The organism is Sinomonas soli (assembly GCF_054782415.1).
Window position 1 is genome coordinate 1 of the sequence record NZ_BAAGSN010000007.1, and the last position, 110951, is coordinate 110951.

107 protein-coding genes and 1 tRNA gene (1 of these 108 running past the window's edge) are annotated in these 110951 nt (G+C 71.4%); 52 read left to right on the forward strand and 56 right to left on the reverse strand.

The features are described 5' to 3' along the window. The first annotated feature begins 427 nt into the window (after nt 1–427). Nucleotides 428–1162: a TetR/AcrR family transcriptional regulator gene (locus ACYVKZ_RS07665; protein WP_460991556.1), complete on the forward strand. Its 735-nt coding sequence runs from the start codon at nt 428–430 to the stop codon at nt 1160–1162. Between the two features lie 4 nt (nt 1163–1166). Here the strand turns inward: ACYVKZ_RS07665 and ACYVKZ_RS07670 are convergent, their stop codons facing one another. Next, complete coding sequence (locus tag ACYVKZ_RS07670) at nt 1167–1481, reverse strand: hypothetical protein (RefSeq protein ID WP_460991557.1); 315 nt, start codon at nt 1479–1481, stop codon at nt 1167–1169. Nucleotides 1482–1673: 192 nt separating this feature from the next. Here ACYVKZ_RS07670 and ACYVKZ_RS07675 point away from each other — a divergent pair, with 192 nt between their 5' ends. From ACYVKZ_RS07675 to ACYVKZ_RS07685, 3 genes are all read left to right on the forward strand, one after another. Then, nucleotides 1674–1859 carry a CsbD family protein gene (locus ACYVKZ_RS07675; protein ID WP_307006508.1) on the forward strand — a complete coding sequence of 62 codons (186 nt, stop codon included), beginning with the start codon at nt 1674–1676 and terminating at the stop codon, nt 1857–1859. 89 nt (nt 1860–1948) lie between these two features. Then, on the forward strand, nt 1949–2209 hold the full coding sequence (locus tag ACYVKZ_RS07680; protein ID WP_307006510.1) for a GlsB/YeaQ/YmgE family stress response membrane protein: 261 nt from the start codon (nt 1949–1951) through the stop codon (nt 2207–2209). A 141-nt stretch (nt 2210–2350) separates the two neighbouring features. Next, entirely contained in the window at nt 2351–3631 is a 1281-nt protein-coding gene (locus ACYVKZ_RS07685; protein ID WP_460991558.1) for an aminotransferase-like domain-containing protein, read from the forward strand. An 18-nt stretch (nt 3632–3649) separates the two neighbouring features. Here the strand turns inward: ACYVKZ_RS07685 and ACYVKZ_RS07690 are convergent, their stop codons facing one another. Then, the gene (locus ACYVKZ_RS07690; protein ID WP_460991559.1) at nt 3650–4366 is read right to left on the reverse strand and encodes an NUDIX hydrolase; all 717 of its coding nucleotides are present in this window, start codon (nt 4364–4366) and stop codon (nt 3650–3652) included. A gap of 29 nt (nt 4367–4395) precedes the next feature. Between ACYVKZ_RS07690 and ACYVKZ_RS07695 the strand changes: the two genes are divergently transcribed. Then, complete coding sequence (locus ACYVKZ_RS07695; protein WP_460991560.1) at nt 4396–5856, forward strand: multicopper oxidase family protein; 1461 nt, start codon at nt 4396–4398, stop codon at nt 5854–5856. Here the strand turns inward: ACYVKZ_RS07695 and ACYVKZ_RS07700 are convergent. Beyond that, a complete protein-coding gene (locus ACYVKZ_RS07700) occupies nt 5853–7568 on the reverse strand; it encodes an APC family permease (RefSeq protein ID WP_460991561.1) in 1716 nt (571 codons plus the stop codon). The genes ACYVKZ_RS07695 and ACYVKZ_RS07700 overlap by 4 nt on opposite strands. A gap of 163 nt (nt 7569–7731) precedes the next feature. Here ACYVKZ_RS07700 and ACYVKZ_RS07705 point away from each other — a divergent pair, with 163 nt between their 5' ends. Beyond that, nucleotides 7732–8700 carry an NAD-dependent epimerase/dehydratase family protein gene (locus ACYVKZ_RS07705; protein WP_460991562.1) on the forward strand — a complete coding sequence of 323 codons (969 nt, stop codon included), beginning with the start codon at nt 7732–7734 and terminating at the stop codon, nt 8698–8700. 61 nt (nt 8701–8761) lie between these two features. Here the strand turns inward: ACYVKZ_RS07705 and ACYVKZ_RS07710 are convergent, their stop codons facing one another. Together ACYVKZ_RS07710 and ACYVKZ_RS07715 are read right to left on the reverse strand one after the other, a co-directional pair. Next, a complete protein-coding gene (locus tag ACYVKZ_RS07710) occupies nt 8762–9262 on the reverse strand; it encodes a DUF3817 domain-containing protein (protein WP_460991563.1) in 501 nt (166 codons plus the stop codon). Between the two features lie 92 nt (nt 9263–9354). Then, nucleotides 9355–10293 carry an NAD(P)-dependent oxidoreductase gene (locus ACYVKZ_RS07715; protein ID WP_460991564.1) on the reverse strand — a complete coding sequence of 313 codons (939 nt, stop codon included), beginning with the start codon at nt 10291–10293 and terminating at the stop codon, nt 9355–9357. Between the two features lie 32 nt (nt 10294–10325). On the opposite strand from ACYVKZ_RS07715, the gene ACYVKZ_RS07720 reads away from it, so the two are divergent. Next, nucleotides 10326–10817 (forward strand): 2'-5' RNA ligase family protein, encoded by a 492-nt coding sequence (locus ACYVKZ_RS07720; RefSeq protein WP_460991565.1) that lies wholly within the window; start codon nt 10326–10328, stop codon nt 10815–10817. A gap of 15 nt (nt 10818–10832) precedes the next feature. Here ACYVKZ_RS07720 and ACYVKZ_RS07725 read toward each other — a convergent pair whose 3' ends face one another. Beyond that, a complete protein-coding gene (locus tag ACYVKZ_RS07725; protein ID WP_460991566.1) occupies nt 10833–11756 on the reverse strand; it encodes a LysR family transcriptional regulator in 924 nt (307 codons plus the stop codon). Nucleotides 11757–11879: 123 nt separating this feature from the next. Here ACYVKZ_RS07725 and ACYVKZ_RS07730 point away from each other — a divergent pair, with 123 nt between their 5' ends. The 3 genes from ACYVKZ_RS07730 to ACYVKZ_RS07740 all read left to right on the forward strand — a co-directional run bounded on the left by ACYVKZ_RS07730 (nt 11880) and on the right by ACYVKZ_RS07740 (nt 14603). Continuing rightward, entirely contained in the window at nt 11880–13007 is a 1128-nt protein-coding gene (locus tag ACYVKZ_RS07730; RefSeq protein WP_460991567.1) for a PrpF domain-containing protein, read from the forward strand. Between the two features lie 55 nt (nt 13008–13062). Continuing rightward, entirely contained in the window at nt 13063–14373 is a 1311-nt protein-coding gene (gene dctA / locus ACYVKZ_RS07735) for a C4-dicarboxylate transporter DctA (protein WP_460991568.1), read from the forward strand. A gap of 107 nt (nt 14374–14480) precedes the next feature. Next, entirely contained in the window at nt 14481–14603 is a 123-nt protein-coding gene (locus ACYVKZ_RS07740; protein ID WP_460991569.1) for a hypothetical protein, read from the forward strand. 30 nt (nt 14604–14633) lie between these two features. Here the strand turns inward: ACYVKZ_RS07740 and ACYVKZ_RS07745 are convergent, their stop codons facing one another. Genes ACYVKZ_RS07745 through ACYVKZ_RS07755 form a run of 3 tightly spaced genes read right to left on the reverse strand, consistent with a single transcriptional unit; the run spans nt 14634 to nt 16122 of the window. Beyond that, on the reverse strand, nt 14634–14867 hold the full coding sequence (locus tag ACYVKZ_RS07745) for a hypothetical protein (protein ID WP_460991570.1): 234 nt from the start codon (nt 14865–14867) through the stop codon (nt 14634–14636). 51 nt (nt 14868–14918) lie between these two features. Next, nucleotides 14919–15401, reverse strand: coding sequence for a hypothetical protein (locus ACYVKZ_RS07750; RefSeq protein WP_460991571.1), 483 nt, complete (start codon nt 15399–15401; stop codon nt 14919–14921). A gap of 58 nt (nt 15402–15459) precedes the next feature. Next, the gene (locus ACYVKZ_RS07755; RefSeq protein WP_460991572.1) at nt 15460–16122 is read right to left on the reverse strand and encodes an NADPH-dependent F420 reductase; all 663 of its coding nucleotides are present in this window, start codon (nt 16120–16122) and stop codon (nt 15460–15462) included. Nucleotides 16123–16275: 153 nt separating this feature from the next. Between ACYVKZ_RS07755 and ACYVKZ_RS07760 the strand changes: the two genes are divergently transcribed. Beyond that, entirely contained in the window at nt 16276–16434 is a 159-nt protein-coding gene (locus tag ACYVKZ_RS07760) for a hypothetical protein (RefSeq protein ID WP_460991573.1), read from the forward strand. A gap of 26 nt (nt 16435–16460) precedes the next feature. Next, nucleotides 16461–16739 carry a YciI family protein gene (locus tag ACYVKZ_RS07765; protein ID WP_460991574.1) on the forward strand — a complete coding sequence of 93 codons (279 nt, stop codon included), beginning with the start codon at nt 16461–16463 and terminating at the stop codon, nt 16737–16739. Between the two features lie 96 nt (nt 16740–16835). Here the strand turns inward: ACYVKZ_RS07765 and ACYVKZ_RS07770 are convergent, their stop codons facing one another. Beyond that, on the reverse strand, nt 16836–17876 hold the full coding sequence (locus ACYVKZ_RS07770) for an NAD(P)-dependent alcohol dehydrogenase (protein WP_460991575.1): 1041 nt from the start codon (nt 17874–17876) through the stop codon (nt 16836–16838). A 113-nt stretch (nt 17877–17989) separates the two neighbouring features. On the opposite strand from ACYVKZ_RS07770, the gene ACYVKZ_RS07775 reads away from it, so the two are divergent. After that, a complete protein-coding gene (locus ACYVKZ_RS07775; protein WP_460991576.1) occupies nt 17990–18796 on the forward strand; it encodes a hypothetical protein in 807 nt (268 codons plus the stop codon). 6 nt (nt 18797–18802) lie between these two features. Here the strand turns inward: ACYVKZ_RS07775 and ACYVKZ_RS07780 are convergent, their stop codons facing one another. After that, on the reverse strand, nt 18803–19345 hold the full coding sequence (locus ACYVKZ_RS07780; protein ID WP_460991577.1) for a VOC family protein: 543 nt from the start codon (nt 19343–19345) through the stop codon (nt 18803–18805). A 68-nt stretch (nt 19346–19413) separates the two neighbouring features. Here ACYVKZ_RS07780 and ACYVKZ_RS07785 point away from each other — a divergent pair, with 68 nt between their 5' ends. After that, nucleotides 19414–20193 carry an AraC family transcriptional regulator gene (locus ACYVKZ_RS07785; protein ID WP_460991578.1) on the forward strand — a complete coding sequence of 260 codons (780 nt, stop codon included), beginning with the start codon at nt 19414–19416 and terminating at the stop codon, nt 20191–20193. A 6-nt stretch (nt 20194–20199) separates the two neighbouring features. Here the strand turns inward: ACYVKZ_RS07785 and ACYVKZ_RS07790 are convergent, their stop codons facing one another. The 6 genes from ACYVKZ_RS07790 to ACYVKZ_RS07815 form a co-directional block, all read right to left on the reverse strand. Next, nucleotides 20200–21330: an FAD-dependent oxidoreductase gene (locus tag ACYVKZ_RS07790; RefSeq protein ID WP_460991579.1), complete on the reverse strand. Its 1131-nt coding sequence runs from the start codon at nt 21328–21330 to the stop codon at nt 20200–20202. Between the two features lie 172 nt (nt 21331–21502). Then, a complete protein-coding gene (locus ACYVKZ_RS07795) occupies nt 21503–22279 on the reverse strand; it encodes an SDR family NAD(P)-dependent oxidoreductase (RefSeq protein ID WP_460991580.1) in 777 nt (258 codons plus the stop codon). A gap of 18 nt (nt 22280–22297) precedes the next feature. Then, nucleotides 22298–23110 (reverse strand): SDR family NAD(P)-dependent oxidoreductase, encoded by an 813-nt coding sequence (locus tag ACYVKZ_RS07800; RefSeq protein WP_460991581.1) that lies wholly within the window; start codon nt 23108–23110, stop codon nt 22298–22300. A gap of 104 nt (nt 23111–23214) precedes the next feature. After that, nucleotides 23215–24627 carry an aldehyde dehydrogenase family protein gene (locus tag ACYVKZ_RS07805; protein ID WP_460991582.1) on the reverse strand — a complete coding sequence of 471 codons (1413 nt, stop codon included), beginning with the start codon at nt 24625–24627 and terminating at the stop codon, nt 23215–23217. A 40-nt stretch (nt 24628–24667) separates the two neighbouring features. Beyond that, complete coding sequence (locus ACYVKZ_RS07810) at nt 24668–25483, reverse strand: MoaF C-terminal domain-containing protein (protein ID WP_460991583.1); 816 nt, start codon at nt 25481–25483, stop codon at nt 24668–24670. A gap of 54 nt (nt 25484–25537) precedes the next feature. After that, the gene (locus ACYVKZ_RS07815; protein WP_460991584.1) at nt 25538–26983 is read right to left on the reverse strand and encodes an APC family permease; all 1446 of its coding nucleotides are present in this window, start codon (nt 26981–26983) and stop codon (nt 25538–25540) included. A 218-nt stretch (nt 26984–27201) separates the two neighbouring features. On the opposite strand from ACYVKZ_RS07815, the gene ACYVKZ_RS07820 reads away from it, so the two are divergent. Then, complete coding sequence (locus ACYVKZ_RS07820) at nt 27202–27780, forward strand: TetR/AcrR family transcriptional regulator (RefSeq protein ID WP_460991585.1); 579 nt, start codon at nt 27202–27204, stop codon at nt 27778–27780. On the opposite strand, the gene ACYVKZ_RS07825 is transcribed toward ACYVKZ_RS07820, so the two are convergent. Together ACYVKZ_RS07825 and ACYVKZ_RS07830 are read right to left on the reverse strand one after the other, a co-directional pair. Further along, nucleotides 27777–29114: a flavin monoamine oxidase family protein gene (locus ACYVKZ_RS07825; RefSeq protein WP_460991586.1), complete on the reverse strand. Its 1338-nt coding sequence runs from the start codon at nt 29112–29114 to the stop codon at nt 27777–27779. The two genes, ACYVKZ_RS07820 and ACYVKZ_RS07825, sit on opposite strands and share 4 nt — an antisense overlap. Before the next feature lie 15 nt (nt 29115–29129). Beyond that, nucleotides 29130–29465 carry a cupin domain-containing protein gene (locus ACYVKZ_RS07830; protein WP_460991587.1) on the reverse strand — a complete coding sequence of 112 codons (336 nt, stop codon included), beginning with the start codon at nt 29463–29465 and terminating at the stop codon, nt 29130–29132. Nucleotides 29466–29617: 152 nt separating this feature from the next. On the opposite strand from ACYVKZ_RS07830, the gene ACYVKZ_RS07835 reads away from it, so the two are divergent. Further along, nucleotides 29618–30172: a TetR/AcrR family transcriptional regulator gene (locus ACYVKZ_RS07835; protein WP_460991588.1), complete on the forward strand. Its 555-nt coding sequence runs from the start codon at nt 29618–29620 to the stop codon at nt 30170–30172. Between the two features lie 21 nt (nt 30173–30193). Here ACYVKZ_RS07835 and ACYVKZ_RS07840 read toward each other — a convergent pair whose 3' ends face one another. Next, nucleotides 30194–31807 carry an AMP-binding protein gene (locus tag ACYVKZ_RS07840; RefSeq protein WP_460991589.1) on the reverse strand — a complete coding sequence of 538 codons (1614 nt, stop codon included), beginning with the start codon at nt 31805–31807 and terminating at the stop codon, nt 30194–30196. A 277-nt stretch (nt 31808–32084) separates the two neighbouring features. Here ACYVKZ_RS07840 and ACYVKZ_RS07845 point away from each other — a divergent pair, with 277 nt between their 5' ends. Beyond that, nucleotides 32085–32297, forward strand: a complete 213-nt coding sequence (locus ACYVKZ_RS07845) for a helix-turn-helix domain-containing protein (protein WP_460991590.1) — start codon at nt 32085–32087, stop codon at nt 32295–32297. After that, nucleotides 32297–33481, forward strand: coding sequence for a type II toxin-antitoxin system HipA family toxin (locus tag ACYVKZ_RS07850; RefSeq protein WP_460991591.1), 1185 nt, complete (start codon nt 32297–32299; stop codon nt 33479–33481). The genes ACYVKZ_RS07845 and ACYVKZ_RS07850 overlap by 1 nt, the downstream gene beginning before the upstream one ends. Nucleotides 33482–33526: 45 nt before the next feature. On the opposite strand, the gene ACYVKZ_RS07855 is transcribed toward ACYVKZ_RS07850, so the two are convergent. Further along, on the reverse strand, nt 33527–34471 hold the full coding sequence (locus tag ACYVKZ_RS07855; protein ID WP_460991592.1) for a helix-turn-helix transcriptional regulator: 945 nt from the start codon (nt 34469–34471) through the stop codon (nt 33527–33529). Between the two features lie 163 nt (nt 34472–34634). Between ACYVKZ_RS07855 and ACYVKZ_RS07860 the strand changes: the two genes are divergently transcribed. Beyond that, nucleotides 34635–34883 carry a hypothetical protein gene (locus ACYVKZ_RS07860; RefSeq protein ID WP_460991593.1) on the forward strand — a complete coding sequence of 83 codons (249 nt, stop codon included), beginning with the start codon at nt 34635–34637 and terminating at the stop codon, nt 34881–34883. 27 nt (nt 34884–34910) lie between these two features. On the opposite strand, the gene ACYVKZ_RS07865 is transcribed toward ACYVKZ_RS07860, so the two are convergent. Next, complete coding sequence (locus ACYVKZ_RS07865) at nt 34911–36125, reverse strand: beta-ketoacyl-[acyl-carrier-protein] synthase family protein (RefSeq protein WP_460991594.1); 1215 nt, start codon at nt 36123–36125, stop codon at nt 34911–34913. An 85-nt stretch (nt 36126–36210) separates the two neighbouring features. Between ACYVKZ_RS07865 and ACYVKZ_RS07870 the strand changes: the two genes are divergently transcribed. Continuing rightward, a complete protein-coding gene (locus tag ACYVKZ_RS07870) occupies nt 36211–36828 on the forward strand; it encodes a TetR/AcrR family transcriptional regulator C-terminal domain-containing protein (RefSeq protein ID WP_460991595.1) in 618 nt (205 codons plus the stop codon). A gap of 187 nt (nt 36829–37015) precedes the next feature. Here the strand turns inward: ACYVKZ_RS07870 and ACYVKZ_RS07875 are convergent, their stop codons facing one another. From ACYVKZ_RS07875 to ACYVKZ_RS07885, 3 genes are all read right to left on the reverse strand, one after another. Further along, the gene (locus ACYVKZ_RS07875; protein WP_460991596.1) at nt 37016–38608 is read right to left on the reverse strand and encodes a 4-hydroxyphenylacetate 3-hydroxylase family protein; all 1593 of its coding nucleotides are present in this window, start codon (nt 38606–38608) and stop codon (nt 37016–37018) included. An 82-nt stretch (nt 38609–38690) separates the two neighbouring features. Continuing rightward, the gene (locus ACYVKZ_RS07880; RefSeq protein ID WP_460991597.1) at nt 38691–39251 is read right to left on the reverse strand and encodes a flavin reductase family protein; all 561 of its coding nucleotides are present in this window, start codon (nt 39249–39251) and stop codon (nt 38691–38693) included. A 103-nt stretch (nt 39252–39354) separates the two neighbouring features. Next, nucleotides 39355–40392 (reverse strand): AraC family transcriptional regulator, encoded by a 1038-nt coding sequence (locus ACYVKZ_RS07885; protein WP_460991598.1) that lies wholly within the window; start codon nt 40390–40392, stop codon nt 39355–39357. Between the two features lie 206 nt (nt 40393–40598). Between ACYVKZ_RS07885 and ACYVKZ_RS07890 the strand changes: the two genes are divergently transcribed. Beyond that, a complete protein-coding gene (locus ACYVKZ_RS07890) occupies nt 40599–41735 on the forward strand; it encodes an AI-2E family transporter (RefSeq protein ID WP_460991599.1) in 1137 nt (378 codons plus the stop codon). 43 nt (nt 41736–41778) lie between these two features. On the opposite strand, the gene ACYVKZ_RS07895 is transcribed toward ACYVKZ_RS07890, so the two are convergent. The 7 genes from ACYVKZ_RS07895 to ACYVKZ_RS07925 all read right to left on the reverse strand — a co-directional run bounded on the left by ACYVKZ_RS07895 (nt 41779) and on the right by ACYVKZ_RS07925 (nt 49355). Next, on the reverse strand, nt 41779–42411 hold the full coding sequence (locus tag ACYVKZ_RS07895) for a phosphatase PAP2 family protein (protein WP_460991600.1): 633 nt from the start codon (nt 42409–42411) through the stop codon (nt 41779–41781). A gap of 74 nt (nt 42412–42485) precedes the next feature. Next, nucleotides 42486–43940, reverse strand: coding sequence for an MFS transporter (locus tag ACYVKZ_RS07900; protein WP_460991601.1), 1455 nt, complete (start codon nt 43938–43940; stop codon nt 42486–42488). 112 nt (nt 43941–44052) lie between these two features. Beyond that, complete coding sequence (locus ACYVKZ_RS07905) at nt 44053–44403, reverse strand: hypothetical protein (protein ID WP_460991602.1); 351 nt, start codon at nt 44401–44403, stop codon at nt 44053–44055. A 10-nt stretch (nt 44404–44413) separates the two neighbouring features. Continuing rightward, the gene (locus ACYVKZ_RS07910; protein ID WP_460991603.1) at nt 44414–45904 is read right to left on the reverse strand and encodes a dihydrolipoamide acetyltransferase family protein; all 1491 of its coding nucleotides are present in this window, start codon (nt 45902–45904) and stop codon (nt 44414–44416) included. A gap of 10 nt (nt 45905–45914) precedes the next feature. Next, entirely contained in the window at nt 45915–46895 is a 981-nt protein-coding gene (locus ACYVKZ_RS07915; RefSeq protein WP_460991604.1) for an alpha-ketoacid dehydrogenase subunit beta, read from the reverse strand. Continuing rightward, the gene (gene pdhA, locus ACYVKZ_RS07920; protein ID WP_460991605.1) at nt 46895–48127 is read right to left on the reverse strand and encodes a pyruvate dehydrogenase (acetyl-transferring) E1 component subunit alpha; all 1233 of its coding nucleotides are present in this window, start codon (nt 48125–48127) and stop codon (nt 46895–46897) included. Before pdhA ends, ACYVKZ_RS07915 begins: the two co-directional genes overlap by 1 nt. 157 nt (nt 48128–48284) lie before the next feature. Next, nucleotides 48285–49355: a histidinol-phosphate transaminase gene (locus ACYVKZ_RS07925; protein WP_460991862.1), complete on the reverse strand. Its 1071-nt coding sequence runs from the start codon at nt 49353–49355 to the stop codon at nt 48285–48287. Between the two features lie 154 nt (nt 49356–49509). On the opposite strand from ACYVKZ_RS07925, the gene ACYVKZ_RS07930 reads away from it, so the two are divergent. Further along, the gene (locus ACYVKZ_RS07930; RefSeq protein WP_460991606.1) at nt 49510–49935 is read left to right on the forward strand and encodes a phage holin family protein; all 426 of its coding nucleotides are present in this window, start codon (nt 49510–49512) and stop codon (nt 49933–49935) included. 31 nt (nt 49936–49966) lie between these two features. Here ACYVKZ_RS07930 and ACYVKZ_RS07935 read toward each other — a convergent pair whose 3' ends face one another. Continuing rightward, the gene (locus tag ACYVKZ_RS07935; RefSeq protein WP_460991607.1) at nt 49967–51358 is read right to left on the reverse strand and encodes a hypothetical protein; all 1392 of its coding nucleotides are present in this window, start codon (nt 51356–51358) and stop codon (nt 49967–49969) included. Further along, nucleotides 51355–51894, reverse strand: coding sequence for a hypothetical protein (locus ACYVKZ_RS07940; RefSeq protein ID WP_460991608.1), 540 nt, complete (start codon nt 51892–51894; stop codon nt 51355–51357). Before ACYVKZ_RS07940 ends, ACYVKZ_RS07935 begins: the two co-directional genes overlap by 4 nt. A gap of 184 nt (nt 51895–52078) precedes the next feature. Between ACYVKZ_RS07940 and purB the strand changes: the two genes are divergently transcribed. Next, entirely contained in the window at nt 52079–53530 is a 1452-nt protein-coding gene (purB, locus tag ACYVKZ_RS07945; RefSeq protein WP_460991609.1) for an adenylosuccinate lyase, read from the forward strand. A gap of 89 nt (nt 53531–53619) precedes the next feature. Here purB and ACYVKZ_RS07950 read toward each other — a convergent pair whose 3' ends face one another. Further along, the gene (locus ACYVKZ_RS07950) at nt 53620–54687 is read right to left on the reverse strand and encodes a YihY/virulence factor BrkB family protein (protein WP_460991610.1); all 1068 of its coding nucleotides are present in this window, start codon (nt 54685–54687) and stop codon (nt 53620–53622) included. Between the two features lie 94 nt (nt 54688–54781). On the opposite strand from ACYVKZ_RS07950, the gene ACYVKZ_RS07955 reads away from it, so the two are divergent. Together ACYVKZ_RS07955 and ACYVKZ_RS07960 are read left to right on the forward strand one after the other, a co-directional pair. Continuing rightward, a tRNA-Met gene (locus ACYVKZ_RS07955) sits at nt 54782–54855 on the forward strand. Between the two features lie 143 nt (nt 54856–54998). Next, nucleotides 54999–55574: a hypothetical protein gene (locus ACYVKZ_RS07960; protein ID WP_460991611.1), complete on the forward strand. Its 576-nt coding sequence runs from the start codon at nt 54999–55001 to the stop codon at nt 55572–55574. On the opposite strand, the gene ACYVKZ_RS07965 is transcribed toward ACYVKZ_RS07960, so the two are convergent. Then, on the reverse strand, nt 55571–57226 hold the full coding sequence (locus ACYVKZ_RS07965) for an FAD-binding dehydrogenase (protein WP_460991612.1): 1656 nt from the start codon (nt 57224–57226) through the stop codon (nt 55571–55573). The two genes, ACYVKZ_RS07960 and ACYVKZ_RS07965, sit on opposite strands and share 4 nt — an antisense overlap. A 55-nt stretch (nt 57227–57281) precedes the next feature. On the opposite strand from ACYVKZ_RS07965, the gene ACYVKZ_RS07970 reads away from it, so the two are divergent. Both ACYVKZ_RS07970 and ACYVKZ_RS07975 read left to right on the forward strand, forming a co-directional pair. Beyond that, nucleotides 57282–57962 carry a methyltransferase domain-containing protein gene (locus tag ACYVKZ_RS07970; protein ID WP_460991613.1) on the forward strand — a complete coding sequence of 227 codons (681 nt, stop codon included), beginning with the start codon at nt 57282–57284 and terminating at the stop codon, nt 57960–57962. 122 nt (nt 57963–58084) lie between these two features. Further along, entirely contained in the window at nt 58085–58411 is a 327-nt protein-coding gene (locus ACYVKZ_RS07975) for a DUF2853 family protein (RefSeq protein ID WP_460991614.1), read from the forward strand. An 82-nt stretch (nt 58412–58493) separates the two neighbouring features. Here the strand turns inward: ACYVKZ_RS07975 and ACYVKZ_RS07980 are convergent, their stop codons facing one another. Then, the gene (locus ACYVKZ_RS07980; RefSeq protein ID WP_460991615.1) at nt 58494–59897 is read right to left on the reverse strand and encodes a flavin monoamine oxidase family protein; all 1404 of its coding nucleotides are present in this window, start codon (nt 59895–59897) and stop codon (nt 58494–58496) included. Between the two features lie 143 nt (nt 59898–60040). Next, the gene (locus ACYVKZ_RS07985) at nt 60041–60739 is read right to left on the reverse strand and encodes a TetR/AcrR family transcriptional regulator (protein ID WP_460991616.1); all 699 of its coding nucleotides are present in this window, start codon (nt 60737–60739) and stop codon (nt 60041–60043) included. A 244-nt stretch (nt 60740–60983) separates the two neighbouring features. Here ACYVKZ_RS07985 and ACYVKZ_RS07990 point away from each other — a divergent pair, with 244 nt between their 5' ends. The 5 genes from ACYVKZ_RS07990 to ACYVKZ_RS08010 all read left to right on the forward strand — a co-directional run bounded on the left by ACYVKZ_RS07990 (nt 60984) and on the right by ACYVKZ_RS08010 (nt 66509). Further along, nucleotides 60984–62105, forward strand: a complete 1122-nt coding sequence (locus tag ACYVKZ_RS07990; protein WP_460991617.1) for a nitrilase-related carbon-nitrogen hydrolase — start codon at nt 60984–60986, stop codon at nt 62103–62105. After that, nucleotides 62102–63196, forward strand: coding sequence for an agmatine deiminase family protein (locus ACYVKZ_RS07995; RefSeq protein ID WP_460991618.1), 1095 nt, complete (start codon nt 62102–62104; stop codon nt 63194–63196). The genes ACYVKZ_RS07990 and ACYVKZ_RS07995 overlap by 4 nt, the downstream gene beginning before the upstream one ends. A gap of 113 nt (nt 63197–63309) precedes the next feature. After that, entirely contained in the window at nt 63310–64689 is a 1380-nt protein-coding gene (locus ACYVKZ_RS08000; RefSeq protein WP_460991619.1) for an APC family permease, read from the forward strand. A gap of 96 nt (nt 64690–64785) precedes the next feature. Beyond that, nucleotides 64786–65886 carry a pyridoxal-phosphate-dependent aminotransferase family protein gene (locus ACYVKZ_RS08005; protein ID WP_460991620.1) on the forward strand — a complete coding sequence of 367 codons (1101 nt, stop codon included), beginning with the start codon at nt 64786–64788 and terminating at the stop codon, nt 65884–65886. A 110-nt stretch (nt 65887–65996) separates the two neighbouring features. Next, on the forward strand, nt 65997–66509 hold the full coding sequence (locus ACYVKZ_RS08010; protein WP_460991621.1) for a GNAT family N-acetyltransferase: 513 nt from the start codon (nt 65997–65999) through the stop codon (nt 66507–66509). A gap of 192 nt (nt 66510–66701) precedes the next feature. Here the strand turns inward: ACYVKZ_RS08010 and ACYVKZ_RS08015 are convergent, their stop codons facing one another. Further along, nucleotides 66702–67367: a GTP cyclohydrolase II gene (locus ACYVKZ_RS08015; protein WP_460991622.1), complete on the reverse strand. Its 666-nt coding sequence runs from the start codon at nt 67365–67367 to the stop codon at nt 66702–66704. Between the two features lie 154 nt (nt 67368–67521). Here ACYVKZ_RS08015 and ACYVKZ_RS08020 point away from each other — a divergent pair, with 154 nt between their 5' ends. Beyond that, on the forward strand, nt 67522–68025 hold the full coding sequence (locus ACYVKZ_RS08020; protein ID WP_460991623.1) for a GNAT family N-acetyltransferase: 504 nt from the start codon (nt 67522–67524) through the stop codon (nt 68023–68025). Between the two features lie 39 nt (nt 68026–68064). Here ACYVKZ_RS08020 and ACYVKZ_RS08025 read toward each other — a convergent pair whose 3' ends face one another. The 8 genes from ACYVKZ_RS08025 to ACYVKZ_RS08060 all read right to left on the reverse strand — a co-directional run bounded on the left by ACYVKZ_RS08025 (nt 68065) and on the right by ACYVKZ_RS08060 (nt 77613). Continuing rightward, nucleotides 68065–69129, reverse strand: coding sequence for an FUSC family protein (locus ACYVKZ_RS08025; RefSeq protein ID WP_460991863.1), 1065 nt, complete (start codon nt 69127–69129; stop codon nt 68065–68067). Nucleotides 69130–69250: 121 nt separating this feature from the next. Then, on the reverse strand, nt 69251–70492 hold the full coding sequence (gene rlmN, locus ACYVKZ_RS08030) for a dual-specificity RNA methyltransferase RlmN (protein WP_460991624.1): 1242 nt from the start codon (nt 70490–70492) through the stop codon (nt 69251–69253). A gap of 356 nt (nt 70493–70848) precedes the next feature. Further along, nucleotides 70849–72801 (reverse strand): ABC transporter ATP-binding protein, encoded by a 1953-nt coding sequence (locus ACYVKZ_RS08035; protein ID WP_460991625.1) that lies wholly within the window; start codon nt 72799–72801, stop codon nt 70849–70851. 74 nt (nt 72802–72875) lie between these two features. Beyond that, a complete protein-coding gene (locus tag ACYVKZ_RS08040; RefSeq protein ID WP_460991626.1) occupies nt 72876–73556 on the reverse strand; it encodes a PadR family transcriptional regulator in 681 nt (226 codons plus the stop codon). An 89-nt stretch (nt 73557–73645) separates the two neighbouring features. Continuing rightward, the gene (locus tag ACYVKZ_RS08045; RefSeq protein WP_460991627.1) at nt 73646–74125 is read right to left on the reverse strand and encodes a carboxymuconolactone decarboxylase family protein; all 480 of its coding nucleotides are present in this window, start codon (nt 74123–74125) and stop codon (nt 73646–73648) included. A gap of 158 nt (nt 74126–74283) precedes the next feature. Then, on the reverse strand, nt 74284–75474 hold the full coding sequence (locus ACYVKZ_RS08050; RefSeq protein ID WP_460991628.1) for a 4-hydroxybenzoate 3-monooxygenase: 1191 nt from the start codon (nt 75472–75474) through the stop codon (nt 74284–74286). A 178-nt stretch (nt 75475–75652) separates the two neighbouring features. Next, nucleotides 75653–76399, reverse strand: coding sequence for an IclR family transcriptional regulator (locus tag ACYVKZ_RS08055; protein ID WP_460991864.1), 747 nt, complete (start codon nt 76397–76399; stop codon nt 75653–75655). A gap of 134 nt (nt 76400–76533) precedes the next feature. Then, nucleotides 76534–77613, reverse strand: coding sequence for a tellurite resistance/C4-dicarboxylate transporter family protein (locus ACYVKZ_RS08060; protein WP_460991629.1), 1080 nt, complete (start codon nt 77611–77613; stop codon nt 76534–76536). A gap of 87 nt (nt 77614–77700) precedes the next feature. Between ACYVKZ_RS08060 and ACYVKZ_RS08065 the strand changes: the two genes are divergently transcribed. The 3 genes from ACYVKZ_RS08065 (at nt 77701) to ACYVKZ_RS08075 (ending at nt 80108) form a co-directional block, all read left to right on the forward strand. Beyond that, nucleotides 77701–78330, forward strand: a complete 630-nt coding sequence (locus tag ACYVKZ_RS08065; RefSeq protein WP_460991630.1) for a HutD/Ves family protein — start codon at nt 77701–77703, stop codon at nt 78328–78330. A 202-nt stretch (nt 78331–78532) separates the two neighbouring features. Next, nucleotides 78533–79243: an HD domain-containing protein gene (locus ACYVKZ_RS08070; protein ID WP_460991631.1), complete on the forward strand. Its 711-nt coding sequence runs from the start codon at nt 78533–78535 to the stop codon at nt 79241–79243. Nucleotides 79244–79316: 73 nt separating this feature from the next. Continuing rightward, nucleotides 79317–80108, forward strand: coding sequence for an IclR family transcriptional regulator (locus ACYVKZ_RS08075; protein WP_460991632.1), 792 nt, complete (start codon nt 79317–79319; stop codon nt 80106–80108). A gap of 79 nt (nt 80109–80187) precedes the next feature. On the opposite strand, the gene ACYVKZ_RS08080 is transcribed toward ACYVKZ_RS08075, so the two are convergent. Next, on the reverse strand, nt 80188–81771 hold the full coding sequence (locus ACYVKZ_RS08080; protein ID WP_460991633.1) for a MinD/ParA family ATP-binding protein: 1584 nt from the start codon (nt 81769–81771) through the stop codon (nt 80188–80190). A gap of 264 nt (nt 81772–82035) precedes the next feature. On the opposite strand from ACYVKZ_RS08080, the gene ACYVKZ_RS08085 reads away from it, so the two are divergent. The 4 genes from ACYVKZ_RS08085 to ACYVKZ_RS08100 all read left to right on the forward strand — a co-directional run bounded on the left by ACYVKZ_RS08085 (nt 82036) and on the right by ACYVKZ_RS08100 (nt 85802). Further along, nucleotides 82036–82587 carry a flavodoxin domain-containing protein gene (locus tag ACYVKZ_RS08085; protein ID WP_460991634.1) on the forward strand — a complete coding sequence of 184 codons (552 nt, stop codon included), beginning with the start codon at nt 82036–82038 and terminating at the stop codon, nt 82585–82587. Nucleotides 82588–82639: 52 nt separating this feature from the next. Then, nucleotides 82640–83863, forward strand: a complete 1224-nt coding sequence (locus ACYVKZ_RS08090) for an MFS transporter (protein ID WP_460991635.1) — start codon at nt 82640–82642, stop codon at nt 83861–83863. An 83-nt stretch (nt 83864–83946) separates the two neighbouring features. Next, nucleotides 83947–85473: a CYTH and CHAD domain-containing protein gene (locus ACYVKZ_RS08095; protein WP_460991636.1), complete on the forward strand. Its 1527-nt coding sequence runs from the start codon at nt 83947–83949 to the stop codon at nt 85471–85473. Between the two features lie 83 nt (nt 85474–85556). Further along, nucleotides 85557–85802 carry a hypothetical protein gene (locus ACYVKZ_RS08100; RefSeq protein ID WP_460991637.1) on the forward strand — a complete coding sequence of 82 codons (246 nt, stop codon included), beginning with the start codon at nt 85557–85559 and terminating at the stop codon, nt 85800–85802. 77 nt (nt 85803–85879) lie between these two features. Here the strand turns inward: ACYVKZ_RS08100 and ACYVKZ_RS08105 are convergent, their stop codons facing one another. From ACYVKZ_RS08105 to ACYVKZ_RS08125, 5 genes are all read right to left on the reverse strand, one after another. Continuing rightward, entirely contained in the window at nt 85880–87187 is a 1308-nt protein-coding gene (locus tag ACYVKZ_RS08105) for an MFS transporter (protein ID WP_460991638.1), read from the reverse strand. Further along, nucleotides 87180–88637 (reverse strand): FGGY-family carbohydrate kinase, encoded by a 1458-nt coding sequence (locus ACYVKZ_RS08110; protein ID WP_460991639.1) that lies wholly within the window; start codon nt 88635–88637, stop codon nt 87180–87182. Before ACYVKZ_RS08110 ends, ACYVKZ_RS08105 begins: the two co-directional genes overlap by 8 nt. Nucleotides 88638–88665: 28 nt before the next feature. Further along, nucleotides 88666–89454, reverse strand: coding sequence for an SDR family NAD(P)-dependent oxidoreductase (locus ACYVKZ_RS08115; RefSeq protein ID WP_460991640.1), 789 nt, complete (start codon nt 89452–89454; stop codon nt 88666–88668). A 98-nt stretch (nt 89455–89552) separates the two neighbouring features. Next, nucleotides 89553–90995, reverse strand: coding sequence for an FAD-binding oxidoreductase (locus tag ACYVKZ_RS08120; protein ID WP_460991641.1), 1443 nt, complete (start codon nt 90993–90995; stop codon nt 89553–89555). 239 nt (nt 90996–91234) lie between these two features. After that, the gene (locus ACYVKZ_RS08125) at nt 91235–91834 is read right to left on the reverse strand and encodes a glycerol-3-phosphate responsive antiterminator (RefSeq protein ID WP_460991642.1); all 600 of its coding nucleotides are present in this window, start codon (nt 91832–91834) and stop codon (nt 91235–91237) included. 358 nt (nt 91835–92192) lie between these two features. Between ACYVKZ_RS08125 and accB the strand changes: the two genes are divergently transcribed. The 7 genes from accB to ACYVKZ_RS08160 are packed head-to-tail and all read left to right on the forward strand — an operon-like array spanning nt 92193 to nt 101595. Further along, the gene (accB, locus tag ACYVKZ_RS08130; RefSeq protein WP_460991643.1) at nt 92193–92744 is read left to right on the forward strand and encodes an acetyl-CoA carboxylase biotin carboxyl carrier protein; all 552 of its coding nucleotides are present in this window, start codon (nt 92193–92195) and stop codon (nt 92742–92744) included. After that, nucleotides 92741–94138, forward strand: coding sequence for an acetyl-CoA carboxylase biotin carboxylase subunit (locus tag ACYVKZ_RS08135; protein WP_460991644.1), 1398 nt, complete (start codon nt 92741–92743; stop codon nt 94136–94138). Before accB ends, ACYVKZ_RS08135 begins: the two co-directional genes overlap by 4 nt. Continuing rightward, entirely contained in the window at nt 94138–95628 is a 1491-nt protein-coding gene (locus ACYVKZ_RS08140) for a pyruvate/oxaloacetate carboxyltransferase (protein WP_460991645.1), read from the forward strand. The genes ACYVKZ_RS08135 and ACYVKZ_RS08140 overlap by 1 nt, the downstream gene beginning before the upstream one ends. After that, nucleotides 95625–96509: an HAD-IIA family hydrolase gene (locus ACYVKZ_RS08145; RefSeq protein WP_460991646.1), complete on the forward strand. Its 885-nt coding sequence runs from the start codon at nt 95625–95627 to the stop codon at nt 96507–96509. The genes ACYVKZ_RS08140 and ACYVKZ_RS08145 overlap by 4 nt, the downstream gene beginning before the upstream one ends. Before the next feature lie 53 nt (nt 96510–96562). Continuing rightward, nucleotides 96563–98434 carry a PEP-utilizing enzyme gene (locus ACYVKZ_RS08150; RefSeq protein ID WP_460991647.1) on the forward strand — a complete coding sequence of 624 codons (1872 nt, stop codon included), beginning with the start codon at nt 96563–96565 and terminating at the stop codon, nt 98432–98434. Nucleotides 98435–98459: 25 nt separating this feature from the next. Further along, nucleotides 98460–99554 (forward strand): PEP/pyruvate-binding domain-containing protein, encoded by a 1095-nt coding sequence (locus ACYVKZ_RS08155; protein ID WP_460991648.1) that lies wholly within the window; start codon nt 98460–98462, stop codon nt 99552–99554. A 13-nt stretch (nt 99555–99567) separates the two neighbouring features. Beyond that, nucleotides 99568–101595 carry an acetoacetate--CoA ligase gene (locus tag ACYVKZ_RS08160; protein WP_460991649.1) on the forward strand — a complete coding sequence of 676 codons (2028 nt, stop codon included), beginning with the start codon at nt 99568–99570 and terminating at the stop codon, nt 101593–101595. A 42-nt stretch (nt 101596–101637) separates the two neighbouring features. Here ACYVKZ_RS08160 and ACYVKZ_RS08165 read toward each other — a convergent pair whose 3' ends face one another. Then, the gene (locus tag ACYVKZ_RS08165) at nt 101638–102420 is read right to left on the reverse strand and encodes an IclR family transcriptional regulator (protein WP_460991650.1); all 783 of its coding nucleotides are present in this window, start codon (nt 102418–102420) and stop codon (nt 101638–101640) included. Nucleotides 102421–102573: 153 nt separating this feature from the next. Between ACYVKZ_RS08165 and ACYVKZ_RS08170 the strand changes: the two genes are divergently transcribed. The 4 genes from ACYVKZ_RS08170 to ACYVKZ_RS08185 all read left to right on the forward strand — a co-directional run bounded on the left by ACYVKZ_RS08170 (nt 102574) and on the right by ACYVKZ_RS08185 (nt 107123). Next, complete coding sequence (locus tag ACYVKZ_RS08170) at nt 102574–103143, forward strand: dihydrofolate reductase family protein (protein ID WP_460991651.1); 570 nt, start codon at nt 102574–102576, stop codon at nt 103141–103143. A 124-nt stretch (nt 103144–103267) separates the two neighbouring features. After that, on the forward strand, nt 103268–103915 hold the full coding sequence (locus ACYVKZ_RS08175; RefSeq protein WP_460991652.1) for a dihydrofolate reductase family protein: 648 nt from the start codon (nt 103268–103270) through the stop codon (nt 103913–103915). Between the two features lie 154 nt (nt 103916–104069). Beyond that, nucleotides 104070–104735, forward strand: a complete 666-nt coding sequence (locus ACYVKZ_RS08180) for a peptidoglycan-binding protein (protein WP_460991653.1) — start codon at nt 104070–104072, stop codon at nt 104733–104735. Nucleotides 104736–105014: 279 nt separating this feature from the next. Beyond that, nucleotides 105015–107123, forward strand: a complete 2109-nt coding sequence (locus ACYVKZ_RS08185) for a hypothetical protein (protein WP_460991654.1) — start codon at nt 105015–105017, stop codon at nt 107121–107123. Between the two features lie 69 nt (nt 107124–107192). On the opposite strand, the gene ACYVKZ_RS08190 is transcribed toward ACYVKZ_RS08185, so the two are convergent. Together ACYVKZ_RS08190 and ACYVKZ_RS08195 are read right to left on the reverse strand one after the other, a co-directional pair. Continuing rightward, nucleotides 107193–108350: an alpha/beta hydrolase gene (locus ACYVKZ_RS08190; protein ID WP_460991655.1), complete on the reverse strand. Its 1158-nt coding sequence runs from the start codon at nt 108348–108350 to the stop codon at nt 107193–107195. A gap of 189 nt (nt 108351–108539) precedes the next feature. After that, a complete protein-coding gene (locus tag ACYVKZ_RS08195) occupies nt 108540–110525 on the reverse strand; it encodes a flavin-containing monooxygenase (RefSeq protein ID WP_460991656.1) in 1986 nt (661 codons plus the stop codon). Between the two features lie 123 nt (nt 110526–110648). Here ACYVKZ_RS08195 and ACYVKZ_RS08200 point away from each other — a divergent pair, with 123 nt between their 5' ends. Continuing rightward, nucleotides 110649–110951, forward strand: partial view of an IclR family transcriptional regulator gene (locus tag ACYVKZ_RS08200; RefSeq protein WP_460991657.1) — the beginning only. Its footprint extends 378 nt past the window's final position; the window shows 303 of its 681 coding nt (coding positions 1–303); it begins with the start codon at nt 110649–110651; its stop codon lies beyond the right edge, outside the window.

The window sequence follows — 110951 nt, forward strand, 5'->3', positions numbered from 1 at the left end:
CCCCAGCCGCGCCACCTGCCGCAGATCCTCGAAATCATGCCCCGGCACCCGATGCCGACGCGCCAGCGCATCCGCCAGCCCCAGATGCTCCACCACCAGGGCCCCCGCCCCAGCATTCAGGGCACCGCCCGCAGCAGAACCGGCAGCGGCAGCAGAAGCACCCGCAGCAGAAACGCCCGCGGCAGCACCGCCGTCGGCCTCCGCGCCAGACTCCCCGGCCCGGCCCCCGGCCACGACCCTCAACCGGCTCTCCCGCTCCATCACAGCTGACTCGCCCACAGCGACCTACCCTCCCTGCACCGCCTGGCGGTGCCCGGTGTTGATGCTGGCTACCTCGAAGTCTTCAACGAGACAGACCTGTCTGTTCCGTCAGAAACGTTTATATAGGTAGACAGACCTGTCTGTCCAGCGTGCTACCATCGATGGCATGAACGGTCGAGACAACGGCCGGGCCCCCGAGGCCGCGGCACGCAAGCCTGCCCGCGAGCGGATCCTGGAGACCGCCTACGGGCTCTTCGCCAAGCGCGGCGTGAGGGACGTGGGGATCGACGAGATCATCGCCCGGTCGGGGGTCGCCAAGGCGACGTTCTACCGGCACTTCCCCTCGAAGGAAGCGCTCGTCCTCGCGTACATGGACCGCTGGTACCAGGCGCGCCACGACGCCATTGAGGACGCGATCGCCCACGCGCACAACCCCGACGACGCCCTGCTCGCCGCATTCACCGTGCTGGACGAGTGGTTCAGCCGCGGCGCGGTCGAGGTCAACACCTTCCTCCACGTCATGATCGAATTCGGCGCCGAGCATCCCCTCGGTCAGGCCGCCATGGCACATCTGGCGGCAATCCGCGAGCGCCTCGCCGCCCTCGCCGAGGCAGCGGGGCTCAATGATCCCGAAGGGTTCGCCTGGTCCTTCCACATCCTCACCAAGGGCGCCATGGTCGCCTCCATCGAAGGGGACCAGCGCGCAGCCCTCCGAGCCCGCAATCTGGCCCGAGTGCTGATCGGCCTCCACAGGCCGGACCGGCGCTCGGCCACCCGCCCCGTGATGAAGACGACGGGCAGCGCAGCCGCCCAGCACAAGGCCGGAAGCAGGGAACCGGCACCCGTCCGAGAGCTCGGGGAGTCCGCATCAGTGCGGAGACTCGACAGCGCCCGAGGCTGAGCCTCTACGGCTGACGCGAGTCAGGGGGCACGGGGCCGCCGGGAGGGAATGGCTCCCCCGGGGCAGGCCGCCCCGGAGACGGAAGCCCGGGCTCCGGCGCGCCATCCGGGTCGAACGGCGGGAACGTGTCCGGCCCGGGGTCCGGCGGGATGCTCGGTCCGGGAGGAACGCCCGGCTCCGGCGGGCGGTGCGGCGGGGCCGGCTCGGGCGGCATCGTCTCGAGCGCGGGAGCGCACGAGGAGAGCACAGAGCTGTCGGCGACCGCGCTGACCTCGACGGTGCAGACGGTGGAATCGATCGTGGCCTCGATGGTCTTCATCCCTCCCTCCTTCCCCGTGCAGCCGCCGTCACACAGACCGGGCCGGCGGACTGCTCCACGAGCCGATGTTTGACCAGCGGAGCCCAGGGGAAACGGGAGGGCATGCGGCTCGGGGGCACTCCCCGCAGCCCGCGGCAAGGACCAGAGGGAAGGGGCACTCCAGCCCCTCTCGCTTCCCAGAAGGAGAAAGCCATGGGTATCGGAGACAAGTTCGAGAACAAGGCCGAAGAGCTCAAGGGCAAGGCCAAGGAAGGTGCCGGCGAGGCCACGGACAACCCGGACCTCCAGGCCGAGGGCAAGGGCGACCAGGCGAAGGCCGGCGTCAAGCAGGCCGGCGAGCACATCAAGGACGCCGCCAAGGACATCACCGGCCACTGAGGCCGCCCCACCGCCGAACGGTTCACCTCGCTGACCGATCCGATGATCGGTCCAGAGAACATCGAGTCCCCCTCAGAAGGAGCTAATCCATGGGCATCATCGCGTTCCTCATCCTCGGCCTGATCGCCGGGGCGATCGCGAAGGCCATCCTCCCCGGCCGTCAGGGCGGGGGCATCCTCATCACCATGCTCTTGGGAGTCGTGGGTGCCCTCCTCGGAGGATGGATTGGAAGCGCGATCTTCGGCGTCGGGCTCGCCAACTTCTGGAGCCTGCAGACGTGGATCGTCGCGATCATCGGCTCGCTGGTCGTCCTCGGCATCTACGGCGCCATCACGCGCCGCAGGGCCTGAGGTCCAGTAGCCGACCCTCTACGGCGGCGGCTCGCCCACCCGGGCGGGCCGCCGCCGTCGTGCGTGCACACCCAAGCGCGCACTAGGGAAGCAAAACAACATTGGGTGCATATTGGGCAACTTTCGGGCTAGGATGTGGGCGTGACGCCCCACGAGACTGAGCTGACCGCAGAGACCCAGACCGCCCTCGAGCGCGCGGACGCCGCGCACCGGCACGAGGCGCTCTTCTCCGAACGGGCGCACAACATCAGGCAGTCGGCGGTGCGGGACGTCTTCGACATCTCGATCCGCCCGGGCCTCGTCTCCCTCGCGGGCGGGTCCCCGAGCCTGACACGCCTCCCGCTCGGCCTCGTCGCCGAGACCGCCCAGCGGGTCATCATGGACCACGGCATGGAGGCGCTTCACTACGGTGGCGGCAAGGGCACCCTCGCGCTGCGCGAGCTCATCTGCGAGATCATGGCTGAGGAGGGCATCCTCGGTGCCTCGCCCGAGGACGTCGTGGTGACCACGGGGTCGCAGTCCGCGCAGGATATCGCGGCCAAGGTGTTCTGCAACCCGGGCGACGTGGTGCTCGCCGAGGACCCCACCTACGTGGGGGCGCTGAACACCTTCGAGGCGTACCAGGTGCGCGTCGAGCCGGTCGGGATGGACGAGGACGGGCTCATGCCCGAGCTCCTCGAGGCGCGCATCGCCGAGCTCGAGGCCGCCGGGGACACCATCAAGCTCCTCTACACGATCCCGAGCTTCAACAACCCCTCGGGCATCACCCTGGCCGCCGAGCGGCGCCAGCGGATCGTGGACATCTGCCGCGAGCACAACATCCTGATCCTCGAGGACAACCCCTACGGCATGCTCCGCTTCGACGGGCGGCCGCTCGCCCCCCTGCGGGCCGACAACCCCGACGACGTCATCTACTGCGGCTCGTTCTCCAAGATCTTCTCCCCCGGGGTGCGGCTCGGCTGGGCGCTCGTCCCCAAGCACCTCTACCGGCGCTTCTACCTCGCCGCCGAGGCGGTGGTGCTGTGCCCGTCCATGCTCAACCAGATGCTCGTCACCGAGTTCTTCCGCACCTTCGACTGGCGCGCCTACCTCGCCGAATCCCGCGCCGTCTACGCCGAGCGGTGCGCGGCCATGCTGCATGCACTCGGCGAGCACTTCCCGTCCGAGGCGACGTGGACGACGCCGAGCGGCGGCTTCTTCGTCTGGGTGACCCTCCCCGAGGGGGTCGACACCTACCCCCTCCTCCACGAGGCGATCGATGCGGGCGTGGTGTTCATCCCCGGCGCCGCGTTCACGCCGTCGGACGCGCCGAGCAGCAGGCTCCGGCTCGCGTTCTCCGGTGTGGCACCGGAGCAGATCCGCGAGGGCGTGCGGCGCCTGGCCCCGGTGGTGCGGGCCGCCGTCGAGGCGAACGCCCGGTAGCCGGCCCCTCGCCGGGGATCAGCCCAGGGCGTCGGGCCTGCGCTCGTAGACCCACGGCAGGCGCGAGATCGTGAGCCGGTGGCGCCCGCTTCCGGCCGCCCCGGGGTCCCCGTACTGCGCGTCGCCGGCCCAGAGGACCGCCTCGATCCTCCCCTCGGCGTCCACGAGCTGGTAGCTCGCGAACCGGGCCGCCGGCCGCGGCACACCCCCCAGCGCCTCCTCGGCGGAGCCGGCCCGGGCCAGGCCGTGCAGCGTGAGCCACGTCGGCGGGAACAGCACCATCTCCCCCGCCGCGTGCCGCTCGAGGGCCACGGCCGGCCGGAGCCACGCGGAGTCCACGTGCTCGTCGGCACTCAGCAGCATCTCCCCGCCCGGGTCGCGGGCGAGGAAGAACCATGTGGTGAGCCTCTTGGGCGCGCGCGCAGGCGGCACCCACCGGGAGAGCTCCACGAGGTGCGACTCCGCCAGGACCAGCCCGGTCTCCTCCCGGGTCTCCCGCACCGCGGCCCGGCGCACGGCCGGCGGCGCGGCCGCGGAGGGTTCGTCGTCGTGCGCGGAGGACTCCTGGGGATCGTCCGGGTGGGAGTCCTCCGGGTCGACGCGGCCGCCGGGGAACGCCCAGGCGCCCCCGAAGGATCCGGCCACCGGCCTCTCGAGGAGCAGCACCTCCAGCCCCGCGTCCGCGTCCCGCACCACGACGACGGTGGCCGCGCGCCCCACGATCGGTGAATCCATACCGCCACTGTAGGCCTACGCTGGAAGACGTGCTCCTCACCCGCCGTGTCTTCCTCCGCGCCTTCGCGGCCGCCGCCGTGCTCGCCCCCGCCGCCCCCGCGCTGGCCGGCTGCGCGGGGACCGAGGAGGTGCCCGCGGTCCCGTTCGGCGCGAGGCTGCCTATCCCTCCGCTCGACCGGGGCACCGTGGAGACCTCGGGCGGCGCCCCCGTGCGGACCTTCCGGCTCGCCCCGCAGGCGGGCACGCACGAGTACGTCCCTGGCAAGGCCACCGAGTCGATGGGCTACAACGGCGCCCTCCTCGGCCCGACCCTGCGCGCGGCCCGTGGCGAGAAGGTCCGGGTCAGCATCGAGAACAGGCTCGCGGAGGCGACCACCCTGCACTTCCACGGGATGATGCTGCCCGCGGCGGCGGACGGCGGCCCGCACGCCATGATCGATCCGGGCGGCTCCGCGGCGCCGGAGTGGACTATTGACCAGCCCGCCGCGACCCTCTGGTACCACCCCCACCCGCACGGGAGCACCGAGAAGCAGGTGGGGCTCGGGCTCGCGGGCCTGTTCCTCCTCGACGAGGCGCAGGACGGCCCGGGCGCGGCGCTGCCACACGAGTACGGCGTGGACGACATTCCGCTCATCGTCCAGGACCGCCGCCTCGACGGCAGCGGCAAGGTCACGTTCGACCCCTCGGGCAACTCGCTCGGCACCCTCGGCAACTCGATCGCCGCGAACGGCACCCTGGGGGCGGTGCTGCCCGTGACCACCCAGCGGGTACGGCTGCGGATCCTCAACGCGAGCGCCGGGCGCTGGTTCAGGTTCGGCTTCGCGGACCACCGCCGCTTCCACATGGTGGCGTCCGACGGCGGGCTGCTCGCCGCGCCGCTCGAGCTCGACGCCGTGCAGCTCTCACCCGCCGAACGGGCCGAGATCGTGGTCGAGCTCAGGCCCGGCGAGTCCCTGATGCTGCGCTCGTTCGCCCCTGACCTGGGCCGGGTGAGCCCGCCGGACGCGTTCGGCGGCGGGAGGGACTTCGACGTGGTGAGGCTCGACGCCGCGGCCAGCCTCGCGCCGTCGCCCGCCCTGCCAGCCGCGTTCGGCGCGCTGCCGGAGCCCGTGGACGCCCGTACCGCCACGTCGCGCTCGTTCACGTTCAGCGGGCGGCAGATCAACGGCCGGACCATGGACATGGAGCGGATCGACTTCACCGCGGCGCCGGGCGCGCCGGAGGTGTGGTTCGTGGACAACGTCAATCCCTACCAGCACAACGTCCACGTCCACGGGGTCCAGTTCCGGCTGCTGGACATCAACGGCGCTCCGCCGCCGCCCGAGCGGGCGGGCTGGAAGGACACCATCCCGCTGCTGCCCCGGGAGCGGAACCGGATCGCGTTCCGCATGCCCCGCTATGCGGACGCCGAGCACCCGTACATGTACCACTGCCACCTGCTCACCCACGAGGACCAGGGCATGATGGGGCAGTTCACGGTCGCGTCCTAGCCTGCGGCGCCGCCCTCCGCTGGCCGGGTGCCCTCCGGGCCGGGTCCGGCCGCGGCGTCCGCGGCGGCCTCGGAAGAGTCGATCGTGGCGAACTCGAACTCGTCCTCGCCGACCGCGGCCACGATGTCCTCGGGCTTCATCGCGAGGCTCACGGCGTAGTAGAAGATCACGAGGCTGAAGCCGACCACGAAGAGGATGTCGACCCACTCGGGGAGGATGCTCAGCGACCCGGTCCCGTAGCGCCCCAGCAGGCCCAGGACGACGAGGCCGATCAGCCAGGGCCAGATCCACGAGGCCGCGCGCCAGTCGAGGTCCCGGCGGAAGCGCAGGGACTTGGAGCGGTGCAGCGCGATCTCGAAGATCACGCGGCCGATCAGGATCGCCGTGAGGATCTTCCAGATCGCCTCGAACCCGGACCAGTAGATGATGAGATTGGCCGAGACGAACCCGAACGGGGTCAGGACCTGCGGCCACGGCACCCGGTAGGGGTGCTCCCGGCCGGCGTGCTGGCGGATGAGCGCCTCCAGGGAAACCGGGGCGAAGGCGTACATGATGGCCGTGGCGTCCGTGACGAGGCCCACGAGGGACTGCCAGCTCGGGAACGGCAGGAGGGCGATGAGGCCGATGACGAACGCGAGCAGGATCGATCCGAACGGCACCCCGCGCTTGCTGACGGAGGTGAGCCAGGGCGGCAGGGCGTCGTCCTCCCCCAGCGCGTAGGAGATGCGGGCCGAGGTGCCGATGTACACGAGCCCGGTCCCGAACGGGGAGATGACCGCGTCGATCAGGAGGACAGTGGCGAGCCAGCCCGCGCCCGCGGCGAGCGCGAGGTCGTAGTATGGGCCGAACGCGCCGGCGCCCAGCGGGTTGTCCCAGTTCGCGGCGACATTGGCCGGGTTGATCGCGCCGATGAACGCGACCTCGAGCAGGATGTAGACCGCCGCCCCGATGAGCATGGCCGTGATGATGGCCCGGGCGACGTCCTTCTTCGGGTTCCTCGCCTCGCCGGCCATCTGCGCGGCCTGCTCGAAGCCCTGCAGGGCGAAGACGACGCCGAGCGGGAGCGCGGCGAAGATCCCGTGGACCCCATGGGGCGCGAAGCCGCCCGCGCCCTGGCTGAAGTTCTGCGGGTGGAAGGTCAGGGCGATGATGACGACGATCGTCAGCGCGGGCACGGCGGCCTTCCAGATGACCACGGCGATGTTGCTGTCGGAGAGCCACTTGGCCCCGAGCAGGTTGACCACCGTGAACACGGCCAGGGCCAGCACCGCGATGAGGAGGCCGACCGGGGTGAGGGTCGAGTCGGCGTTGACCAGGTCGATGCCCTTCGCCCACGGTGCGCTCTCGAGGTAGGTGATCGCGCCCTCGACCTCGATCGGCGCGATCGTCACGGCCTGCAGGTAGCCCACCCAGCCCGCGGAGAACCCGGCGAGCGCCCCGAAGGCGTAGAGGGGGTACCGCGCCGTCCCGCCGGCCACCGGGTAGGCGGCCCCGAGGTCCGCGTGGATCAGGGCAAGCACGATCAGCATGATGGCCGCGATGAGCCACGAGATGATCGAGGCCGGGCCCGCCGACTTCGCGGCGCCCAGGGCCCCGAGCAGCCAGCCGGAACCGATGATGGAGCCGAGCGAGACGAACATGAGTCCCCAGAACCCGACCACGCGCTTGAGGGGATGCCCGCCGTGGGTAGGGGTGACGACGTCCTGAGCCATGGTGGCCGCCCTTTCCGGGTTGAAGCCTGCCGGGCCCTTCGGACCCGCCCCCAATGACTCCTAGAAGATAAGCCCGGCCGTGATCCGTGCGGAAGGGGTGACCCGCGCGGAATCGCTGATGCGCCCCGCGGCCCGCTGTGAGGGCGTGGGGTAGGTTCGCATCATGAGCCGCGTCGTCGTCATCGGTGCCACCGGGCACATCGGGTCCTACCTCGTGCCGCGCCTGGTGCGCGCGGGGCACGACGTCGTGGCGGTGAGCCGCGGGAACCGTGAGCCCTACGTCGACACCGCGGAGTGGGCGCTGGTGGAGCGGGTCGCCGCGGACCGGGACGCCGAGGAGGCCGCCGGCACGTTCGGCCGCCGGATCGCCGAGCTGGGGGCCGATGCGGTGGTAGACCTCCTCTGCTTCACCCCCGACTCCGCGCAGCACCTCGTCGACGCGCTGCGTCCCGCCCGGCCGCTCCTGCTCCACTGCGGGAGCATCTGGGTCCACGGGCGCGCGCTCCGCGTCCCGGTCACCGAGGACGAGCCCCGCACGCCGTTCGGCCCCTACGGGACGGGCAAGGCCCGCGTCGAGGAGCTGCTGCACCGCGAGACGCGCAGGGGCGGGGTGCCCGCCGTCGTGCTCCATCCCGGCCACATCTCCGGGCCCGGGTGGCCCGTCATCACGCCCGCCGGCAACCTCGACCCCGAGGTGTGGCGGCGCCTGGCCACCGGCGAGCCGCAGGCGCTGCCGGACCGGGGCCTCGGCATCCTGCACCACGTCCACGCCGACGATGTGGCGCAGGCGTTCGAGCTCGCGCTGCGCCGGCCCGGCGCGGTCGGCTCGAGCTTCCACGTGGTCTCCGCGCAGGCGATGACGCTCCACGGGCTCGCCGCCGGGGTTGCGGCCTGGTTCGGACGCGAGCCCGTGCTCGAGTTCGTGGACCCCGCGGAGTTCGAGCAGCGGTACGGGGCCGAGCATGCCCGGGCCACGTACGAGCACACCGAGCGGAGCATCGCCGCGAGCATCGCCCGCGCCCGCGAGGTGCTCGGCTACGCGCCCCGCTATTCGTCGCTCGAGGCGCTCAAGGAGTCGCTGCGGTGGCTCGTGGACTACGGCCAGGTCGATGTGGGCGGCCAGTCGTTCTGACCGGGCCAGTCGTTCTGAGCGGCCCCGTCGGGAGGCCTGCGCCGTCGGGGGACCTGCGTGGTCAGCGGCCCCACTGCGTGGGCGGCCCGACGACGAGCAGCGCGGAGACGATCGCGGCGACGGCCACGACCATGCCGGCGCCGAGCGCGATGGGGTGGGCGAGGAGCACCCGCAGGGCCCGGCCCGAGAGCGTGTGGTCTCGGGGATCCTCGGTGGGCTCACGGCGCCACGCCCCCTCGAGGTGGCCGCGGCGCTCGAGCCAGCGGTCGAACGGGTAGGTCGCGTACGGCACCACGGCGGTGGCGACCGCCGCCGCGATGCGGGCCAGCGGCCAGCGCTGGTTGACGCCCACAAGCGCGGCCGTCACTCCGTAGGAGACGAACACGATGCCGTGCACCATGCCCGCCACCCGCACAGGCCAGTCGCCGAGCGCTACGGCATACTTGAGCACCATCCCGAGGATCAGCAGGGTCCAAGTGGCCATCTCGGCCAGGGCGAGCGCCCGGTAGAGGGAGCGGGGGGTGGCGGCGCGCGGCCGGTCCAGGGTCTTCAACGTGGTCACCCGACCATCCTCGCCCACGCGCACCACGGCGCGCGTCCACCTTTCGGTTGATCCTCGCCCCCCGGGCGGGCCCTCCCGCCCGGGGGCGCCTGTCAGTAGCCGGCGGCGGCGTCCACGAGGCCCTCGAGCTCAGCACCGGCCGAGTACCGGCGCAGGTTCTCGGCGAGGCGCTCCCCGAGCAGCGGACGGATCATCTCGAGGGTGTCCGCGGCGTGGGGGGTGATGAGCGCGTGCGGCTCGTCCCAGAGCGGATGCCCGTCGGGAAGGGGCTCGGGATCCGTGACGTCGAGCGCCGCGCCGGCGATCGTCCCGGACCGGAGCGCCGCCACCACCGCATCCGTGTCGACCAGGCCGCCGCGGGCGATGTTCACGAGGACCGCGGTGGGCTTCATGAGGGCTAGCTCCGGGGCCCCGATGAGCTTGGAGGTGTCCGCGGTGAGGGCAGCGGCGACCACCACGACGTCCGCCTCCGGCAGCAGCTCGGCGAGGTGGGCCGGCGTCGTCGTGCTCCTGGCCCCCGCGACCGAGGCGCGGGTGCGGCGCACCACGTCGACCTCCATGTCGAACACCCGGAAGAGGCGCAGGATCTCCAGGCCCACGCCGCCGGCGCCGATCACGAGGGCGCGCATGCCGTGCAGGGAGGTGCCGGTGGCCGGGCCCCACGAGCGGGCGCGGGCCCGTTCCGGCAGGTGGCGCAGCAGCGCGAGGGAGAGGGCGAGGGCGTGCTCGGCGACGGGCTTGGCGTAGGCGCCCTTGGCGCTGGTCCACACCTTTCCGGGGTGCGCGGCGAGAGCGTCCGCGTAGGCCTCGATCCCGGCCGAGGGCAGCTGGACCCAGCGGATCGAGGGCGTGCCGTCGAGCACGGCGAGGAGGTCGTGCTTGGGGTTGCCGTGGTCGAGGGCGAGGACCTCCGGCTCCCCGTCGAGCCCGACGAGGGTGCCCCCTCCGGCCTCGATCGCCTCGGTCATGAACGGCAGCAGCTCGCCGTGGACGGCGACGCGGAGGGGCGCGGACGGGGTCTGTGTGGTCATAGGGCCAGACTAGCGGCGCCTACGATCGTGGAGTGCACCGCTTCGCGATCGTCCTGCCTCTGGCCCCCATGGCCGTCGGCGAGCGGTACGCGGTGCGGGACTGGCCCCTGCACATCACGGTGATGCCCGTCTTCACGACCTGGGCGAGTGCGGCACAGCTCGCGGCGGACATGGGCGCGGTGGCCGCCCGGACGGCCCCGATCACGGCCGTGGCGGGCCCCGGGGAACTGTTCGGCCCGCGGCACGACACGCCGGTGGCCCTCGTCGACTCGCCCGGGGTCCGGGCCCTCCACCGAGACCTCGTGGAGGCGCTGGAGCTCCACGTGCCGACGTTCCGCCGCCCCGACTTCGCCGGCGACGGCTACCGCGCCCACATCACCGCGACCCGGCGCGGCGCCGCGGAGGAGGGGCAGCCGCTGCACCTGGGCCAGCTTGCGCTCGTGGACATGGAGCCCGAGCCGGGCCAGGGGCGGCCGCTGGTGGTCGCGGTCGCGGGGCTCGCCCCGCAGAATCCGCGCGCCTGAGCGGCGTTCCCGGGGCTACCGTGCCGCATGGAGGGAGCCCTGCGCCCGCTCGGCTGTAGAGCGGAAGACCTCGGTGGCCTGCTGCGCCGCCGGGCTGAGGCGCCGGCCGGCGAGCTGGGCCAGCAGGATCCTCCGGGTGGGCGAGTTCTCGATCGGCACGATCGAGATGTCGGGCCTCAGAGCGCTGAGGGCGAGCCGGGGGGCGAGGGCGATCCCGATCCCCGCCGCGACCATGCCCTGGGTCTCGTTGTAGTCGTTGGCGGCCAGCGCGATGCGGGGTTCGAAGCCCGCCCCGCGGCAGAGGCGGCTGAGGACATCCGCCACGGGGTGCTCGTCGCGGACCACCCACTCCTGGTCGCGCAGGCGGCCCACGCGCACCGGACCGCCGCTGGCGAGGGCGTGCTCGCGGGGCACCAGGAGCACGGTGGGATCGTCCATGAGCGGCATGACGGCCAGCTCCTCGTCCTTGATGCGCTCCCACGGGTAGTCCCACAGGAGCGCCAGCTCGATGTCCCGCCGCTTGAGCCGCTCGATGAGCCCGTCGCGCCGGGCGCTCGCCACCGTGACGGCGACCCCTGGATGGCGCGCGCGGAAGGCGAGCACCACGTCGGGCATCAGCGAGGCCCCGACCGTGGGGAAGGTGCCGAGCCGCAGCTGCCCCCGGCGCAGCCCGGCGAACTCGCCCATCTCGGCGTGGGCCGCCTCGATCGTCCTGTCGATCTCGTCCGCATAGCGCAGCAGCGCCGTGCCCGCCTCGGTCAGGACCACCCCCCGGGGGTGCCGCTCCACGAGCACCACCCCCATCTCGCGCTCGAGCTTGGAGATCTGCTGGGAGACCGCGGACGTGGTGAAGGACAGGGCCGCCGCGGCCGAGGTCAGGGAGCCCAGACGGCCCACTTCCCGCAGGAGATGGAGTCGCCGCAGGTCGAGATCAGCCATGTCCCGAGTTTAGCAAAAGTAGAGGGACGTCTACTTTTCTGCGATTGTGCTGAACCTTCGCTGCCCCGATCGTAGAAGGAGCAGGCGCTGTGAGGCGCACCACCAAGCGTGAAGGAGAGGACCGTGCAACTCCGCGGTCATTGGTATCGAGGCGGCACGAGCAAGTGCTGGCTCTTCGACGCCCAGGACGTGGCCCGGCACGCCGGCACCCCGGAAGAGGTGCTCCACCTGCTGGCCGACGCGTTCGGCGCGGCGGACGCCCGGCAGCTCGACGGCGTCGGCGGCGGCACCTCGACCACCTCGAAGGCCGCCGTCATCACCGCGACCCCGGCGGGCCCAGCGGACCTCGACTACCTCTTTGCGCAGGTCGGGATCGGCGATTCCACCGTCGAGCTGGGGTCCAACTGCGGCAATTGCGCGACCGCCATCGCCCTCTACGCCGTCCAGTCCGGCATCGTCGCCCCGCAGGAGGGCGCCACCCGCGTGAGGATGCGCAACCTCAACACCGGCGCCGTGCTCACGGGGACGATCGCGACGCCCGGCCGCCGCATCCCGACCTCGGGGCGGGCCACGGTGCCCGGCAGCAGCGCCCTCGGAGTCCCTGTGAGCCTGTCGTTCCACTCGCCGTGGGGCGGAACCACCGGCAGGGTGCTGCCGACCGGCCGGCCGGCCGATGCGCTGGCCGTGGGACGGGCCACGCTGACCGTGACCATGGTGGACGCCGGCGCGCCCGCGGCCCTCCTCCGCGCCGACCAGCTCGGAATCGACCTTTCCTCCATGGACGCTGGCCTCGGCGCGCACCTCCCCCAGCTCATCTCCGCCCGGGCCGCCGCCGGCCTGGCGATGGGCCTGAGGAAGCCCGAGGACCCGCCGCAGAACGCCATCCCCAAGATCGGGGTCGTGGCCCCCGCGGGGGACTACACCGCAGCCGACGGCACCCGGGTCGGGGCCGAGAGCCACGACCTGCGCGTGCGCATGCTCTCGATGCTCGCACCGCACCCCGCCATCGGCCTGACCTCCGCGGTCGCGGTCTCCCTCGCCGCCGCGGTGCCCGGGTCGGTGGTGGCCGGCGCGCTGCCGCCGGCCCACGCCGGGGGGCTGCTGCGCCTCGGCACACCCGCCGGCGTCATCACCGCCGAGGTCGTCACCGACCGCTCGGGCGCGGTCACCGAGGTCGCCCTCCACCGGGCGGCGCGCCAGCTCGCGGTCGCCGACATCGACGTCGCACGCCCCATGGCCCAGACGGCCTGACCACTATCCCCCCGGCCCTGCCACAAGCTGCAGGCCCCACCCAGGAAGTTGTTCAATGAAGATCAAGTCCATCCTCGGACACCTCTATGTCCAAGTCCTCGTCGGCGTAGCACTCGGCATCCTCGTCGGCGCCCTCTGGCCGGACCTCGGGTCCTCGCTCCAGCCCCTCGGCGACGGCTTCGTCAAGCTCGTGAAGTTCCTCATCGCCCCGATCGTCTTCTGCACGATCGTCAGCGGCATCACCTCCCTCACGGACACCAAGAAGGTCGGCCCGACCCTGCTGCGCTCGCTCGGCCTCTTCTACACCCTCACGGCCCTGGCGCTCGCCCTCGGCCTCGGCGCGGTCCTCCTCTTCCAGCCCGGGGCCGGGATGCACATCGACCCGGCCCACCTGAACGCGTCCGTCGCGTCGAAGTACACGAGCCAGCTGCCCAGCAGCAACCCGGCCGACTTCCTCCTGAACATCATCCCCACCACCCTCGTGGGGGCGTTCGCCAACGGCGAGGTCCTGCCCGTGCTCCTGGTCGCCCTCCTGTGCGGCTTCGCGTTCACCAAGCTCGGCGCACCGGGCAAGCTCGCCCTCGAGGTCGTCAACAGCTTCAACAAGCTCCTGTTCGTCGTCTTCGGCTACGTCATGAAGGTCGCCCCCATCGGCGCCTTCGGCGCCATGGCCTTCACCGTCGGCAAGTACGGCGCGCACTCCATCGGCAACCTCGGGATGCTGATCCTGGCCTTCTACGCAGCCTGCATCGCCTTCGTCATCATCGGCCTGGGCATCCTCGCCAAGGTCACCGGATTCAGCCTCTGGCGGCTCCTGCGCTACTTCAAGGACGAGTTCCTGATCGTCCTCGCCACCTCCTCGAGCGAGCCCGTGCTCCCGCGCCTGCTCGCCAAGCTCGAGCGGATCGGCTGCGAGCGCGGCGTCGTCGGGCTCGTCGTCCCCACCGGCTACTCCTTCAACCTCACCGGCACCGCCGTGTACCTCACGCTCGCCTCGATGTTCATCGCCCAGGCCTGCGACATCCACCTCAGCTGGGGCCAGATCCTCCTCATGCTCGGCATGATGCTGCTGACCTCCAAGGGCGCAGCCGGAGTCAGCGGCAGCGGCTTCGTCGCCCTCGTCGCCACCCTGACCGTCATGCCCACGCTCCCTGTCGCGGGCGTCGCCCTCATCATCGGGATCGACCGGTTCATGAGCGAGGCACGCGCCCTCACCAGCACCGCGTGCAACATCGTCTCCTGCATCGCCGTCGCCCGCTGGGAGAAGGCGCTGGACACGGACGTCCTCCAGGCCGAGCTGACCTCCGGCTTCGTCGCCACTGAGACCGAGAAGCAGGCGCTCGCCGCCGCCGTCCCCGCCCACTGACCCAGGGAAAGCCTCCCGGCGCCGGCTCGCGCAGCTCGCAACACGCACCCCGAAAGTCGGGGGAGCCGGCGCCGGGACACACGCATCCGAGCACGAAGGACAGAACCATGGCGCCCACAGCACTCGATGACATCGGGAGCCTCGAGCTCGAGACCGTCGAGGAAGACCTCTGCACCGGCGGCCCCCAGGCCGGGGCCTGCATCTACTGCTCCGGACCGGAAACCGACTGATCATGTGGCCCGATCCTTCGGACCCCGCCGCTACGCAGCGGCGGGGTCCGAGGCGCGCCGGTGGACCTCGTACTCCTCGAACTCGATGATGCGGCGCTCGCCCGCCGCCGATTCGGCCCAGAAGAGGCCCATGCTCGGATGGATCTCCAGCACGCGTCCGGCAAAGTGCCACACGCCGCCCACTCGGGCCTCGATGTCCATGCCGAGGCTGAGCTCCCTGCACGTCCTGACGCGTCCCGCTCCCACACCGTGTGCCGTTGCCATCACTGCCTCCGCTGTCATCGTGGCCTCCGCTCGTCGACACCTCCGCGGTGCCTATACCCCGTCAGGGTCCGGCTTATGCGACGGGTCTGCACCCCGCGGTCCGGTCCACACCAGGGCCCGGGTGATCCTCGGCTCGAGCCAGAACACCAGCAGTGTCACCGGGATCCACGCCCAGCTGACCCACTCGGTGACCGCGTCCGCCGCCTCGTGGTGGGCGTTGGGCGTTCCGGCACCCTCGGCCGCGAGCTGCAGCGGGGCTCCCGCGGCGATGCAGAGCGACAGGCCGACGGTCCCGGCGAAGGCTGCGCGCACGAAGACGGCCTGCAGGGTCGGGGCCCCTTCGCGGGGGCGGTGGTACGCCAGGAGGACCAGCAGGAAGGCGATCCCCAGGACCACCGAGAGGAAGGTCCAGTCGCCGGGCTGGGCGAAGAAGGCGGCGCCCGCCGCCACGATGGCCGTGGTGAGGGCGCCCGTGTCGACCGCACCAGCCCCGAGGCCGCCATGAGCCCTGTCGTCCGCACCGGCCGCTGTCATCCTGCCATTGTGCGCGGGAGCAGCGTCGGCGGTGAAGGCGCGGGCCCGCGCCTCGTCTCTACGCCGCGGCGCTCTCGGCGACTGACGCGGTGTGGCGCCTGAGCGCCTCGGCCAGCCCCGCGGCGTCGTGCGCCCCGGCGAAGGCCTCGGTGCCCGGCTCGAGGGCGCGGCCGGCGGCGAGCGGCCCGGCGTCGACCGCGTCATAGCCGAGCGCGTCGACGAAGGCGAGCACACGCTCGCGGGCGGAGGCGTCGTCCCCGGCGACGGCGAGCGCGCGGCGCCCGGCGGCACCAGCGGGGCGGCCGTCCGCCTCAAGCTCGTGGTAGCCGATGTGGTTGAGCGTCTTGACCACCCGCGAGGCGGCGAGGAAGTCCTGCACCACCTCGGAGGAGCCGCGGCCGCCGAGCTCGGGCATGGCGCCGTCGGTCGGCTCCCAGTAGTTCATGGCATCGATGACCACGCGGCCGGCGAGCGCGGCGGGGTCGAGCGTGCGGTACTTGTGCAGCGGCAGGGCGAGGACCACGAGGTCGGCCTGGGCCGCCTCCGCGGCCGTCACCGCCATCGCACCGGGGGTGATGATCTCCACGATCAGGGCGATGTCCTCGACCGGCTTCGCGGTGGCGATCCGCACCTCGTACCCGGCCTTGAGGGCCTCCCGGGCCACGGCGGTCCCGACGCGGCCCGCCCCGAGGATGCCGATGCTCCTACTGCCCTGCCCCATGGTGATGTGCTCCCGTCGATTTTATGGACTCGTCAACTACCTTGCTGCGTCAACGCCCTCGGCCCCCGCCGCATTCCCCCATGCGGTTTGCGGCAGCACGACCGGGTAGTGGTGATGGATACGTTGACGCAGAGCCGAAGGAAGGACAGGACAGTGAAGCGGCGAGCGAGCGTCCATGAGCACCGGCAGGAATGGATCCGCAAGCAGAGGGACGAGAGGGAATCCGCCCAGGGCAGCCAGCCCTCGCGGCGCGGCCCGTCCCGCCAGGACCGCGAGGACACGGACTCCGGGCGCGACCGACGCGCCGCCTAGCCCCTCCCGCGCCGTAGGATCCCGGCATGGAAATCGTGGTGCTCTACCCCCTCCGCGACGGCGCCGACCGGGAGCGGATCCTCGAGGTCTACCCGCGGCACAAGGCCTACTACGAGGCCTTCCGGGCCGACGGCGGGGGCCTCCTCGCGCTCGGACCCTTCCTGACGCCGGACCCGGCGGCCGGCTCGATGGGGATCTTCAGCTCACGCCAGGACGCCGACCGGTTCATCGCCGGGGACCCGTTCGTGCTCGAGGGCCTGGCCGAGCCGCGCGTGCTCGAGTGGAACGCCGTCCGGTTCGACTAGGCCCCCACGCAGCGGCGCGCCGCACCCGGAAGGTGCGGCGCGCCGTCGTGCGCCGGAGCGGACCCGCAGAGGCGCAGCCCGCTCAGGACGCGGCCGTCAGAACGTCGCGGCGTCGATGACGAAGCGGTAGCGGACGTCGGAGGCGAGCACGCGCTCGTAGGCCTCGTTGATCTGCTCCGCGGGGATGAGCTCGATGTCCGCGCCGAAGCCGTGCTCGGCGCAGAAGTCCAGCATCTCCTGGGTCTCCCGGATGCCGCCGATCATCGACCCGGCGAGGGTCTTGCCGCCGCCGATCAGGCTGAAGGCGTTGACCGCGAGGGACTCCGGCGGCGCGCCGACGCTGACCATGGCGCCGCCCGCGGCGAGGAGGCCGAGGTAGGCGTTGAGGTCGATCGGGGCACTGACGGTGTTGAGGATGACGTCGAACGTGCCCGCGAGCTTCTCGAATGTCTCGGGATCGGACGTGGCGTAGTAGTGGTCCGCGCCGAGCCGGAGCCCGTCCTCCTTCTTCTTGAGTGACTGTGAGAGCACGGTGACCTCGGCACCCATGGCGTGGGCGATCTTGACGCCCATGTGGCCGAGGCCGCCCAAGCCCACCACGGCCACCTTCTTGCCCGGGCCAGCGCCCCAGCGGTTCAGCGGCGAGTAGGTGGTGATGCCCGCGCACAGGAGCGGGGTCGCGACGTCGAGGTCGAGGCCGTCGGGGATCCGCAGGACGAAGTCCTCGGTCACCACCACGTGGGTCGAGTAGCCGCCCTGGGTGATGGTGCCGTCACGGTCCACGGCACCGTAGGTGCCGACGTTGCCCTCGAGGCAGTACTGCTCGTTGCCCTTCTGGCAGTTCACGCAGTGGCCGCACGAGTTGACCATGCAGCCCACGCCGACGCGGTCGCCGACGGAGTGCTTGGTCACCTCGCTGCCGACCTCGGTGACGATGCCGGCGATCTCGTGGCCGGGCGTGAGCGGGTACTGCTGGGGTCCCCAGTCTCCGCGGACGGTGTGGATGTCGGAGTGGCAGATGCCCGCGTACTTGATCTCGATGAGGACGTCCTGCGGGCCAAGCTCGCGGCGCTCGATGGTGGTCTTGACGAGCGGCTCTGCGGCGCCCGGTGCTGCGTAGGCGTTGACGGTGGGCATGGTGACTCCAATCCGTTGGGTGTTGAGTCTGCTTGATGCGGCAAACATCGCCCAGCATCCTACGCTACCGAGGAGTACAGTCGCATCATCCAGCGCGCTGCGAGGAGGCGGGCATGGCCGTTCCGGACCGCTTCGTGGTGCTGCCTGCGGGGCCGCTGCTGCTCACCACGGAGGAGACGCGCCTCCTGTGGGCGTTCGTGCACGGCGACATCATGGACGCCGCGGTGCGGTCCTGGCTGCGCGCCTCTCTGGGCTTCTGTCCCCGGCACACCTGGGCGTACGCGGTGGTGGAGATCGAGCTGTGGGAGGCGGGGGTCGGCGGACGCGGCGGCCACCAGCCCTTCGACGTGTGCGTGCTGTACGAGGACCTCTGCCGCACCCTGTCCGACCGCCTGGGCAGGCCCCGCGGCTGGGGGCGCCGCGCCGAGGCGGCCCTCGTGCCCTCGCGCCGCTGCTACCTCTGCGCCCAGCTCGCGGGGGCTCCGCGGGAGGGGTTCGCCCTGGGGTACGCGAATTCGAACAGCGCCGCGCTCGCGGCGGAGGCGAACCTCCTGCGCCACACCCGCCGCTGGTGTGCGGCGACGGCCGAGGAGTGGCTCCCCTCCGCCTGCCCAGCCTGCCTCGGCGGTCCGGTCCCCGGCACGGACGACGGCGGCGTGCCCCTGTGCCGCTTCCACCTCGCCGAGGCGGTGCGCGCCCGGGCAGCGGACGAGGCCGCGACCGCCGCGCGGCTGGCCGAGGCCAGGGAGCGGCTCGCGTCGATCGCCCAGCGCGTCGCCACGCTCGCGCGCTCGATGACCGCTGCGGGTGCGCCCGCCGATGCGCGGACGGAGGCGAGCTGGATCGAGGCGCTGGGATTCTTCGGCGGCTGGCAGTTCCCGGCCTACCTTGCCGGGATCCGCGCGGACGGGTCGCCCTGAGCCGCGTCAGCCGCCCAGCGACGCGGCCCACGCGTCGATGCGGGCCTTCACCTCCTCGTCGGAGAGGTCCTCGACCCGCGTCATGATGGACCAGCGGATGCCGAAGGGGTCGCGGATGCTCGCGAACCGGTCCCCCGAGACGAAGTCGGTGGCCGGCTCCCGCACCGTGGCCCCGCCGGCCACGGCCCGCTCCACGGCGGCGTCCACGTCCGGGACATAGACGGCCAGGGAGTAGCAGTCGTCGTCCCCCGCCGGCGGGAGCACGAGGTGGTACTGCGGGTTCGCGTCGCCGAGCTCGAGGCGGCCGCTGGGGAAGTCGAGGACGGCGTGCGCCACGAGCGGCCTGCCGTCGGGCCCGGGCATGTCGGTCCGGGAGAGGAGCCGGGCGCCGAAGACGGCCTCGTAGAAGCCGATCGCAGCGACGGCGCCGTCGACCACGATGAACGGCGTCAACGAGGTCGAGCCGCGCGGCATCCCGTTGACGGTGTGCTCGCCGTTGGCGGCGCGGCTGCCCGAGGCGGCAGTGGTCTCTTCTGTCTCTTCGCTCATGCGGCCACGCTAGCCGCCGGCCGGGCCGGGGCTCTTGAAGAATCCCGCCACCGCCTAGGCTGTGCCCTGTGCAGCCGACATCCCGCGGAGAGCTGACCCCGGATCCGCGCGCGCCGATCACGCGGATCGCTCCGCCGGACTGGGCCGGCCACGCCGTGCGGCACCTCTGGATCGTTGAATGGGACCTCCCCGCGGGCGAGGCCGTCCGCCAGCTGGTCCTGGGCTATCCCGCGCTGAACATCGTCGCCGAACCGGAGAGTTTCGCGGTCTACGGGCCCACGACGTCGGCCTCCACCCGCACGCTCGCGGGCTGCGGGTGGGGCGTGGGGCTGCTGCTGCGGCCCGCGGCCACCCCGCTGTTCGTCCGGCGGCCCGCGGAGTTCGCCGACGCCGAACGCGACCTCGACGCGCCCGAGGTACACCACGCCGTCGTGCGCGCCATGGGATCGGAGCAGCCGGCGGCGGACCGCTACGCGGAGGCGGCGGACGCGGTGCTGCGCTGGATCGTGGGGCTCCTGCCGGCCGCAGACCCGCGCGGGCTCGAGGCCAACCGCATGGCCGAGCTCGCCGACTCGCGGCCGGGGCTGCTGAAGGTGGCGGACCTCGCGGCCGCGATGGGGGCCTCCGAGCGCACGCTCGACCGGCTCGCGGCCGACTTCCTGGGCCCGACCCCTGCCGCGCTCATGCGCCGGCGGCGGATCCAGCTCGCGGCCGAGCGGCTGCGCGCCGATCCCCGCACGCCGCTCGCCGAGCTCGCCCACAGCCTCGGCTACGCCGACCAGCCCCACCTCACCCGGGACTTCCGCGCCGTGCTCGGGATGACCCCGCGGGAGTACTCGGGCCGTTGAAGGCCTCTATCTGGCCACGCGGAAGCGCTCGGGGACGCCCCCGGCGCCCGAGGCCACGTCCGCAGCGAGTTCGCCGATCACGGGCGCGAACTTCGCGCCGTGCCCGGAGCACGGGGACACGACCGTGAGGCCCTCGGCCGAGTCGATGACGAAGTCCTCGGTCGGGGTATTCGTGAAGAGGCACGTGGTCTCGGCGTAGGGCTCGGGGACGAGGCCCGGCAGGTACTCGCGCACATACTCGACGATGCGGCGCCGGTTCTCGGGGTCGATCAGCCCGTCCTGCTCGGCGGCCGAGGGAAGGACCTTCCCGCCGTTGAACTCGGCGAGCTTCTGGCCGCGGGACCCGGCGTCGCGGCCGCCCGGGAGCCCGTACGCCGTCCAGGGCCCACGCCCGTGGATGAACGTGGGCCACGCGGCAGCCGCCTCGGCCGGCCCGCCGGCGTAGGGAAAGTGGTACGCCTGTTCCTGCCGGACCTCGAGGCGGGGCATCGCGGCGAGGAATGCCTCCGGCAGCGGGAGCACCGCGAGCAGCCGCGGCAGCCAGCCGCCCGCCGCGACGACGACCCGGCCGGCGCGCAGCGTCCGCCCGTCCTCCGCGGTGATGACGAAGGCTGACCCGTTCCGGGCCACGGACTGGGCCGCCCAGCCGGTCTCGAGCCGGGCGCCGTGGCCGGCGGCGGCGCGGACCATGGCCATCACCGTCTCCTGGGCGTCGATGACGCCCGCGCAGGGGTGCCACAGCACCTCGGTGTCGAAGGCGATCTGCGGCCACCGGCGGCGGGCTTCGTCGGCACCGAGCAGCTCGTGCTCGATCCCGCAGGCCGCGAGGACGGCGGCGAGCGCCGCCGGGTCGCGCTCGGCGCCATAGTCCACGGAGCCGGTGGTGGTGATGAGCTCGCGGCCGCTGAGCCGGGCCAGCTCCGCCCAGCCGTCCTCGGAGCGCTGGAGGAGGCGCGTGTAGAACTCGTCCTCGTAGGCGTAGCGGAAGATGCGCGCGGACCCGTGGGAGCTCCCCAGCTCATTGGCCGGGGTGGTGCGCTCGAGGATGGTCACCTGATGGCCCCGCGCCGCCAGGTGCCACGCGGTGGAGGCACCTGCCAGCCCGGCCCCGATGACGGCGTAGTCGGTCGATTCCATGGCCCCGCTCCTGAGTCTTGGTGGCTCGCTGTGCTCCCAGTAACCCATCAGGAGAGGCGTCTTCGCCAACTCGGCAACGTTGCCGGCAACCTCATGAAGTGTGGCTGTCTGCGGACCGCCAGCTGGATCGCACAGGCGCAGTCCATCGAACCGTCAACGGCACGGCCCGGCGTCACTGCCCTTGGGCCGCGAAGTCGAGGGAGCCGAGGGCAGGCCGGGCGAGGTAGCCGAAGTCGGAGACGAGGGTTGTCCCATTGATTGGCGCGCTCGTGGGCGAGGCGAGGAACAGGGCGTGGTGGGCGAGCTGGCGGGCCGGGATGACGGGGAGTCCGCTGCCCTCGAAGCCGTCGGGATGGCCCATGTCGGACCGGGACATGGGGGTGTCGACGATGCCCGGGCACAGCGCGTTGGCGCGGATCCCGGGGTAGTCGGCGGTGACGGCCTTGGTCAGCATGACGACGGCGCCCTTCGAGGCGCTGTAGGGGGCCATACCCTCGTAGGCGACGAAGGCCGAGTCCGAGGCGAGGTAGACGATGGTGCCGACGTCGCTGGCCTGCAGGTGTCCGACGGTGTGCTTGGTGATCAGGAAGCTGCCTCGGACGTTGACGGCCATGACCTTGTCCCAGTCACTGGCCTCGATCTCATCCACCCGGGCGCCCACGGGGCCTGAAATGCCTGCACAGCCGATCACCGTGTCGATCCCCCCGTGGGTGGACACGATCCTGCGCACTGCGTGTTCTACATCGTGCTCGTCGGTGACGTCGGCCTGCTCGAAGACGACGTCCGCGCCCTCGTCGCGGTAGGCCTCAGCCAGGCGGTGGCCTTCGGGTGAGCGGTCGAGGATCGCGACGCGGGCTCCCTCGGAGACGAAGGCGTCGGCGCAGGCCCGGCCGATGCCCGAAGCGCCTCCCGTGACCAGGGCAACGCGCCCGTTCAGATTCAGATCCATGGGCAGGCTTCCTCTCCGCTAGCCCCGTGCCTTCTCGAAGGCAAGGGTGGGCAGGTCGACGATGTGGGCGCCGCCGTCGACGACGAGGGTGGCCCCGGTGATGTAGGAGGACTCGTCGGAGCCGAGGAAGCGGACGGCGGCCGCGATCTCAGGCGGGGCGGCCGGGCGGCGGAGCGGGAGATCGGCCGTCACGGTGTCGTAGGCATCCTGGCGGGAGGGCAGGCCTGCGCCCTCGACGAGCTCGTCCATTTCCTCGTCGGCCATCGGAGTGCGGACCCACCCCGGGCAGACGGCGTTGACCCGCACACCGTGCCTGCCGTAGTCCCGGGCGAGGGACTTGGTGAGCCCGATCAGGGCGTGCTTGGCGGCGGTGTAGCCGGCCATGGAGGGCCCGGCCATCAGGCCCGAGAGCGAGGAGACGACGACGATGCGGCCCGAGGACTCGACGAGGGCCGGCAGGAATTCCCGCGCCGTGACGAACGACGTCGTCAGGTTGGCATGCAGCGCCTCGCTCCAAGCGGCGTCACTCGTCTCAGCCACGGATGTGAAGCCCGGGCCGCCCGCGTTGCACACGAGGGTGTCGACGCGGCCGAACCGCCCCACCACGCCTGCCAAGGCGGCCCTCACCGCCTCGGCATCACCGGCGTCGGCCACGAGCGGCAGGGCGCCGATCTCCTCGGCCACGGCCTCGAGCGGCCCGGGTCTGCGGCCGAGAATGACCACGCGGGCACCTTCTGCGGCGTAGCGGGAGGCGATGGCGGCGCCGATCCCGGTGCCGCCGCCGGTGACGACGACGACGTGCCCGTCGACATGGGAGCCGGTGTAGGCCATGGTGTGCTTCCTCCGAATTCAGGTGGTGGTGGATTCTGGCCTCGCACCGGGCCGGCGCCGTCCGAGGACGGCGCGCGGCCCGGCGCGGAGGCCTCTCCCCCGAGTCAGCGGCTGATGACCTTGGGGGCTCCGACGGCTTTGAGGCCGGCGACGCCGAACTCCTGGCCGTAGCCGGACTGCTTGGTCCCGCCGAAGGGCACGTCCGGGTTGAGGGTGCCGTGCTGGTTGATCCACACGGTGCCGGCCTGGATCAGCTTGGCGACCGCGACCGCGGCGTCGATGTCGTCGGACCAGACGGAGGCCCCGAGTCCCTGCTCGGAGGCGTTGGCGCGGCGGACGGCGTCGTCGACGTCGGTATACCTGATCACGGGGATGGCCGGCCCGAACTGCTCCTCGTCCACGAGGCGCGCGCCGTCCTCGATGTCGGCGACGACGGTGGCCCTGTAGAAGAGAGGCCCGAGTTCGGGAGCGGGCTCTCCGCCCGCGACGATGCGGGCGCCGCGCGCGCGGGCGTCGTCGACGAGGTCCTTGACGACGTCGAACTGGCTCTGGTTCTGCAGCGGGCCCAGCACGTTCCCGCTCTCCAGCCCCGGCCCCATGGGCAGCGCGTGGGCGAGCTCGGCGAGGGCCTCGACCACGTCGTCGTAGACGGAGTCGTGGACGTAGAGGCGCTTGAGCGCGGCACAGGTCTGGCCGGTGTTGATGAAGCAGCCCCAGAACAGGTTCTCCGCGATCGCCGTGGCGTCGGTGCCGGGGAGGACAATGCCCGGGTCGTTGCCGCCGAGCTCGAGGGTCAGCCGCGCAAGGTTCTGGGCGGAGGAGGCGACGATCTTGCGGCCGGCCTCGGTCGAGCCGGTGAACATGATCTTGTCCAGGCCGCGGTGGGCGGCGATCGCGGCGCCCACCTCCCGGTTGCCGGAGACGACGCTGAGGACGCCCTGGGGCAGGTGGCGGTTGAAGATCTCGGCGAGGGCGAGCACAGACAGGGGGGTGAAGCTGCTCGGCTTGGCCACCACGGTGTTGCCCATGCGCAGGGAGGGGGCGATCTGCCAGACCGTGATCATCATCGGCCAGTTCCACGGTCCGATGGCCCCGACGACGCCGAGGGCGTCGTAGTGCACCTCGGAGCGGGCGGCGCCTGCCTCGAAGACGACCTCGGGTTCGAGGACGGTGTTCGCCGCGTTGCGGGTCCACACTGCGCACGCGCCGACCTCGAAGCGGGCGTTCGGCCCGTCGAGGGGCTTGCCCTGCTCGCGGGAGAGGATGCGGGCGAGCTCTTCGAGGTTGGCCTCGAGGTCGTCCGCGATGGCGTTGAGGATGCGGGACCGCTCGGCATGGCCGAGGGCGTTCCAGGCCGGCTGGGCTTCCCGCGCGGCAGCGATCGCTGCCTCGAGGTCGTCGAGCCCGTGGACGGGGGCATGGCCGATGGTCTCGCGGGTCGCCGCATCGGGGATGGGGCGGCCCTGGCCTTCGGGGACGGTGATGGCGTCGAGGATCGACGACGTCGTGGTGGTCATGGTGATCTCCTGTAGTGCTCTCGTGGGGTTCGCCTGGGGCTCATTCGGCCGGGTAGGCGGTGTCCTCGAGGATGGTGAACTGGCTGTCGAAGGGCAGGTGGACGGTGTCCAGGGTCGGGCCGTCCCAGCAGAACATCCGCCCGATGGAGCGCTTGTTGGCCAGGTCGATGACGACGATCGACTCGACGGGCATGACGGTCTCGCTCCAGTGGAGGATGACGATGCCGTCGGCGAGCTCGAAGACCTGGATGGGGTCTGCGTCGGCCAGGCCCACTTCGCCGCCCTTGATGCAGTGCCAGACGAAGGTGCCGGAGTTGAGGTAGATGTGCTCGTAGTGCTCGGTCGGGCTGTAGCGGTAGTAGATCCGCTTGCCGACGAGTTCGCTGGTCCGCCGGCGGGGTTCGATCTCGCCGGTGCCGGCGACGCGGCCGGAGAGGATCTCGGTGTGCATGCGGACCTTGCCGTCGCGGTCGACGAAGGAGGAGTCCGCGACGGTCACCCGTCCGTCCGACTGGTCGATGACCATGGAGACATCGCTGGAGTGGGCGCCGACGCCCTTGACGAAGTCGACGAAGAAGATGCCCGGGCGGACCTCGACGGCGCGGTAGGGGTGGGTGCCCGACTGCCCGGCGCCCTCGCCGTCGGTGATCGTCCAGGTGACCTGTCCGTCGGCGAACGTGTGCTCGATCGTCCAGCCGTTCTCGAAGCGGACCTCGATGGGTGCTCCCTCGAGGCTGTCGCTGGCCGGCAGGGTGGGCTCGCCGAAGCCGTCGAGCATCACGGTCACGTCGGGCCACTGGTCCGTGGGGACGTAGTCCTGTTCGGTCGGGGCGAGCTGCTGGTGGGTGGTGGACATGGTGGTTCCTTACGTTGGTGGTCCTGCGGAGGAGTGGTGGCCCGGGTGGGACGGTCAGCCGCCCGCCGTGGCGAGGCGGTCGAAGTCGATGTCCTTCTTCATCAGGGGAAGGACCGCCCCGGCAGCGAACGCGATGGGGATGAACCACAGCAGCTGCCTCGCGATGGAGCCGTCGCCGGAGAGCATCGCGTCGTAGTTCGCGACCGCGATCACCAGGACGGTGACCATGAGCACGATCGCGGCGGCCGGGGCGACGCGGGTGCTCCAGAATCCGCGTTCGAGCTTCTCGCGGATGAAGAAGACGAGGATGGAGACGGAGGCGAAGCCCATCATGACGATGAAGCCGACGGTGCCCAGGGCGACGAACCAGGAGAAGACGATCACGATCGGGTCGGCACCCGACCAGAGGAAGGCCATGAGGATCACGGCGATCACGATGCCGTTCACGAGCGCCGCGGTGGCGGGGACCTGGGCCTTCTTCGAGACCCGCGAGAGCGGCTTCGGCAGCGCCCCTCCGCGGGCGAGGGCGAAGACGTAGCGGGAGAACATGTTCTGCACCCCGATGAGCATCGCGATGAAGCTCGAGACGACCAGGACCTGCATCGTGATGTCCAGCCACGGCCCGACGTACTTGGCAGCGACCGAGAAGATGATGCCGGCGAGGTCGTTCGCCGCTGCGTCCTGGACCTTGTCCGGGCCGACCGCCACACTGACGGCCCACGTGGCCACCGTGTAGAAGATGCCGACGAAGATGATCACGGCGAACAGTGCGCGGGGGATGGTACGGCGGGGCTCGCGGGCTTCCTCGGCGAAGACGGTCGTGGCCTCGAAGGTCGTGAAGCAGGCGAAGACGAACAGCACGGCCACACCGAGGCCAGGCTGGACCAGCTGCGACGGGGCGAAGCTCACCAGCGACATGTCCTTGCCGCCCGATCCCGCCATGATCCCGATGACCAGGGCTGCGATGGCGATGATCTCCAGGACCAGGAGGACCCCGAGGATGCGCAGGTTGAGGTCCACTCCGCGCATCGTGAGCGCGGTGGTGATGATCAGGAACGCGAGCACCCAGCCCCACACCGGCAGGTCCAGGCCAAACAGGCGCGAGGCGAGCTGCTGCGCGAACACCGCGAACTGGGCCCACAGCCCCACCTGGAGCGAGACGTAGGTGACGATCACGATCCCGGCCGCGCCCGTGGCGGCGTGCCGCCCGAGGCCGCGCGAGATGTAGGCGACGAAGCCGCCCGCGCTGACGATGTGGCGGCTCATCTTCAGGTAGCCGACCGCGAAGACTGCGATCACGAGTGCGACCAGGACGTAGACGAGTGGGACGCCCGGGCCCATCACGGAGAAGATCACGGGGCTCGCGCCGACGAACGCCGCCATCGGCGCCGCGGCGGAGACCACGAAGAAGGCGATTCCGATGAATCCGAGGCTGTTGGACTTCAGTCGTGTCTCGCCGACGGACGGCGGCACCACGATCTCGTGCTGGGTATTGCTCACGGGTCCTCCTTTGGACCTACTGCGATGGCCCTGTGCGGGCGGGGAGAGTCTGGGACGCCTCATGGGGCGCGAGTGCCGAGGCTGCGAGCTGGACGTCCGATGCGGTATGGGATCCCTGGACCCATATTGAGCATCTGCTTAGTGATAGAGATTACGAGCGTTCCCGAGGGGGTGTCAAGGGCGTCTGGCGGGTTCCGGGGAGCGCCTAAGCTGAACCTGTGAGCCGCGAGAAACGACAGCCCAGTCATGGCGAGGGCAGGGAGGCGCTCCTCGAAGCAGCCGTCCGCGTCGGCGCGCGCAAGGGCCTGCGCGGGCTGACCTTCCGCGCCGTGGCTGAGGAGGCAGGCCTGAACAACAGCCTCATCGCCCATCATTTCGGCACCCGGGATCGCCTGCTCGCCGCGGCCCTGGAGTGGACCGTGGACCGCGCTATCGGGGGTGCCGACCTCAGCGAGTACGCAACCGACTCCACCGCCTTCCGCGAGGCCCTCATCCGGAATGTCCTGTCCGAGCCCGACATCGAGATCTTCCAGTTCGAGATGGTCATCGAGGCGACGAGGCGGCCCGAGCTGCAGGAGGCTGTCCGCGAGCTCTACGGCCGCTACGTGGCTGCCCTGGCCGCCGGCCGCACCGCCCTCGGGGCCGAGGACAACCCCGGCCTGAACCTGGCCATGTTCGCCGCGCTCGATGGCCTCACCCTGCAGTACTTCTGCAGGGCGATCACCGCCGAACAGCTCTCCGACGCGGTCGAGGCGCTGGGGGTCGCGGTCGGCACACCGTCCGGTTCCCGCGGCTAGCCTGCCTGCCGGGCCGGGTTGGTGGCCGGCGGCCACTGCCGGATGTGGAGCTGCTCGGTGATGTTTCGGGCTGCGGTGAACCCGCTCTCGATGGCGCCGTCGATGAATCCGCCCCAGCCGTTGGCGTAGTCGGACCCGGCGAGGTGGATCCGGCCTTCGGGACGCTGGAGCTCGGGCAGGCTCTCGGAGAGGTAGCCGGCCCGGTGCATGGGCCAGGTCTCCCGGGCGTACTCGTCCTCGACCCAGCTGTGGCCGGAGACCTCGAGGACCTCGATCTCGGGGATCCACCGCCGCAGGATCGCCTGGGCGGCGGCGGCGTCCTCGACGTCGACGGAGCGCCCGTCAGGGCCGAAGGCCACGAGTGTGGTGCTCTCTTCGTCGAGGTACTCGGCCTGGACGAAGTTCAGCGGCCACTCCTGGGGGCCCATGGCCACGAAGCGCTCGTGGCGGCCCTTGACCTTGATCCAGAGCTTGGCCCCGAGGCCGAGCTGTCCGCGCTCGGCGGCCTCGCGCTTGCCGGCAGACAGCTCCGGCCCGAAGCGGATGCCTCCCAGAGCGTGCAGGGGCACGGTGACCACCATGGCCTTGGCGGCGTATTCGGTGCCGTCGCGTCCGACGGCGACGACTCCCTTCTCGTCGTGGCGCACCTGCGCGACGGGGGCGTTGAGCGTCAGCGTCGCGCGGCAGTCGTCGAGGATGGCCCGGGCGAGGGCCTGGGTGCCGCCTTGGACCTTGTAGGTCGCGCAGGTCTCGAACATGACGGGCCACTCGTGGAAGGCGGCCGCGGCCCAGCGGAGGGCCTGGGTGTAGGCGGCGTCCTGGATGCGGCCATTGAAGTTCAGGGCCCAGAAGCTGCGCATGAGCTCGTCCGCGACGGTGTCGAGGCCGAGTTCGTCGATCTTCTCGGCGACGGTCAGCTGGTCCGCCTCCTTCACCGCCGGGTTGGTGAGCGGCTCGTACGGCAGGGGGATGAGCCGTCGGGACGGGGCGAGGAAGCTGCGGTTCGGTCCATCGAGGATCGCCATCAGCTCCTCCGGCGCGCCCTCGTGGAGCCTGCCGTCCGCATGCCAGTAGGCCTTCTCGAACTCCGGGGCCGCGACCACCCCGATGCCGTAGCGGGTGAGCTCGGCCCAGACATGGGGCTGGCTCCAGTGGACCCAGGTCCCGCCGAGTTCGAGGTTGCGGCCCATCCGGGGCTCGAGCCAGGTGCGTCCGGCGATGCGGTCGCGGGCCTCGAGGATCTGGACGCCCAGGCCCTTCCGTCCCAGCTCGCGGGCTGCGACAAGGCCGGCGAAGCCGGCGCCGATGACGATGACGTCTGAAGTGTTCTGCATTGTCACCCGGTCCCGTCAGCTGTAGACGAAGAACTCGGTAGTCGGCCTGACCACGGTCCAGCGCGTCTTCGCACCCTTGTTGAACGAGGCCATGCTCCCGTCGGTGAGGTCAAAGGCCTCCCCGCCGATCACCTCGATGCGCAGGTGGCCTTGGACGATGTAGAGCGTCTCGTCCTCCTCGAAGGCGAGGTCGAACGTCTCCGGGGCGTCCTCGGGCGTCACGGTCCAGATCCCGCCGGAGAGGGTGGGCCGATCGCCGTCGCCGGACTTGCGGAGCCACTGGACCGTGCCGACCGCGAAGGGCTCGGCCAGCCCTCGGTCCGTGTCTGCGTGGAAGATGGGGGCGCTCATGGGGTCGCTCCTTTGCGAGGGGGGCTGTCTGTAGGGATTGGCGCGCCAGCCAGGTGGCGCGCATCACGTCCTTAACTCTGCACTTGCTTAGTTTCCGCTGTCAAGCTCTGCGTTTGCAGAGTTTGATGGAGCGTCGCCGGTAGCATCGACCCATGACGGTGAGCGAGGTCAGGTACGGCGCGGGACGCGAGGCCCTTATCCGCGCGGTGGTCGATGTCGTGGCGGAAGAGGGCCTGGACGGACTGAGCTACCGCAAGGTGGCGCAGCGGGCGCATGTGAACAACACCCTGATCTCGCACCACTTCGGGTCGAAGGAAGCCCTCCTCGAGGCGGCGACGGTCTGGGCGGTGCAGCGCACCCAGCAGCGGGCGGACCTCACGCTGGCATCCGCCATTGACCGCGACTTCGCCGAGACCCTCACGCGGATCGTCGGCGAGGAGCCCAATCTGCAGGTCTTCCAGTACTCCATGATCCTTGCCTCCCGCCGCAGCCCGGAGCTGCGCAGGATCGCGGGGAACCTCTACGAGAGCTACATCAGCATGGTCCAGGACGTCCTGGTCCGACACGGATACGAGCCCGACCGCGCCGCGGCCCGCGCCGTGTTCGCCGCACTGGACGGGCTCGTCCTCCAGCAGGTCACCGTGGCGGAACGCGAGGAGGTCATCGCAGCGATCACGCGGCTCGGCTCGCTCATCGAGAGGAAGTAGCCCTCGGAGGCAGGGCTGGCACTAGGCCCGCTCGGCCGCCCGCAGCTCGCGCCGGAGGATCTTGCCCGAGGACGATTTCGGGATCGCGTCGAGGAACTCGACGACGCGGACCTTCTTGAACGGGGCGACGTGCTCGGCGACGAAGGCGATGACCTCCTCGTCCCCCAGCTGGGCCCCCGGCTGGCGGACGACGAACGCCTTGGGGACCTCCTCGCCGTCGTCCGCCCGCACGCCGATCACCGCGGCGTCCGCGATCTCCGGGTGGGTGAGCAGCACCGCCTCGAGCTCCGCCGGGGCGATCTGGTAGCCCTTGTACTTGATGAGCTCCTTGAGCCGGTCCACGATGGTCACGACGCCGTCCGCGCGGACCGTGGCGATGTCCCCGGTGCGGAGGAACCCGTCCGGGTCGATGGTCGCTGCGGTCGCGTCGGGGCGGTTGAGGTAGCCGAGCATCACCTGCGGGCCTCGGACCAGCAGCTGGCCGGGCGCGCTCACGGCCGCCGGGTCCTGGCCTGAGGGCGGCAGCGGGATCTCCTCGTCCGTGGCAGGATCGAGCAGCTTGCACTGAGTGTTGGGCACCGTCACCCCGACCGAGTCCAAGGGCATGCGGCCGGATTCGGCGAGTGGGAGGATGTGCGAGGCGGGGCTCAGCTCGGTCATGCCGTAGCCCTGCAGCATCGCACAGCCGAGGCGCGCGGCGACGGCGGCGCCGAGCCCGGCGTCCAGCGGCGCGGCCCCTGAGAACGCCACCCGCACGCTCGTCAGGTCGTACTGGTCCACCAGCGGGTGCTTGGCGAGCGCCACGGCGATGGGGGGGGCGATGAAGAGGTACGTGCAGCGGTGGTCCTGGGTGATGCGCAGGAACTCGGCGAGGTCGAACTTGGACATCGTCACGAGCCGCGCCCGCTGCAGGAAGGCCGCGTTGACGAGCATCGTGAGGCCGTAGATGTGGAAGAACGGCAGCACGGCCAGCAGGGTGTCCTCCGCCGTCACCCCCAGCAGGGGCCGGCCCTGGGCCACGTTCGCCACGAGGTTGTAGTGGCTGAGCATCACGCCCTTGGGTGTGCCGGAGGTGCCCGAGGAGTAGGGCAGGACCGCGACCGCGTGCGGGTCCACGGCCACGTCCGGCGCGTGCAGCCCGGCGGACAGCGCCTCCCCGAGCGAGGGGTGCGCGGCACCGGAGGGCGAGGGGCCGCCGTCGAGCACCACGGTGCGCTCGGGCGGGATGCCGGCCTCCCCTGCGGCGGGCTCGGCGCGGTCCAGGAACGGCGAGATGGTGAACAGCCAGGCGGCGCCGGCGTCGGCGAGCTGGCGGGCCGTCTCCTCGGCGGTGTAGAGCGAGTTGACTGTGGTGACCGCTGCCCCGGTGCGCAGGATCCCGTGGAAGACGACGGCGAAGGCGGGGATGTTGGGGCACATGATCCCGAGCGTGGTGCCCGGGCCCACCCCGTGGGCGGCCAGCCAGCCGGCGAGGGCGTCGATGCGGGCCACGAGCTCGCCGTAGGTGGTCTCGGCCCCGCTCGTGCCGTCCACCATCGCGACCCTGCCCAGGTCCTCCCCCGCCAGGCCCCCGAACAGGTACTCGTGGAGGGGGACCTCGGGGATCTCGACGTCCGGGTACGGGCTCGCGAACATGGGCTCTCCTTCGGATCCAACGGATCGGCGCACGACGGCGGCACTCGCCGCTGTGGACATCGTGCTGTGCCGCCGGGGCCGGGGCAAGGGCTCAAGCGGCGCTCGGGGGCGGAGCGGGGCCCGGCGGACGGCAGGATGCTGCCGGATCCGGCCCGCGCGGCGCGCCAGGGGCCTCCTCGGCGAGAAGATCGGCAGGATCTTGCCGGATCGTGCCTCGTGGGGGACACTGTGGGCAGGAGCTCAGGAAATCGGCAGGATCCTGCCGCGAGGAGGCAGGGTGGACGACGCGGCACGGGAGGCGCTGGCGGCGCTCGGCGCGAGCATCAGGGCCGCGCGCAAGGACGCCGGCATCACGCAGGCCACCTTGGCCGAGCTCGCCGGGACGTCGGAGCGGACGGTGCGGGAGATCGAGCGCGGCGCGCCGAGCCCCAGCATCGGCGCCGTCGTCGCCGCCGCGCAGGCGGTGGGCCTCACGGTCGGCGCGAGCTGATGTCCCGGGACCTCTCCGCGCTCAGGTTCGTCGACGAGGCCGACGTCTACAAGGCCGGTGTCCGCGCCGGCAGGCTCTGGCGCGACGAGCGCGCGCGCATCAGCTTCGCCTACCGGGAGGACTACATCGCGGCGCAGGGGCGGCCGGTAGCCCGCACCCTGCCGCTGGGGCCGGAGGCCGTGGGCCCCCTGCACGGCCTCCCCGCCTTCTTCGCCGGCCTCCTGCCAGAGGGCCACCGGCTCAGCGTGCTCCGGTCCGCGGCGAAGACGAGCCTCGACGACGAGCTCACGCTGCTCCTCGCCGTCGGGGCGGACGTTCCCGGCGATGTGCAGGTGGTGCCCGCGGGCGCGGCCCCAGCGGAGCCGGAACCGCTCGCCGACCTCGACGCGGCGCCCGCGGACTTCTCGCGGCTCGCCGATGCCCTCGACCTGCACGGGCTGCCCGGCGTTCAGGACAAGGTCAGCGCCTCGATGCTCTCCGCGCCCGTGGCCTCCGCGCACCACCGGTGGATCCTCAAGCTCGACCCGCCCGGCACGCCCCACCTCGTGCTCAACGAGGCGCTGCACCTCGCGGCCGCCCGCGCGCTGCGGATCCCCGTCGCCTCCGCCCACGTGGTGCGCGACGCCGGGGGGGTGCCGGGGCTCCTCGTCTCGCGGTTCGACAGGCTGCATGAGGCCGGCCGCTGGCGCCGCCTCGAGCTCGAGGACGGCGCCCAGATCCTGGGCATCCTGCCCGCCGCGAAGTACTCGGTGGCGGCCGAGGACCTCGTCGCCGCCGTCGCAGCGGCCTGCCGGGCACCGGCGGTCGCCGTCCGCAACCTGTACCTGCAGTTCCTCTTCGCGTGGCTCACGGGCAACGGCGACCTCCACGCCAAGAACGTGGCGGTCCTGACCGGCCCGGCCGGGCACCGTGCCCCCGCCCCGGCCTTCGACCTCCCCAGCACCGTGCTCTACGGAGACATGACCATGGCGCTGCCCATCGCCGGGAGGACCAAGGGCCTGCGGGCCCGGCACTGGGCCGAGTTCGCCGCGGCGATCGGCCTGCCCGAGCGGGCCGCCGCGTCCGCCACCGCGCTGGCGCTCAGGGCCGCGGCCGGCGCGGACCTCGCGGCGCTCCCCTTCGAGGGCTCGCCGCTCAACCGGGCCCTCCGGGAGCTGCGGCACCGCAGGGCCGAGTTCGGCTAGCCCTCGCTTCGGCCTGCCCTGGCTCCCGCGGTCGGAGGGCGCCGGTCAGGACCCGGCCGCGGTGAGCCGCTCCGCGAGCTCGCGCATCGCGTCGCGCAGCTCCGGCGGGTCGATCACGGTGACCGGCCAGCCGAGCCGGACCACGTGGTAGGCCACGTAGTCGAGGTCGTCCGCGCCCGCGGTGAGGATGCTGCCCTCGCCGTCCGGCTCCACCACGGCCATGGTGGACGGGACGCGCTCGGCTACCTCGTGGGCCGGGGCGTGGATGCGGACCTTGGCGACGAACTGGTACGGCGCCTGCGTGATGGAGGACTGGACGTACTCGACCGCATCCGGCGCCTCCCGGGGCCTGAAGCGCCAGCCGGTGCCGCGCGCTGCCGTCATCCGGTCCAGCCGGAAGGTCCTCCAGTCCTCTCGGTCCAGGTCCCACGCCATGAGGTACCAGCGGCGGGCGGCGGCCACGAGGCGGTACGGCTCGACCCGGCGCTCGGACCGCTCGCCGCCGGACTTCGTGTAGTCGAACGTGGCCCGCTCCGGGGTGCGGATGGCCCGCGCGAGGGCCACGAGGATGTCCGCGTCCACGGCCGTCACCGGGCTGTCCAGGCTCACGGTCGCCTCGATGACGCCCTTGACCTCGGCGCGCAGCCTGACCGGTAGCACCTGGTCGAGCTTGGCGAGGGAGCGGACGGCGGCCTCGCCGAGCCCCGCGACCGTCCCGCCCGCGGCGAGCCGGAGGCTGACGGCCACCGCCACGGCCTCCTCGTCGTCGAGCAGCAGCGGCGGCAGCGCCTTCCCTGCGCCGAGCTGGTAGCCGCCCCCGGTCCCGTGCTCGGCGCGCACGGGGTAGCCGAGCTCGCGCAGGCGGTCCATGTCGCGGCGGATGCTGCGCGTGGTGACCCCGAGCCGCTCGGCGAGCTCCGCACCCGTCCACACGGGGCGGGACTGGAGCAGGTTCAGCAGGCTCAGGACGCGCTGCGTCGTGTCGTTCATGGCTCCATCATGGACTCCTGCTGCGGACAGGAGCTGTCCTCAGTGACCCTCCTGAGCGCGCCGCCGCCCGATCGAGACAGCGGACCGACCCTGTCCTGCACCCCCGCGACACTGGTCTCGGGACACCAGGAGCCCCGGGAACGGGCAGGGAAGAGGAGTGGTCATGGCTGCACAGGGGACCGTCGAGCAGCTCCACGGCGTGGCGTGGACCGGGCCGGGGAACACGCAGGAGGCTGCGCGGGAGGCGGGCCGGATGCCCGAGCTGCTGCGCGCCGTCGTCCGCGGGTGGGCCCGCAGGTGGGAAGGCGCGGTCCGCGCGTGGCGGGGCGCGGACCGGCGGGCGCAGGGGCTCGACGAGCGGCGCGAGGAGGTGCGCCGGGACGTGGCGATGCTCGGCCCGCGCCCGTGGTGAGCTCCCAGCCCGCCCGGACGGCGAGGCTCAGGCGCGGGTGAGCAGCAGGCTCACGTTGTGGCCGCCGAACCCGAACGAGTTCGAGACGGCGGCCTCGACGCGGGCCGCCCTCGGGGCGCCTGCGACGACGTCGAGGTCGATCGCCGGATCGAGGCGGTCGAGGTTGCGCGTTGGCGGGATGATGCCGGACTCCAGGGTGAGCGCCGTGAGGATTGCCTCGACCGCACCGGCCGCGCCGACGAGGTGCCCGACCGCCCCCTTCGGCGCGGTCACCGCCACCTGCTCGCCGAGGGCCTCGCGCACGGCGATGGCCTCGCTGATGTCGCCGACGTGGGTACCGGTGGCGTGCGCGTTGACGTGCTGGATATCGCCGCCGTCGATGCCCGCGCGGCGCAGGGCCTTGCGGATCGCCTTGATCTGGCCGACGCCCTCGGGGTCGGTGCCGGTGATGTGGAACGCGTCCGCCGTGACCCCGTAGCCGGAGAGGGCTGCGTGGACGCGGGCCCGGCGCGCCCGGGCGTGCTCCGCGCGCTCGAGGACCACGACGCCGGCCCCCTCGCCGAGCACGAACCCGGTGCGGTCGGCGTCGAACGGGCGGGAGACGGCCTCGGGGTCGCCCTGGGCCTTCGAGAGGGCACCGATCTGGGCGAACCCGGCGATGGTCAGCGGCGTGATCGCGGCCTCGGCGCCGCCCGCGATGACGATGTCCGCCTCGTCGCACTCGATGAGCCGGGCAGCGTGCACGATCGCCTCGGCGCCCGAGGCGCACGCGGAGGCCGGGGCCATGGCGGCGGCGCGGGCCCCGTACTCGATGCTCAGCTGAGCGGCGGCGGCGTTGGCCATGAGCATGGGGACCGTGCGCGGGGACACCCGGCGGGAGCCGGAGGCCTCGAGGACGTCGTCCTGGGCCAGGAGGGTCTCCACCCCGCCAATGCCGGTCCCGATCACGACGGCGAGCCGGTCGCCGTCGACTTCCGGGGCGCCGGCGTCGGCCCACGCCTCGCGGGCCGCAATGACCGCGGCCTGCTGGCTCCTGTCGAGGCGGCGCGCCTGGACAGGCTGCATGGCCTGCTCCGGCTCGACCGCGAGCCGCCCGGCGATGTGGACGGGGAGCGAGGGGTCGAATCCTGAGAGGGCGCGCACCCCGGACCGGAGGGACAGGACGCCCTCCCAGAGCTCGGGCACGGTGCCGCCCAGCGGCGTCGTGGCACCCATTCCGGTGATGACGATCTCGGTCCCCATGATGTCCTCTGTGTGGAAGCGCCCCCGCGCAGGCCTTGTATGCCGTACAAGAAGGAAAGTTGTTTGTACAGCATACAATTCAGCTATGGGTCCCGTCGAGACACGCGCTGCCGCCGCCGCACGCCGCCTCCTGGCCCCGCGCAAGGGCCGCGGTGCGGAGACGCGGCAGCGCATCGTCGACGCTGCGGCGGCGCTGTTCGCCACCCGTCCCGCCGACTCCGTGACGGTCAGCCAGATCGCCGCCGCGGCGCGGGTCTTCCCGAACCAGATCACGTACCACTTCGGCTCGAAGGACTCCCTCTTCATCCACGCCGCCTTCGTGCTCCTGCTGCGGGACGCCGGGCGGCTCGAGGGCGTGGGCGCGCGGCTCTCGTCGGCCGAGGCGTTCCGGCGCGCCATGGCGCGGACCGCCCTCGTGACCCCGTCGCTGCCCGTGGTGATCAGCGCGCTCGCCCTCGCCCGGGCCAAGCCGAAGCTGAGCCCCGTGGTCAAGGGCCACCTGAGCCTCCTGTTCCGCATCTCCGAGCAGTACCTCGAGACCATGCTGGCGCTGCGCGGCTGGGTGATCGACCGCAGCCCCCGGCAGGAGGTCAAGACCTTCTGGTCGGCCGCGTTCGGGGCGATCCTCATCGCCGAGTCCGGCTACCCGGGAACCCAGGCCGACCTCGACCTGGCCGGCACCCTGACCATCCGGGAGCCCTGAGCGGCAGGCGGGCCGGGCCGCCGTCGTCCGCCGCACCCGCAGAAGCTGACGGACAGGAGGTGACCCCCAGACGGAGGGGGAACGGTCCCCGCCCGTCTGAGGGTCACCTCCTGGGAATCAGGTCCTGAGGGTCACCTCCTGGGAATCAGGTCCTGAGGGTCACGTCCTGGGAGTCGCCTCCTGAGGGTCAGCGGTTGAGGAAGACGCTCACATCCTCGTTGCCGATCAGGTCGGGCACCGTCCAGCCGTCGAGGTCATACTCGGCGAGGCACTGGTCCGCGAAGCCCTTCATCGCCGCGGTGGTGCCGTTGGCCTGCGCCGCCATGAGCGTCTCGAGCCGCACGCCCTCGTGGTTGCCGGCGTAGTTGCGCTCGTAGAGCTCGTGCCGGCCGCCGAACTCGGTGCCGATCGCGTCCCAGAGCAGCTTCATGAGCTTGACCCGCTCCACGGCCGTCACGCCCTCGGAGCCGCGGATGTACTTGTCGAGGTACGGGCGGATCTCGGGGGTCTTGAAGTCGAGCGCGCTCGAGTTGAGGTAGATGAGGCCCGAGGCCACGTCCTGCTCGATGATCTCCTTGATCCGGGGGTAGCCGACCGACATGAACACGCGGTAGGACATCGCATAGTCCGCCTTCGGCAGCACCGTCCCGTTGGGGCCAGCGTCGGGGTTGAGCGCCATGGCGTCCGCGAGGCCGTAGAACATGTTGCGCCACGCAATCACCTCGCCGGCGCGGGCCTGCACCCCGCGGAAGTCCTTGGTGCCGGTGATCTCGAGAGCCTTGAGCAGCAGTCCGGCGATGAAGTCGAGCTTCACGGCCAGGCGGATCACCCCCTGGAAGGAGAAGCGGTTGAGGAAACCGGTGGCCGGGGTGAAGTTGTTCATCTTCTCGACGTCGCCGTAGGAGAAGACGTTCTCCCACGGGACGAGCACGTTGTCGAAGACGAACACGGCGTCGTTCTCGTCCAGCCGGGAGGACAGCGGGTAGTCGAACGGCGTGCCCATCACGGCGGCCTGGTGCGCGTACGAGGCCCGGGAGATGAGCTTCACGCCCGGAGAATCCATGGGCACCGTGCAGATGAGCGCGAACTCCTTGCGCTTGATCGGCAGGCCGTAGTGCGCGATGAAGTTGTACTGCGTGATGGCGGACCCGGTCGCGACCACCTTGGCGCCCGAGACGATGAGGCCGGCGTCGGTCTCCTTCTGGACCTTCATGAACACGTCCCCGGCCTGGTCCGGCGGGAGGTGGCGGTCCACCGGCGGGTTCACGATGGCGTGGTTCCAGTAGAGGACCTTCTCCTGCGACTCCTTGTACCAGCGGTCAGCGTTGTCCTGGTACGGCTCGTAGTACTCGGGCATCCCGCCGAGCGTGCCGAGGAAGGACCCCTTGTAGTCCGGCGAGCGGCCGAGCCAGCCGTAGGACATCCGGGCCCACGTCTCGATCGCTGTCCGCGAGGCCTTCAGGTCCTCGACCCCGCGGGCAGCCTTGAAGAACGGGTGCGTGAGGCCCCCGGAGCCGGTGTCGGTGGGGACCAGGAGCTTGGAGGCCGTCTCCTCGCGGTGGAAGCCGTCGTAGAGCCGGGCGACCATCCGGACCGAGTTGCGGAACGCCGGGTGGGTGGTGACGTCCTTGACGCGTTCGCCGTAGATCCACACCTCCCGCCCGTCGCGCAGCGACTCGATGTACTCGTCGCCGGTCTGCGGCTTGAGCGGGTTGGCGGGGGTGGTGCGGGTGCTCATGTCGGGCAGCTGGGTGACGGGCTGGTCGAGGATCTCGGTCATGGCGTGGGTTTCCTTTCATGGCGGCCGACGGCGGCGCTGCCGCGGACTGCGGTGGGCGGGTCTGGGAGAGGGCGGAACGGGTTCAGGCGGGGGCGAGGGCCGGGAAGGACGCAAGCTGGGCGGCATGGCCGTCACCGCAGTAGTCCCACGGCGCCCCGCCGACGAGGCCGCCGAGGTGGTGGAACTTCCCGCCGAAGAACAGCAGCGGCGGGACGGGGGTGATCTCGAGCGCGAGGACCTCGCCGATGACGATGAGGTGATCACCGCCGTCGTACACGTTCCACGGGCGGCACTCGAGGGTCGCGGCGTTGCCGGCGAGCACCGGGACTCCGGTGGCGCTCGTTCCCCAGGCGGGGCCGCCCCTCATGGGCCGGCCTGCGAAGTGCAGGCAGGTGTCCTGCTGGGAGAGGCTGAGCACATTGATCGCGAACGGCCGGGCCGCGGCATACGTCGCGAGCTTCGAGTCGCGCATGAGCGTGACCTGGGCGAGCGGCGGGTCGAGGGAGACTGCGGTGAAGGCGCTCACCGTGGCCCCGTGGGCCTCGCCGTCATCATTGCGGGTCGTGACGACCGTGACGCCGGTACCGAAGCGTCCGAAGGCGTGGCGCAGGTCCCGTGGATCGAAGGCTGTGTCAGTGGTCATAGCCCGAGTGTTCCAAGTCACACTCAGCGGGGGCGCCCTTCGCGTCCTGCCTGTCCGTGAGGTGCAAGAACGCGTCCCCGCAGTGCAAAAGGCGGGGCCGCGGTCAGCTTCGGGGGTCGGGCCGCCCGGGACGCCGGTCCCGGCGGGCCTCGCGCGGCGTGAGGCCGAAGCGCGCCTTGAAGGCCCGGGCGAAGTAGGCCTGCGCGGAGAAGCCGCAGCGGGCGGCGATGGCGGAGATCGGCGTCATGCCCTCGCGCGGGTCGGCGAGGAGGCCGGCGGCGCGCTCGAGGCGACGCCTCAGGACATAGGCGCCCGGAGGCTCGCCCGCCTCGGTGAACACGCGGGTGAGGTGGCGCTCGCTGAGGCCGACGGCGTCGGCGATCTGGGCGGGACCGAGGCAAGGGTCCCCGAGGTGCTCGTCGATGAAGCACCGTGCAGCCGCGAGGTACCCCTCGGCGGTGCCCTCGCCCGTGCGCACCACGAGGAGGCGGAGGAGCTCCAGGGCCGAGGCCTCGACCGCACCCAGGTCTGGGCCCGGGGCCGGGTCCGGGCCGGGACCGCCGGCCCCCGGACAGGCTGCGAGCGCGGCCCGGACGAGCCGCGCGAGGGCGCGCATGTGCCGGTTCGCGGGGGCCGGTTCCTGGAAGTCGACCACGAGGGGCCTGCGGAGCGGCCGGCCGCCGGACAGCTCGAGGTAGGTCTCCCGCGGGATCGTCAGGACCATTTCCTCCACTCCGCGGTGGAAGCCCCGCATGAAGGGCCTGTCTGCGTCGTAGAGGACGGCCTGCCCGGGCCGGAGGGCCTCGAAGCCCCCGGGATAGTAGAAGAAGGCCTCCCCGCGGAGGGCGAAGAACACGCCGATGACGCCCATGGGGTGCTTGCGGATGTAGGCCTCGGACCGCTCGATCACCTGGGCGCTCCCCCGCACCTGCGCCAGCTTGACCGAGCCGAAGTGCAGGTTGACCTCCGCCGCGTCCAGCGGGGCCTCGTCCATGGTGCGGATGTCCAGGTCGATGAGGGCCCTCGCGTTGTGGACCGACCAGAGTTCCATGCGCTGCGCAGCAGGGATCCCCCGGGTCGAGAAGGCCAGCGATCTGGGACGGCCGCGGCCGTCCGGGGGCAGGATCTGCTCAGGGGGCATCGTGCGCCTTCCTGCCGGAGGCTCCGTTGCCCGCGCGGCCGAGTCTGTGGTCTGCATCACGTCCGGATTGCCCCACGCTAGGACTGGGCATTAGGGGAGGTGAATCATCGGCTTCCACTGAGCTGAATCGACCCCGGCGCTCCCGGGAGCCGCCGACCGACGGCGGTACCCTGAGCTGGCCCGCCAACGACCGGAATGAGGACTGTATGTCCGAGACCCCCGCTCCCCCAGCCCGGAAGAAGCTCACCGCCCTCTGGTCCGACACGCTCGGCCGGGCCAGCATCCGCTCCGTCCAGGCCCTCACTGTCGGCGCCCTCCTCTGGGCGGTGGTGTGGGTCCTGCTCAGGATCCCCCTCGTGGTCATCCCGGTGATCATCGCGACGATCCTCGCGTGCGCGATCGTGCCCCTCGTCCGCTGGCTCTACGGCCACGGGTGGCCGCGCGCGCTGGCCGTGCTGGCCTCCTTCGTGGCCATCCTCGTCGTCTTCGGCGGGATCATCACGGGAATCGTCTTCCTCATCCGGGCCCAGGCCCACGAGCTCGCCGACCGGTTCACCTCGGGCCTCGAGCAGCTCCACGTCTTCCTCAACAACGGCCCCGCCCGGATCAGCGACCAGCAGATCACCCAGGCCCGCGACTCGATCCAGCGGTTCTTCACCTCCGGCAGCATCGGCGCCGAGGCCGTCACCGGCGCCCGCACGGCGGGCGAGATCCTCACGGCCCTCATCCTCATGGCCGTCATCCTGTTCTTCTTCCTCAAGGACGGCCGCCAGATCCTCGAGTTCGTGCTGTGGTTCATGCCCCCGGCCCACCGCGAGAAGGCCCGGCTCGCCGCCGACCGCAGTGCCCACGTCCTCGGGGGCTACGTGCGCGGCACAGTGCTGGTCGCCGCCGCGGACGCCGTCATCGTCGGCACCGGGCTGGCGGTCCTCCATGTCCCGCTCGCCCTGCCCCTGGCCGTCTTCGTGTTCATCGGCGGGTTCATCCCGATCCTCGGGGCGACGCTTGCGGGCTTCCTGGCCGTCGGGATCGCGCTCATCTCCAACGGCCCCGTCGTGGCGCTCATCGTCCTGATCGTGGTTCTGGCCGCCAACCAGATCGAGCATCACCTCCTCCAGCCGCTCCTGATGGGCCGGGTCCTCTCGATCCACGGACTGGCGATCATCCTCGCCCTCGCGTCCGGGACGATCCTGGCCGGCATCATCGGCGCCCTGCTGGCAGTGCCGGTCACGGCCGTGGCGTGGTCGATCATCAAGACGTTCACCGGCCGCGGCGGGCCGAGCGAGCCGGCCGAGCCGACCGGACCGGTCGGGGCGGACCTCGGCTCCGAGCCCGAGGGCTAGGGCTCCGGCGGCGCCGACGCCCCGCAGCCGCCCGCGCCCCCGCTCAGCCGAGCCCCAGGAACACCCGCCACAGCCCCACGATCACGACCGGCCCGAACAGGGTCCCGGTGACGACCTGGGCGAGCGTGTGGGCGCGGAGCACCACGCGGGCCCAGCCGACCGCGAGGACCACGAGGAGCAGAGGCCACCATGCGGGGCCGAACAGGACGATCACCGAGACGGCGGCCGAGGACACGGCAGCGGCGTGGCCGCTCACCTTCCACCAGATGCTCACGATCGCGAGGACGGCGATCCCAGCAATGAGCGCCAGGACCATCGCGACCACGGAGTCCGGTGCGCCCGCCCAGACGAGGACGCCGAGCCCGAGCAGCACGCAGACGATCGCCATGGCGAGCACCGGCGCGCGCTGGGACCTCTCGCTCACGTGGTGGTCGACCACCTTGCCCGCGCGCACGAGCGCGAGGAGCACCGCGAAGGGCAGCACCGATGTGAACACCAAGGCGACCGCGCCGTACCACCACGTCCCCGGCCAGCCGGGGCTCGCCGCCGGGCTCAGCAGGAGCTGGACCGCGACGGTGAACGGCGGCTGGAAGACCTCGCTGAGCGCCCGCGCGACGGCGGCGGCGGACCCCCGCGGGGACCGCGCCGGGGGCGTCGGGCGATGGCTGGCTAGCACCTTTCCAGTCTTCCATGCCCGGCCCCGCTCCCGGCTGCTCCCGGGCCGCCGCCCGGATCAGAGCGAGATCCGGATCAGGGCGAGATGTGGTCGAGGTGCCTGTTGCGGGTGTGGGGGGTGAACTGCACCAGGACGGCAGCGATCACCAGGAACACCGAGATCAGCCCGAGCGCCCCGATCACGGGCAGCATCGGCAGGATCGGAGTGATGACCATGACGCCGATGCCGCCGCCGATGTGCCCCGCGCCGTCCACCACCGCGAAGCCCGTGGTCCGCGCCCGGGTGGGGAAGGACTCGGCGGTGAGGGCGTAGGTCGGCGAGACCCACAGGTTGAAGCCGGCGAAGATGAGGATGGCGCCGATCATCGCGATCCCCACGTTGGTGCCCGCGGCGGCCACGACGAGCGAGCCGATCACGGTCACCGCGGCGCCCACGGGCAGCCAGTAGCGCCGCTCGAGCCGCTCGACGATCACGCTCATGATCGCGGCCTCGGCCACGAAGCCGAGGGTCCCGACCGCGGCGATGACCCCGGCCTCGGGCGGCGGGTAGTGCAGGGCAGCCAGGACCACGGTGAAGCCGGCCGCGAACGCGTAGACCGTGATGTACCCGATGAACCAGACGAAGAACAGCAGCACCATGCGCTTCACGTACAGCGGGTTGGTGAAGAGGTCTCGGTATGGGACGGGCGACGGCGGCCTGGTCGCCCCGTGCACGTCCGTCACCACGGGCTCGGAGAGGGGCCCGTGCTTGGCGGCGCGCGCCTCCATGTCCTTCACCACCGCATCGGCCTCGGCGAAACGGCCCTGGCCGATGAGCCAGCGCGGCGATTCGGGGAGCTCGAACCGCAGCAGCACCGCGACCGCGGCGAGGATCGCGCCGACCCCGTACATCCACCGCCACCCGGTCTCGAACCCGGGCCCGGCCGCGGCGAAGGGGAGGCCGAGCGGCCAGGGGGTGGCCGGCGTCGTGAGGATGAGGCCGAGCCAGATGCCCACGAAGGCGCCGAGCGCGGACATGATGAAGATGATCGTGGTGAACCGGGCGCGCGCATGCCGCGGGGCCATCTCGTTGATGTACGTGTTCACGATCGCGAGGTCCGCGCCGATCCCGATGCCGGTGACGGTGCGGGCGATGTTGAAGTTGGCGTAGTCGCCCACGAACGCGTTGTACAGCGAGCCCAGGCCCGTGATGAGCATCGTGATCATGAGCATGTTCCGCCGGCCGATGCGGTCCGCGATGGGGCTCAGCACGAGTGTGCCGAGAACGTAGCCGGCCAGATTGAGCAGCACCGGCAGCGGCAGCGCCTCGAGCGCCGTCTCCGGGGTGCAGCCCTTGTTGAGCTCGATGCACGTCTGGATGAACGAGACGTTGATATCGAAGATGTCGTAGAACGTGAACAGGAATCCGAGGCCGATGATCCCGATGAAGAGGTAGGAGAGGCTCCACACCTCGAGCCGCTCGAGCCGGGCGATGATCTGCTGTCCGGTCGGGGCGGCGCTCACGGATCCGGCGTCCATGGATGCAGCCACATGGATCAACCTCCCGCAGCCCAGGGGTGGTGCTCGCTGCGCCAGAGACTGCCCTGGCTGCCGCCTCCATGGTGCGCCCGGCGCCCGGCCGCCACAAGGTGCGGCGGAGCGGTCAGCCCGCGGTGCGGTCCGGGCGGACGTAGGTGAGGTCCCACGGCCGCGGCCCGCGGGAGGACTCGGCCCATCCGTCCCGGATGATCTCGGCCCGCAGCTCGGCCAGGCTCGCCTCAAGCCCCGGCGTCCAGGCCTCCTGGGGCGCGGTCCGCCCGAGCGCGGGTCCGGCGAACGTCGCCCCGCGGTACAGGATCCGCCCGTCGTCACCCCGCGCCACGAACCGCATCGGCGAACGGCCGTACTGGCTCGTGAGCGTGTAGAGGACGCGCGCCCACCAGGGCACCGACAGAGGGTCCTCGAGCTCGACCCTCAGCGTGCGCCCGGCCCCCGGGCGGTCAGCTGGCGCCACGATGCCTCCCTCAGTCGAGCAGGAGCGCCGGCTCCTCCATGATCGCCGCGACGTCGGCCATGAACCGGGCCGAGAGGTCGCCGTCCACCACGCGGTGGTCGAACGAGCCGCCGAGCGTGGTGATCCAACGCGGGATGACCTCGCCCGAGACCACCCACGGCTTCTGCCGGATCGTGCCGAACGCCACGATGGCCACCTCGCCCGGGTTGATGATCGGCGTGCCGATGTCGATCCCCAGGGCGCCGATGTTCGTGATGGTCATCGTACCGCCCTGCATGTCAGCGGGCTTGGTCTTCCCGCCGCGGGCCGTGGTCGCGAGCTCGTTGAGTGCGATCGCGAGCTCGCGGAGCGAGAGGTCCTGTGCGTCCTTGATGTTCGGCACGAGCAGCCCCCGCGGCGTCGCTGCCGCGATCCCGAGGTTCATGTAGTGCTTGATGTGGATCTCGTCGCCGCCCGGGCCGGTGACCCACTCCGAGTTGACACTCGGGTTGCGGGCCGCGGCCCAGATGACTGCCTTGGCCAGGATGAGCAGCGGGGAGACCCTGACGCCCTCGAAGTCACGGGACTTCTTGAGCCGCTGGACGAACTCCATGGTCCGCGAGGCGTCGACGTCGACGAAGATGCTCACGTGCGGGGCGCTGAAGGCCGAGTCGACCATCGCCTTCGCCGTCGCCTTGCGCACGCCGCGGACGGGGACGACCTCGATTCGGCGCTCGCTCGGCCTCTTCGTGTGGTCCCAGAACGTCGGCGCCGCGGCCTGCTCGCGCTCGCGCTGGGCCTGGTAGGACTCGAGGTCGGCCCGGGTCACCTCGCCGCGCGCACCGGTGGCCGGCACGTCCGAGAGGTTGATGCCGAGCTCCTTCGCGATCCGCCGGACCGGCGGCTTGGCGAGGACGCGGGAGAGGAGGCCGACGACGGCGTTCGGCGCCTGCGCTGCCGACGGCGCCTCCGCGGCTCCGGCGGAACGGGGGGCCCCGCCCGCTTCGCGGCGCCCAACCACACCAGGGCCCTCCGTTCCGCCTCCACCGCTCTGCGCTTGGCTCGCGGGGGGCGCCACCGTGGGGGTGGTGGGCTGATGCTGGGCGGCAGGGGTCTGGCGGCGGGGGCGGCGCTTGGCGGCGTCCGCCTTCGGGCCGGAACCGACCAGCGGGCCGCTCTCCACCCCGGGCTCCTGCATCGTCGGGACCGGGGACTCGACCGGCTCGACCGGACCGGACGGCGACGCGGGCGCGGACGGCGCGGTCCCGCCGTCGTGCGCGGCCGAGCCGCCGATCGCGATGATCGGCGTGCCCACCTCGATGGTCTCGTGCTCGCGGGCGAGGAGCTCCACCACGGTCCCGGCGTACGGGCTGGGGAGCTCGACGAGGCTCTTCGCCGTCTCGATCTCGCAGATGACGTCGTTGATGGCGACCGTCTGGCCCGGCTGGACCTTCCAGGACACGATCTCGGCCTCGGTGAGGCCCTCGCCCACGTCGGGGAGGGAGAAGATCTGCTGCGTCACGGGGCTGCTCCTAGTAGGCGAAGGCGCGGTCGAGGGCTTCGAGGACGCGGTCGATGTCCGGGAGGTAGTGCTCCTCGACCTTCGCCACGGGGTAGGGCATGTGGAAGCCGCCGACCCGGATGACCGGGGCCTCGAGCGAGAGGAAGGCGAGCTCGGCCACGCGCGAGGCGATCTCCCCGCCCATCCCGCCGAACGTCGGCGCCTCGTGCGCGACGATGAGGCGCCCGGTCTTGGTCACGGACGCGAGGATGGCATCGAAGTCGATCGGGGAGATCGAGCGCAGGTCGATGACCTCGACGCTGTGCCCGTCCTCGGCGGAGGCCTCGGCGGCCGCGAGCGCGACCGGGACCAGCGGGCCCCACGCGACGACGGTCGCGTCGGTGCCCTCGCGGACCACGTGGGCCCGGAACGGGTCCGCGCTCGCGCCGGGGTCCTCGGTGTCCACCTCGCCCTTGAGCCAGTAGCGGCGCTTGGGCTCGAAGACGATCACCGGGTCCTCGCACGCGATGGCCTGCTGGGTCATCCAGTAGGCGTCGTGGGCGTTGGAGGGGGTGACGATCCGCAGGCCGGCGGTGTGCGCGAAGAGCGCCTCGGGGGACTCGGAGTGGTGCTCGACCGAGCCGATGCCGCCGCCGTAGGGGATGCGGATGGTCACCGGGACCGTGAGCTGTCCGTTGCTGCGGGCGTGCATCTTGGCCAGCTGGGTCGTGATCTGGTTGAAGCCGGGGAACACGAACCCGTCGAACTGGATCTCGGCGACGGGGCGGTAGCCGCGCAGGGACAGGCCAATGCTCGTGCCGATGATGCCGGACTCCGCGAGCGGGCTGTCGACCACGCGGTCGGGGCCGAAGTCGGCCTTGAGGCCCTCCGTCACGCGGTACACCCCACCGAGGGTGCCGATGTCCTCACCCATGAGCAGGACGCTCTCGTCCTGCTCGAGCGCGGCGCGCAGGCCTGCGTTGATCGCCTTGGCGATGGTCATGGTGGGCATCAGCGGCCGCCTTCTCTCGTCGCCTCGGCGTCTGCGTCTGCGTCCGCGAAGCCTGCCTCGTACTGGCGGTGCCACGCGAGTTCCTGCTCCACGAGCGGGTGGGGCTCGGCATAGACGTTCGCGAACGCGTCCGCCAGGTTCGGCGCGGTGAAGCCGAGGATGTCGGCCCGGGCCTTGGTGGCGAGCGCGTCGCCGTCCGCGGCGACCTGCTCGAAGAACGCCTCGTCGGCGATGCCCTCGGTGCGCAGGTGCTTCTCGAACCGGGCGAGCGGGTCCTTGGCGAGCCAGGCCTGCTCCTCGTCGCTGAGGCGGTACTTCGTGGGGTCGTCCGCGGTCGTGTGGGCGCCCTGCCGGTAGGTGTACGCCTCGACGAGGACCGGACCCTTGCCGGAGCGGGCCCGCTCGAGGGCCCATTGTGTCACCGCGTACACGGCGAGCACGTCATTGCCGTCCACGCGCACGCCCGGGAAGCCGTAGCCCTTGGCGCGGTTGAAGAGCGGGATCCTTGACTGCACCTCGGCGGGGACGGAGATGGCCCACTGGTTGTTCTGGCAGAAGAAGACCACGGGTGCCTTGAAGCTCGCGGCGAAGACCATCGACTCGTGCACGTCGCCCTCGGAGCTCGCGCCGTCGCCGAAGTAGGCCACGACGGCCCCGGGGTCGCCCCCCTGCTCGCCGCGGGCCGCGGCCCGGGCCTGGTCGCGCTGCATGCCCATGGCATAGCCCACTGCGTGGGGCGTCTGGGCGGCGAGGACGAGTGTGTACAGGTGGAAGCCGGTGGCGCGGGGATCCCAGCCGCCGTTCGAGAGGCCGCGGAAGAGGCGCAGGAGTTCGGCGAGATCCACGCCGCGGGTGAGGGCTACCCCGTGCTCGCGGTAGGTGGGGAAGACGTAGTCCTGGGCCTGGGTGGCCGTGCCGGAGCCGATCTGGGCGCCCTCCTGCCCGCGCAGCGGGACCCAGAGCGCGAGCTGCCCCTGCCGTTGGAGCGCGGTGGCCTCGGTGTCGAAGCGCCGGATCATGGCCATCTGCCGGTACATGTCCAGAAGGGAATCTTTGCTCAGGCCCTTGATGGATTCCGCGAGCTTCGAGTCGGACCGGAAGCGCCCGTCCTCGTCGAGGAGCTGGACCATGGCGCCGTGCCCCTCAGCGCCGTCATGGGCGTGGGCCTCGAGCTCCATCGCGAGCTCGTCGGGGATGTCGCTGAACTCGGTGGTGGGAAGTTCTACTCCCATACCGCCTCCTCGCCTTCCGTGGGGACCGATCCCGGAGCACCGGGCGGTGGGCCGGCACATATTCCCCGTCAGGAATGCATTCTCATGCCGGAATATAGGGGACGGCCCAGCTGACACTCTACCGAGAGGAGCTGGGCCGCCGCGAAGTGGAATTCTTCTAGGAAGACTGCGGCACCTTTGTGAATGCCCTACAGAGCTCGAGGAAGCGCGAGTTGGCCTCGGACTCGCCGATGCTCACCCGGACGCCCTCGGTCCCGAAGGCCCGCACCGAGAGGGCCTGCGCCGCCGCCAGCTGGGAGAACTCGGGCGTCGCGTCGCCGAGCGCGAGCCAGACGAAGTTGCCCTGGGCGTCCGGGACGTCCCAGCCGAGCTCGCGCAGGCCCGCCGTGACGCGGTCCCGCTCGTCCACGAGCGTTTGTACCCTTCCTACAACCTCGCCGAAGTGTTCGAGCGAGGCCACGGCCGCGGCCTCGGCGATCGAGGAGACGGCGAAGGGCACGGCCGCGACCCGCAGGTACTGGGTCACCTCCGGGTGCGAGATCGAGTAGCCGACCCGCAGCCCGGCGAGGCCGTGGGCCTTGGAGAACGTCCGCAGCACCACGACGTTCGGGTACTTCCGGTAGAGCTCGATCCCGTCCACAGCCTCCGGATCGCGGACGAACTCCTGGTAGGCCTCGTCCACCACGATCAGGACGCTTCCCGGGACCGACTCGATGAAGCGCTCCGTCTCGGCGCGGCGCAGGGCCGGACCGGTCGGGTTGTTGGGGGTGCACAGCAGCACGACCTTGGTCCGCTCGGTGACCGCGGCAGCCATCGCGTCCAGGTCGTGGCGGCCGTCGGCCAGCACCGGCACCTGGACGCTGCGCGCCCCGGCCAGGCCCACCGAGATGGGATAGGCCTCGAACGAGCGCCACGCGTAGACGACCTCGTCCTCGGTGCCGTCGTCCTGCTGGCCCGCGAAGGCCGCGAGGATCTGGTTCAGGGCGCCGAGGCTGCCGCCCCCGGTGACGATGTCATCGGCCGGGACGTCCAGGAACCCGGCCAGCGCGGTGCGCAGGCGCGTGGACACGGCGTCGGGGTAGCGGTTCACCGCCGACTCGTGGGCGATCGCCTCGACCACCGCGGGGAGCGGGCCGAGCGGGTTCTCGTTGGAGGACAGCTTGTAGCTCGTGAGGCCTTCCACGGGTGCGGGAGGGCGCCCAGCGGCGTACTGGGGGAGCCGGTCCATGACGGGTCGGGGGGTGACGCCCGTGGTGCCGGCCGCGACGGCGGCGGCGTCGGTGCCGTCGTGCTCGTTCAGCGGTGAAGTCATGCCCTACAGCCTAGCCGCCGCCCTCCTGGCGTGCGCGGCGCGAGGGCAGGGGCTGTGGGAGCATAGGCGCATGATGCGCTTCCTGCTGCACGTCATCGTCAGCGCACTGGCCCTCTGGGTGGCGGCGTGGGTTTTGCCCGGCATGGACATCACCACCACCGCAGCCGCGGGCGCGGCGGCGAATGCCGGAGCCGGCACCGCGAGCAACACGGTGGGGATCGTGCTCGGCTACCTCTTCCTCGGGCTCATCTTCGGGCTGGTCAACGCGGTGGTGAAGCCGATCGTGAGCTTCCTGTCCCTGCCTGTCACGTGCCTGACCCTGGGCCTGTTCGCGCTCGTGGTCAATGCGGCGATGCTCGGGCTCACCGCGTGGATCTCGGGCTACACGCCGGTGCACCTCACCCTGGACTCGTTCGTGACCGCACTCCTCGGGGCCATCATCGTCGCCGTCGTCTCGGCCCTCACCGGCTGGGCCGTGGGCCTGCGGAAGGACTAGAGGGGCGCGGCGTCCGCCTCCTCGCGCTGGGCTAGCCGGGTCCGGACGACGGCGCCCGGGGCGCCCAGGGGGCCTGGGGCACCTTCGGATCGGTGCCCGTGTAGATGAAGCGTTCGCGCCTGCGCCCGGCCCCGGCGGCGCCCGCCGCACCGATCACGCCTGTTCCGATCGTCGCGCCCAGCATCAGGGCATAGCCGCGGACGGACGGATCCTGGGAGGCATCGAGCGCCCGGGCGTCCGCAGCGTAGCGCGTGACGTCGTGGGCAGCGATCGGCCCCCAGTCTCCGTCGGCCGGCGGGGTGCGGACCGCCACGACGTTGGGCTGCGACGCCGGCCGCATGCCCGACAGGGAGGGGACCACGTCGTTCTCGTTGGACACGGCCAGGACCGCGACGTCGTCCGGCATCCGGAACCCTGAGGGGACCCCGCCGAGGAGGGTCACTGCGGCCACGGGGTAGCGGGAGCGGAAGTCCTCGTCCTCGAGGAGGCCGAGGACGTGCAGCGAGCCCTGGCTGTGGGCGTTGAAGACCAAAGAGTCCCCGGCCCCGAGCTTCTGGTCGGCCAGGGCGTGCTCGATCAGCTGCCGGGCATGGCTGTCGCCGCCGGCCATGCCGTCCAGGTTGCCCTCGATGTCGAAGACGCCGCCTCCGGGATCGTCCGGAGACCACGACTGGGTGCCCGGGACCGTGACCACCACGGCGGTGGAGCCGTCCCCGCGGGGGATGCGCTCCACGAGGAGCGAGGACGGCGGCACCGGAGTGCCGTCCTCGAGCGGCGCCGCCCCCTGCGCCTTGCGCAGGCTCTCCCCCGCGTACGCGAAGGTCGAGGCATCGGTGCTCCCGGCGGCCACCTCGGTGCGGGTGACGCCGATCGGGTCCCGGCCGGTGCCCGCGGGCACCCAGGGAGCTGCCCAGGGCCCGACCAGCGGCAGGGCCGGCATCACGGAGGCGAGTCCGCGCACGGCCGCCGCGCCGGTCCTGCCGGGTGGCCCGAACGTCCCCGGCGGGATGCCGAGGAGGGAGCCGGGCGAACCGAGGCCTGCCACGAGGGCCCCCGTGGCCCAGGGGAGGACCCCCGTCCTGGCCGCGGCCCGTCCCTCCGCCGCGAGGTAGCCGGCCTCCGCGGCGGCGACCCCCTCCTTCGCTCCGCGGAGGTCCAGCGCCGCGCGCATCGCGCGGCCCACGAGCTCGGCGGCGCGGGAGTCGAAGGCGGCAGCAGCCGGGCTGCCGGCGCAGGCTCCGCGCCACGCGGCGCCCCGCGCCGACTCCAGCCGGGCCGCCAGGGCGTCGGCGAAGGACGCCGCGGCAGCGAGGGAGGCTGCGGCCTCCTCGAGCGCCTCGGTGTTCACGCGGAACGCCTCTCCGCCGGTGACCGTGAATGTGGACGGATCGCGCGCCGCCCCGCCTGCTCCGTCCCCGCTCATCGGCAGACCGTCCCGGGCCCCGGCGCCGCGGCCCCGTCCGGGAGACCGCGCGCGAACACGGGCCCCTCCGGCACAGGGAGCCTCAGAACCGGAGCGCGTGAGGGCAGGGGTGCGATGGGGCCCGTCGGTCCGTCGACGACGAGGCCCCTCGGCGCCGCCCCGACACCGGGGGACGCGAGGGGCGAGGCAGCCCCCTGGCAGCCGCCGGCCTCGGACTGCAGGGACGCCGCGACCAGCGCGAGGCCCGTCAGCGCGGTGGCGATCGCCGCGAGCTGGGCCGTGAGCGAGGCGACGGTCCCCTTGAAGGCGGCCGCGGCGGGCCCCTCCCAGTCGGCGGCGCCCGCGCGGGCCACGGCGGTGCGGGCCCCCTCGCACTCCTCGTGGGCGGCGGCGAGCTGGGCCGCCGCGGCCCCGAGTTCCGCCTCGTCGTGCCCGCACGGACCGCCCGGGCCGGCCGGCCGGTCGGATCCCGGTCCCCCGCCAAGGCCCGAGGCGGGCCCCCACCCGCTGAAGCCGCCGCCCGTCGTCCCCGCCATGGCCCCTCCCCCGCTTCCGGCGCTCCGCCGGCGCCGCCTGCCACGACGCTAGGCGCGCCGGATCTCCCGAGGCGACCGGCCGGCGTCGTATGTGGACAACGCGCCGGCTCACTGCGCAGGTGCGCGGCGGCGGCCCCGCCGCCGCTCGTCACGGCCTGCGGGGCGCCGCGCCCGGCATGGAAGAATGGAGGCCATGGCTGATTCCCCCTCGCGCATCCCGTCCGGACGTCTCTCCCTGGCCGTGGCCGGCGAGGACGCCGGCAGGCCGATCGCTCTCGGGCCGCTCGACGGCCGCTACCGCCCCGCCGTCGCGCCGCTGGTCGACTACCTGTCCGAGGCCGCCCTGAACCGGGACCGCGTCGCCGTCGAGGTCGAATGGCTCATCCACCTCACGAAGAACTCCGTGCTGCCCGGAGCGGGACCGCTCACGGCCGAGCAGGAGTCCGGGCTGCGGGCGATCGTCACCGAGTTCGACGCCGCCTCCGTGTCCGAGCTGGCCGAGATCGAGGCCGTCACGGTCCACGATGTCAAGGCCGTCGAGTACTACATCGGCCGCCGCCTCGAGGGCCTCGGCATCAAGGACCTGACCCCGATGGTGCACTTCGGCTGCACCTCGGAGGACATCAACAACCTCTCCTACGCCCTCGGGATCAAGGGCGCCGTGGAGGACGTCTGGCTGCCGGCCGCCCGCGCCCTCGTGGAGCAGGTCGCGCAGATGGCGCGGGCCAACCGCGACGTGCCGATGCTCTCGCGCACCCACGGCCAGCCCGCCACGCCCACGTCCCTCGGCAAGGAGCTCGCGGTGGTCGCCCACCGGCTCACCCGCCAGCTCGACCGCATTGCCCGCACCGAGTACCTGGGCAAGATCAACGGCGCGACCGGCACCTACGCCGCGCACTACGCCTCCGTGCCCGGCGCGGACTGGCAGCAGGTCTCCCGGACCTTCGTGGAGGGGCTCGGCCTCACCTGGAACCCGCTGACCACGCAGATCGAGAGCCACGACTGGCAGGCCGAGCTCTACGCGGACATGGCCCGCTTCAACCGGATCCTGCACAACGTGTGCACGGACATCTGGAGCTACATCTCGATCGGCTACTTCATCCAGATCCCGGTCGCCGGCGCCACCGGCTCCTCGACGATGCCGCACAAGGTGAACCCGATCCGCTTCGAGAACGCCGAGGCGAACCTCGAGATCTCCTCGGCGCTGCTCGACACCCTCGGCGCGACGCTCGTGACCTCGCGCTGGCAGCGCGACCTGACCGACTCGTCCTCGCAGCGCAACATCGGTGTGGCGTTCGGCCACTCCCTGCTGGCGATCTCGAACGTGGCCAAGGGCCTCGAGCGGCTCGACGTCGCCGAGGACGTGCTCGCCGCCGACCTCGACACGAACTGGGAGGTCCTCGCCGAGGCCATCCAGATGGTGATGCGCGCCGAGGCGATCGCCGGGGTCCCCGGGATGGACAACCCCTACGAGCGGCTCAAGGACCTCACCCGCGGCCACCGCGTCGACGCCGCGCGCATGAAGGAGTTCGTCTCCGGCCTGGGCCTCTCGGCGGACGCCGAGGCGCGCCTGCTGGCCCTCACCCCCGCCACGTACAACGGGGTGGCGGGCCGGCTCGTCGACCACCTCGGCTAGCCTCGCGCCCTCTCCGCGCAACGACGGCGCGCCGGCACCCTGCGGTGTCGGCGCGCCGTCGGCGTCTGTGGGCCTAGGCGGCTCCCGGCCTACTCATTCGGGCGGGCGAGCCCCTGCCGCAGCTCGCGCGCCTTGCGGATGTCCTCCAGGGCGACCTTCTGCTTCTTCTCGATCTGGGCGGTGTCCTTGGGGGGCAGCTGGATCGACTCCTCCGCCCCGATCCCGGCCTGGAGCTCGCGGCCGCGCTCGGTCTCGGCGTCGAACTCGGCGCCGAAGAGCAGCGACATGTTCACGAGCCAGAGCCACAGCAGCAGGATGATCACGCTGCCGAGCGCCCCGTAGGTCTTGTTGTAGTGGCCGAAGTTGGCCACGTAGAACCCGAAGCCGGCGGTCGTCACGGCGAGCACGAGCAGGGCGATGAACGAGCCGGCCGTGACCCAGCGGAACTTGGGCTGCTTCACGTTGGGGGTGAAGTAGTAGAGGGTCGCGATGAGGACGATGACGAGGGCCAGCAGGACCGGCCACTTGGCGATGTTCCAGACCATGACGGCCACCCCGCCGAGCCCGATCACGTTGCCCACGGCCTCCGCGACGGGACCGCTCAGCACGAGCATGGCGGAGACGATCGCCACGAGGATCACCGAGGCGATCGTCACGGCCAGCATGGTGCCGCGGAGCCGGAGGAAGCCGCGGCCCTCCCCGATCTCATAGATGCGGTTCATGGCGCGCCCGAACGCGCCCACGTAGCCCGACGCGGACCAGAGGGCGCCGAGGATGCCGCCGATAAGGGCGAGGCCGGCCGCCGGGCTCTTCACGAGTTCCTCGACCGGCCCCCGGACCGTGTCCGCCGCGGCGCCCGGGGCCACCGACTGGACGATGTCCATCATCCCGTTCACGGTCGTCTCGGCCTGTCCGAACAGCCCGAGGATCGAGACGAGGGCGAGGAGGGCCGGGAACAGGGAGAGCACCGCGTAGTAGGTCAGCGACGCCGCGAGGTCCGGGCAGGCGTCGTTGCTGAACTCGCGGAAGGTCTTCAGGGCGATGTACTTCCAGGAAGGCTTGGTGACGTCGCGGATGCGTTCCGGCTTCGACTCGTCCTCAGGCGGCGGGGCCGAGGACTCCTTCTGCGCGGTCTGGGCAGCGTTCTGGTCGGTCATGCGCGCTCCTTACCCCGGTAGGGCGGGAAGCAATCGGGTGTCCTGGGCGCCGATTTCGTCCCGGCCCGCCGGGCGTGTAAAGTAGATCAAGCGCCGCGGGGTGGAGCAGTTCGGTAGCTCGCTGGGCTCATAACCCAGAGGTCGTAGGTTCAAATCCTGCCCCCGCAACTCGCGAAGGCCCCCGGTCCCCTCGGACCGGGGGCCTTTTCCATGCGTGCCTGCACCCGCCAAGCCTGTGTCTGCGGCGGCAGGGAGGCCTACCATGGGAGGGGCTGGCCCCATCGCGGGACTTCCCTCCTCAGGTGATCGGCATGTCGGACTCCGAAGAACATCGTCCCCCGTCGTGGTGGAGCACCCTTCCCGGGATTCTCACCGGCGTGGCCGCGCTGATCACCGCCCTCGCCGGGCTGTTCTTCGGCCTCGTCCAGCTCAACTCGCAGGCGGCACCCACCACCACGGCGGTGAAGAGCGCAGCGGCCGCCAGTCCGGAGCGCACAGCCGGCGGAGGCTCCGCCGCTGGGGCAGCGGCCTCCTCACAACCCGTTGCCGCCGTCCACGTCACGAACCAGCCCCAGCGCGTGGGAGACCTCGAGTACACGGTGGTGAGCGCAACGGCCAGGTCCGATGCCGACGGCATGAGCGCGCTCGAGTTCACCGTGCGGTGCTTCAACTACGGCCGGTATGACGCCAACTTCTGGGATGCGACGTTCCGCATCGCGGCCGGTCCGGACGTCTACTCACCCACTTCGGGCCTCGACGAACTCGTCTCGTCGGAGTCGAGCAAGACGGGAGTGGTCCGGTTCGTCGTCCCCGCGAGCGCACGGTCCCTCACCCTCACGTTCAGATTCCCCTCTGGGGACCGGTCCCTCCCCGTCGCGCTCTCCTAGGCCCCGGCGGCCCGCCCCGCCACGCGCCCCGAGAAGAGGCAGCCGCCCAGAAACGTGCCCTCGAGCGCGTTGTAGCCCATCATCCCGCCGCCGCCGAAGCCGGCGGCCTCCCCCGCAGCGAACAGCCCGGGGACGGGTCTCCCCGATCGGGCCAGGCAGCGGCCGGACAGGTCGGTCTCGAGCCCGCCGAGGGTCTTGCGGGTGAGGATGTTCAGCCGCACCGCGATGAGCGGGCCGTGCTTGGGGTCCAGAATCCGGTGCGGCGCGGCCACCCGGATGAGGCGGTCCCCGAGGTACTTCCGGTGCGCGCGCAGGAACGTGACCTGGGCGTCCTTGCCGAAGGCGTTCTCGATCTCGGCGTCGCGCGCCTCGAGGACGGCCCGGACCGCGGGCTCGGACACCAGGGCGGGCTCCCCCACCCGGTTCATCCCCTCGACGAGTTCACCCAGGGTCCGGGCGACGACGAAGTCCTCGCCGTGCTCCTTGAACGCCTCGATCGGCGCCGCCGCGCCCGGCCGCAGCCGCGAGGCGAGGAGCCGGAAGTCCTTGCCCGTCAGGTCGGGATTCTGCTCGGACCCCGAGAGCGCGAACTCCTTCTCGATGATCGACTGGGTGAGCACGAACCACGAGTAGTCGTACCCTGTGGCCCGCAGGTGCTTGAGCGTCCCGAGGGTGTCGAACCCCGGGAACAGCGGCGCCGGCAGGCGCCGGCCCAGGGCGTCCAACCACACGGAGGACGGGCCCGGCAGGATCCGGATGCCGTGGTTCTCCCAGACCGGGTTCCAGTTCCGCAGCCCCTCCGTGTAGTGCCACATGCGGTCCCCGTTGATGACGCGTGCGCCGGCCGCCTCGGCGATCGGGAGCATCCGTCCGTCCACGTGGGCCGGCACGCCCGCCACCATGGTGCGCGGGGGCGTGCCGAGCCGCTCGGGCCACAGCCGCCGCACCATCTCGTGGTTCCCACCGACCCCGCCGGAGGCGATCACGACCGCCCCCGCCTCCACCTCGAACTCCCCCACCATCTGCCGGCTGCTCGCCTTCCCCCGCTCGGCGTCCGACGGCGCGAGGCGGGCTCCGCGCACGCCGGTCGCGGCGCCGTCGTGCGTCACCACCTCGTCGACCCGGTGCCGGAACAGGAAGCGGATGCGGGCGGCGTCGGCATGCGCCCGGGCGCGCCGGATGAACGGCGCGAGGACGCCGGGGCCGGTGCCCCAGGCGAGGTGGAAGCGGGGCACGGAGTTGCCGTGGCCGTCCGCGCGCCCGTCGCCGCGCTCGGCCCAGCCCACCACGGGGAAGAAGCGCACGCCCATCCCGTGCAGCCAGGCCCGCTTCTCCCCGGCGGCGAAGTCGAGGTAGGCCTCCGCCCAGAGCCTGGGCCAGTAGTCCTCGGGGCGGTCGAACTGGGCGGACCCGAACCAGTCCTGCCGGGCCAGCGCGAGCGAGTCCCGCACGCCCATGCGCCGCTGCTCGGGCGAGCCGACGAGGAAGAGGCCGCCGAGGGACCAGTGTGCCTGCCCGCCGAGCGACTGCGGCGGCTCCTGGTCGAGGACCACGACCTCCCGCCCGGCGTCGGCGGCCTCGACCGCCGCCACGAGCCCGGCAAGGCCGGCCCCGACCACGCACACGTCCGCCTGGACCGTCTGATCTGCCATGCGCCCAGCCTTTCCGTCCATCCCGCGCGCGTCAACGGTGCCGCATACTGGACCCATGTCCGGCTGCTGCGGCCCCACCCCCCGGAACACCGACCCCACGAAGTACAGCGCGGTCTTCACCTCGCGGTTCTCCCGCAGCATCGCGAGGAGGTACGAGAAGAAGGGGCTGCGTCCGGTCGAGCAGCGGATCGTCGACTTCCTGGCCGGCTCGGGGATCGAAGGTGCCCGCGTGCTCGAGATCGGCGGCGGCGCCGGCGAGATCCAGCTCGAACTCCTCCGGCGCGGCGCCGGCAGGACCGAGAACCTCGAGCTCTCCGACGCCTACGAGGCGGACGCGGCGAGGCTCCTGGCGGACGCCGGGATGACGGGCCGGGCCTCGCGCCGCCTCGGTGTGGACATCGCGGAGGCGCCCGACGCCGTCGAGCCGGCCGACGTGGTCATCCTCCATCGCGTGGTGTGCTGCTACCCCGACTACGCGCGGCTGCTCGGCGCCGCGGCCGCGCACGCCCGGCGCGCGATCGTCTTCAGCTACCCGCCCGCGAACCCCGTCACGCGGGCCGGGCTGGCGGTGGGCAACGGCCTGCTGCGCCTGGGCGGCCGGTCCTTCCGCGGCTACGCGCACTCGCCGCGGGCCATGATCGAGGTGGTGCGTGCGGCCGGCCTCGACCCGGTCTACGAGTACCGCGGGTTCGCCTGGCGAGTCTCGGGTGCCGTCCGCCGGGCCGAGACGGGCTGAACCGCCAACGGGAGCGAGCGCCCTTCCGGCGTTATCGATGCTGTCGCTCCGCGCCGCCGATCAGTAGGGTGACCGCCACGGGCCCTTCCGGACCCTGATCCGTGACCTGAAGGAGCTATCCCATGGCTGTCGACTGGGCTGAGCAGATCAAGAAATTCGCACCCGACGCCGACGACGAGGCCATTGCCGGCATCGTCCGGCACTGCGGCATCTCGCTGCGGAGCGCTGACGCGTCCCTCATCTCCTTCGGGGACAAGGCCGAGACGGACCGCGTCCGCGACGGCTTCCTGAAGAAGAAGCTCGGCCGCACCGAGGACGACGCTGACCTCGACGCGGCCATCACGTCCGTCGGCGAGAGGATGAAGGGCACCTCCCGCCGCCAGCGCCCCACGGTCTACTACCTCCTGGCGGACCACTACAACCAGCTGGACCAGTTCAGGAAGAAGTAGCCCCCGGACGACGGCGGCGGGCCGGCCTGCGTGGCCGGCCCAGCGCCGCTGTGCGCTCCGCTGTCGGTGCGGCCTCCGGCGGTCAGCGGGTCGGGGCGAGCGCGTCGATGGCCTCGCGGGCCGCGCGTCGGCCCATGCGCAGGGCGCCGTCCACGTGCTGGTAGCCCTCAGCTGCCAGGTCCGAGCAGGCCCAGTGGATCGGACCCACGGGCGTGCGCTGGTCCGCGCCGTACCGGGACAGGCCGCCGAGGTCGAAGCTCGCCGCATAGGCGCCGCGCGTCCACTCCTCCGAGCCCCAGTCCGACTCGTAGTAGACCTCGGGGGCCAGGGCCTTGTCGCCGAGGTAGTGCGCGATCGAGGCGAGGATCGCGGCCCTGCGCTCCTCGGGGGACAGACGGAACACCGCGTCGGCCTTCTCGTCGGAGACGAAGCCCACGAGGGTGCCGCGGGAGTCGCCGTGGTTCGTGTTGTCGTAGACCTCCTGCACGAGCTGGTCCGCGCCGAAGCACGTGCCGGAGAGGTTCGCCTCGCGCCAGAACGGGCGGTCATAGACCGCGTGGACCTTGACGACCAGGCCCATGGAGAGGTGCTGGTGCAGCTGGTGCTGGCGCCGCGGCAGGGCCGGGACGTAGGAGATCCGGCTGTACAGCGTGGGCGGGACCGCGAGGATCGCCCGGCGCGCGGTGACCGTGACGCGGCCGGCGGTGCCGCCGTCGGCCGTCGCGGTGACGCCCTGCTCGCCCCACTCCAGCGTGCGCACGGGGGCGCCGAGGATGACGGCGTCGCCGAGCTCGGCGCCCATGGCCTCGCTCACGGACTGCATGCCGCCGACCACACGCTTGTCGAGGATGAAGTCCTCGTCGAGGAGGTTGCTGAAGGAGCCGGCCGAGGCCGCCATGAGCACGGCCTGGAGGGCGGAGAACGCGTGGGCCGGTTTGGTCAGCATGCCGCCGGCGATGAAGAGGCCCACGAGGTTGCAGGCCTCCTCGTCGGCGGACTGCCCGCGGAGCCAGTGGTGGAAGCTGACCGTGTCGAGCTCGCGCGCCTTCGGGTGCGCCCAGGGCTCCTCGGCGCCCAGCTCGGCGGCCAGGGAGTCGAGGATGGCGGTGAGGCGCTCCACCTCGGCGAGCGTGCCCGGGGAGACCGGGAAGTCCGCGCCGGCGTAGACCGTGCGGGTGCTGTCCGGGGCGACGTAGACGTTCTCGCCCTCGCGGTAGCGCTGGAAGGTCTCCTTGCCGAGCTCGTCGACAAGGCCCAGCAGCTCGGTCTGGTCGGGGCTGATCCACTGGCCGCCGATCTCGAGGAACGCTCCGTCGATGGTGTCGCTCCAGGTGCGGCCGCCCACGCGGTCGCGCGCCTCGAGCACGACGACGCGCTGGCCCTCCTTCGCGAGGGTCCGGGCGGCCATGAGGCCGGCGGGGCCGGCACCGACGACGACGACATCGGCCTCGCGGGTCCGGGGGGCAGGAGTCTGTGGCTGGGACATGATGCTCTTCCTTCGAAAGGGAGGGTGTGGGGGAGGTCTCAAAATGAATGTAGTTCATTATCAACCGGCCGACAACCCCTCCTCTGCCCCCAGTTGAGGGGTCATGTCCCTACGTTGAGGGGTCACCTGCATCCGCCGAGCGGTCAGCCGCGGGTGGCCCGCACTGCCGCGAGCGTGCCCCGGAGGCCGGCGATGAGGGCACTGAGCCCCAGCCCGAAGGCAGCGTCCGCCGAGGCGGCACCCCTCGCCGGACGCGCGGCAACGGCGGCCGCGAAGGTGGGCGCGAGGTCGCCGCGCTCGCCGACGTCGAAGATCCCCTCCGGCGCCGAGACGTCCATGGCCGAGCCGAGCACGAACGACTCGACCGCAACGATCACATCCACCACCATGTCCTCGGGCCATCCGCCCCCGCGAAGCCCAGCGGCCACCCGCTCATACATGGCGAGGGTGTGCGGGGCTCCGGCCACCGGGAAGACCGCGATGATGGGGATGAGCGGGGGGTGCGGCGCGAACGCCGCGCGGTAGGAGTAGGCCCAGCGGGAGAGCGCGAGATCCCAGGGGTCCGTGCCGAAGCCCGAGGTGTCGATCGTCTCGCAGACGTCGTCCTGCACCCAGTTCAGGACCTCGTCCTTCGACTCCACATGGTTGTAGAGGGCCGACGGCGCGGTCTTGAGCTCGCGCGCCAGGGCCGCCATCGTGAGCCCCGGGTAACCCGCGCGGGCGACGACGGCGAGCGCCGCCGTTGTGATCTTCCCCCGCGAGAGGACGGGCCTCGGCGGACGGCCGCGGCGCCGCGGGGCGATGGGCGCGGCCTCGCGGGAGTCGGGAGCGGGGGAGTCCATGGTTCGGAGTCTAGGGGACGGCGGAGGGGCGTGGCCGCCGGCGGCCACGGCCGCGCGGCAGGGACATGACCCCTCACCCCTGGGACATGACCCCTCAACGCAGGGACATGACCCCTCAATGGGGAGGGGGTTGACCGTGGCGCAGGTCACTTGTTCTAATAAACGAACGTCATTCATTTAGGGCGCCGACCCCGCGCCCGCTCCGAGTCCCACCGGCTCTCCCGACTTCCCCCGAAGGACTTCCATGCACGAGATCCTTGCCCTGCAGCCCCCGGTGTCGTGGGCCCGCACGGACACCGAGGCTCCCCGCCGCGCTCCCCTGCGGGTCGGCGTCGTCCAGCACCGCTGGCACGAGGACCCGGCCGCGACCGAGGCCGAACTCGGGGAGGGCATCGGCCGCGCGGCGGCCCACGGCGCCACGGTCGTCTTCCTCCCCGAGCTCACGCTCTCCCGCTACCCGGCGGACACGCTGCCCGACTACACGCCCAGCAGCATCGCCGAAGACCTCGAGAGCGGCCGGACGCTCGCGTTCGCCCGTCGCGCCGCGGCCGCCCACGGCGTGTGCGTCCACGCGAGCCTCTACCGCAAGGGCGACGCCGGCGACCCGCTCGGCTACAACACCGCCATCCTCGTGGCCCCCGGCGGCGCCCTCCTCGCCGCGACGGACAAGCTCCACATCCCGGTGACCGAGGGCTACTACGAGGACAAGTTCTTCCGCCCCGGGCCCCAGCAGCCCGCCCACGGCCAGCAGGGCACGCCCTACCCGGTCCACTCCCCCGCGGAGCTCGGCGGCGCCCGCCTCGGCCTGCCGACGTGCTGGGACGAGTGGTTCCCCGAGCTCGCCCGCGCCTACTCGCTCGCCGGCGCGGAGGTCCTCGCGTACCCGACCGCGATCGGCTCCGAGCCCGGCCACCCCGACTTCGACACCGAGCCGCTGTGGCGGCAGGTGATCGTGGGCAACGGGATCGCCAACGGCACGTTCATGGTGGTCCCCAACCGCTGGGGCTCCGAGGGCCTGGTGACCTTCTACGGTTCGTCCTTCATCTCGGACCCCTACGGCCGCATCCTGGCCCGCGCCCCGCGCGAGGGCTCGGCCGTGCTCGTGGCGGACCTCGACCTCGATTCCCGCCGCGACTGGCTCACCCTCTTCCCGTTCCTCACCACCCGCCGCCCGGACACCTACGCCGCGCTCACCGCGCCCGTGAACCCCGCGCACCCGTTCGGCACCGCCGGCCCGCTGGGCTCGCCCGAGCCGGCCGCCCGCCCGGGCGGGACGCACGACGGCGGCGACGCACCGGCGTCGTCCGTCTCGCCCTCGGCCGTCCCCCCGCAGCGGGCGGATGAGCTTCAGGGGGCGGACGCATGAGCTGGCGGATGCCCGCGGAGACCGACCCGCACGAGCGGCTCTGGATGGCGTGGCCCTCCGGCGGGTACACGCTCGGCGAGACGGACGAGGACGCGCACGAGTCCCGCGCCGCCTGGGCCGCGGTCGCCCATGCGGCCCGCCGGTACGAGCCGGTGACCATGGTGGTCCGGCCGGAGGACCGCCGGATCGCCGAGGCGTACCTGGACCCGAGGGTCGACCTCCTCGAGGCGCCCCTCGACGACGCCTGGATGCGGGACATGGGGCCGAGCTTCGTGCTCGGCGGCCCCTCCGACGACGCCGGCACCACAGGCGGCGGCACCGCAGGCGGTGGCCCCGCAGGCGGCGGCCCCGCCCGCCTCGGCGCCGTCGACTGGGTGTTCAACGGCTGGGGCCAGCAGGACTGGGCCTCGTGGGAGAACGACGCCCGGATCGGCGGCACGGTCGCCGCCGCCGCGGGCGCCGAGCCCGTCCGGAGCCGGCTGGTGAACGAGGGCGGCGGGATCCAGGTCGACGGGCGCGGCACGGTGCTGCTCACCGAGACGGTCCAGCTCGACCCGGGCCGCAACCCCGGCGTCACCAAGGCCCAGGTCGAGGCCGAGCTCGAGCGCACGATCGGCGCGCGCCACGCCGTCTGGCTCCCCCGCGGCCTCACCCGGGACTCGGAGCGCTTCGGCACCCGCGGCCACGTGGACCTCGTCGCGGCGATCCCCAGCCCGGGGACTCTCCTGGTCCACGTCCAGCACAGCCCCGAGCACCCCGACCACGAGGTCACCGGCCAGATTCTGGAGGCCCTGCACGCCTCGCGCACCGTGGACGGGACGCCGTGGACCATCATCGAGGTCCCGGCCCCGGCCCAGCTGCACGACGAGGAGGGCTGGGTCGACTTCAGCTACATCAACCACGTGGCAGTCAACGGCGGGCTCGTGGCCTGCACGTTCAACGACCCGCACGACGAGAAGGCCCTGCGCCTCCTCGCCGACGCCTACCGGGGACGGCACGTGAGCGCCGTCGATGCCCGGGTCATCTTCTCCCGCGGGGGCGGGATCCACTGCATCACCCAGCAGCAGCCGGCCATCCCGGCGCACGCCTGACCACCACGCGCACAGCCTCCACCCGAGGGGTGACAGTCCCCAGCCCGGTCCCGGGCCGCCACCCGCCCGCCGTCGTTTGTGACGGCGGACACACACGAAGGACAATACTGCTGATGTCCCAGAACTCCTCCACGCTCAAGCGGTCGCTGGGCCTGTGGGCCATCGTCGGCCTCGGCCTCGGGTACATGACCCCGACCACTGTCTTCGACACGTTCGGCATCGTCTCCGGCGAGACCAACGGCGTGGTCCCTCTGGCCTACCTGGTCGCGCTCGTCGCCATGGTCTTCACCGCGATCAGCTATGGCCGGATGACCCGCTTCTTCCCCTCGGCGGGCTCCGCCTACACCTACACGTCGGAGACGATGCACCCGAACGTGGGCTTCCTCGTCGGCTGGGCGTCCCTGCTCGACTACCTCCTCCTGCCGCTCGTGAACGCTGTGATCGTGCGCATCTACATGGAGTCGTTCTTCCCGGACGTGCCCTCGTGGATCTGGGTCGTGGCCTACGTCGTCGTCATCACCGCGATGAACCTGTGGAGCATGAACTCGACGTCGAAGATCAACGGCATCCTCGTGGTCTTCGAGGTGGTGCTGATCGGGGCGTTCGTGGTCCTGGCCTGGAACGCGCTCGCCCACGGCACGGGCACCGGCGCGGTCTTCAGCTCGGCCCCGCTCTTCCACGGCGGCGTGGACGCCTCGGCGGTCATCAGCGGCGCGACCGTGGTGTGCTTCTCCTTCATCGGCTTCGACGCCATCACGATGTACACGGAGGAGGCCAAGGACGCCACCACGGTGCCGAAGGCGATCGTCCTGGCGCTGCTGATCGGCGGCACCATCTTCTTCGTCGCCGCCTGGTTCGGCCAGTCCGTCTTCCCCACCCTGGACGGCTTCGACAACACCGACGACACCCTGCCCGAGATGGCCCTCAAGGTCGGCGGCCAGCTGTTCAAGGTCCTCTTCACCTCGGCCGCCTTCGCCGCAACCGTGGCCTCGAGCCTCGCCTCGCACGCCTCCGTGTCCCGCATGATCTACGTCATGGGCCGCAACGGCCGCGGCCCGGTCTCGCGGTTCTTCTCGTTCATCCACCCGCGGTTCCGCACCCCGTCCTTCGCGGTGCTGTTCGTCGGCGCGGTCTCCCTCCTCGCCATCCCGTTCACGCTCGAGTTCATCTCCTCGATGATCAACTTCGGCGCGCTCATCGCCTTCACGTTCGTGAACCTGACCGTGGTGGTGTTCTTCGTGCTGCGCAAGAAGGAGATCCGCACGCCCAAGGAGATCCTGGTCAACATCGTGCTGCCGGTGGTCGGCATGGTCCTGACCGGCGTCCTGTGGGCGAACCTGCAGATGGACGCCCTCCTGTACGGGGCGATCTGGCTCGGGATCGGCGCGGTGTGCCTGCTCGTGATCACCCGCGGCTTCCGCCGCACGGTCAACGTGAGCATGAACGAGGAGGACGCCGTGGAGCTCGAGCACCTCGCCGGCCCGCGCGTCTGACCGCTCCGTTCCGCTGCTGGCGACGCACGACGACGCCGGGCCGGGTCCGCGACCCGGCCCGGCGACGTCGTGCCCCGCCATGGGTAGGGTGGGCGCATGAGTGAGATCCTGCCGTTCCGCTACCTGTTCGGGCCGGGCCCCGGCAACGCGTACCCGGAGGTCATGGCCGCCCTGTCGCACCCGGTGATCGGCCACTTGGACCCGGCGTTCATCGAACGGCTGGACCGCGTCTCCGCCGGGCTGCGGGAGGTGTGGGGCACGGCGAACGCGCGCACGTGGCCCGTCTCGGCCACCGGCTCGGGCGGCATGGAGGCCGCGTTCGTGAACTTCGTCGAACCGGGCGACCCCGTCGTCGTCGCGGTCAACGGGCTGTTCGGCGAGCGGATGTGCGAGGTGGCGCGCCGCTGCGGGGCCGAGGTGGTGCGCGTGGACCACGAGTGGGGGCATCCGGTCGACGCCGAGCGCGTCCTCGCCGCCCATCCCTCGCCGAAGATCATCGCGGCCGTGCACGCCGAGACGTCCACCGGCGTCCGCTCCGACATCGCCGCCCTCGGGGCAGGCAAGGGGGACGCGCTCCTGCTCGCGGATGCGGTGACCTCGATCGGCGGGCTCGAGCTCCTCGCGGACGAGTGGGGGGTGGACATCGGCTACGCGGGCACGCAGAAGTGCCTGGGCGTCCCGCCGGGCCTGTCCCCGTTCACCGTCTCCGAGCGGGCCTTCGAGCGGCGCGTGCGCGAGCCGCGCTCCTGGTACTTCGACATCGGCCTGCTCGGCGGGTACGTGGGCGCGGCCCAGGGCCGGTCGCGCACGTACCACCACACCGCGCCGGTGACCATGGTCGCGGGCCTCGAGGCCGGGCTCGACCGGATCCTCGCCGAAGGACTGCCCACCGTGTGGGCGCGGCACGAGGCCGCCGGCGCCGCCCTGCGCGAGGGGCTCGAGGACATGGGGCTCGAGCTGTTCGCCGCCGAGGGCAGCCGCCTCCCGAGCCTGACCACCGTGCGCGTCCCGGACGGCGTCTCCTCCGCCCGCGTGCGCCGGATCCTCCTCGAGCAGTACTCGATCGAGATCGGCTCCGGCGTCGGCGAATTCGCCGACACCGTCTGGCGGATCGGGCTCATGGGTCCCAACGCGAACCCGGCCTCGGTGACGCTCGCCCTCGGCGCGCTCGGCGAGGCGATCGGCGCGGTGCGCTGACGCCCGTGGACCGCGCGGGGGATGCGGGGACGGAGGGGACGGGCTCGCGCCGAGCGGGCCGGGGCCGGGAGCCTGGGAGCCGTGGGTGCTGCGCCGGAAGGGGCTGGGCAGTGCGCCCCGCCGTCCCGGCAGATCTGGCGGCCGTGAATGCCGTGGCCCGTGAGGCCGGACGGCCCGAGTGGCCGGCAGGCGCGCTCACCCCGCGGGCGGACCGGATCGCGGTCGTCGCGCTGGCCCGGGGCGGTTTGGGCGGCACGGGCGCCCCGGGTGAGGGCGGTCCGGCGGAGGGCACACTGCTCGGCTACGCCAAGACCCACCGCTACCCCACCCCGGACGGCGCGGCCCCGGCCGGCCACTACCTCGGCGGCATCGTGGTGCACCCCGCCGCCCGCCGCCGGGGAGTCGGCCGCGCGCTCACCGAGGCCCGGCTCGCCTGGATCTGGGAGCGGGCCGACGCCGCCTACTACCTCGCCAACGCGCGCAACACGGCCTCGATCGCCCTGCACGAGGGGCTCGGGTTCCGACAGGTCGCCTCGGGGGCCTCGTTCCAGGCGGTGACGTTCGACGGCGGGCGCGGCCTCGTGTTCGAGGCGCGGCGGCCGGCGTCGTGCCCGGGACGGTGACGGAGGCCAGGGCCATCCCCGAATCCGACCGGCTTCTGCTGCCCCTGGCACCGTGTCGCCGCCCGACGCGCCGCGCACCCGCGCCGCGCGCCGCGCAAAGCTGGTCGGATTCGGCAGCCCCCGAGCCGGCACCGGCCCCGCCCGGGGACCAGGGAGCCGCGGGCCAGGAGTCAGGGGCTACGGGCTCAGGGGCTAGGCCGAGTCGACCTCGACGTCGCCGGCGGCCGCCAGGTCGAGGGTGTGGAAGGTGTGGTCACGCTTGGCCTTGAGGTAGCGGACATTGTTCGCGGACAGGTGCACCGCAGTGGGCACGTGCTCGGCCACCTCGATCCCGAAGGCCTCGAGCTGGAGGGCCTTGTCCGGGTTGTTGCTCAGGAGCCTGATGCGCGTGGCACCCAGCGCCTCGAGCATCTGCGCGGCGGCCTCGTAGTCGCGCTCGTCGTCGCCGCGGCCGAGGGCCCGGTTGGCCGCGTAGGTGTCGAGCCCCTGGTCCTGGAGGGCGTACGCGTCCAGCTTGGCGTACAGCCCGATCCCGCGGCCCTCCTGCCGGAGGTACAGCAGGAAGCCCCCTGCCGCCGAGATCCGCTCCACGGCCTCGCGCAGCTGCGGGCCGCAGTCGCAGCGCTCGGAGCCGAGCACGTCCCCGGTGAGGCATTCGCTGTGCGGGCGCACGAGCGGGGGCTCGCCGCCCTCCTGTGCCCGCTGCAGTGCGCCCTCCCAGTCGCCGAGCCCGAGCAGGAGGTGCTCGCGGGCGTCCACGAGGCCCTGGAACGTGAAGACGTCCGCCGTGGCGGTGAACCCGCCCGCGAATCTGAGCGGCACCTGCACCCGCGTGCGCACCTCTGCTGCAGCTGACATGGCCCCTCCGTTTCGGCGGGCAACCGGCGCCCGCCCCACTCTGCATCCGTGTACGCCGACTTTACCCAGCCGTTCGACATTCCTCACAGGGCCGTCATGGAAGCGAAACACCCAGCCCGTAGCGTCAGGGCATTCCCTGCACCAAGGAGGCGGCATGCAGACCCACCCCAAGCTGACGATCCGGCTGGTCCCGTGGTCCAACCCCGTGGGACGCGACCTGCGCGCCGCCCAGCAGGCGGAGCTCGACGCCCGGTACGGCCACGCCGCGCACGAGGCGGGGCAGCCGCCGTCGGCCGCGGACACCGCCGTGTTCCTCGTCGCCTACGAGAGGGCCACGGGCCAGCCGCTCGGCTGCGGCGGCCTGCGCTGGGTCGAGCGGACCACCGCCGAGGTCAAGCGGGTCTACGTGCTCCCGTACGCGCGCGGGGCGGGGATCGCGAGCTCGATCCTCGTGGCCCTCGAGGCCGAGGCCTATGCGGCCGGGGTGACGCTCATGCTCGCCGAGGCCGGGTCCGCCCAGCCCGACGGGAAGATGTTCTACGAGGCTTCCGGGTACCGCCGGATCCCGAACTTCGGCCCCTACACGGACCTCGCCGATTCCGTCTGCTACGCGAAGCCGGTCATGACGCCGGTGCGGGTGCACGCGATCACAGCGTGAGCCCGGGGTGCTGAGGCCGAGGGGCCCGGGCCTCGTCAGCTACCAGTCCAGCTGCTCGGACCGCGAGCGCCAGTGGATCCACCGCCGCCAGGCGCTGGGCGCCATCACCACGGCCACGCCGACCACGGCGCCGATCACGGTGTCGATGAAGCGGTCGTGCAGGAGGTCCAGCGGATCGACACGCACCACCAGGAGCGTGGACATGAGCGCGAGCGGGGTGACGCATACCTGGGCCAGGAAGTACTGCCGCGCGATCAGCATCTCGGCCCCGAACTGGCACGCGGCGATGAGCAGGACCGTCGCCCACGCCTGGGGCTTCAGCGCGACGATCGCGGCGAGCACCACCAGGCCCACCATGGTGCCGAGGATACGCTGCACGCCCCGGGCCACGCGGCGCCGGGTCGTGTGGCCCACGAGTGGCACGACGGCGGCGACCATCGCCCAGTAGTTGTGCCCGAACCCGAGGGACTGGCCCACGATCGTGGCGACCACCCCCGCGACGGCGGCCGCGACGAGGTAGCCGAGCGATTCGAGCCACAGGGCCCGGCGCTCGTCCGCCCCGAGCCGCACACGCCAGGCCGCACGGACGCCCGCCCACGTGAGCGGGGTGCGGTGCCCCGGGTGGACGCGGGACGAGAGCCCGATGAGCAGGCAGAGGGCCGCCGTGGCAACCGCGGTGAGCATGGCCGCCCCGAGCGGGGGCTGGTGCGGCACCGAGGCGATCGCCGCGTACGCGAAGATGTGGAACAGCGAACCCGCCGGCCGCAGCCTCCAGTACCCCACGATCACCGTGCACGCCCACGCCACCATGGTGGTGCCGACCACGATGGTCCATGGGCTCACGAGGTCACCGGGGGTGAGCCGGGCGGTGAGGGTGGCCGCGAGGATCACGGCCAGCATCAGCAGGCCGGCCCGGACCTGCGCGACGATCCGGGCACGGTGCGGCTCGTTGCGCCCGTAGATGCCGGCGAACGCGCCGAAGCTCGCAAAAATCGCGAGGTCGAGCCGGCCCAGCACCACGAGCGTGATGAGCGGGATGAACAGTCCCGCGGCGACCCGGATCGCGGCCTGGTGGTCCTTCCGCGCCGGGCCGATGCTGAACAGCAGCTGGTGCACGAAGTCCCGCAGCCGCGTGCCGGCGACGGCGAGCGGGCCGCCCGGGCGAGTGCCGCCGTCGTGCGCCGGGGTGCTCGGGCCGGTGCTGCGCCCTTCGCTCACCGCGCCCCTACTCTGCGGCAGCCAGCTGGCCGCACGCGCCGTCGATCTCCTTGCCGCGCGTGTCGCGCAGGGTCGTGGGGACGCCCGCGGCGCGGAGGGTCTCGATGAACTCCTGCTGCACGTGGCGCTCGGAGGAGGTCCAGATCGATCCCGGCGTGGGGTTGAGCGGGATCGGGTTCACGTGGACCCATCCGCGGCCGCGCTGGTTGAGCTTCTTGGCCAGGAGCGCCGCGCGCCAGGCGTGGTCGTTCATGTCCTTGATGAGCGCGTACTCGATGCTCACGCGGCGGCCGGTCTTGACGTAGTAGTCGTGCGCGGCGTCGAGGGCCTCGTCGACCTTCCAGCGGTTGTTGACGGGGATGAGCTCGTCGCGGAGCTCGTCGTCGGGCGCGTGGAGGGACAGCGCGAAGGTGACCGGGAGGTCCTCGTCGGCGAGCTTGCGGATCGCCGGGACGAGGCCCACGGTCGAGACGGTGATGTTGCGGGCGCTCATGCCCAGCCCCATCGGGACCGGGTCCACGAAGCGGTGCACGGCGTTCATGACGCGCTTGTAGTTGGCCAGCGGCTCGCCCATGCCCATGAAGACGATGTTGGTGACGCGCTCGTCGTCGTGCTCGGCGGTGCCCAGCTCGCCGGCGGCGATGAGGCGGTTCGCTGCGACGACCTGGTCCACGATCTCGGCCGTGGACATGTTGCGGGTGAGCCCGGCCTGGCCCGTCGCGCAGAACGGGCAGTTCATGCCGCAGCCCGCCTGGGACGAGACGCACAGGGTGATGCGGCCCGGGTAGCGCATCAGCACGGACTCGACGAGCGCGCCGTCGAAGAGGCGCCAGAGGAACTTGATGGTGTTGCCGTCGTCCGTCTTGAGGCGGCGGACCTCGCTCAGCAGCGGCGGGAACAGCTGCCCGACGAGCTCCTCGCGGCCGGCCTTGGGCAGGTCGCTCATGGCCTCGGGGTCCGCGGTCCAGTGCTGGAAGTAGTGGGTGGAGAGCTGCTTGGCGCGGAACGCCGGCAGTCCGAGCTCCTTGGCCTTGGCCTGGCGCTCCTCGAGGCTCAGGTCCGCGAGGTGCTGCGGGGGCTGCTTGACGCGGGGCGAGGCGAACTGGAGCAGCGGGCGGCCCTCGGGGGTGCGCTGCTGCTCCCAGCCCTCGGCCGTCGGGAGCACCTGGGGTCGCTCCTGGGCGGCCCCGGCTGCGGTGCGGGCGGGGGGCTGGCTCTCCGGGTTCGGGGTTCGCGTCTGAGAAGTCATCCTTTCCATCATCCCACGCCCGTTTGTTGATCCTCCAACTGGCCCACTATGATTCCGCTCTCCCCGACCCTCCCTTCTCCCCCCTGCTCCGTTTCGGGTACGCATCTCGTCGGGGTTTCTCCCTTTCGGGTACGCATCTCGTCGCCTTTTCGGGGTTCCTGGTACGCACGACGGCGGGTGCCCGACCCGCGCAGGTGGGGCACCCGGCGTCGTCCGCGGCACCCTCGTACCCGAGAGCGGGAAAGGGCGACGAGATGCGTACCCGAAACCGCTAAAGGGCGACGAGATGCGTACCCGAAACGGGGAGGGACGCGGGTCGGGGACGGGGGCCGAAGGGGGCCGGGGGGGTGGGCGGGTCAGGGGGTGGGCGCCGTCCGCGCCGGGGAGGGGGCGGCGGCCTGCTCGCGGTAGAGCCGGGCGTACGCGCCGTCCGCGGCGAGGAGCTCCGAGTGCGTCCCGTGCTCCACGATGCGGCCCCGGTCCACGACATAGATGACGTCCGCCCCCACCACGGTGGAGAGCCGGTGCGCGATCGCGATGGTGGTCCGCCCGTGGGAGGCGGCATCGAGGGCCTGTTGGACCACGCGCTCGGAGATGGTGTCGAGGGCGCTCGTGGCCTCGTCGAGGATGAGCACCTCCGGGTCCTTCAGCAGCACCCGCGCGATCGCAATCCGCTGCTTCTCGCCGCCGGAGAGCCGGTAGCCGCGCTCCCCCACCACCGTGTCGTACCCGTCGGGGAACGAGGCGATGGTCTCGTGGATGTTGGCAGCCCGGCACGCCGCCTCGAGCTCCTCGCGGGTGGCGTCCGCCTTGGCGTAGCGCAGGTTCTCCGCGATGGTCGCGTGGAAGAGGTACGTCTCCTGGCTGACGACGCCGATGTGGCCCACCAGGGATTCGCGCTGGAGGTCGCGCACGTCCTGCCCCGCGAACCGGACCGACCCGGAGCTCGCCTCGTAGAAGCGGGGGATGAGGTAGGAGACGGTGGTCTTCCCCGCGCCGCTCGGGCCGACGAACGCGGCGTACTGCCCGGGCTCGATGGTGAAGGACACCCTGTCGAGGGTGGCCCGGTCGTCGCCCCTGGCGTCCGGGTAGCGGAAGGTCACGTCCTCGAAGGCGACCTCGCCGAGCCGGGGCGCCCCGTCGGGCAGCGCCGCGGCGCCGGGCTTGTCCGCGATGGCGGGCCTGAGGTCGAGGTACTCGAAGATGCGGGCGAACAGGGCGCCCGAGGTCTGCAGGTCGAGGGCCACGCGCATGAGGGCGATGAGGGGGAAGAGGAGCCTGGCCTGGACGTTGGTGAACGCCACGATGGTGCCGGCCGTGATCGCGGCGCCGCCGGCACCCGCGGCCCCACCAGCGCCGGCTCCGGGGAACCCAGCGCCGCCGGTCAGCAGCCACCCGGCCACGAGGTACACGATCGCCGGGATCGAGGACATGAAGATCGTCACGAGGGCGAAGAAGTACTGCCCGCTCATGGCCTGCCGGATCTGCAGCTTCACGAGGTTGTTGTTCTCTGCCGAGTACCGGCCGATCTCGTCCGTCTGGCGGTTGAAGCTCTTGGACAGCAGGATCCCGGAGACGCTGAGGGACTCCTGGGTGATCGCGGTCATGTCCGAGAGGGACTCCTGCGTCTTCGTGGCGATCCGGGCGCGGACCTGCCCCACGCGGCGCTGGGCCACGACGAGGAACGGCATGAGCACCACGGCGATGAGCGTCAGCTGCCAGTTGAGCGCGACCATGGCCACGAACGCCGCGATGACCGTCACGACGTTGCCGACCACCCCGCTCACGGTGTTCGCCAGCACGGTGGCGACCCCGCCCACGTCGTTCTGCAGGCGCGACTGGATCACGCCGGTCTTGGTGCGGGTGAAGAAGCTGAGCTCCATGGACTGCAGGTGCGTGAAGAGGCGCACGCGCAGCGCCCCCATGACGGCGTTGCCCACGGTCGAGGTGAGGTACGTCTGCCAGACCCCGAGCAGGGCGGAGAGCACGTAGGCGCCCACCATGAGGGCCACGAGCCGCCCGAGCACGGACATCACCGGGTGGCCGCCGGCGGGGAACAGGCCCTGGTCGAAGATCCGCTGGGTCAGCAGCGGCGGGGCGACGGAGAGCGCCGCGGACGCGAGGACGAGCACCACCGTGAGCACGAGCGCGTAGCGGTGCGGCCTGAACAGCTCGGCGATCCGCCGGAAGAGGTGCGGGATCTTCGGCGCCTCGGCGTTGAGCTTGCGCTGGAGGGCCGCGTCCCCGGTCGAGACGCGGCCTCCGCGGCCGACGGCGCCGCCTCCTCGCCAGGGTGGCATCTGTGACATGCTCCTACTTTCCGCCCGGTTCCTGCGAAGCCCAAGCGATCTGTGTTCGCCCCGAGAGGATCGGGGTGCGCCCGCTAGTCCTCGGCAAGGATCAGGTAGAGGGCCTTGCGGGCCTCGTCGATCTTCGCGGCGGCCTGGGCGCGCTGCTCGTCCGTGGCGGCCGCCCGGAACTGGTGCAGGACGCCCATGAACTTGCCGACGCTCTCCATGAACGCCTCGGTGGCCTCGCTTCTTCCGGGCGCGGCATCCCAGGCCTTGGTGAGCTCCTCGGCGTGGTCGGCGACGTAGGCGCGGCCGGCCTCGGTCAGGGCATATTCGGTGCGCTTGCCCTCGCCGGCCTGCTCGACGAGCTCCTCGTCGACGAGCTGCTGGAGCGTCGGGTAGACGGAGCCGGGGCTGGGCTTCCAGACGCCGTTCGTCTTGGCGCCGGCGGCCTGGATGATGCCGTAGCCCGTGAGCGGCTGCTCGGACAGGAGCGAGAGGATCATGGCCCGGACGTCGCCACGGCTCGCCCTCCGGCCCCCGCGGGGCCCGAAGCCGGGCGGGAAGCCGTGGCCGCCGGGACCATGGTGGCCGGGGCCGAAGCCGTGGCCGCCGAATCCGGGGCCGAAGCCCGGGAATCCGCCGCCCGGGCCGCCGGGGGCGAAGTCCGCCGGGCCTGAGGGACCGAACCCTCCCGGGCCGAATCCGCGGCGCGGCCCGCGGGGGCCGTCGTGGTGGTGCAGTGCGTCGTGGTGGTGTTGATGGGATCGCATGGGGGTTCTCCTTTCGCGCGATCGATACTTAACGATATATCGCTGACGATCGGAGAACAAGAGGTCGGAAGATGCGACCGTGCGAGGGGCTAGGGCTGGACCTTGTGGCGGCTCACGATGGAGACGCGGTTGAAGGCGTTCATCGTCACCGCGGCCCACGCGAGCGCGGAGAACCGGGCGTCGCCGAGCTCGGCCCTGGCCTTGGCGAGGGTGCTGAGCCGCTCCTCGTCGTCGGGCAGGAGCGTGACGGCCTCGGCGACGTCGAGCGCGGCCCGCTCGAGCACCGTGAACAGCCCGGCCTCGCGCCACGCCGGCAGCACGTGCAGCTTCCGCTCGGGCACGCCCGCCTCGACGGCGAGCCGGCCGTGCAGGTCGAGGCAGTAGACGCAGCCGTTGATCTGCGAGATCCGCACCGAGGCGAGTTCGACGACGGCGCGGGGCAGCCCGGCGTCGTCCGTCGCCTTCCGCACGGCGAGGGTGAGGCCGTTGAGGGCCTTCCACGCCGCAGGGTCCGACTTGTCGAGGTAGAAGGAGGGCTCATCGGTGAGGTCCGGCACAGCGTTGGTCATGGACCCATCTTCGCGCGTGGCCCCTCCCGGAGGCGGCAACGGCGGGCAACGAGGCGGACGGAGGGCCACCACGCACAGGAGGTGACCCCCAGAATCTGGGAGTCACCTCCTGAAGGTCACGTCCTGAGGGTGTGCGCCGCACGCCGCGGCGCGCCCGGCTACTTGCCCTGCCACCCCGTGTAGCACTCGGCGATGTAGGCGCGGCCGTACTCGGACTCGAGCAGCGAGCGGAGCTCCCCGAGCTGGCGCGCGCGGAAGAAGTCGTGGTTCTCCTCGCTCGGGACCGTGTGCAGGAGCGTGGTCATCCAGTAGGAGAAGTACTGGGCCTTCCAGACGCGGTGGAGCGCGCGGTCCGAGTAGGTGTCGATGAGCGCGGTCGAGCCGGACTTGAAGTACGAGTCGAGGGATTCGAACAGGAGCTTGACGTCGTGCAGGGCCAGGTTCAGGCCCTTGGCGCCCGTGGGCGGGACGGTGTGCGCGGCGTCGCCGGCGAGGAACAGGTTCCCGTGCCGCATGGGGGCCTGGACGAACGAGCGGAACGGCAGCACCACCTTGTCCGTGATCCGCCCCTCCTTCAGCTCGAACCCGTTGCCGTTGACCCGCACGCGCAGCTGCTCCCAGATCTGCTCGTCGGTCCAGTCGGCCGGGTTCGTCGTGGGGTCGCACTGGAAGTACATGCGCTGCACCGTGTCGGTGCGCTGCGAGATGAGCGCGAAGCCGTGGGCCGAGTTGGCGTAGATGAGCTCGGGGGCGCTGCGCGGGGCCTCGGTGAGGATGCCGAACCACGCGAACGGGTACGCGTTGAAGTACGTCTTGCGGCTCGACTCGGGGATCTGGTGGCGGCAGTACGAGCGCGAGCCGTCGGCGCCGACCAGGATCTGGGCGCGCAGCTCGAAGTCGTGCCCGTCTGCGTCGGTGAAGTAGACCTTGGGGGTGCCGAGGAGGTCGTAGACGTCGGTGTTCGAGCACGAGTAGCGCACATCCCCGCCGTCGGCCTCGCGGCGCGCGGCGAGGTCGTCGAAGACGTCGTTCTGCGGGTACAGCCACACCGACTGGCCCACGAGGCCCTTGAAGTCGATCCGGTGGCCCTCGCCGTTGACCCGGAACTCGGTGCCCTCGTGCTCGTGGCCGTTGCGGAGCACGTTGTCCACGCCGGAGTTCACGAGGAGGTCCACGGAGCCGGCCTCGAGGATGCCCGCGCGGATCGTGCCGGAGATCTCCTCGCGGCTGCGGATCTCCACGACCGTGCTCTCGATGCCCGCCTGGTGCAGGAGGTGGGAGAGCATGAGGCCTGCGGGACCTGCGCCCATGATGGCCACCTGGGTGGTGATGACGGTGCGATCGCCCATGATCGTTCCTTTCGGGTTCTTCGGGGCACAGGGCCGGCGGGATGGGATCCGCTGCGGCGTGCGTCTCCCTCGAGTGTGACGCGGCTCGCTGGCACCGCGAACCCGAATTCCGTTCATCGGAAGGTGCCGCCGAAAACGAGAGCCGAATACCGCCGTCGTGCCTCGGGAAGACCCCCGCCTACCCCACGGACCCGAGTTGCCGGCCGATGCCCCGGGCCGCCGTCTTGAGGGCGGGCACCAGCTGCTGCATCCGCACCTCCGCGAGGGGCACGACGACGCCGATCGCCGCCGCCGCGCGGCGCTGGCGGTCGTAGATGGGAACCGCAATGCCCCACGTGTCGGGATCGACCACGCCGGCGAGCTCGGCGTACCCGTGCGTCGCGGCGGCGGCGAGGAGCTGGCGGACATGCTCGGTGGTCGCCTTGCCCGTGGGGTCGCGGAACCGGGCGAGGTAGGCGGCCTGGATGTGGGGCGGCTGGGCGGACATGAGCGCGACCCCGGCGGAGGAGACGTGCACCGGCATCCGCCCGGCGACCTTGGCGCGGTTGGCCACGGAGCCGCGGCGCGAGAGTCGCTCGACGAACAGCACGTCGTCGCCCTGGAGCACCGCGAGGTTGACGTTCTGGTTGAGGACCTGGTGGATGTCGTCCATGAACGGCAGCGCCGCCTGGCGGAGCACGAGGGTCGGCGAGTTGCGGTTCACGAGCTCCCAGAGCCGCAGGCCGAGCTGTACCTTCCCGCCGGGAGCCTGCTCGAGGAGGCGGTGGCCGGCGAGCTGGCTGACCAGGCGGTGCGCGCTCGTGAGCGGCAGGCCGGCTCGGGCGGCAAGCTCCCCGAGCGGCAGCGAGCTCACCCCCTCGGGGAACGCCTCCAGGATCCGGACCACGCGGTCCACCACGGAGTCCCCGGAGCCCGAATTGGCCATCATGCCCTCCTCCACGCGCCGCCGCTGATTCCGTTCAATGGTCTCACGAGGTCTGAAGGCCACCGTCTCAAGGTCCCCTCCTGGGGGTCACCTCCTGAAGGTCACGTCCTGGGGGTCACCTCAGGGGGCGGCCCTCAGGCGGGGCGCGCGGCGCCCGGCCGGACGAGGGTGGCCCAGAGGTGCCAGAGCATCCCGGCGAACGCCGCGGCGAAGGCGGCCACGGCCACCCACAGCTCGGCGCGGCCGATGAACTCGACGATGGGCAGCCGGTCCGCCCGGCCCAGATAGATTCCCGCCACGGCATACATGCCGAGCGGGAAGATCACGCTCCACAGCCCGGGCTCGTACGCGAGGGGGACGCGGTGCACGAGGTGGCGCCACCACCCTGCGGCCAGGAGCACGGGAAAGAGCCAGGAGGCGAACGCCCAGAACACCACCGACGCGCCCGCCACGAGCCCACGGGTTGCGTCGACCATCGGGGCGCCGGCCATCTCGGCAATCCGTGCCCCGGCCAGGACGCTGATGGCCATCGCCCCCATCGCCACGAAGTAGTGCGGGCGCAGGTCCTCCGGCCGGATCGGATAGGTCATGAGCCGCAGGGACACGAAAATGCCCACTGCGGCATACAGGATGAGCCCCACCGACCAGGCGACCACGGCGACGAGGGCGAGGGCAGGCCGCCAGTCGCCCCCGGCCGCCGGCTCCACCGACGCCGAGGCCACCGCCACCGACTGGCTCGCCACGCACCAGATGAACCACGACCCGTTCGCATCCCGCACCACGGGCCGCTCCTCCCGGCCCAGCACCGCTGTCCACGGCACCACGTAGCCGAGCACCGCCCACACGAGTGCGGCCACGGCGAGGAGCGCGGCCGTCGCACCGAGCCAGCCCGTCATTCCGAGCCGCACGCCGAGCACGTTCGTCCCGGCGATGAAGGTGAAGAAGCCGAAGGCGCGGCCGGGGTCCAGGAAGTCCCGGGTCATGTCGGCACGGAACTTCACCAGCCGCGCGAGGCTCAGGACCAGGATCACCGCGTACGAGACCTCGCAGATCGCGAGCAGCGCCGCCGAGAGCCAGTGGATCTCCTCGAGCTCGAGCCCCACGGAGATGATCCCGGAGGCCATCGTGAGCGCGAAGTACCCGGGGGTGAGGGTCTGCACCGCCTCGGCCACTCGCGCTCCGAGGGCCTTCGGGAGGGTCGCGGCGGCGCTCATGGAACCCAGCTTAGGCCGCGCGCCCGCGCCCCTGCCCCTGCCCCTGCCCCTGCCCCGTAGCCTTGGAGCACCCACGGAAGGACGCCCATGCCCCCGCACATCATCCGCTTCGCAGACCTCGCACCCGCCCGCTGGCGCAACGGCGGTGGGACCACGGTCGAGATCGCCCGCGGCAGCCACCCGGGCGCCGGCCAGACCGCCGGCGGGGACTGGGACTGGCGGCTCAGCATCGCGGAGGTGGAGCGGGCCGGCGACTTCTCCAGCTTCGAGGGCATGGACCGGGTCCTGACAGTGATCGACGGCGAACTGCTCGTGCTCACCGTGGACGGCCGGGAGCACGGGCTCGAGCGCCACCGCCCCCTGAGGTTCGACGGCGGTGCGCCCGCGAGCGCCGTGCTCCCCACCGGCCCCATCCGTGACCTCAACCTCATCACGCGCCGCGGCGCCTGCGCGGGCTACGTGACCATCCTCGAGCTGTCCAAGAAGCGCGCCCTCCCGCTCGGGCCTGGGCAGCTCGGCGTCCTCCTCCAGGGCGACGCCGTGGCCGCGCCCGGGGTGCACGCCGATGGCGAGGCCACCGCCGGCACCCCGGACGACGGCGCCACTCCCCTCGCACGCTACGACACCGTGGTGGGCGGCGAGCCTGCCCCGACCGTGAGTGGCCGCGGCTTCCTGGCCGTGGTGTCCGTCGTCGAGGCCGAGCAGCCGGACGCATAGGCCACTCGGGCCGGCTCCGGCTCGCCTCTGCGTCAGGAACTGCGTCACTCGGGCGCTGGAACCGCCCGAACGGGCCCTGAGACCGCCCGAGGTGTGCAGTTTCGGACCTCTGCACCCCGCACGCAGCGCGTCGGAACACCGCCTCCCACTGAGCGGAAGCCGCTGGTGGCGCGGCCCACACCCGGCGCGGTGGACTGGCCCCATGGGTCTGAAGCACACCGCGGCTGCCAACCATGTGGGCCGGGACGTCAGCGCGTCCATCCCCGCCCAGCCGGACGGCGTGTTCGGCCTCACGTCAGGGCTCGGGGACGAGCTCGACGCCGAGCTGGCACGGATCTGGCCGCGCGCGGTGGTCCATCTGGGAGTCCGCAGCAACGACGCGCACACGCTCTACGCCGTGGCGATCGCCCGGTCGCTGCTGGCGGCGCATCCCGAGGCGGATCCCGGCGTGGTGCTGCCGGCGATCATGCTGCACGACATCGGCTGGTCCAAGGTGGCCCCGGGCGAGGTGCTCGAGGCCATCGCGCCGGGCGGAGGCAGGCCGGACCTTGTGCTGCTGCACGAGAAGGAAGGGGCCCGGCTCGCCGAGGGGATCCTCGCCGAGGTGGGCGTACCGGGCGAGCGTTCGGCCCGGATCGTGGGGATCATCGACGGGCACGACTCGCGCCGGGAGGCCCTCTCGATCGAGGACGCGATCGTCAAGGACTCGGACAAGACGTGGCGGCTGACCCCGCACGGGCTGGACACCGTCATGGACTGGTTCGGGCTGGACCGCGGCCAGGCCCTGCGCCTGTGCGCCTCGCGTGTGACGGGGCACCTGTTCACCGACGCGGCACGGGCGCTGGCCCGGGGCCTCGCGGCGGTCGAGTCCGCCAACCTCTGGCCCGAGCGGGCAGCGCTAGAGTTGCCGTAGCCGCGGGGCACGGGCCTCACAGGACAGCCCCCAACGTGGCATGCGGCAGGCGATCACCGGCGAGGAGGCACGGATGGCTGGCGGCAGCAGCGAGCCCGGCCGCACCGTGACGTCCAAGGCCCTCGCGATCCTCTTCGCATTCGAGTCCGGGCGGCGGTCCCTGAGCCTGTCCGAGCTGGCCGAGGCGGCGAACCTCCCGCTGAGCACCACGCACCGGCTCGTCGGCGAGCTCGTCGACTCGGGCGCCCTGGCCCGGGACCCGCAGGGCCGCATCCAGCTCGGGATCAGGCTCTGGGAGCTGGGCCAGAACGCCGGGCGCGCCCTCCGCGACACCGCCCGCCCCTACCTGCAGGACCTGTTCTCCCTCACGGGCGAGACCGCCCACCTCGCCATCCGGGAGGGCCACGAGGTGCTCTACATCGACCGGATCTACGGCACCAAGAGGGTGCCCCGGGCGTCGCGGGTGGGCGGCCGCCTGCCGATGCACGCCACCGCGGTGGGCAAGGTGATCCTCGCGTTCGAGGAGGACTGGGTGCGCGACGCGTACTTCAACCGGCAGCTCGAGCAGCCCACGGCGTTCACCCACGTCAACCCGGCGCGGCTCGCCGACGAGCTCGTCCAGATCCGCGAGCAGGGCTACGCCACCACCGCCGAGGAGGTGCGCCTCGGCTCCGCCTCCCTCGCGGTCCCGGTGTTCCACACAGGCCGGATCGGCGCGGGCCTGGGCATCGTGGTCCTGTCCTCGCAGGCCGGCGGGATGCTGCGCCACCTCCCGACGCTGCGGGGCATCTCGGCCCAGATCGAGCGGGCCACCGCCCACATCCCGCTCGAGACGCTCCGCGCGAGCGCCACGATCGAGAGGTGACGGACGACGCCGGGTGGCCGCCCGGCGTCGTCGGCCGCCGGTGACCTCGCGGCAGCAGCAGGGACCGGCGGCCCGGGGGTCAGAGGCCGTCGACGATCGCCGCGGTCGCCTCGAGGTAGGCCTCCTGCGTCTCCGGGGCGAGGTTCTCGAAGATGATGTCCGCGCCGTCGTCGAGGGCCTCGTCGTGCGGGGCGACGACGATCTTGCGCACGTAGTGGCCGAAGTGGTCGCGGATGCGGGCCAGGCGCTCCTCGTTGGCGGCAGCGCGGGCCTTGCGGTTCTTGGACGGGAGCGCGGGCTGGGTGACCAGGAGGATGCCGCGGCTGAGCTTGTCGGCGAAGCCCATGTCCACGAGGGTGTCCACGGTGGCCGCGAGGGTCTTGGAGGAGTCCTCCTTGTTCATCGCCACGAGGACGATCTCGTCCGCGATCTCCACCGCGGCCTGCCAGGTCCCGGCGGTGGACGCGTTGCCGGTGTCCACGAGGGCGAGGTGGTAGAACTGCCGCAGCACCGTGTGGAGCTGCACGAACGCGCTCCCGTCGATCACTTCCTTGTCCCCGGCCTGGTTCTGGGAGGCCAGGACGTGGAACTTGTTCTCGCCCTGGGCGCGCACGTAGTTCACGAGCTCGTGGGCATTGGAGGGCTGGGCGAAGCGGTCGATGTTGGCCAGCAGGTCCGCGGCCGTGTGGTCGTGGCTGGCCTGCATGGCGCGGTCGCCGAGCGTGCCCTTGTTCTCGTTGTTGTCCCAGGCGAGGACGTTGCCGCCGCGGACGCGGCCGAGGGTCGCGGCCGTGAGGTAGCAGCTCGTGGTCTTCGAGGCCCCGCCCTTGAGGTTCACGAAGACGACGCACTTGTGGCCGGCGAGGCCGCGCTGCACGGAGGCGCGCCATTCGCGGCGGGTCATCTCCCGCTCCCCCGGCGCGAACCGCAGGGTGCCGCCGGAGAGGGTGTTGACCGCGCCCTGCCAGCCCTCGCGCGCCGGGCTCTGCGGGACGGAGGGCCGGGAGGCGGCGAAGTCGGCGGCGGTGGGGCGGCGGCGCCGCTCGCGCAGTGGCGGCTCGGCCCGAGCGCCGTCGCGGATCGCCGCGGGGAGCTCGGCGTCCTGTGCCGGAGCCGCGGCGGAAACATCCGCGGAAGCGCCTGCCGGGGCGTGCGCGGGCGGCGCCGGCGTGGATGACGCACGCTCGAATGTCGCAGGCTCGAACCCGGACGGCTCGAACGCGGACGGCTCGAACGCGGACGGCTCGAACCCCGCCGGCTCGAACGACGCCGACTGGGTCGGCAGGTGCGCGGGGAACGCCGGCGCGACGGCCGCAGGATCGATCGATGGCGAGGCATGCGCCGGGGCGTGGGCGGGCGTCGGCGGAACGCCCAGGGACGCGTCGAAACCCGACGCGTCGAACGCGGACGGCCCCGCGGAACCATGGGGGGCGTCCACGGCGAACTCGCCGTTGCCGTGGACGAGCAGGCGCTGTTCGCCGGCCGGTTCGGAGATCTTCAGGTGCACAGGAGCGTCGATCTCCGCGGCGGTGGCGACAGCGGTGGCGTGGACCGACTCGCGGGCGGTCTCGAGGTCGGGGTAGGCGGTGCGCCACGTCCTGCCGTCGGAGCCGGTGATCTGGGCCTCGCCCGTGACGGACAGCACTGCGTCGATCTGAGTCATCGGTCCCTCTCTCTTCACCCGCGGTGGGCGCCCCTGCCCCGGAGCGGGGCCATGCGGCTGGGGGGACGGGCGGTCCCGCCCCACACAGACCGCCAAGGCAGCTTACGGCATCGGTGAAGGGCATGACAGTGAAGCCCAGCCACCAGCGCCCCCGCACCGCCCCTCCGGGAGGGCACCCGCTTTAGAGTCTTTGGCCCGTGTCGCGCCGCGCCGGAGCAGCACAGAATCGCTCTACAGCCCTGGAGACTCCTGGAGGGGGCCACCGTGAAGCGCGTTCTCCTCGCCTATGGCGCGGCCGAAGGGCAGACCGCGAAGATCAGCGACGTGGTCTCGGAGGTCCTCCGCTCGCATGACATCGAGGCGACGCTCGTGGACCTGAAGACCGCCCCCGACGCAGACCCGACCCCCTACGACGGGGTCGTCGTGGGCGCGTCCGTCCATCTGGGCCGGCACGACCAGCACACGGTGGACTTCATCCGGGCGCACGCGGACGTGCTGAACCGCAGGCCCACGGCGTTCTTCTCGGTGAGCCTGACGGTCGAGCCGGACCCGGCCGAGGCCAAGGGCTACGTCGAGCGGTTCGAGCAGCAGACGGGCTGGCGGCCCGACCGGGTGGCGCTGTTCGGCGGCGCGCTCGTCCACACGCACTACGGGTTCGTCCGGCGGCACCTCATGAAGAGGTGGGCCGAGGGGCAGAAGCCCGGGCTCGGCACCGACGTGAGCCGCGACTACGTGTACACGGAGTGGGACGCGGTCCGGCGATTCGCCGAGGACGTCGCCGCGGACGTCAACGCCAGCGGGACGCGCGGGCCCTGACCGCCGTCCCACACCTCTTGGCTTCCCCTCCCCCGCGTGGAAGCCTCGGACCGTGACCCCCGTGAGGCGCCCGCGCTGGCTGACCCGCAACGTCGCCACGCTCTCCGGCGTGAGCTTCCTGCAGGACGCCGCGAGTGAGCTGCTGTACCCGATCCTGCCGATCTTCCTCACCACCGTGCTCGGGGCCCCGGCGGCGGTGGTCGGAGCGGTCGAGGGCGCGGCGGAGGGCGCCGCCTCGCTGACGAAGATCGTGGCCGGCCGCCTCGCGGACCGGTCCTCGAGGCGGCGCCTGATCGGCCTCGGCTACGGGCTCGCGGCGGTGGGCAAGCTCATCATCGCCCTCGCCGGGTCGTGGCCCGTGGTGCTGGTGGCGCGCTGCGTGGACCGCCTCGGCAAGGGCATCCGCGGCGCGCCCCGCGACGCCCTGCTCATGGACGGCGTGGGCTCCGGCAGCCGCGGCAGGATCTTCGGCTTCCACCGCATGGCGGACACCCTCGGCGCCGTGGTCGGCCCCGCCCTCGGCCTCGTCCTCTACGAGCTGTTCCACCGCCAGATCCCGCCGCTGCTGTGGGTCGCCGTGGTCCCGGCCGTCCTCTCGGTGCTGCTCGTCGCCGCGGTGCGGGAGCAGCGCGAGCCTCCGGCCGGCGTCGTCCCTCCCGCGGGGGTGCCGCGACGCACGACGCCGGCCGCCCACCCGGGTGCCCCGGCCCGCCTCCCCGCCGGGCTGCGGCTGCTGATCGGGGGCCTGGCGGTCTTCTCGCTGGTGAACTTCCCGGACGCGCTCCTGCTGCTGCGCGCCCACGATCTGGGGCTCTCGACCGAGGGGGTGATCGGCGCGTACATCCTCTACAACGTGGCGTACGCGGGGCTGTCCTACCCGGCCGGGGCGCTCTCGGACCGGGTCCCGCGGCACCTCGTGTTCGCCGCCGGGCTCGCGTGCTTCGCGGCGGGCTACCTCGGGCTGGGGCTCATCAGCGAGCCGGGGTGGGTGTTCCCGGTGCTGGCCGTGTACGGCGGATTCGCGGCGGCGACCGACGGCGTGGGGAAGGCGTGGGTCTCCAGCCTTGCACCGGCGGAGGCGCAGGGCCGCGCCCAGGGGTTGTTCCAGGGGCTCACGGGCGGCGGCATCCTGATCGCGGGCCTCTGGGCCGGGCTCGCGTGGGGCGACGCCGGCCGGGTGCCGCTGCTGGTGAGCGGGGCCGCGGGGCTGCTGCTCGCCGTCGGCCTCGTGGTGGCGGGGAGGCGGCTGGGCGGCGAGGGGGACCGCCGGCGCTAACGGGCACCTCACGAGGGCCCCCCGGCCAAATCAAGGGCCCTTTGCATCGTGCGCCCCGGCAGGCCACGGCCTACGCTCCTTCTATGCCGGAGCACCTCAGAGCCGAGCAGATCTTCGACGTCCGTCCGCCCGGGACGCCTCCGCCTCTGGACGCCCTCCCCGGCGTGCGGCGGGTCGGCAGCCCCGTGGGCCATCATCTCGGGACGCAGTACTTCGACACTGCGGACCTCGCCCTCCGCACCCGCGGGATCGTCCTCAGCCGGAGGACCGGCGGCCCCGACGCCGGCTGGCAGCTGGACCTCCCCGGCAGCGACGGCCAGCGCGAGCACCACGTCGAGCCACTGGGCGCCGAGGACGAGCCGGTGCCGGAGCGCTTTGTCCGGATGACGCGCGCCCGCGCCCACGGCAGGCCCCTGGAGCCGACGGTGCACGTGGACGTCGCCGGGAGCAGCACCGTGCTCTACGGGAAGAAGGAGAAGGTCCTAGCCGAGTTCACCGACGACGTCATCCGGACCCAGTCGGTCTACCCCACGCAGGTCATGGAGGAGCGCCGGACGTGGGGCCTCAGGCTCGTCGACGCGCCCGGGCGGCTCCTCGAGGCGGCGGAAGCGGCGTTCAGGGACGGCGCGGACCACGCGGCGGCATTCCAGGGGCTCGTCCCCGCGCCGGACGGGCCGGACGGGCCGGACGGGCCGGACGGGCCGCACAGGCACGGAGGCCGCGGGCGGCGGAGTCGGGTCCCGGGTCCCAAGGATCCGATCTCCTCGGTCCTGCTCGCCTATGTGCGCCAGCAGGCCGAGACGCTCCTGTCCGTGGACCCGGCCGTGCGGGACGACGAGCCGGATGCCGTGCACCAGATGCGGGTCAGCGCCCGGCGGCTGCGGTCGGTCCTCGCCTCGTACAAGAAGCTCGTCGATCCGGGCACGGTGGCCCGGCTGCGCGAGGACCTGCAGTGGCTCGCCTCGGCGGTCGGGGGGACGCGGGACATCGAGGTGATGCGGGCGCGCCTCAGGGAGCTGATCGCGGCCGAACCTCCCGAGCTGCTCATGGGACCCGTGGCCCAGCGCATCGAGGAGGAGCTCGGCGCCCGGTACACCGCCGCCAGGGAAGCCGCGCTCGAGGCGCTCGAGTCGGACCGCTACTTCGGCCTGCTCGAAGCGCTCGATGCCTTCGTCGACAGTCCCCCGTTGAGGGACGCCGCCGGCCGCAAGGCGGGCAAGGCCGCCGCACGCCGTCTGGAGGCAGACCGCGACCGGGTCGAACGGGCCGTGGCCGCCGCGCAGGCCGTGGCCGGCACTGGGTCCGAGGAGGCAGCGCTCCATGAGGTCCGCAAGTGTGCCAAGCGCCTGCGCTACACCGCCGAGTCCGTCACGCCGGTGCTCGGCGGGGAGGCGCAGCACACCGCCGAGGAGGCGGAGGCCATCCAGGAGGTGCTCGGCGAGTTCCAGGACAGCATGGTCCTGCGCCAGCTGCTGCGCGAATTGGCCGTCTCGGTGTTCCTCGAAGGATCGAACGCGTTCGCCCTCGGCCGCCTCCATGCCCTCGAGCAGGGCCGGGCCGAACGGGCGCGGGAGGCGTTTTCCACCCAGTGGAAGCGGGGCCACCGGTAGCTTCCCCTGCTCGCGGCGCCGACCGTACACTCGACCCCGCAGCCCTGTGGTCGTTAAGCAGAAGCGTCACGAGGAGGAACGTCATGGTCGACGTCACCGGCATGCTCCATTCCCTTCGGCCCGAGGAGCTCGAGACGCTCCGCTCGCGGGGCCCCGCCCAGATCCTGGACGAGGCGCTGCTGAGGGCCATCGACACCGCGGCCGGCGGTCCGGGAGAGGGGCGCGGCTACTACGTGGTGAAGGGGCACCTCTGGCCCGTCGAGAACCGCGAGTACCACCTCCGCGAGGACGTCGCCGAGGAGCTCTTCGGCCCGGAGGGCCCTGCCTGAGCTGAGCTGGCGGCGCGGAGGAGGGCGGCGGGCCGCTGCCGGCTCTACCGCCCTCCTCCTCCGCTGCCGGGCCGTGGCTAGCCTGCTGCGGGAAGCACCGCGCCCACGCTGGCGGCCTCTGCGGTCCGCCGCTTCTTCATGAGCACGGCGAAGTAGGCCGCCGCGCCGGCCCCGATGACGCCGATGGCCGCAGTGACGATGAAGAACAGGCTGTTGGCGCCCGCGACGTCCTTCCCGAAGGCAGCGTAGATGGCGCCGCTGATCTGCGGGATGACGATGTCAGGGAGGTAGCCCACAAAGGAGATGATCCCGATCGCGATGCCGGTGGCAGCCGCGGGCACGCGGCAGTCGTCCAGCAGGGACCAGTAGACGCCGCGGATCGCGTAGAGGAACAGGCCCACGGCCACGACGAGCACGTCCGCCACGGCGGTCGACCCGCTGGGGAGAAGGCTCAGGCCGATCAGTCCTGCTGCCGCGGCGGTCATGGAGACCGCGAGCACGCGGGACTTGCCGAGCCTGTCGGCCAGGTAGCCGCCGCCGAATCCGCCGATCGGCCGCATCCAGAGCATGATCACAGTGACGACTCCGGCGTTGACGGGCGAGACCGCGAGGTTCACGTTGAGGAATCCGGAGAAGTAGTAGTGGGCCCAGAAGAGGGTGTAGCCGCAGAAGAGGACGATGCTCATGACCCAGACCTCACGGATCTTGAGGATGCGGCGCACGGCGGCGAAGGTGGATTCGACGGGCTCGTCCCGAGTGGCCTTCTCGGAGTTGTCCCCGTCCGAGAGGACAAAGAAGACCAGCACGGCGATGACGATGAGGACCGCGCAGTACATGTAGACGACGGCCTGGAAACCGGCCTTGGAGGACATGAAGTCGGGGGTTCCGCCTCCGGCGAAGACCGCGAAGAGTCCCACGGCGCAGCTGGCGAGGATCGCCTCTACCAGCCCTCGTCCGCCGTCCAGGGCGCCGAAGTACTTGCCTTCTTCGCTCTTGTCGGCCAGGAGGCTCACGGTCTTGAGGATCGCGCTCCAGAAAGTGAAGACGGTCGCGAAGCCCCACGCGAGGTAGACGTACAGCAGCGTGGACTTGTCGGGGACCTGGGCGTAGAAGAGTCCTGTGATCGCCGTGAGGACCAACGAGAAGACGATCAGATACCGCACAGGGACCCTGTCGGCCAGCCAGCCGCTGGGAATGTAGCCGATCACGAAGATGATCCCCAGCATCGAGTAGAGGTCGGCGAGCTCCGAGTTGCTCAGGTGGAAGACCGTCAGGATCGTGGCTTCGAAGTTCTGGCGCAGGTAGACCAGGGGGTAGATCGAGCCGGCGGCGAGGATGAGCAGTGCAAGCTGAAAAATCTTCTTCGATCTGCCGAGCTTAGGCATGGGAGATGGCTCCTTTGTCATCTGTGAGGATCTGGTGGATTCGTTCGAGGATGGGGTCCGTCTGGCGAGGTATCTCCCCCGCGACGGCGCAGAGTTCGGCGTAGAGCCTGGCGTTGCCGGGCGTGGGCTCGAAGCGGTCGTGGCGGTGCACCATGTGCTCGCGGGCCTCGTCGAAGCCGGCGTAGATTCCGCAGGCCACGGCGGTGCAGATCGCGGCGCCGAGGCCGGCCGCGTTGCGGACGGAGTTCCTGACGACAGGGACGTTGAAGACGTCGGCGAAGATCTGTGCCGCGAGGTCGCTGTTCGAGCCGCCTCCGGAGAGGACGAGCACCTCGAGGTCGAGGCTCCGCTCCGTGGCCATGGCGTCCATGTTCCGCTTCATGGTGAAGGCGATGCCCTCCAGCACTGCCCGGTACATGTGCGCATATCCGTGGCGCTCGTCGAAGCCGATGAACATCCCCTTCTTGAAGGGCTTGTTCGGCGGGGCGAGCCAGTCAAGGACGCACAGCAGCCCTTCGCTTCCTGCGGGGACGGCCGAGGCCGCAAGGTTGAGGTGCTCCTCGCTGCTGAGGCCGGCCTCTGCCGCGGCCAGGGCGATCTCGGTTCCGAGCAGGTCCCGGAGCCAGGAGACGGTCCACATGCCCCGCCTGATGCCGGCGCACTCGTAGATGTACCGGTACGGCTCGGAGGCGAAGTTGGAGAAGTAGCTCTGGGGCTCCGGGGCGAACTCCTTCCCCATGACCATGCCCGCGATGTACGTGCCGAGGGAGACGAGCCCGGTGGCGCCGTCCCGGAGCCCCGAGCCGAGTGCCTCGGTGGCCTTGTCGTTGGCGGTGTGCACGACAGGCAGGCCTTCGGGAATGCCGGTCTGGCTGGAGAAGGTGGCATTGACGTACCCGCCGATGTCCCCGGGCATCTGCAGGCGGTAGAGCATCTCCCGCGGCACCTTGAAGGAGTCGAATGTCTCCTGGTCGTCGAACCAGTCCCAGGTCCGGACGTCCATCGGCCAGGGCCCGATGTAGTTGGCGATCGTGTCCGTCAGCTCGCCCGTGAGGCGCCCCATGAGATAGCCGGACGCGGTGGTGACGTAGGCAACCTCCTGGTTGGTGTGCTCGTAGGGCCTCGACAGCCGCTCGTCCATCCAACTCTGGACGGGCTCGGCGAGGGTGCCGTCGCTGCGGACCAGGGCCCTGCAGCAGCGGATGCTGCAGAGCCCGACGCCCACGATGTCGGCGGGGTTGCCGGGGAATGCCTTCATCACCCGGGAGGCCGCGGCGACCAGAGAAGTGTAGAGGTCGTCGTCGGGATGCTCGGCGATCCCGGCTCCGGGGGTGTGCATCGGCGCCAGGGGCTGGGTCGCCTCGCACACGACGTTCCCGTCGCTGTCGAAGATGGTGGCCTTCGAACTCTGCGATCCACCGTCGAGTCCGATGATGTACTTGCTGGTCATGGTCTGATCCCTCGTCTGCCGGGCGCGCTCAGCGCACCAGGTACCCGCCGTCGACGCTGAGGATGTGGCCGTTGACGTAGTCAGAGGCCCGGCTGGCCAGGAACACGGTGGCGCCCATGAGGTCCTGGGTCTGTCCCCAGCGGTTGGCCGGGATGTGGTCCAGGACCCGCTGGTTGGCCTCGGGGTTCGCCCGGGTGTCGGCGGTGAGCTCGGTGGCGTAGTAGCCGGGGGCGATCCCGTTCACCTGCACCCCGAACTGGGCCAGCTCGTCGCAGTAGGCCTTGGTGAAGCCGGCGATCCCGTGCTTGGTGGCGGCGTAGGCGGGTGACCACTGGCCGCCGAGGAAGGTGAACACTGAGCAGATATTGATGATCTTGCCGCTGCGCTGGCGGACCATGTGCTGGGCGCATTCGTGGGCCATCTCGAAGGCGGCCGTGAGGTTCAGCGCCACCATCGGGTCCCACTGCGAGCGGGTGTACTTGAGGACGTCAGGCTCGTTGATGCTCCGGCCGGCGCAGTTCACGAGGATGTCGACGCTGCCGAACTCCTCGACGCACGCGTCGACGACCTTCTTGGGGTTCCCGGCGACGGTGATGTCGGACATCACGTAGGAGTACTTCGACCCGGCCTCCTCCACCATCGCCGCGGTGCGGCCGTCGTCGGGCATGATGCTGGCCGCGAGGACGTTGGCTCCCGCCTTCGCCAGCGCAAGGGTGAAGGCCTGGCCGAGGCCGGTGTTGCCGCCGGTCACGATGGCATTCTTGTTCTTCAAGGAGAAGAAGTTCATCTGGAAGTCGACGATGCTCGACTCGGACATGCGTGCTCCTGCTGGGTTCCGGGTGGTTCATGAGGGGCGGGGCTGAGGCGACGGCTCGGCCCCGTGGAGGTATGCGGTGCCCTGCTCGGGCCCGGCCTTCAGAGCGGGATGATGGTCCCCGGGTTCATGATGCGGTTCGGGTCGAAGGCGGACTTGAGCGTCTCGAGCATGTAGAGCGAGGATCCGTACTCCTCGGCGAGGAAGTGGGTCCGGTGCTTCCCGACGCCGTGGTGGTGGCACATCGAGCCGCCGCGCTTGAGGGTCTCCTCGACGATGATGTCCTGGATCGGGTCGTGGTAGACGGTGCGTTCCTCGGTGGGGTCCACGTCGATCTTGTAGTAGTAGACGAAGTACATGTTGGTGCCGTTGAGATAGCTGTGGCTCGAGTGCCCGCCGAGGAGCGTGAACTGGGCCGGCACTTCGCGGCGGATCCGGTCGAGGGCACTGGTGTAGATGTCGTTGATGACGCTCCAGTTGCCGGAGATCTCGGTGGTGAAACCGTTGTTGAGGGTCTCGCGGATCTCGATCCTCTCCTCCTCGATCTTGGAGACGTCCCAGTTGAGGTGGTTGAACCAGTCCTCGATGAGCGAGTCGGCGACGCGGTCGACTCCCGAGTGCTGGGACACGATCTGCTCGATCGCCGCTCCTGTTGCGTCAGCGAGCGGCCGGGGGCCCTCGGCCATGAAGATGAGCACGCAGCGGCCGTCGGAGAAGTGCTTGAAGTGGTAGAGCCCGTCCTCCTGGTCGTAGAGCCGCGCGACGGAGGGCCGGTAGCCCTGGGTGACGACCTCCCGGAGGATCTCGAAGCCCGTCTTCATGTCATCCAGCAGGTACCCGTAGAAGCGGTTGTTCTCCGGGTAGTAGCGGAAGATCTTCACGCTCACTTCGGTGATGAAGTTGAGGGCTCCCTCGTTGCCGAGGATCAGGTGGCGGATGTCGGGGCCGGCCGCGCGGCGGGGGACATTCTTGATCCGGCAGATCTCGCCGTTGGCGAAGACGGTCTCGGCCCCCACGAGCATGTCCTCGATCCCGCCGTAGAGCGTGGAGAACTGTCCGATGGACCGGGTCGCGACCAGGCCGCCGAACTGGGCGATCGGCTTGGACTGGGGAGAGTGCCCGGTGGTGTAGCCGATCTTGCGGAGCTCGTCTTCGAGATCCTGGAGGCGGACGCCGCACTGGACGGTGGCCAGCATGTTCTCGGTATCGATCTCGATGATCTCGTTCATCAGGGAGCCGTCGATGACGACCGAGTCCTCGACGATGGTCTCGAGGCCGCCCTCCGTGGCCGATCCGCCGGTCTTCGGCACCACGGCGATGCTGTAGGCATTCGCGAGCTTGAGGACCGAGGAGACCTCTTCGGGGGTGCGGGGCTTCACGACCGCCGCCGGCAGCGGCAGCGAGTAGATGCCGAAGACGTTCTCCACTTTGTAGTAGCGGTCCACGCTGTTCTCGCGGAGGGTCTGCTCATCCGTGATGACGCGCTCGCTGCCGAGGATGTCGACATAGGCGCTGACGATCTCTTCGCGTGTGAGGTTAGCCAATTCCGATTCTTCCGTTCCATGAGTTGATGGGCTCGAGAACTGCAAAGGCGCTCGGAAACGTGCACGAAAAAGTGCACAAAAAAAGAGAACAGCGATCCCCTTGGAATTGGGGGTCGCTGTTCTCTGGTTTTCGAGCAACCGCTTCGGGACATGTCCCGAAACTGTATGAAGTTCTGAGGTGCGACGACTCTAACACAGCCTTCCGGGGGCTGTGAAGGGGTCTCCCGAGGCCGCTCCGGCTACATGAGCCAGACGCCGCGGTTGGAGGAAGCCACGGCGACAGCCCCCGCACCCAGCGCCCCGATGACGTCCTCCTTGTCGCACACCAGGCCGCCTGGGATGAGCGGGAGGTCCACGTCCTCGCGGAGCCACGAAATGACGCGCGGCATGCATCCCGGGAGAATTTCAATCGCATCGGCGCCCGAGAGGCCCACCTGCTTGGGCACGTTGTTGTAACTGAAGGAATCGACGAGGAAGAGCCGATGGATGGCCATCAGGCCCGCAGTCTTCGCTGCGCGCACGATCGCGGCCTTCGAGCTGAGAATCCCATCGGCCTGCGTGTTCGCCCTCAGGAAATCGACCACCACAGGCTTGCTGGAGAAGCCATCCAGGAGGTCGACGTCGACGAATACCGTCTTCCCAGCGGCCTTCAGGGTCCCGACAATTCCGCCGACGGACATCACCGATCCGAAGAGGACGAAGACCACCGGGCACGGTGCCCCGAGGACCGCTCGGAGTCCGTCGTCGTCCTTGATGCTCGCGATGACCGGATGGCGCGACAGGACCGCGTCGATCTCGGCTGATTCCTTGGGGGTGCGGCGTGGCGTGGTCAAGGACATGGCCTGCATCTCCTGTGTGAAGCTCTCTTCCGTCGGACGGCAGGGCGGCTGTCCTCGGGAAAGGTCGACTAATGCTACCGTCTCGCGCCGCAGCAAGGGACCCCCTCGAGCCGGCGGCACCTGCCTTGGCGCGTGGCTTCCGCCCGCCCGAGGGCTTCCCCGCTGCGGACCTTCTCCCGCGTGCCCACCGAGCTGCTCGCGCCCTGCGGCGGACGAGGCGTCGAGGTCCTCCGCGGGACGATCCGCTCCCCACCAAATTCCCATGAGAGGAATGTTGTGCAATGTGATTGCGATAGAAGGAACCGCATTCTACGGTTCTGACAAGTGATCCCCACCACATGCAAGGAGGCGCTGCCCCGTGGACCTTGACCTCGAAGAGCTCGCAGCGGTCATCGAGCAGCTCGACAAGACCGAGTTCACCGACTTCTCGTTCGAGAAGGGAGACTTCCGGCTCCGGGTCTCCCGCGGCGGCCGCCTCGCCGACACTGCGGCCGCGCCGCAGGCCCCGCCTCAGACCGCGCACGACGCCGGCCCTTCGCCGGCCGCTGCCGCCTCGCCTCAGCCGGCACCCGCACTGCAGGCCGTGCCGGCCCCCGCAGCGCCGACCGCCGCAGCCCCCGCCCCGGCGGCCCATGCTCCCGCACCTGCGTCCTCGCCCGAGGCCGGTCACACCGTGGTGACCGCCCCAATGCTCGGCACGTTCTACTCCTCCCCGCAGCCGGGAGCCCCTGCGTTCGTGGGGATCGGCGAATCGGTCGAGGCGGACGCCGTGGTCTGCATCGTCGAGGTCATGAAGCTCATGAACTCCGTCCAGGCCGGGGTCTCGGGCACGGTCACGGAGATCTACGCCAAGGACGGAGACCTCGTCGAGTTCGGCCAGCCGCTCTTCGCCGTGCGGGAGTCCGCATGAGCGGCTCCTCGCCCCAGCGGATCTTCATCGCCAACCGCGGCGAGATCGCGGTCCGGCTCATCGAGGCGTGCGACCGGCTCGGCTTCGAGACCGTCCTCGGCGTCTCCGCCGCGGACCGCGACACGCTCGCAGCGAAGCGGGCCGGGCGCGTCGTCGTGCTCGGCGGCCCCCGCCCCGGCGAGTCCTACCTTGCGATGAACACCGTGGTGCACGCGGCGGCCGCCACGGGGTGCAGCGCCGTGCACCCGGGGTACGGATTCCTGTCCGAGCAGCCCGCGTTCGCGCGGCTGTGCGCCCAGGAGGGCCTGACGTTCATCGGCCCGCAGCCCGAGGCACTTGAGGCGCTCGGCGACAAGCTCACCGCCCGCCGCCTCGCGGAGGCCAACGGCGTCCCCGTCTCGAAGGGCGGCACCGCGACCACGGAAGAGGAGGTCTCGGCCCTCGCCGACTCGATCGGCTTCCCCGTGCTCATCAAGGCCGCGTTCGGGGGCGGCGGCCGGGGCATGAAGCTCGTGCGCAGCCACGCCGAGCTCCTCGGCGCGTGGCAGCTCGCCTCGGCCGAGGCGGAAGCCAGCTTCGGCGACGGCACGGTGTTCCTCGAGCGCTTCGTCGAGGACGCCAAGCACGTCGAGGTCCAGGTCCTCGGCGACCGGCATGGCCACCGCGTCCACCTCGGCGAGCGCGAGTGCTCCGTCCAGTACCGCTACCAGAAGGCCGTCGAGGAGGCCCCCTGCGCGGCCCTGCCCGAGGCCACACGCCGGCTGCTGCACGCGAGTGCCCTGCGCATCGCCGAGGCACTCGACTACGTGGGCCTCGGCACCGTCGAGTTCCTCTACGACCCCGCCCGCGACGAGCTCGCCTTCCTCGAAGTGAACCCCCGCCTCCAGGTGGAGCACCCCGTCACGGAGGCGGTGACCGGCGTGGACCTGGTCCGTGAGCAGATCCTCGCGGCCCTCGGTGCACCGCTCTCGGTGACGCAGGAGGACATTGCCGTCACGGGCCATGCGATCGAGGCCCGCATCACCGCCCAGGACCCAGGCCGCGGGCTCGCGCCGAGCCCCGGCCGCGTCACGCGCTGGCGCCCGAGCGCCGCCGGCGGCCTCAGGCTCGACACCCACATCTACGAGGGCTACCTGTTCCCGCCCTACTACGACGCCCTCATGGCCAAGCAGATCTCGTGGGGCCCGGACCGGGACGCGGCGATCGAGCGCATGGGCTCGGCCCTTGCGGCGTTCGAGGTGGAGGGGCCGACGACGTCCCTGCCGCTCCTTCGCCGCATCCTCGCCCATCCCGACTACCGGGCCAATGCGGTCACGACCCACTGGCTCACGGACCATCTGGAGGACATCATGCAGGCCCCGGGCTCCCGCCCCGTCCCCGCGGAGGTGCACTGATGGCCACGATCAGCCTCGTCGACGTCTCGCTCCGCGACGGCAACCAGAGCCTCTGGGGCGCCACCGGCATCACCACCCGCATGGTCCGCGGTGTCGCGCCGCTGCTCGACGCCGTGGGCTACAGGACCCTCGAGCTCGTCTCGAGCACGCTCATGGCCACGGCCGTCCGCTACCACGCCGAGGATCCGTGGGAGCGGCTCCGCACAGCGCGGCAGCTGGCGCCCACCACCCAGCTCGGCTTCCTCACCACGGGCAAGCGGTTCATCACGTTCGGCCGCACGCCGGATGCGGTGTTCGAGCTTGCCTTCACGCTCCTGGCCCGCAACGGCGTGCGCAAGCTCTGGGTCATCGACCCGATGCATGACATGGAGGGCGCCAAGCGCACGGCCGCGATGGCCAAGCGGGTGGGCTTCGAGGAGGTCATCGGCGGGGTCTGCTACACCATGAGCCCCGTCCACACTCCGGAGTACTTCGCTGAGAAGGCCGGCGAGCTCAGCGACAGCCCGGACATCGACGGCGTGTACCTCAAGGACCCCTCCGGCATCCTCACCCCGGACAGCGTCCGCACGCTGATTCCGGCGCTGCAGGCCTCGCTCGGCCGCACCCCGGATGGACCCCAGTTGCGCGAGGTCCATTCCCACTCGACCACGGGCCTGTCGCCCATCACGCTGCTGGAGGCCGCCGACCTCGGCGTGCCGACGCTGCACTGCGCGCTGCCGCCCCTCGCGGACGGGCCCTCGCACCCGAAGGCCCAGCAGCTCGTGGCCAACCTCCGCGCCCGCGGCCACGAGGTGGACGTGGACGTCGAGGCGATGGACCGCGCGTCGGCGTACCTGACGCGGCAGGCCCGCATCAAGCGCCTCCCGCAGGGCCAGCCGGCCCAGTACGACGAGGCCTACTACCGGCACACGATCCCTGGCGGCGTGCAGTCCACCACGCGCCGCCAGCTCGCAGAGATCCGCCGCCCCGAGCTGTTCGACGCCGTGATCGAGGAGTCCCTCCAGGTCCGCGAGGACCTCGGCTGGCCGATCGTCATGACCCCGTTCGCGCAGTACATCGTGGCCCAGGCCGCGCTCAACGTCATCTCCGGCGAGCGCTACAGGACCATCTCCAACGAGGTCGTGGACCTGCTCCGCGGAGACTTCGGCCCCTTGCCGGGCAAGGTCAACGATGACCTCCTCGACCGGGCCCTCGCCACCCCGCGGGGCCGGGAGAAGCCGGACGACGCCGGGGAGGTCACCGTGAAGGGGCTTCGGCAGCAGTTCGGGATCCACCTCAGCGACGAGGAGCTACTCCTGCGCGCCGTCATGCCCGCCGAGCAGGTCGACAGGATGGTCGCCGCACGGAAGGACTCGACGACCGCCACGCTCGCCGGGCTGCTCGCAGCGTCCGGGTCCCCGTCGTCAGGGCTGTCGGTGTCCGTCAGCAGCGGCGACACCAAGTTCGCCCTCAACCGCGCCGCACCCGAGGCCAAGGAGGCCACCGCATGACCCCCGAGAACCCCGCAGCACTCACGGACATCCACGCGTGGGTGATCGACGTGGACGGCTGCCTCATGCGCACCACGAAGGCCGGCGGGGCAGGCGGCGAGGCCATGCCCGGCGCCGCGGACCTGGTCGCGTTCCTCCACGGCCGCGGCGACCGCGTGCTCGTATGCACGAACGCGTCCCAGCAGCCACCGCGCGTCTACGCCGAACACCTGCGCGGCCACGGCATCGATGTCCCGGACGAGGACTTCGTCACCGCCGGCTCCGCCGCCGCGGACTACCTCTCGCTCCACCACCCCGGCGCCCGTGTCCTCGCCGTCGGCGGGGAGGGGATCGCCGAGCCGCTCGCCGCTGCCGGGCACCCGCTCGCGGACCCCGACGGCGCGGGCGAGCCGGCCGACGTCGTGCTCGTGGGGGCTGACGACTCCTACACGGCCGCGCAGCTGAACGCGGCGGCCCTCGCGGTCGACGCCGGCGCGCCCCTGTACACGACCGTGGACGTGCCGTGGTTCCACGGCGGGATCCGCAAGTCCCTCGTGGTCTCCGGCGCGGTCGCGCACGCGATCGGCTGGGCCGCCGGCGTCGTTCCGACGGTCCTGGGCAAGCCGTCCCCCGCGCTCGGCGAGGCGCTCCTGCACCGGGTCGGCGAGGCGGCCTCGGAACCCGGCCGGATCGCCGTCGTCGGCGATGCCCTTGTCGAGACACAGCTGGCCCGCAGCATGGGCGCCGTGAGCGTCCTCGTGCTCACCGGCTCGACCACGCCCGAGAAGCTCGCCGGCCGGACCGGCGCGGACGTACCCGACCTCGCGCTCAGCGGGGTCGCGGACCTCCACGCCCTCCTCACGGCGGAGTCGACCACCGCGCAGCCCTCCACCGTCTCCTGACCGCACCTCCGTTCCGCCCGCTCCACTCCTTCCGACGCAGTAAGGAACCCACCATGTCCCTCGACAACACCCGCCGCTTCCCGTTCTTCTCCGAGGCCCCGGCCCCCGCCGGCGGCGACAGCTGGCAGTCCATGTACCCGTACTACCTCGTCCCCTCCGAGGAGACGCAGGCCCACGAGGACGCCCAGTTCTGGTTCGCCGACACGATGCACTGGTCCCGCGGCGCCCACCCGTTCGACAGCATCGGCGCGGAGGCCGTGTACCTCGGCGTGGGCACCTTCAGCACACGCATCTTCGCGCTGCCGGTCTCCCTCGGCCTGGACGTGCGCATGTTCAACGGCTACGTCTACATCTCCCCGCTCGCGGTGACCGATCCGGCACAGATCCAGGAGCGCGCCGCGGTGTTCCAGGAGCGCGCGGGCTACTACTACGCGAACTGGGACGAGCTGTACGGGAAGTGGAAGGCCAAGATGGACCGGGCCATCGCCTCCCTCGACACGGTGGGCTTCCCGGCCCTGCCGGCCTACGACCCGAAGGAGGTCGTCTTCGAGGCCAAGGGCCGCTCCGACGCCCTGGCCGTCATCGAGAACTACCACCGCCTCATCGACGAGTTCTTCGCCATCTGGCAGTACCACTTCGAGTTCCTCAATCTCGGCTACGGCGGCTACATCACGTTCTTCCAGTTCTGCAAGCAGGCCTTCCCGCTGATCACGGAGCAGCAGATCTCCCGGATGGTCGCCGGCGTGGACGTGCTCGCCTTCCGCCCGGACGACGAGCTGCGCGCCCTCGCCGCGAAGGCCAACCGGCTGGGCCTCGTGGAGACGCTCGACGCCGGCGGCTCGCCCGAGGAGGTCCTCGCCCGGATCGCGGCGGCTCCCCGCGGGGACGAGTGGATCGCGGCGTTCGAGCAGGCCAAGGATCCGTGGTTCAACTACTTCACCGAGTACGGCTTCACGCACGACCAGGTCACGTGGGCCCAGGACCTCTCCGTCCCGCTGCAGAACATCTCCCGCTACGCGACCAAGATCGCCGCGGGCGAGGACATCTCCCGCCCGATCGAGCAGCTGCGCGCCGACCGCGACGAGATCGTGGACGAGTACCGTGCCCTCCTCGCCCCGGCCGAGGCCGCGCAGTTCGACGAGCTCCTCGGGCTGGCCCGCAAGGTCTTCCCGTACATCGAGGAGCACAACATCTACGTGGAGCACTGGGCCCACAACGTCTTCTGGCAGAAGGCGGACGAGCTCGCGCAGTTCCTCGTCTCCGCCGGCTTCCTCGCGGACAAGGAGGACTTCTACTACCTCAACCGCTACGAGGTGGACCAGGTCCTCTTCGACGTCATCGACTCGTGGGCCATCGGCGTCCCGGCCCGCGGCAAGCGCCGCTGGGCCGCCGAGATCGAGCGCCGCAAGCCGATCGTCGCCGCGCTGCAGTCCGTCCCGGCCGCGCCGGCCTACGGCATCCCGCCGGAGCAGGTCACGGACCCGTTCGCGGTCATGAACTACGGCGTCACCACCGAGCGCGTCAATGACTGGCTCGGCTCCTCGGACGAGTCGGCCGGGGGCCTGTCCGGCATCCCCGGATCGCTAGGCGTCGTCGAGGGCCCGGTGCGCGTGCTCCGCTCGGAGAACGACCTCCCGCAGCTCCAGCCCGGCGAGATCCTCGTCGCGCCCATCACCGCGCCGTCGTGGGCCGCTGCGTTCTCGGTCGCGGCGGGCGTCATCACGGACATCGGCGGCATGATGTGCCACGCCGCGATCGTGTGCCGCGAGTACGGCCTCCCGGCCGTGGTCGGCACCGGCTTCGCCACGGCGCGGCTCACCACCGGGCAGCGCGTGCGGATCGACGGGCGCAAGGGCACCGTCGAGCTGCTCGACGCCGGCCCCACCGCGGACGAGACCGCGACCGACACGTCCGCCCTGGTCTGACCGGGCAGGGCCCAGAGGAGACACCATGTTCACGCTCACCTTCACCGAGCCCGGCTGCCGCGAGGTCCGCGAGACCGGCGGCAAGGCCAAGAGCCTCGCCGACATGACGGCCAACGGGCTGCCAGTCGCGCCGGGCTTCGCGGTCACGGCCGAGGCCTACCGCCGCTTCATCGCTTCCACGGGTCTCGCGGAGACGATCGACCGCCTGCTCGCCGAGCCCCTCGACCCGCATGACCTCGCCGCGCTCGAGCGCACCGGGCAGGCGCTCATGGAGGCAGTCCGCTCCACCCAGGTCCCGCAGGACCTCGCGGACTCGGTCCGCGCAGCGTACGCCGAGCTGTGCGCCGCGACAGGGCTCGACGACGTCTCCGTCGCCGTGCGCTCGAGCGCCACCTCGGAGGACTCGGCCGGGGCGTCCTTCGCCGGCGAGTTCGAGACGTGGGTGGACATCCGCGGGGCCGAGGACGTCCTGGCGCACGTCCTCAAGTGCTACGCGAGCATCTTCGCCCCGCGGGTGCTCGGCTACGCGATCGAGCAGGAGCTCGACCCCCGCACCATCGAGATGGCCGTGGTGGTGCAGAAGGTGGTCCGCGCCCGCGCCGCCGGCGTCATGTTCACGCTCAGCCCCACGAGCGGAGACCGCTCCAAGATCGTCCTCGAGGCGAGCTGGGGCCTGGGCCTGGCCGTTGTGGGCGGGGAGGTCACCCCGGACCGGTTCCTCGTGGACAAGATCGGCCTCGAGATCGCGGACCGGACCCCCGGGGACAAGCGCATCGAGTACCGGACGGGGGCCGCGCCGTCGCCCGTGGACCCCTCCCGCTACGCCGAGCTCTGCCTCGACGACGCCGAGGTGACCGCCCTCGCGGCGCTCGGCAAGCGGCTCGAGCGGATCCACGGGTCGGCGCAGGACATCGAGTTCGCGGTGGACGAGGAGCTGCCCGAGGGGTCCAACCTCGTGCTGCTGCAGTGCCGGCCGGAGACGGTGTGGAGCGGCACCGAGCGCAAGCCCGCGTTCGACGCCTCGGCCGGAATGATGTCCTGGATCACCGGGTCCATCTCCGGCGGGACCGCCGCGTCCGCCGGCCACACCCACGATCTCGCGCACAAGCACTCTGCCTAGGGGAACCACCATCATGACGACGACGCCCGCCACCACGTCCGCCGCCCAGCAGGGCGCGCTCCTGCGCCCCTCCCCCGCCAAGGGCGCCTGGCCCGAGACCCGCCTGGGCCGCTTCCTCCTCACGGCCGAGAAGGCCACCGGCCGCACGCTCGCCGATTATGAGGACGCGTGGCGCTGGAGCGTGGAGGACCTCGAGGGGTTCTGGCAGCTCGTCTGGGACGAGTCGCGGATCATCGCCCCTACGCCGCCGGAGCGCGTGCTCGGGCGGCGCGAGATGCCCGGTGCGGAGTGGTTCCCCGGCGCCACGCTCAACTACGCCGAGCACGTGGTGCGGGCCCTGCGCGAGCGGGGGGACGCCGTCGTCATCAAGGCCCGAAGCCAGACGCGGGGGCCGATCGAGTGGACCGGTACCCGGCTCATCGAGGAGATCGGGCGGCTCCAGGCCGGCTACCGGCGGCTCGGCCTGGCAGCGGGCGACCGGGTCGCCGGGTACCTGCCGAACACGCCCGAGGCGCTCGCCGCGTACCTCGCGGCGGCCGGAATGGGGCTCGTGTGGGCCGCGGTGCCGCCCGAGATGGGGCCGCGCAGCGCCATCGACCGGCTCGGCCAGCTGGACCCGAAGCTGCTCATCGCCGTGGACGGCTACCGGTGGGGCGCGCGCGAGGTCGGGCGGCTCGCCGAGCTCGAGGAGATCCGGGCCGCACTGCCGGGGACCGCCGTCGTGCTCCTGCGCTACCTCGGCCCCACGGAAGGCGGCCCGACGGCGGCCCTGCCGGACGGCGTCGAGCCCTACGAGGCGCTGCGCGCCGAGCCGGGCGAGTTCCGGGCGCTGGCGGTGCCGTTCGCGCACCCGCTGACCGTGCTGTTCTCGTCCGGGACCACGGGGAAGCCGAAGGCGATCGTGCACTCGCACGGCGGGATCCTGCTCGAGCATTTCAAGGCGATCCCGCTGCAGTTCGACCTCGGGCCGGAGGACCTCGCGTTCTGGTACACCACCACGGGGTGGATGGTGTGGACGCTCATGGTGTCCTCGCTCCTGACCGGGTGCGGGCTCGTCCTCGTGGACGGGGATCCGGGCTGGCCCTCGCTCGACGGCGAGTGGTCCCAGTGGGCCGTCGCCGCCGAGACCCGTGCGACCTACCTCGCCTCCGGGTCCGCGTACCTCGCCGCGTGCGCGAAGGCCGGGCTTCGGCCCGGCGGGACCTGGGACCTGAGCCGGCTGCGGGAGATCAACTGCTCCGGCTCGCCGCTGTCCGCGGAGGCGGCACAGTGGGTGTACGACGCCGTGTCCCCGACGCTGCTGCTCGGCCCCACCTCGGGCGGGACCGACGTGTGCACGGCGTTTGTGGGCGGCAGCTTCCTCTCCGAGGTGCGGGCCGGCGAGATGGCCACGCGGGCGCTCGGTGCCGACGTCGACGCCTGGTCGCCCGAGGGCATCCCGGTTCCGGTGGGCGAGCCGGGCGAGCTGGTGGTCAAGCAGCCCATGCCGTCGATGCCGGTGGGGTTCTGGGGCAAGGACGGGGCGCAGCGGTACCGGGAGTCGTACTTCCACACCTTCGAGGGCGTGTGGTGCCACGGCGATTGGCTCGTGCACACCGCGGACGGCGGGTGGATGATCACCGGCCGGTCCGACGCGACCCTCAACCGGGGCGGTGTGCGGCTGGGGACGGCAGAGTTCTACGCCGTGCTGGACCAGGCCCCCGGCCTCGCGGACTCGATGGTGCTGCACTTCGAGGACGGCAGCGGGATGGGCCGGCTCGTGCTCGCGGTCGTGCCGTCGGATCCTGAGGGGGACCCTGCCTCGCTCGTGGCGGGGTTGAAGACGCTCATCCGCTCCCAGCTCTCGCCGCGGCACGTGCCGGACGTGATCGTTCCCGTGCAGAGCGTGCCGCGGTCCTCGATCGGCAAACGGCTCGAGGTGCCGCTCAAGCGGATCGTCCTGGGGGCGGCGGCGAAGGACGTCGTGGATCCCGGCGTGCTCGTGGATCCCGAGGGGCTCGAAGCGACGGTCGCGGCGATCCGCGCGGCGCTCGGGGCCTGAACCCAGGCTCCTCCACGCCGGCCCCCAGCGCTGCCTCGGGAGTCAGCCTTGGGGGCCGGCGGCCAGTCGGCCTTCGATCTCCGCCGCCGTCCCGCGCAGTGCCTCGACGATGCCCGGCATGGCCGGGCGCTTGAAGCGGGAGGCGGGGATCGCCGTCGTGATCGCCGCCACCGGCTGGCCAGCCGGGTCGTGGATGGCGACGCCGAGGCCGACCACGCCGGACTCGGTCTCCTCGAAGTTGGTGCCGAAGCCGGCGCGGCGCACCTCGGCCATGGACTTCTTGAGCCGGCCGATCGTGGCGATGGGGCTCGTGGGCCAGGGCGGCAGGCCGCTGCGGTAGATCTCCTCGAGATCGGGGTTGCTCAGTTCGGCGAGGATGGCCTTGCCGCCTGCGGAGGCGAAGGCCGGCATCTGGTCGCCGCGCCGGACGGTGACGCGCAGGACGGCGTCGGCCTCCACGCCGTCGACGAAGAGGATGTTCCCGCCGCGGCGCACCATGAGCTGGACCGTCTCCCCCAGGGTCTCGGCGAGCTCGTGCAGCGGGCCCTCGGCGGCCTTGCGCAGCTGGGCGAGCGAGGCGCCGTGGGCGCGGTCAGGGACGAGGGCCGGGCCGACGCGGTAGCGTCGGTCGCCGGTGCGCGCCGCGAAATTCCTCATGACGAACGTTGCCAGCATCCGGTGGGCCGTCGAGGGCGCGATCCCGAGCGACTCCGCCGTCTCCTTGACCGACAGCGAGCCCCGCTCGCGCAGCAGCTCGACGAGTCGCAGCGTCCGGTCGACCGACTCGATTGGGCTGGCCTCTGTCCCGGCGCCGTCCGGCATCATCTCCCCGTTCCGCGCCGCAGGATGCGGCGCTGCGCTCCATTCTCGCAAGACCGGCGAGATGCCACTCGAGGGAACCGCACCGAGTGCTACGGAGAGCCTGGGAAAGACGGACGATGTCTGTACGCGGAGGGCGCCCGGTGGAACGCTGGGCCCATGCGGAAACTGGTCTACGGCATGAACGTGTCCCTGGACGGCTACATCGCGGCACCGGGCGGGGACATCAGCTGGGGCGGCCCGCCCAGCGACGAGCTGTTCCAGTGGTGGCTCGACCAGGAGCGGGCCAGCGGCCTGACGCTGTACGGGCGCAGGCTGTGGGAGACCATGAGCCCCTACTGGCCCACCGCGGACCAGGAGCCCGGCGCCACCCCGGCTGAGATCGAGTTCGCCCGGAACTGGCGGGAGACCCCGAAGGTGGTCTTCTCCTCGACCCTCCACGGGCCCCTCGAATGGAACACCCGCCTGGTCAAGGGCCACGCGGCCGCCGAGATCGCCCGGCTCCGGGCCGAGGACGGGGCCCCGATGAGCATCGGCGGCGCGACCCTCGCCGCGGCCGCCATGCGCGCTGGGCTCATCGACGAGTACATGCTCGCCACCTATCCCGTCCTCCTAGGCTCCGGGACGCCGTTCTTCACCGCGCTGGACAGCTGGGTGAACCTGGACCTGATCGAGACGCGGACCTTCCCCGACGGGGTGGTGCTGACCCGGTACGGGACGCGGCGGTGACGGAGCATCCTCGCCCAACGGAAGTCCGGGCGGCAGAATGGCTCTGACGACGAAGCCCCCCGGACTGCGGCGGCGCCGCGTCGCCGCAGTATCTCGCCACACCGCCACCGCCAAGGAGACCCGCATGGCCGTTCGCGTTGACCTCAATATCTCCCTCGACGGCTACGCCTCGACCACCGACCAGACGCCCGAGAACCCGATGGGCGAGGACTGGCAGCGCCTCGTTGCGGCCTACACCGGCACCAGGACGTTCCGCGAGAGGGTGCTCGGCGACCGCTCCGGCGCGGGCACCACCGGCGTCGACGACCGCTACGGGGCGGCGTACTTCGAGGGCATCGGCGCCGAGATCATGGGCGCAGGCATGTTCGGCCTGCACACCTTCCCCGACGACAAGGACTGGCGCGGGTGGTGGGGCGACGAGCCCCCGTTCCACGCGCCGGTCTTCGTCCTCACCCATGACGCCGACCGTGCGCCCATCGAGTTCGACAACGGCACGGTGTTCCACTTCCTCTCGGCCACCCCGGAGGAGGCGCTCGCCACGGCGACCGAGGCCGCGGGCGGCGCCGATGTGCGGATCGGCGGCGGAGTGGACACGGTGCGGGCCTTCCTGAAGGCCGGACTCGTCGACCGGCTACATGTGGCGATCTCGCCCATCCTGCTCGGCCAGGGGCAGAGCCTGTGGCAGGACCTGCGCGGGCTCGAGGCGGGTTGCACGGTCAGCAGCGAGGTGGCCGAGAGCGGCGTGGTCCACGTGACGTTCGCCCGGGACTGACCGCAGGCCCCTGTTCCGATGAGCGCCCGACACACCGAGTGGACTCCGACCTAGACAGACCGGTCTGTCTACTAATACTGTTCGGAATCACGGGCTACAAGAGCACGGGTACAGGATGAGCAGGCGCTTCGCAGCGCCAGAATGGAGCACGGTGATGGGGGAAAATCCGGAGCTGCAGCCGCTGTCGGATGAGGAGCTTGCGGCGGAGGGCATCACGGCACTGCCGGACAAGGAAGTGGCGTCCATCCTTGATCTGAATGCCGATCTGAATCTGGGGATCCAGGCCGCTGCCCCCATTGACCTCGGAGTGGCCGCCAACGCGAATGTGGCAGCGCCCATTGATGCGCCTGCTTCGGCCAATGTCCTGTCGGTCGGCTCCACCGCGGCAGGGGTTGCGCATCAGGGGGCCCTGATCGACCAGGGCATCAATGCTGACGCCACTGCCAATTCGGTGCAGGACAGCAGCGTCGGGCACGCGGCTGGAGCTGGCACGACGGACGGGTCGACGGCCCCTGCCCCTGCACCCACCGGGGGGACGACCGGTGGTGCGACGACGACGACCGATCCGACCGGAGCCAACGGCAGCCTGCTGGATGTGAACGTGAATTTGGACGCCAATGCGGGCATTGCTGCGCCGATCAACGGTGCGGCGGCAGCTAACGCGAATGTCGCCGCCCCCATCAATGCAGGTGTGGCGGCCAACATCGGGACGGTGGGCAGCACGGCCGTCGCAGATGCCCAGCAGGAGGCGGTCATCAGCCAGCACGTGGACGGAGCTGCGACAGCAAGCTCTGACCAGCACTCGAACCTCCAGCAGTAGGCTCCTGTGACGGCGCCTCCGGGACGTGAGCACGCGCCTACGGCGCCGGCGTCCCCGGCTCCGGAGATCGGCGGCCCTGTCCCGGCACGTGCGGACGGCGTAGAGCTGATCGGCGAGCTGAAGGGCTCCGGCTATCGGGACGCGCCAGCCCTCGTGCGGCGCGCGGACGGTCAGACATTGCAGCTGACCCCGCTGCTCTACTCGGTTCTCTCCGCGGTGGACGGAAGGAGCAGCGTCTCAGAGGTCGCTGACCGAGTGAGTCAGGGCTTCGGCCGCCGGGTGACGGCAGAGAATGTCCGCACGCTCATGGAGCAGAAGCTGCTTCCCCTGGGGCTGCTCGCGCGGGCCGACGGTTCGCAGCCGGAAGTCCGCCGGTCAAACCCGCTGCTGAGCCTGCGCTTCCGCTACACGGTCACCGACGAGGAGAAGACGCGGCGCCTCACGGCCCCTTTCGCGGCACTCTTCCGCCCGTGGATTGTGGTCCCGCTCGTTGCAGCCTTCCTGTTCGTGAGCTGGTGGGTGCTGGCGGAGAAGGGGCTCGCCTCCGCCACCTACCAGGCGTTCGACAGCCCGGGCCTGCTTCTGCTCGTCGTCGCCGTGACGGTCTTCTCCGCGGGATTCCACGAATTCGGCCACGCCGCTGCCGCACGCTACGGCGGCGCCACACCCGGTGCCATGGGAGCCGGCCTCTACCTCTTCTGGCCAGCCTTCTACACCGACGTCACCGACTCGTACCGCCTCGGACGGGCCGGACGCGTCCGCACCGATCTGGGCGGCCTGTACTTCAACGCCATCGTCACGGTGCTCATCGCCGGCATCTGGTGGGCGACGCGCTACGACGCCCTCCTCCTGGTCGTCCTGACCCAGATCCTGCAGATGATCCGCCAGCTCACGCCCCTCGTGCGCTTCGACGGGTACCACGTGCTCGCGGACGTCACCGGTATTCCCGACCTGTACCACCGGATCCGTCCCACGCTGCTGGGCCTGCTGCCGTGGCGCTGGGGACATCCCGAGACGAAGGCGCTCAAGCCGTGGGCGCGCGCGGTCGTCACCCTCTGGGTCCTGGTCGTGGTTCCGGTGCTGCTCAGCAGTCTCGCCCTGATGGTCATCACGCTCCCACGCGTTCTGGCGACTGCCTGGGCGAGCACGGTACGCCGCGAGAACGCCCTCGCTGCGGCCCTGGGCAACGGCGACCTCCTGGGCGCTGGTGCGCAGGCCGTCATGATCCTCGCCGCCGCACTCCCCGTCCTCGGAATGGGCCTGATCCTCTTCCGAATGGTGACCCGCGGGACACGCAGCGTATGGCAGAAGACGCGCGGACGCCCGGGGCGCCGCGCTTCATCGGTAGTAGCCGGCGTCGCCCTCGTTGCCCTCCTCGCCACCCTCTGGTGGCCCAATGGGTCGACCTACCGCCCGATCCGGCCGTACGAACGCGGCGCCGTCGCAGACGTCCTGGCCGCGCGGGCTCCCGTCACGGATCGCCTCGTGCAGGGACAGGAGCGACAAGTCGCGGCGATCTGGCCTCAGGGGGCCGCGAAGCCGACAGCCGACAAACCACAGCTGGCAATGGTCCTCGTACCGCGCACCGGCCAGGCCCCAGCGGCGGAGAACACCCAGGGTCCGGCACCGGCCCCAGCACCGGCCTGGGTCTTCCCCTTCAGCAAGCCGAGCCCGCCCGGCGACGGGGGAAACCAGGCTTTGGCCGTCAACACGAAGGACGGATCGGTTGTCTACGACGTCGCCTTCGCGATGGTCTGGGTCCAAGACGGCTCCGCGCTCAACGTGAACGAGGCAGACGCGTTCGCCAGCTGCCGGGACTGCGCCGCCGTGGCCGTCGCCTTCCAAGTGGTGCTCGTCGTCGGCCAAGTCCACGCCGTCGTCCCTCAGAACCTGGCCGTAGCTGCCAACTACAACTGCACCCAGTGCCTTGCCTACGCCGTCGCCAACCAACTCGTCCTGACACTCGACCAGCCGCTGAGTCCCGCCGGAATGGCGCAGCTCTCCACGCTGTGGGACGACATCGATGCGTTCCAAGCCACCATCCAGGATCAGCCTCTGACGCAGATCCAAGCCCGCCTGAACCAATACGCGGCCCAGATCCGGCAGATCATCCAGCAGGACCCGTCTGCGACCCACCAGGCGCCCAGCAGCGCCCCAGCGGCTACCGAACCGGCCGCTCCTTCTGGGGCGCCGGCCAGCAGCGCCCCCACTCCCGCTGCCAGCGTGCCCGACACCGTCACGGCACCCTCGACTTCGGGCGCAGGAGCGCCCGCGGCGCCTGCCAGCGAAGCCCCCGCCCAGACAACCGCTGCCGACCCCACCGACACGCCACAGCCTCCCGATCCCGCCGCAACGCCCGTCCCGGCACAGACCACTCCCCCAAGCTGACCTCTGGCACGGTGCGAGAAGGGCGCGAAGGTGGGCGGTTTGGAGGATGAGTCGGGTGTCACGCTAGCCCTAGAGCTGCTCGCTGCTTCCGTCCGGACTCTGGAGGCCTTGAACGTGCTTGCCCGATCGGTGACCCGAGCCTTGGGTGGGAACGGGCACATCGAAATCGCGCACGTCCCCCTCGGCGCCGCAGGACTTCGCAGCCGGCGTCGCCTTCGGGGGATGGTCCCGGATGCTGTCCCGTTCGCACTCGACGCTGCCCCGATCGGGCTCGCCACGGCACCCACTCTCATCCTCGGGCTCCTCGGCGCAGGGGTGGTCTTCCTCCGCATCGCCTCGATCGACTCGATCGACGCCTGCGATCACGGGCACGGGGTTCCCGCGCGAGAACATGAGGATCCGGGCTCCCGGAAGGTCCGCTTGCGGGCGGCCCTCAGGAACGCGGCAGCGTCTTCGAGGGTGGTGAGTGCAGCAGGCAGGAGGCAGGATGTCGTATTCCGCCAGAACCACCATGGCCGGTGGAGCACCCGCAAGACTCGCAGCTCGAAGCGGAGACGCATCGGGTTCCGCTCGGCGGGCAACATCAGGAGCATACGCGTTCCAGAAGTAAGTCATCGCCTCCTTGGTCAGGGTGAGCTGGTTGGCCTGGCGGTGATATGACGGGTACTCCATCATGTGGTCGGTGACCGGGGAGCACAGGACTTGGGCGGCCACCGCGTCGGCCCGGCGGAGCACTGCCGCCGCCGCCAAGTTGCCTCCCGCGCTCTCACCGAGGACCGTCACGGGTGCTCCCGCGCACCCCGTGAGTCTCTCGACGTGCGCTACTGCCCAGTCGACAGCTTTCACGGCATCATCGACAGCCGCCGGGTAGGGGTGCTCCGGAGCCTTCCGGTACTCGACCGCGACTACCGTCATCTCAGACAGATGAGCGAGGTGCCGGCTCACGGGCGTCACAGCGTTGATGTTGCCCAGGACCCAGCCTCCTCCGTGGAATACGAGGACCACCCCGAGGGTCGTGGGGGCGGGCTTGAAGACCCGGACGACCACGGGCGTTGCCGAATCGATGAGGACGTCTTCCTCATGGCTCATCTCCGCGCCTCTTCCCAGTGCGGGAAGATTGCGCATGGCTCGTCTTCGGGCCTCGCCCAGCGGAACCTTATGCAGGGGCGGGCGGTCAACCGCGCGCATTGCGTCGAGCATCTGCTGGCTGGCGGCGTCGAGTGGCATGGTGTCTCCTGGCAGGCTCAGACTCCCGTACTTGCCGTCAGCGTGCGGGCAAGTCGTGATGAGTACTTCGTCAATGGGGCGAGAGCGCCACTGCCGCGGTGACCTCTCGACATCACCATGCGGCCGATGCGGTGGGAGGGCCGGACCAGGCCGGTGGCGTGGCGCCGAGGACGTGGCGGATCCCTTCGGTCAGCGGTGGGCTGTGAAGTCGCGGTCGAAGTCGACCTCGTGGGTGAGCTGCCAGTATTCGAGGTGACTGAACGGCCAGATCTGGGACACGCGACCGTGGCGGTTCTTGTACCAGGTGCGCACCTGCGGCTGTCCCCAGGCGCGGGTGGCGTTCGCGGCATCGACCTTCGCGACGAAGTCGTCGAGCGCGCGCTGCGTCACCGCGAAGCCCTTCACGCCGCGCAGCAGCGTCTGATGGATAGCCTCGACTGCAAATTCGACGCCGCACTCCATCATGAAGTGCTGGCTGCCGTGCACCACATAGTTCGTGTTCGGGCCCATGATCATGAAGAGGTTCGGGTAGCCGGGGACCGAGGCGCCGGCCCATGCCCGAGCGTCGCCGTCCCAGTGCTCCTTGAGGGTCTCGCCCGTCGCACCGCGGACCTCCATCGGGTCGAGGAAGTCGGAGGCCTGGAATCCGGTCGCGTAGACGACGACGTCGAACTCGTGAAGCTCCCCGTCGGCGGTTGCTATCCCCTTCTCCGTGAAGTGGTCGATGCCACTCGTGACAATCCGAGCGTGCGGTCGCTGCAGCGCCTGTGACCATACGCCGTTGTCCCGCAGCATCCGTTTGGCGCCCGGCGGATAGCTGGGCACCACGGTTCCGACGAGCGCGGGATGGTCCTTCCACTGCTCCGTGATGATGTCGGTGAGGATCTGGCGCACCTTGAGGTTGACGGCAGAGACGGAGTCCTCGCGCTCCCAGCCGGGGGCGGCGACCACCGTGTGGGTGCGGCCCGTGGCAGATTGGAAGAAGCCAGAGAGTCGGAACCACTGACCGTAATAGGGGACGTGCTCGCACAGCCAGCTCAGTGCCGGTGGCGTGGGGTCGTGGTAGTTGGGCGCCGGGACCATCCAGGGCCCAGATCGCTGGAACACGGTCAGCTGCGCGACGCTGTCCACGATGGCGGGAACGATCTGGTAGGCGCTCGCACCGGTGCCGATGACGGCGACCCGCTTGCCGTCCAGGTCCACCCCATGGTCCCAGCGCGCCGAGTGCATCTGCGCACCGCGGAAGTCGCCGCGCCCCGGGTATTCCGGGATATTCGGCCGCTCGAGCTGGCCGACCGCCGAGATGACGGCATTGAAGCGTTCGATGGTCTCCGCGCCGCCGCTCGATCGCGTCACGACCTCCCATTCGCCTCGCTCCTCGTCCCACCGGAGAGCAGTGACCTCCGTGTCGAACACGACGTGCTTGCGCAGGGCGGCTCGCTCCACGATCTCCAGCGCATACTCCTCGACCTCCTCTCCCCGGGCGTAGGCGCTGGGCCAGTCGGCGCGCTGGGCGAAGGAGTAGCTGTAGGCGAAGGTCGGGGTGTCCAGGCGCACGCCGGGATAGGTATTGGCCCACCACACTCCGCCGACGTCGGGGTTCTTCTCGAAGGCCGTGAACGGCACGCCTGCCTGGCTCAGCCGGTACATCGCGGCGATGCCGGACATGCCTGTGCCGATCACCGCCACCCTGAACTCTCGGCCCTGGGCGGCCTCTTCGAACGTCCAGCCAAGGGCCCCGAGCTTCTTCGGCGCGAGGTCGAGCTCGTGGGTCAGCAGCGCGGTATCGGCATCAGCTGCCCCATTGGTGAGGAAATCGAGCAGGATGTGGGTCTCTGTCGGATCGAGGCGGCGCGGCCTGGTGAGGTGCTCGTCCCGGACCTGCTTGAGGGCGGCGAGGGCCAGATCGCGCGCCTTGGTCTGAGCCTCGGGGCTCAGTCCGCCCTGCGGGGCCGGAACGACATCCGCTGGCGGGAACGGGGGCCGAAGCTCGGGCCGAAGGATCTGGGAGTCTCCGGTGACGGCTGCGAGTGCGACGAGCAGCGACGGCAAGTCAGCCTGGTCGACAATGCGCTGCAGGAACGCATCGTCCTCAGTGATCGGCTCGTACTCCTCGCGCCAGTACAGGTCGTCGACGGCTTCTGAGTGCGTGGTGATCGAGGCAGGAATCATCATTGAAGCCTCCGGGATGCGTAGTGACGTGTAAATAATGTACCCATGGTGCATATCTTGAGTAGATAATGGTTACAGACAGTTGCCATTGTCAAGCCACTCAAGGGGCGCAGATACTCTGTGAGCATGTCCGAGACTCCTCCCGCGGCCCCTCAGGGGTCGCAGACGCTGGCGCGCGGGATTCAGGCGCTCAAGAACGTGGCGACGTCGGGCAATGGACTCTCAATTCAGGAAGTGGCGGCCGGCTTGGGCATCCACCGCAGCGTCGCCTCGCGGCTGCTGCAGACCCTTTCAGAGAGCGGCCTGGTCGCGCGTGGAGGCGATGGCCGCTATCGCGCGGGCGCGGGGCTCATCCCGCTGGCGCGCAACGGCATCGCCGCCTTCCGTGAGGAGGTGCTGCCCGAGGTGAGGCGCCTCTCCGACAGTCTG

Coding starts and splice junctions, on each gene's coding strand:
- ACYVKZ_RS07805 (WP_460991582.1), bottom strand. CDS start 24,627: ATGACCACCACGACGTCGTCGATCCTCGACGCCATCACCGTCCCCGAA.
- ACYVKZ_RS07715 (WP_460991564.1), bottom strand. CDS start 10,293: ATGACCACACAGACCCCGTCCGCGCCCCTCCGCGTCGCCGTCCACGGC.
- ACYVKZ_RS08175 (WP_460991652.1), top strand. CDS start 103,268: ATGGCCGTTCGCGTTGACCTCAATATCTCCCTCGACGGCTACGCCTCG.
- ACYVKZ_RS08000 (WP_460991619.1), top strand. CDS start 63,310: ATGTCCCAGAACTCCTCCACGCTCAAGCGGTCGCTGGGCCTGTGGGCC.
- ACYVKZ_RS07860 (WP_460991593.1), top strand. CDS start 34,635: ATGGCTGCACAGGGGACCGTCGAGCAGCTCCACGGCGTGGCGTGGACC.
- ACYVKZ_RS08145 (WP_460991646.1), top strand. CDS start 95,625: ATGACCCCCGAGAACCCCGCAGCACTCACGGACATCCACGCGTGGGTG.
- ACYVKZ_RS07810 (WP_460991583.1), bottom strand. CDS start 25,483: ATGTCCACCACCCACCAGCAGCTCGCCCCGACCGAACAGGACTACGTC.
- ACYVKZ_RS07965 (WP_460991612.1), bottom strand. CDS start 57,226: ATGGCAGATCAGACGGTCCAGGCGGACGTGTGCGTGGTCGGGGCCGGC.
- ACYVKZ_RS08040 (WP_460991626.1), bottom strand. CDS start 73,556: ATGCGATCCCATCAACACCACCACGACGCACTGCACCACCACGACGGC.
- ACYVKZ_RS07775 (WP_460991576.1), top strand. CDS start 17,990: ATGGCCGTTCCGGACCGCTTCGTGGTGCTGCCTGCGGGGCCGCTGCTG.
- ACYVKZ_RS08180 (WP_460991653.1), top strand. CDS start 104,070: ATGGGGGAAAATCCGGAGCTGCAGCCGCTGTCGGATGAGGAGCTTGCG.
- ACYVKZ_RS07975 (WP_460991614.1), top strand. CDS start 58,085: ATGGCTGTCGACTGGGCTGAGCAGATCAAGAAATTCGCACCCGACGCC.
- ACYVKZ_RS08150 (WP_460991647.1), top strand. CDS start 96,563: ATGTCCCTCGACAACACCCGCCGCTTCCCGTTCTTCTCCGAGGCCCCG.
- ACYVKZ_RS08095 (WP_460991636.1), top strand. CDS start 83,947: ATGCCGGAGCACCTCAGAGCCGAGCAGATCTTCGACGTCCGTCCGCCC.
- ACYVKZ_RS08110 (WP_460991639.1), bottom strand. CDS start 88,637: ATGACCAGCAAGTACATCATCGGACTCGACGGTGGATCGCAGAGTTCG.
- ACYVKZ_RS08005 (WP_460991620.1), top strand. CDS start 64,786: ATGAGTGAGATCCTGCCGTTCCGCTACCTGTTCGGGCCGGGCCCCGGC.
- ACYVKZ_RS07925 (WP_460991862.1), bottom strand. CDS start 49,355: ATGGACCGGCTCCCCCAGTACGCCGCTGGGCGCCCTCCCGCACCCGTG.
- pdhA (WP_460991605.1), bottom strand. CDS start 48,127: ATGGGAGTAGAACTTCCCACCACCGAGTTCAGCGACATCCCCGACGAG.
- ACYVKZ_RS08075 (WP_460991632.1), top strand. CDS start 79,317: ATGGCTGGCGGCAGCAGCGAGCCCGGCCGCACCGTGACGTCCAAGGCC.
- ACYVKZ_RS08035 (WP_460991625.1), bottom strand. CDS start 72,801: ATGTCACAGATGCCACCCTGGCGAGGAGGCGGCGCCGTCGGCCGCGGA.
- ACYVKZ_RS08065 (WP_460991630.1), top strand. CDS start 77,701: ATGCCCCCGCACATCATCCGCTTCGCAGACCTCGCACCCGCCCGCTGG.
- ACYVKZ_RS08080 (WP_460991633.1), bottom strand. CDS start 81,771: ATGACTCAGATCGACGCAGTGCTGTCCGTCACGGGCGAGGCCCAGATC.
- ACYVKZ_RS08165 (WP_460991650.1), bottom strand. CDS start 102,420: ATGATGCCGGACGGCGCCGGGACAGAGGCCAGCCCAATCGAGTCGGTC.
- ACYVKZ_RS07970 (WP_460991613.1), top strand. CDS start 57,282: ATGTCCGGCTGCTGCGGCCCCACCCCCCGGAACACCGACCCCACGAAG.
- ACYVKZ_RS07960 (WP_460991611.1), top strand. CDS start 54,999: ATGTCGGACTCCGAAGAACATCGTCCCCCGTCGTGGTGGAGCACCCTT.
- ACYVKZ_RS07980 (WP_460991615.1), bottom strand. CDS start 59,897: ATGTCCCAGCCACAGACTCCTGCCCCCCGGACCCGCGAGGCCGATGTC.
- ACYVKZ_RS07985 (WP_460991616.1), bottom strand. CDS start 60,739: ATGGACTCCCCCGCTCCCGACTCCCGCGAGGCCGCGCCCATCGCCCCG.
- ACYVKZ_RS07705 (WP_460991562.1), top strand. CDS start 7,732: ATGAGCCGCGTCGTCGTCATCGGTGCCACCGGGCACATCGGGTCCTAC.
- ACYVKZ_RS07745 (WP_460991570.1), bottom strand. CDS start 14,867: ATGGCAACGGCACACGGTGTGGGAGCGGGACGCGTCAGGACGTGCAGG.
- ACYVKZ_RS07915 (WP_460991604.1), bottom strand. CDS start 46,895: ATGCCCACCATGACCATCGCCAAGGCGATCAACGCAGGCCTGCGCGCC.
- ACYVKZ_RS07725 (WP_460991566.1), bottom strand. CDS start 11,756: ATGGCTGATCTCGACCTGCGGCGACTCCATCTCCTGCGGGAAGTGGGC.
- ACYVKZ_RS07675 (WP_307006508.1), top strand. CDS start 1,674: ATGGGTATCGGAGACAAGTTCGAGAACAAGGCCGAAGAGCTCAAGGGC.
- ACYVKZ_RS07870 (WP_460991595.1), top strand. CDS start 36,211: ATGGGTCCCGTCGAGACACGCGCTGCCGCCGCCGCACGCCGCCTCCTG.
- ACYVKZ_RS07790 (WP_460991579.1), bottom strand. CDS start 21,330: ATGGAATCGACCGACTACGCCGTCATCGGGGCCGGGCTGGCAGGTGCC.
- ACYVKZ_RS08015 (WP_460991622.1), bottom strand. CDS start 67,367: ATGTCAGCTGCAGCAGAGGTGCGCACGCGGGTGCAGGTGCCGCTCAGA.
- ACYVKZ_RS07890 (WP_460991599.1), top strand. CDS start 40,599: ATGTCCGAGACCCCCGCTCCCCCAGCCCGGAAGAAGCTCACCGCCCTC.
- ACYVKZ_RS08170 (WP_460991651.1), top strand. CDS start 102,574: ATGCGGAAACTGGTCTACGGCATGAACGTGTCCCTGGACGGCTACATC.
- purB (WP_460991609.1), top strand. CDS start 52,079: ATGGAGGCCATGGCTGATTCCCCCTCGCGCATCCCGTCCGGACGTCTC.
- ACYVKZ_RS07855 (WP_460991592.1), bottom strand. CDS start 34,471: ATGAACGACACGACGCAGCGCGTCCTGAGCCTGCTGAACCTGCTCCAG.
- ACYVKZ_RS07800 (WP_460991581.1), bottom strand. CDS start 23,110: ATGGCCTACACCGGCTCCCATGTCGACGGGCACGTCGTCGTCGTCACC.
- ACYVKZ_RS07700 (WP_460991561.1), bottom strand. CDS start 7,568: ATGGCTCAGGACGTCGTCACCCCTACCCACGGCGGGCATCCCCTCAAG.
- ACYVKZ_RS07770 (WP_460991575.1), bottom strand. CDS start 17,876: ATGCCCACCGTCAACGCCTACGCAGCACCGGGCGCCGCAGAGCCGCTC.
- ACYVKZ_RS08020 (WP_460991623.1), top strand. CDS start 67,522: ATGCAGACCCACCCCAAGCTGACGATCCGGCTGGTCCCGTGGTCCAAC.
- ACYVKZ_RS07885 (WP_460991598.1), bottom strand. CDS start 40,392: ATGCCCCCTGAGCAGATCCTGCCCCCGGACGGCCGCGGCCGTCCCAGA.
- ACYVKZ_RS08195 (WP_460991656.1), bottom strand. CDS start 110,525: ATGATGATTCCTGCCTCGATCACCACGCACTCAGAAGCCGTCGACGAC.
- ACYVKZ_RS08140 (WP_460991645.1), top strand. CDS start 94,138: ATGGCCACGATCAGCCTCGTCGACGTCTCGCTCCGCGACGGCAACCAG.
- ACYVKZ_RS07995 (WP_460991618.1), top strand. CDS start 62,102: ATGAGCTGGCGGATGCCCGCGGAGACCGACCCGCACGAGCGGCTCTGG.
- ACYVKZ_RS08135 (WP_460991644.1), top strand. CDS start 92,741: ATGAGCGGCTCCTCGCCCCAGCGGATCTTCATCGCCAACCGCGGCGAG.
- ACYVKZ_RS08155 (WP_460991648.1), top strand. CDS start 98,460: ATGTTCACGCTCACCTTCACCGAGCCCGGCTGCCGCGAGGTCCGCGAG.
- ACYVKZ_RS08070 (WP_460991631.1), top strand. CDS start 78,533: ATGGGTCTGAAGCACACCGCGGCTGCCAACCATGTGGGCCGGGACGTC.
- ACYVKZ_RS08125 (WP_460991642.1), bottom strand. CDS start 91,834: ATGTCCTTGACCACGCCACGCCGCACCCCCAAGGAATCAGCCGAGATC.
- ACYVKZ_RS08105 (WP_460991638.1), bottom strand. CDS start 87,187: ATGCCTAAGCTCGGCAGATCGAAGAAGATTTTTCAGCTTGCACTGCTC.
- ACYVKZ_RS08060 (WP_460991629.1), bottom strand. CDS start 77,613: ATGAGCGCCGCCGCGACCCTCCCGAAGGCCCTCGGAGCGCGAGTGGCC.
- ACYVKZ_RS07840 (WP_460991589.1), bottom strand. CDS start 31,807: ATGTTCGCGAGCCCGTACCCGGACGTCGAGATCCCCGAGGTCCCCCTC.
- ACYVKZ_RS08190 (WP_460991655.1), bottom strand. CDS start 108,350: ATGCCACTCGACGCCGCCAGCCAGCAGATGCTCGACGCAATGCGCGCG.
- ACYVKZ_RS07665 (WP_460991556.1), top strand. CDS start 428: ATGAACGGTCGAGACAACGGCCGGGCCCCCGAGGCCGCGGCACGCAAG.
- ACYVKZ_RS08160 (WP_460991649.1), top strand. CDS start 99,568: ATGACGACGACGCCCGCCACCACGTCCGCCGCCCAGCAGGGCGCGCTC.
- ACYVKZ_RS07670 (WP_460991557.1), bottom strand. CDS start 1,481: ATGAAGACCATCGAGGCCACGATCGATTCCACCGTCTGCACCGTCGAG.
- ACYVKZ_RS07795 (WP_460991580.1), bottom strand. CDS start 22,279: ATGGATCTGAATCTGAACGGGCGCGTTGCCCTGGTCACGGGAGGCGCT.
- ACYVKZ_RS07740 (WP_460991569.1), top strand. CDS start 14,481: ATGGCGCCCACAGCACTCGATGACATCGGGAGCCTCGAGCTCGAGACC.
- ACYVKZ_RS07950 (WP_460991610.1), bottom strand. CDS start 54,687: ATGACCGACCAGAACGCTGCCCAGACCGCGCAGAAGGAGTCCTCGGCC.
- dctA (WP_460991568.1), top strand. CDS start 13,063: ATGAAGATCAAGTCCATCCTCGGACACCTCTATGTCCAAGTCCTCGTC.
- ACYVKZ_RS07835 (WP_460991588.1), top strand. CDS start 29,618: ATGACGGTGAGCGAGGTCAGGTACGGCGCGGGACGCGAGGCCCTTATC.
- ACYVKZ_RS08055 (WP_460991864.1), bottom strand. CDS start 76,399: ATGGCCAATTCGGGCTCCGGGGACTCCGTGGTGGACCGCGTGGTCCGG.
- ACYVKZ_RS07690 (WP_460991559.1), bottom strand. CDS start 4,366: ATGGATTCACCGATCGTGGGGCGCGCGGCCACCGTCGTCGTGGTGCGG.
- ACYVKZ_RS07880 (WP_460991597.1), bottom strand. CDS start 39,251: ATGACCACTGACACAGCCTTCGATCCACGGGACCTGCGCCACGCCTTC.
- ACYVKZ_RS07865 (WP_460991594.1), bottom strand. CDS start 36,125: ATGGGGACCGAGATCGTCATCACCGGAATGGGTGCCACGACGCCGCTG.
- ACYVKZ_RS08050 (WP_460991628.1), bottom strand. CDS start 75,474: ATGGGCGATCGCACCGTCATCACCACCCAGGTGGCCATCATGGGCGCA.
- ACYVKZ_RS07765 (WP_460991574.1), top strand. CDS start 16,461: ATGGAAATCGTGGTGCTCTACCCCCTCCGCGACGGCGCCGACCGGGAG.
- ACYVKZ_RS07935 (WP_460991607.1), bottom strand. CDS start 51,358: ATGAGCGGGGACGGAGCAGGCGGGGCGGCGCGCGATCCGTCCACATTC.
- ACYVKZ_RS07750 (WP_460991571.1), bottom strand. CDS start 15,401: ATGACAGCGGCCGGTGCGGACGACAGGGCTCATGGCGGCCTCGGGGCT.
- ACYVKZ_RS07850 (WP_460991591.1), top strand. CDS start 32,297: ATGTCCCGGGACCTCTCCGCGCTCAGGTTCGTCGACGAGGCCGACGTC.
- ACYVKZ_RS08100 (WP_460991637.1), top strand. CDS start 85,557: ATGGTCGACGTCACCGGCATGCTCCATTCCCTTCGGCCCGAGGAGCTC.
- ACYVKZ_RS07990 (WP_460991617.1), top strand. CDS start 60,984: ATGCACGAGATCCTTGCCCTGCAGCCCCCGGTGTCGTGGGCCCGCACG.
- ACYVKZ_RS07940 (WP_460991608.1), bottom strand. CDS start 51,894: ATGGCGGGGACGACGGGCGGCGGCTTCAGCGGGTGGGGGCCCGCCTCG.
- ACYVKZ_RS07830 (WP_460991587.1), bottom strand. CDS start 29,465: ATGAGCGCCCCCATCTTCCACGCAGACACGGACCGAGGGCTGGCCGAG.
- ACYVKZ_RS07930 (WP_460991606.1), top strand. CDS start 49,510: ATGATGCGCTTCCTGCTGCACGTCATCGTCAGCGCACTGGCCCTCTGG.
- rlmN (WP_460991624.1), bottom strand. CDS start 70,492: ATGACTTCTCAGACGCGAACCCCGAACCCGGAGAGCCAGCCCCCCGCC.
- ACYVKZ_RS07875 (WP_460991596.1), bottom strand. CDS start 38,608: ATGACCGAGATCCTCGACCAGCCCGTCACCCAGCTGCCCGACATGAGC.
- ACYVKZ_RS07825 (WP_460991586.1), bottom strand. CDS start 29,114: ATGCAGAACACTTCAGACGTCATCGTCATCGGCGCCGGCTTCGCCGGC.
- ACYVKZ_RS07755 (WP_460991572.1), bottom strand. CDS start 16,122: ATGGGGCAGGGCAGTAGGAGCATCGGCATCCTCGGGGCGGGCCGCGTC.
- ACYVKZ_RS07780 (WP_460991577.1), bottom strand. CDS start 19,345: ATGAGCGAAGAGACAGAAGAGACCACTGCCGCCTCGGGCAGCCGCGCC.
- ACYVKZ_RS08045 (WP_460991627.1), bottom strand. CDS start 74,125: ATGACCAACGCTGTGCCGGACCTCACCGATGAGCCCTCCTTCTACCTC.
- ACYVKZ_RS08115 (WP_460991640.1), bottom strand. CDS start 89,454: ATGTCCGAGTCGAGCATCGTCGACTTCCAGATGAACTTCTTCTCCTTG.
- ACYVKZ_RS07680 (WP_307006510.1), top strand. CDS start 1,949: ATGGGCATCATCGCGTTCCTCATCCTCGGCCTGATCGCCGGGGCGATC.